The sequence below is a fragment of the Oryzomonas rubra genome (genome assembly GCF_008369015.1).
Taxonomy (GTDB): domain Bacteria; phylum Desulfobacterota; class Desulfuromonadia; order Geobacterales; family Pseudopelobacteraceae; genus Oryzomonas; species Oryzomonas japonica.
On record NZ_SRSD01000001.1, the window covers coordinates 171,964 to 286,428 of the forward strand.

General features: G+C 57.7%; 111 protein-coding genes (1 of these 111 only partly in view). 58 read left to right on the top strand and 53 right to left on the bottom strand.

The window, feature by feature from the left end; all coding sequences use genetic code 11:
* Together ET418_RS00785 and ET418_RS00790 are read right to left on the bottom strand one after the other, a co-directional pair.
* Positions 1-198, bottom strand: the 5' portion of a protein-coding gene (locus ET418_RS00785) for a hypothetical protein (RefSeq protein ID WP_149305671.1). It extends 63 nt beyond the left edge of the window; the window shows 198 of its 261 coding nt (coding positions 1-198); its start codon is at positions 196-198; the stop codon falls past the left edge of the window.
* Positions 195-1,760: a bifunctional aminoglycoside phosphotransferase/ATP-binding protein gene (locus tag ET418_RS00790; protein WP_149305672.1), complete on the bottom strand. Its 1,566-nt coding sequence runs from the start codon at positions 1,758-1,760 to the stop codon at positions 195-197. The genes ET418_RS00785 and ET418_RS00790 overlap by 4 nt, the downstream gene beginning before the upstream one ends.
* A gap of 138 nt (positions 1,761-1,898) precedes the next feature.
* On the opposite strand from ET418_RS00790, the gene ET418_RS00795 reads away from it, so the two are divergent.
* The 4 genes from ET418_RS00795 to opp4C are packed head-to-tail and all read left to right on the top strand — an operon-like array spanning position 1,899 to position 7,066.
* Positions 1,899-3,608 (top strand): tetratricopeptide repeat protein, encoded by a 1,710-nt coding sequence (locus ET418_RS00795; RefSeq protein WP_246152887.1) that lies wholly within the window; start codon positions 1,899-1,901, stop codon positions 3,606-3,608.
* Complete coding sequence (locus ET418_RS00800; protein WP_149305673.1) at positions 3,605-5,227, top strand: peptide-binding protein; 1,623 nt, start codon at positions 3,605-3,607, stop codon at positions 5,225-5,227. Before ET418_RS00795 ends, ET418_RS00800 begins: the two co-directional genes overlap by 4 nt.
* 1 nt (position 5,228) lies before the next feature.
* The gene (locus tag ET418_RS00805; protein WP_149305674.1) at positions 5,229-6,215 is read left to right on the top strand and encodes an ABC transporter permease; all 987 of its coding nucleotides are present in this window, start codon (positions 5,229-5,231) and stop codon (positions 6,213-6,215) included.
* Positions 6,212-7,066, top strand: coding sequence for an oligopeptide ABC transporter permease (gene opp4C, locus ET418_RS00810; RefSeq protein ID WP_149305675.1), 855 nt, complete (start codon positions 6,212-6,214; stop codon positions 7,064-7,066). Before ET418_RS00805 ends, opp4C begins: the two co-directional genes overlap by 4 nt.
* 58 nt (positions 7,067-7,124) lie before the next feature.
* On the opposite strand, the gene ET418_RS00815 is transcribed toward opp4C, so the two are convergent.
* The 6 genes from ET418_RS00815 to ET418_RS00840 form a co-directional block, all read right to left on the bottom strand.
* On the bottom strand, positions 7,125-7,544 hold the full coding sequence (locus ET418_RS00815) for a CBS domain-containing protein (RefSeq protein ID WP_218043348.1): 420 nt from the start codon (positions 7,542-7,544) through the stop codon (positions 7,125-7,127).
* An 81-nt stretch (positions 7,545-7,625) separates the two neighbouring features.
* Positions 7,626-8,330: an ABC transporter ATP-binding protein gene (locus ET418_RS00820; protein WP_149305677.1), complete on the bottom strand. Its 705-nt coding sequence runs from the start codon at positions 8,328-8,330 to the stop codon at positions 7,626-7,628.
* A gap of 164 nt (positions 8,331-8,494) precedes the next feature.
* The gene (locus tag ET418_RS00825) at positions 8,495-9,208 is read right to left on the bottom strand and encodes an ABC transporter ATP-binding protein (protein ID WP_149305678.1); all 714 of its coding nucleotides are present in this window, start codon (positions 9,206-9,208) and stop codon (positions 8,495-8,497) included.
* Positions 9,208-10,281: a branched-chain amino acid ABC transporter permease gene (locus ET418_RS00830; RefSeq protein WP_149305679.1), complete on the bottom strand. Its 1,074-nt coding sequence runs from the start codon at positions 10,279-10,281 to the stop codon at positions 9,208-9,210. The genes ET418_RS00825 and ET418_RS00830 overlap by 1 nt, the downstream gene beginning before the upstream one ends.
* A gap of 17 nt (positions 10,282-10,298) precedes the next feature.
* Entirely contained in the window at positions 10,299-11,165 is an 867-nt protein-coding gene (locus ET418_RS00835; protein ID WP_149305680.1) for a branched-chain amino acid ABC transporter permease, read from the bottom strand.
* A gap of 63 nt (positions 11,166-11,228) precedes the next feature.
* The gene (locus ET418_RS00840; RefSeq protein WP_149305681.1) at positions 11,229-12,386 is read right to left on the bottom strand and encodes an ABC transporter substrate-binding protein; all 1,158 of its coding nucleotides are present in this window, start codon (positions 12,384-12,386) and stop codon (positions 11,229-11,231) included.
* A 416-nt stretch (positions 12,387-12,802) separates the two neighbouring features.
* Between ET418_RS00840 and ET418_RS00845 the strand changes: the two genes are divergently transcribed.
* The 5 genes from ET418_RS00845 (at position 12,803) to ET418_RS00865 (ending at position 18,225) form a co-directional block, all read left to right on the top strand.
* Positions 12,803-14,032 carry a tetratricopeptide repeat protein gene (locus ET418_RS00845; RefSeq protein WP_149305682.1) on the top strand — a complete coding sequence of 410 codons (1,230 nt, stop codon included), beginning with the start codon at positions 12,803-12,805 and terminating at the stop codon, positions 14,030-14,032.
* A gap of 11 nt (positions 14,033-14,043) precedes the next feature.
* The gene (locus tag ET418_RS00850) at positions 14,044-15,885 is read left to right on the top strand and encodes a UbiD family decarboxylase (RefSeq protein ID WP_149305683.1); all 1,842 of its coding nucleotides are present in this window, start codon (positions 14,044-14,046) and stop codon (positions 15,883-15,885) included.
* Between the two features lie 66 nt (positions 15,886-15,951).
* Complete coding sequence (locus ET418_RS00855) at positions 15,952-16,536, top strand: RBBP9/YdeN family alpha/beta hydrolase (RefSeq protein WP_149305684.1); 585 nt, start codon at positions 15,952-15,954, stop codon at positions 16,534-16,536.
* A gap of 7 nt (positions 16,537-16,543) precedes the next feature.
* Positions 16,544-17,470, top strand: a complete 927-nt coding sequence (locus ET418_RS00860) for an ABC transporter ATP-binding protein (RefSeq protein WP_149305685.1) — start codon at positions 16,544-16,546, stop codon at positions 17,468-17,470.
* Positions 17,470-18,225, top strand: coding sequence for an ABC transporter permease (locus tag ET418_RS00865; protein WP_149305686.1), 756 nt, complete (start codon positions 17,470-17,472; stop codon positions 18,223-18,225). Before ET418_RS00860 ends, ET418_RS00865 begins: the two co-directional genes overlap by 1 nt.
* Before the next feature lie 35 nt (positions 18,226-18,260).
* On the opposite strand, the gene ET418_RS00870 is transcribed toward ET418_RS00865, so the two are convergent.
* The 7 genes from ET418_RS00870 to ET418_RS00900 form a co-directional block, all read right to left on the bottom strand.
* Positions 18,261-19,481, bottom strand: coding sequence for an HD domain-containing protein (locus ET418_RS00870; protein ID WP_149305687.1), 1,221 nt, complete (start codon positions 19,479-19,481; stop codon positions 18,261-18,263).
* Between the two features lie 113 nt (positions 19,482-19,594).
* Positions 19,595-20,467 (bottom strand): EamA family transporter, encoded by an 873-nt coding sequence (locus ET418_RS00875; RefSeq protein ID WP_149305688.1) that lies wholly within the window; start codon positions 20,465-20,467, stop codon positions 19,595-19,597.
* 44 nt (positions 20,468-20,511) lie between these two features.
* The gene (locus ET418_RS00880; protein WP_149305689.1) at positions 20,512-21,420 is read right to left on the bottom strand and encodes a zinc dependent phospholipase C family protein; all 909 of its coding nucleotides are present in this window, start codon (positions 21,418-21,420) and stop codon (positions 20,512-20,514) included.
* Positions 21,421-21,483: 63 nt separating this feature from the next.
* Positions 21,484-21,894 carry a DUF2059 domain-containing protein gene (locus tag ET418_RS00885; protein ID WP_149305690.1) on the bottom strand — a complete coding sequence of 137 codons (411 nt, stop codon included), beginning with the start codon at positions 21,892-21,894 and terminating at the stop codon, positions 21,484-21,486.
* Between the two features lie 49 nt (positions 21,895-21,943).
* A complete protein-coding gene (locus tag ET418_RS00890; protein ID WP_149306059.1) occupies positions 21,944-22,342 on the bottom strand; it encodes an endonuclease domain-containing protein in 399 nt (132 codons plus the stop codon).
* Between the two features lie 240 nt (positions 22,343-22,582).
* Positions 22,583-23,788 carry a DUF4062 domain-containing protein gene (locus tag ET418_RS00895; RefSeq protein WP_149305691.1) on the bottom strand — a complete coding sequence of 402 codons (1,206 nt, stop codon included), beginning with the start codon at positions 23,786-23,788 and terminating at the stop codon, positions 22,583-22,585.
* A 204-nt stretch (positions 23,789-23,992) separates the two neighbouring features.
* The gene (locus ET418_RS00900; RefSeq protein ID WP_149305692.1) at positions 23,993-26,233 is read right to left on the bottom strand and encodes a vitamin B12-dependent ribonucleotide reductase; all 2,241 of its coding nucleotides are present in this window, start codon (positions 26,231-26,233) and stop codon (positions 23,993-23,995) included.
* Positions 26,234-26,465: 232 nt separating this feature from the next.
* Between ET418_RS00900 and ET418_RS00905 the strand changes: the two genes are divergently transcribed.
* From ET418_RS00905 to cydC, 7 genes are all read left to right on the top strand, one after another.
* On the top strand, positions 26,466-27,686 hold the full coding sequence (locus tag ET418_RS00905) for a right-handed parallel beta-helix repeat-containing protein (protein ID WP_188055189.1): 1,221 nt from the start codon (positions 26,466-26,468) through the stop codon (positions 27,684-27,686).
* Between the two features lie 11 nt (positions 27,687-27,697).
* Positions 27,698-28,840, top strand: a complete 1,143-nt coding sequence (locus ET418_RS00910; RefSeq protein ID WP_149305694.1) for an aminotransferase class V-fold PLP-dependent enzyme — start codon at positions 27,698-27,700, stop codon at positions 28,838-28,840.
* Between the two features lie 204 nt (positions 28,841-29,044).
* Positions 29,045-30,361: a PhoH family protein gene (locus ET418_RS00915; protein WP_149305695.1), complete on the top strand. Its 1,317-nt coding sequence runs from the start codon at positions 29,045-29,047 to the stop codon at positions 30,359-30,361.
* A 224-nt stretch (positions 30,362-30,585) separates the two neighbouring features.
* Positions 30,586-31,308, top strand: coding sequence for an orotidine-5'-phosphate decarboxylase (gene pyrF, locus ET418_RS00920; protein ID WP_149305696.1), 723 nt, complete (start codon positions 30,586-30,588; stop codon positions 31,306-31,308).
* Positions 31,305-32,048, top strand: a complete 744-nt coding sequence (gene rlmB, locus ET418_RS00925) for a 23S rRNA (guanosine(2251)-2'-O)-methyltransferase RlmB (RefSeq protein ID WP_149305697.1) — start codon at positions 31,305-31,307, stop codon at positions 32,046-32,048. Before pyrF ends, rlmB begins: the two co-directional genes overlap by 4 nt.
* A gap of 10 nt (positions 32,049-32,058) precedes the next feature.
* Positions 32,059-33,810: a thiol reductant ABC exporter subunit CydD gene (gene cydD, locus ET418_RS00930; protein WP_218043350.1), complete on the top strand. Its 1,752-nt coding sequence runs from the start codon at positions 32,059-32,061 to the stop codon at positions 33,808-33,810.
* A complete protein-coding gene (gene cydC, locus ET418_RS00935; protein ID WP_149305698.1) occupies positions 33,807-35,603 on the top strand; it encodes a thiol reductant ABC exporter subunit CydC in 1,797 nt (598 codons plus the stop codon). Before cydD ends, cydC begins: the two co-directional genes overlap by 4 nt.
* A gap of 68 nt (positions 35,604-35,671) precedes the next feature.
* Here the strand turns inward: cydC and ET418_RS00940 are convergent, their stop codons facing one another.
* Complete coding sequence (locus ET418_RS00940) at positions 35,672-36,523, bottom strand: MipA/OmpV family protein (RefSeq protein ID WP_149305699.1); 852 nt, start codon at positions 36,521-36,523, stop codon at positions 35,672-35,674.
* A 226-nt stretch (positions 36,524-36,749) separates the two neighbouring features.
* Between ET418_RS00940 and ET418_RS00945 the strand changes: the two genes are divergently transcribed.
* Entirely contained in the window at positions 36,750-37,469 is a 720-nt protein-coding gene (locus ET418_RS00945) for a response regulator (protein ID WP_149305700.1), read from the top strand.
* Positions 37,466-38,827: a sensor histidine kinase gene (locus ET418_RS00950; protein ID WP_149305701.1), complete on the top strand. Its 1,362-nt coding sequence runs from the start codon at positions 37,466-37,468 to the stop codon at positions 38,825-38,827. Before ET418_RS00945 ends, ET418_RS00950 begins: the two co-directional genes overlap by 4 nt.
* Before the next feature lie 66 nt (positions 38,828-38,893).
* Here the strand turns inward: ET418_RS00950 and ET418_RS00955 are convergent, their stop codons facing one another.
* From ET418_RS00955 to ET418_RS00965, 3 genes are all read right to left on the bottom strand, one after another.
* The gene (locus ET418_RS00955) at positions 38,894-40,414 is read right to left on the bottom strand and encodes a B12-binding domain-containing radical SAM protein (protein WP_149305702.1); all 1,521 of its coding nucleotides are present in this window, start codon (positions 40,412-40,414) and stop codon (positions 38,894-38,896) included.
* 215 nt (positions 40,415-40,629) lie between these two features.
* Positions 40,630-41,805: a class II aldolase/adducin family protein gene (locus ET418_RS00960; protein ID WP_149305703.1), complete on the bottom strand. Its 1,176-nt coding sequence runs from the start codon at positions 41,803-41,805 to the stop codon at positions 40,630-40,632.
* Positions 41,805-42,569 carry a M23 family metallopeptidase gene (locus ET418_RS00965; protein ID WP_246152889.1) on the bottom strand — a complete coding sequence of 255 codons (765 nt, stop codon included), beginning with the start codon at positions 42,567-42,569 and terminating at the stop codon, positions 41,805-41,807. The genes ET418_RS00960 and ET418_RS00965 overlap by 1 nt, the downstream gene beginning before the upstream one ends.
* Before the next feature lie 242 nt (positions 42,570-42,811).
* Between ET418_RS00965 and ET418_RS00970 the strand changes: the two genes are divergently transcribed.
* From ET418_RS00970 to amrB, 9 genes are all read left to right on the top strand, one after another.
* Positions 42,812-43,456, top strand: coding sequence for a PilZ domain-containing protein (locus tag ET418_RS00970; RefSeq protein ID WP_246152892.1), 645 nt, complete (start codon positions 42,812-42,814; stop codon positions 43,454-43,456).
* A gap of 260 nt (positions 43,457-43,716) precedes the next feature.
* Positions 43,717-44,055 (top strand): P-II family nitrogen regulator, encoded by a 339-nt coding sequence (locus ET418_RS00975; protein WP_149305706.1) that lies wholly within the window; start codon positions 43,717-43,719, stop codon positions 44,053-44,055.
* A gap of 45 nt (positions 44,056-44,100) precedes the next feature.
* Entirely contained in the window at positions 44,101-45,513 is a 1,413-nt protein-coding gene (glnA, locus tag ET418_RS00980) for a type I glutamate--ammonia ligase (RefSeq protein ID WP_149305707.1), read from the top strand.
* Positions 45,514-45,641: 128 nt separating this feature from the next.
* Positions 45,642-46,325: a site-2 protease family protein gene (locus ET418_RS00985; RefSeq protein WP_149305708.1), complete on the top strand. Its 684-nt coding sequence runs from the start codon at positions 45,642-45,644 to the stop codon at positions 46,323-46,325.
* 148 nt (positions 46,326-46,473) lie between these two features.
* The gene (gene trpS, locus ET418_RS00990; RefSeq protein WP_149305709.1) at positions 46,474-47,460 is read left to right on the top strand and encodes a tryptophan--tRNA ligase; all 987 of its coding nucleotides are present in this window, start codon (positions 46,474-46,476) and stop codon (positions 47,458-47,460) included.
* Positions 47,461-47,488: 28 nt separating this feature from the next.
* Entirely contained in the window at positions 47,489-48,304 is an 816-nt protein-coding gene (locus ET418_RS00995) for a segregation and condensation protein A (protein ID WP_149305710.1), read from the top strand.
* Between the two features lie 2 nt (positions 48,305-48,306).
* On the top strand, positions 48,307-48,405 hold the full coding sequence (locus ET418_RS01000) for an MscL family protein (RefSeq protein WP_420819506.1): 99 nt from the start codon (positions 48,307-48,309) through the stop codon (positions 48,403-48,405).
* Positions 48,406-48,488: 83 nt separating this feature from the next.
* The gene (gene scpB / locus ET418_RS01005; RefSeq protein WP_149305711.1) at positions 48,489-49,097 is read left to right on the top strand and encodes an SMC-Scp complex subunit ScpB; all 609 of its coding nucleotides are present in this window, start codon (positions 48,489-48,491) and stop codon (positions 49,095-49,097) included.
* Positions 49,098-49,135: 38 nt separating this feature from the next.
* A complete protein-coding gene (gene amrB / locus ET418_RS01010; RefSeq protein WP_149305712.1) occupies positions 49,136-49,939 on the top strand; it encodes an AmmeMemoRadiSam system protein B in 804 nt (267 codons plus the stop codon).
* On the opposite strand, the gene ET418_RS01015 is transcribed toward amrB, so the two are convergent.
* Positions 49,940-50,560, bottom strand: coding sequence for a DUF2269 family protein (locus ET418_RS01015; protein ID WP_149305713.1), 621 nt, complete (start codon positions 50,558-50,560; stop codon positions 49,940-49,942).
* 431 nt (positions 50,561-50,991) lie between these two features.
* Here ET418_RS01015 and ET418_RS01020 point away from each other — a divergent pair, with 431 nt between their 5' ends.
* Positions 50,992-53,529: a bifunctional aconitate hydratase 2/2-methylisocitrate dehydratase gene (locus tag ET418_RS01020; protein ID WP_149305714.1), complete on the top strand. Its 2,538-nt coding sequence runs from the start codon at positions 50,992-50,994 to the stop codon at positions 53,527-53,529.
* 130 nt (positions 53,530-53,659) lie between these two features.
* On the opposite strand, the gene ET418_RS18045 is transcribed toward ET418_RS01020, so the two are convergent.
* On the bottom strand, positions 53,660-53,824 hold the full coding sequence (locus ET418_RS18045) for a hypothetical protein (RefSeq protein WP_188055191.1): 165 nt from the start codon (positions 53,822-53,824) through the stop codon (positions 53,660-53,662).
* A 111-nt stretch (positions 53,825-53,935) separates the two neighbouring features.
* On the opposite strand from ET418_RS18045, the gene ET418_RS01025 reads away from it, so the two are divergent.
* The 8 genes from ET418_RS01025 to ET418_RS01060 all read left to right on the top strand — a co-directional run bounded on the left by ET418_RS01025 (position 53,936) and on the right by ET418_RS01060 (position 59,369).
* Positions 53,936-54,184, top strand: a complete 249-nt coding sequence (locus ET418_RS01025) for a TIGR03905 family TSCPD domain-containing protein (protein ID WP_149305715.1) — start codon at positions 53,936-53,938, stop codon at positions 54,182-54,184.
* A gap of 210 nt (positions 54,185-54,394) precedes the next feature.
* Positions 54,395-55,666: an Hsp70 family protein gene (locus ET418_RS01030; RefSeq protein ID WP_149305716.1), complete on the top strand. Its 1,272-nt coding sequence runs from the start codon at positions 54,395-54,397 to the stop codon at positions 55,664-55,666.
* A 45-nt stretch (positions 55,667-55,711) separates the two neighbouring features.
* Positions 55,712-56,302, top strand: a complete 591-nt coding sequence (locus ET418_RS01035; RefSeq protein WP_149305717.1) for an RNase H family protein — start codon at positions 55,712-55,714, stop codon at positions 56,300-56,302.
* On the top strand, positions 56,286-56,471 hold the full coding sequence (locus ET418_RS01040; RefSeq protein WP_149305718.1) for a hypothetical protein: 186 nt from the start codon (positions 56,286-56,288) through the stop codon (positions 56,469-56,471). Before ET418_RS01035 ends, ET418_RS01040 begins: the two co-directional genes overlap by 17 nt.
* A 5-nt stretch (positions 56,472-56,476) precedes the next feature.
* A complete protein-coding gene (locus ET418_RS01045; protein WP_149305719.1) occupies positions 56,477-56,737 on the top strand; it encodes a GIY-YIG nuclease family protein in 261 nt (86 codons plus the stop codon).
* Positions 56,738-56,840: 103 nt separating this feature from the next.
* Positions 56,841-58,280: a glyceraldehyde-3-phosphate dehydrogenase gene (locus ET418_RS01050; protein ID WP_149305720.1), complete on the top strand. Its 1,440-nt coding sequence runs from the start codon at positions 56,841-56,843 to the stop codon at positions 58,278-58,280.
* A 109-nt stretch (positions 58,281-58,389) separates the two neighbouring features.
* The gene (locus tag ET418_RS01055; protein WP_149305721.1) at positions 58,390-58,755 is read left to right on the top strand and encodes a hypothetical protein; all 366 of its coding nucleotides are present in this window, start codon (positions 58,390-58,392) and stop codon (positions 58,753-58,755) included.
* A 290-nt stretch (positions 58,756-59,045) separates the two neighbouring features.
* Positions 59,046-59,369: a c-type cytochrome gene (locus ET418_RS01060; RefSeq protein WP_149305722.1), complete on the top strand. Its 324-nt coding sequence runs from the start codon at positions 59,046-59,048 to the stop codon at positions 59,367-59,369.
* Between the two features lie 108 nt (positions 59,370-59,477).
* On the opposite strand, the gene ET418_RS01065 is transcribed toward ET418_RS01060, so the two are convergent.
* The gene (locus ET418_RS01065) at positions 59,478-60,416 is read right to left on the bottom strand and encodes a cation diffusion facilitator family transporter (protein WP_149305723.1); all 939 of its coding nucleotides are present in this window, start codon (positions 60,414-60,416) and stop codon (positions 59,478-59,480) included.
* Positions 60,417-60,649: 233 nt separating this feature from the next.
* Here ET418_RS01065 and ET418_RS01070 point away from each other — a divergent pair, with 233 nt between their 5' ends.
* The 4 genes from ET418_RS01070 to ET418_RS01085 all read left to right on the top strand — a co-directional run bounded on the left by ET418_RS01070 (position 60,650) and on the right by ET418_RS01085 (position 64,193).
* Positions 60,650-61,438 carry a dienelactone hydrolase family protein gene (locus ET418_RS01070; protein WP_149305724.1) on the top strand — a complete coding sequence of 263 codons (789 nt, stop codon included), beginning with the start codon at positions 60,650-60,652 and terminating at the stop codon, positions 61,436-61,438.
* Positions 61,439-61,498: 60 nt separating this feature from the next.
* Complete coding sequence (locus ET418_RS01075; RefSeq protein ID WP_246152894.1) at positions 61,499-62,437, top strand: NADP-dependent oxidoreductase; 939 nt, start codon at positions 61,499-61,501, stop codon at positions 62,435-62,437.
* Between the two features lie 18 nt (positions 62,438-62,455).
* Complete coding sequence (locus tag ET418_RS01080) at positions 62,456-62,836, top strand: HIT family protein (protein WP_149305725.1); 381 nt, start codon at positions 62,456-62,458, stop codon at positions 62,834-62,836.
* 178 nt (positions 62,837-63,014) lie between these two features.
* Positions 63,015-64,193, top strand: a complete 1,179-nt coding sequence (locus tag ET418_RS01085; protein WP_149305726.1) for a methyl-accepting chemotaxis protein — start codon at positions 63,015-63,017, stop codon at positions 64,191-64,193.
* 78 nt (positions 64,194-64,271) lie between these two features.
* On the opposite strand, the gene ET418_RS01090 is transcribed toward ET418_RS01085, so the two are convergent.
* From ET418_RS01090 to ET418_RS01100, 3 genes are all read right to left on the bottom strand, one after another.
* Positions 64,272-65,219 carry an AEC family transporter gene (locus tag ET418_RS01090; protein WP_149305727.1) on the bottom strand — a complete coding sequence of 316 codons (948 nt, stop codon included), beginning with the start codon at positions 65,217-65,219 and terminating at the stop codon, positions 64,272-64,274.
* Between the two features lie 176 nt (positions 65,220-65,395).
* Positions 65,396-67,165 carry a M3 family oligoendopeptidase gene (locus tag ET418_RS01095; protein ID WP_149305728.1) on the bottom strand — a complete coding sequence of 590 codons (1,770 nt, stop codon included), beginning with the start codon at positions 67,163-67,165 and terminating at the stop codon, positions 65,396-65,398.
* A 102-nt stretch (positions 67,166-67,267) separates the two neighbouring features.
* Positions 67,268-67,909, bottom strand: coding sequence for a DUF3047 domain-containing protein (locus ET418_RS01100; RefSeq protein WP_149305729.1), 642 nt, complete (start codon positions 67,907-67,909; stop codon positions 67,268-67,270).
* Between the two features lie 116 nt (positions 67,910-68,025).
* On the opposite strand from ET418_RS01100, the gene ET418_RS01105 reads away from it, so the two are divergent.
* Entirely contained in the window at positions 68,026-68,922 is an 897-nt protein-coding gene (locus tag ET418_RS01105) for a selenium metabolism-associated LysR family transcriptional regulator (RefSeq protein WP_149305730.1), read from the top strand.
* Between the two features lie 140 nt (positions 68,923-69,062).
* Here ET418_RS01105 and ET418_RS18610 read toward each other — a convergent pair whose 3' ends face one another.
* Positions 69,063-69,167, bottom strand: a complete 105-nt coding sequence (locus tag ET418_RS18610; protein WP_149305731.1) for an RCKP-type rubredoxin-like domain-containing protein — start codon at positions 69,165-69,167, stop codon at positions 69,063-69,065.
* Between the two features lie 135 nt (positions 69,168-69,302).
* On the opposite strand from ET418_RS18610, the gene ET418_RS01115 reads away from it, so the two are divergent.
* From ET418_RS01115 to ET418_RS01140, 6 genes are all read left to right on the top strand, one after another.
* Positions 69,303-69,482 (top strand): hypothetical protein, encoded by a 180-nt coding sequence (locus ET418_RS01115; protein ID WP_149305732.1) that lies wholly within the window; start codon positions 69,303-69,305, stop codon positions 69,480-69,482.
* Between the two features lie 479 nt (positions 69,483-69,961).
* The gene (locus ET418_RS01120; protein ID WP_149305733.1) at positions 69,962-70,339 is read left to right on the top strand and encodes a hypothetical protein; all 378 of its coding nucleotides are present in this window, start codon (positions 69,962-69,964) and stop codon (positions 70,337-70,339) included.
* Between the two features lie 266 nt (positions 70,340-70,605).
* A complete protein-coding gene (locus ET418_RS01125) occupies positions 70,606-71,364 on the top strand; it encodes a 3',5'-cyclic-nucleotide phosphodiesterase (RefSeq protein ID WP_149305734.1) in 759 nt (252 codons plus the stop codon).
* 17 nt (positions 71,365-71,381) lie between these two features.
* On the top strand, positions 71,382-72,149 hold the full coding sequence (locus ET418_RS01130; protein WP_149305735.1) for an ABC transporter permease: 768 nt from the start codon (positions 71,382-71,384) through the stop codon (positions 72,147-72,149).
* A 227-nt stretch (positions 72,150-72,376) separates the two neighbouring features.
* Complete coding sequence (locus ET418_RS01135) at positions 72,377-73,321, top strand: class 1 fructose-bisphosphatase (RefSeq protein WP_149305736.1); 945 nt, start codon at positions 72,377-72,379, stop codon at positions 73,319-73,321.
* Positions 73,322-73,353: 32 nt separating this feature from the next.
* Positions 73,354-73,668: a hypothetical protein gene (locus ET418_RS01140; protein ID WP_149305737.1), complete on the top strand. Its 315-nt coding sequence runs from the start codon at positions 73,354-73,356 to the stop codon at positions 73,666-73,668.
* Between the two features lie 78 nt (positions 73,669-73,746).
* Here ET418_RS01140 and ET418_RS01145 read toward each other — a convergent pair whose 3' ends face one another.
* Positions 73,747-74,793, bottom strand: a complete 1,047-nt coding sequence (locus ET418_RS01145) for an HD-GYP domain-containing protein (RefSeq protein WP_149305738.1) — start codon at positions 74,791-74,793, stop codon at positions 73,747-73,749.
* A 179-nt stretch (positions 74,794-74,972) separates the two neighbouring features.
* On the opposite strand from ET418_RS01145, the gene ET418_RS01150 reads away from it, so the two are divergent.
* The 4 genes from ET418_RS01150 to hisS all read left to right on the top strand — a co-directional run bounded on the left by ET418_RS01150 (position 74,973) and on the right by hisS (position 80,546).
* A complete protein-coding gene (locus ET418_RS01150) occupies positions 74,973-75,161 on the top strand; it encodes a hypothetical protein (protein WP_149305739.1) in 189 nt (62 codons plus the stop codon).
* Positions 75,162-75,391: 230 nt separating this feature from the next.
* On the top strand, positions 75,392-77,803 hold the full coding sequence (locus tag ET418_RS01155; RefSeq protein ID WP_149305740.1) for a DNA internalization-related competence protein ComEC/Rec2: 2,412 nt from the start codon (positions 75,392-75,394) through the stop codon (positions 77,801-77,803).
* A gap of 93 nt (positions 77,804-77,896) precedes the next feature.
* A complete protein-coding gene (locus ET418_RS01160) occupies positions 77,897-79,258 on the top strand; it encodes a GGDEF domain-containing response regulator (protein WP_149305741.1) in 1,362 nt (453 codons plus the stop codon).
* Between the two features lie 43 nt (positions 79,259-79,301).
* Entirely contained in the window at positions 79,302-80,546 is a 1,245-nt protein-coding gene (hisS, locus tag ET418_RS01165; protein WP_149305742.1) for a histidine--tRNA ligase, read from the top strand.
* A 36-nt stretch (positions 80,547-80,582) separates the two neighbouring features.
* On the opposite strand, the gene ET418_RS01170 is transcribed toward hisS, so the two are convergent.
* From ET418_RS01170 to ET418_RS01200, 7 genes are all read right to left on the bottom strand, one after another.
* Positions 80,583-80,792, bottom strand: a complete 210-nt coding sequence (locus ET418_RS01170; protein ID WP_149305743.1) for a hypothetical protein — start codon at positions 80,790-80,792, stop codon at positions 80,583-80,585.
* Positions 80,793-80,869: 77 nt separating this feature from the next.
* Positions 80,870-81,151 (bottom strand): chorismate mutase, encoded by a 282-nt coding sequence (locus tag ET418_RS01175; RefSeq protein ID WP_149305744.1) that lies wholly within the window; start codon positions 81,149-81,151, stop codon positions 80,870-80,872.
* Between the two features lie 51 nt (positions 81,152-81,202).
* Positions 81,203-82,804 carry an L-aspartate oxidase gene (gene nadB, locus ET418_RS01180; RefSeq protein WP_149305745.1) on the bottom strand — a complete coding sequence of 534 codons (1,602 nt, stop codon included), beginning with the start codon at positions 82,802-82,804 and terminating at the stop codon, positions 81,203-81,205.
* A 176-nt stretch (positions 82,805-82,980) separates the two neighbouring features.
* Complete coding sequence (locus ET418_RS01185; RefSeq protein WP_149305746.1) at positions 82,981-85,014, bottom strand: bacteriohemerythrin; 2,034 nt, start codon at positions 85,012-85,014, stop codon at positions 82,981-82,983.
* A 74-nt stretch (positions 85,015-85,088) separates the two neighbouring features.
* Entirely contained in the window at positions 85,089-87,728 is a 2,640-nt protein-coding gene (gene clpB, locus ET418_RS01190; RefSeq protein ID WP_149305747.1) for an ATP-dependent chaperone ClpB, read from the bottom strand.
* Between the two features lie 94 nt (positions 87,729-87,822).
* On the bottom strand, positions 87,823-88,983 hold the full coding sequence (locus ET418_RS01195) for an HD-GYP domain-containing protein (protein WP_149305748.1): 1,161 nt from the start codon (positions 88,981-88,983) through the stop codon (positions 87,823-87,825).
* Positions 88,973-91,147: a HEAT repeat domain-containing protein gene (locus ET418_RS01200; RefSeq protein ID WP_149305749.1), complete on the bottom strand. Its 2,175-nt coding sequence runs from the start codon at positions 91,145-91,147 to the stop codon at positions 88,973-88,975. The genes ET418_RS01195 and ET418_RS01200 overlap by 11 nt, the downstream gene beginning before the upstream one ends.
* 107 nt (positions 91,148-91,254) lie before the next feature.
* Here ET418_RS01200 and malQ point away from each other — a divergent pair, with 107 nt between their 5' ends.
* The 3 genes from malQ (at position 91,255) to pgsA (ending at position 94,092) form a co-directional block, all read left to right on the top strand.
* Positions 91,255-92,808, top strand: a complete 1,554-nt coding sequence (malQ, locus tag ET418_RS01205) for a 4-alpha-glucanotransferase (RefSeq protein WP_275937942.1) — start codon at positions 91,255-91,257, stop codon at positions 92,806-92,808.
* Between the two features lie 140 nt (positions 92,809-92,948).
* The gene (locus tag ET418_RS01210) at positions 92,949-93,494 is read left to right on the top strand and encodes a lytic transglycosylase domain-containing protein (RefSeq protein ID WP_149306063.1); all 546 of its coding nucleotides are present in this window, start codon (positions 92,949-92,951) and stop codon (positions 93,492-93,494) included.
* Positions 93,495-93,498: 4 nt separating this feature from the next.
* Positions 93,499-94,092, top strand: coding sequence for a CDP-diacylglycerol--glycerol-3-phosphate 3-phosphatidyltransferase (gene pgsA, locus ET418_RS01215; protein WP_149305751.1), 594 nt, complete (start codon positions 93,499-93,501; stop codon positions 94,090-94,092).
* Positions 94,093-94,270: 178 nt separating this feature from the next.
* On the opposite strand, the gene ET418_RS01220 is transcribed toward pgsA, so the two are convergent.
* Together ET418_RS01220 and ET418_RS01225 are read right to left on the bottom strand one after the other, a co-directional pair.
* Complete coding sequence (locus tag ET418_RS01220; protein WP_149305752.1) at positions 94,271-94,930, bottom strand: general secretion pathway protein GspB; 660 nt, start codon at positions 94,928-94,930, stop codon at positions 94,271-94,273.
* Positions 94,931-94,942: 12 nt separating this feature from the next.
* Positions 94,943-96,634: an ExeA family protein gene (locus ET418_RS01225; protein ID WP_149305753.1), complete on the bottom strand. Its 1,692-nt coding sequence runs from the start codon at positions 96,632-96,634 to the stop codon at positions 94,943-94,945.
* Positions 96,635-96,779: 145 nt separating this feature from the next.
* Here ET418_RS01225 and ET418_RS01230 point away from each other — a divergent pair, with 145 nt between their 5' ends.
* Entirely contained in the window at positions 96,780-97,817 is a 1,038-nt protein-coding gene (locus tag ET418_RS01230) for a KamA family radical SAM protein (RefSeq protein ID WP_149305754.1), read from the top strand.
* On the opposite strand, the gene epmA is transcribed toward ET418_RS01230, so the two are convergent.
* Positions 97,798-98,706: an EF-P lysine aminoacylase EpmA gene (gene epmA / locus ET418_RS01235; protein ID WP_149305755.1), complete on the bottom strand. Its 909-nt coding sequence runs from the start codon at positions 98,704-98,706 to the stop codon at positions 97,798-97,800. The two genes, ET418_RS01230 and epmA, sit on opposite strands and share 20 nt — an antisense overlap.
* 187 nt (positions 98,707-98,893) lie before the next feature.
* Here epmA and ET418_RS01240 point away from each other — a divergent pair, with 187 nt between their 5' ends.
* Positions 98,894-99,085 carry a methyl-accepting chemotaxis domain-containing protein gene (locus ET418_RS01240; protein WP_149305756.1) on the top strand — a complete coding sequence of 64 codons (192 nt, stop codon included), beginning with the start codon at positions 98,894-98,896 and terminating at the stop codon, positions 99,083-99,085.
* A gap of 95 nt (positions 99,086-99,180) precedes the next feature.
* Here ET418_RS01240 and efp read toward each other — a convergent pair whose 3' ends face one another.
* The 6 genes from efp to ET418_RS01270 form a co-directional block, all read right to left on the bottom strand.
* Positions 99,181-99,744 carry an elongation factor P gene (gene efp, locus ET418_RS01245; RefSeq protein ID WP_149305757.1) on the bottom strand — a complete coding sequence of 188 codons (564 nt, stop codon included), beginning with the start codon at positions 99,742-99,744 and terminating at the stop codon, positions 99,181-99,183.
* Positions 99,745-99,834: 90 nt separating this feature from the next.
* Positions 99,835-100,053 carry a translation initiation factor IF-1 gene (gene infA / locus ET418_RS01250; protein ID WP_149210216.1) on the bottom strand — a complete coding sequence of 73 codons (219 nt, stop codon included), beginning with the start codon at positions 100,051-100,053 and terminating at the stop codon, positions 99,835-99,837.
* 121 nt (positions 100,054-100,174) lie between these two features.
* Complete coding sequence (locus tag ET418_RS01255; RefSeq protein WP_246152895.1) at positions 100,175-101,011, bottom strand: hypothetical protein; 837 nt, start codon at positions 101,009-101,011, stop codon at positions 100,175-100,177.
* A complete protein-coding gene (locus tag ET418_RS01260) occupies positions 100,989-102,329 on the bottom strand; it encodes an MFS transporter (protein WP_149305758.1) in 1,341 nt (446 codons plus the stop codon). Before ET418_RS01260 ends, ET418_RS01255 begins: the two co-directional genes overlap by 23 nt.
* Before the next feature lie 67 nt (positions 102,330-102,396).
* Positions 102,397-103,110, bottom strand: coding sequence for a hypothetical protein (locus tag ET418_RS01265; protein ID WP_149305759.1), 714 nt, complete (start codon positions 103,108-103,110; stop codon positions 102,397-102,399).
* A gap of 307 nt (positions 103,111-103,417) precedes the next feature.
* Positions 103,418-103,654: a hypothetical protein gene (locus ET418_RS01270; RefSeq protein ID WP_149305760.1), complete on the bottom strand. Its 237-nt coding sequence runs from the start codon at positions 103,652-103,654 to the stop codon at positions 103,418-103,420.
* Between the two features lie 198 nt (positions 103,655-103,852).
* Here ET418_RS01270 and ET418_RS18050 point away from each other — a divergent pair, with 198 nt between their 5' ends.
* Positions 103,853-104,017, top strand: coding sequence for a hypothetical protein (locus ET418_RS18050; protein WP_188055195.1), 165 nt, complete (start codon positions 103,853-103,855; stop codon positions 104,015-104,017).
* A gap of 464 nt (positions 104,018-104,481) precedes the next feature.
* Here the strand turns inward: ET418_RS18050 and ET418_RS01275 are convergent, their stop codons facing one another.
* The 3 genes from ET418_RS01275 to ET418_RS01285 are packed head-to-tail and all read right to left on the bottom strand — an operon-like array spanning position 104,482 to position 105,402.
* On the bottom strand, positions 104,482-105,012 hold the full coding sequence (locus tag ET418_RS01275; protein ID WP_149305761.1) for a hypothetical protein: 531 nt from the start codon (positions 105,010-105,012) through the stop codon (positions 104,482-104,484).
* Entirely contained in the window at positions 105,005-105,193 is a 189-nt protein-coding gene (locus ET418_RS01280; protein ID WP_149305762.1) for a hypothetical protein, read from the bottom strand. The genes ET418_RS01275 and ET418_RS01280 overlap by 8 nt, the downstream gene beginning before the upstream one ends.
* A complete protein-coding gene (locus ET418_RS01285) occupies positions 105,190-105,402 on the bottom strand; it encodes a hypothetical protein (protein WP_149305763.1) in 213 nt (70 codons plus the stop codon). Before ET418_RS01285 ends, ET418_RS01280 begins: the two co-directional genes overlap by 4 nt.
* Positions 105,403-105,943: 541 nt before the next feature.
* Between ET418_RS01285 and ET418_RS01290 the strand changes: the two genes are divergently transcribed.
* On the top strand, positions 105,944-106,423 hold the full coding sequence (locus ET418_RS01290) for a methylglyoxal synthase (protein ID WP_149305764.1): 480 nt from the start codon (positions 105,944-105,946) through the stop codon (positions 106,421-106,423).
* Positions 106,424-106,522: 99 nt separating this feature from the next.
* Here ET418_RS01290 and ET418_RS01295 read toward each other — a convergent pair whose 3' ends face one another.
* The 7 genes from ET418_RS01295 to acpP form a co-directional block, all read right to left on the bottom strand.
* Positions 106,523-107,830, bottom strand: coding sequence for a phenylacetate--CoA ligase family protein (locus tag ET418_RS01295; RefSeq protein ID WP_149305765.1), 1,308 nt, complete (start codon positions 107,828-107,830; stop codon positions 106,523-106,525).
* A gap of 23 nt (positions 107,831-107,853) precedes the next feature.
* Complete coding sequence (locus tag ET418_RS01300; RefSeq protein ID WP_149305766.1) at positions 107,854-109,575, bottom strand: proline--tRNA ligase; 1,722 nt, start codon at positions 109,573-109,575, stop codon at positions 107,854-107,856.
* A 105-nt stretch (positions 109,576-109,680) separates the two neighbouring features.
* Entirely contained in the window at positions 109,681-110,727 is a 1,047-nt protein-coding gene (ispG, locus tag ET418_RS01305; protein WP_149305767.1) for a flavodoxin-dependent (E)-4-hydroxy-3-methylbut-2-enyl-diphosphate synthase, read from the bottom strand.
* 138 nt (positions 110,728-110,865) lie between these two features.
* Positions 110,866-112,113, bottom strand: a complete 1,248-nt coding sequence (gene glyA, locus ET418_RS01310) for a serine hydroxymethyltransferase (protein WP_149305768.1) — start codon at positions 112,111-112,113, stop codon at positions 110,866-110,868.
* A gap of 118 nt (positions 112,114-112,231) precedes the next feature.
* Positions 112,232-112,684 carry a ribose 5-phosphate isomerase B gene (gene rpiB / locus ET418_RS01315; protein ID WP_149305769.1) on the bottom strand — a complete coding sequence of 151 codons (453 nt, stop codon included), beginning with the start codon at positions 112,682-112,684 and terminating at the stop codon, positions 112,232-112,234.
* 1 nt (position 112,685) lies between these two features.
* Positions 112,686-113,918: a beta-ketoacyl-ACP synthase II gene (gene fabF, locus ET418_RS01320; RefSeq protein WP_149305770.1), complete on the bottom strand. Its 1,233-nt coding sequence runs from the start codon at positions 113,916-113,918 to the stop codon at positions 112,686-112,688.
* A gap of 96 nt (positions 113,919-114,014) precedes the next feature.
* Positions 114,015-114,248 carry an acyl carrier protein gene (gene acpP / locus ET418_RS01325; protein ID WP_149305771.1) on the bottom strand — a complete coding sequence of 78 codons (234 nt, stop codon included), beginning with the start codon at positions 114,246-114,248 and terminating at the stop codon, positions 114,015-114,017.
* Between the last annotated feature and the right edge of the window lie 217 nt (positions 114,249-114,465).

Here is a 114,465-nt window from a genome sequence, read left to right on the forward strand (position 1 = left end):
ATAGATTATGAATATGGATGCAGCCCAGCCGAGATAGAAATAGAGAAACATGAACGGGTAACCGAAGATGGTGCCCGGCTTGTTGAAGATGTGCAAAAAGGGAAAGTTCATCATGATGAAGCCCACCACGAAGAAGATGACCCATGATTCCCGGAACTGGAGTCGGCGCAGGAGCTTGTGGTGCAGTTTCTTCGTCATGGCGCTAGCCTCGCATAGATCGGGCTGGTGAGGGCCTCGGGCGCAGCGGCCGTGGCAACGTTTACCACGAGCCCTTCCGATTCATCGGGCGGTTGGAAGGTGTCGCGTTGCAATTCGAAAATCTCCAGGCGTCCGTCGGAGATGTTCTCGCCGGCAGCTTCCCGTTCGACCAGGCGGCGGCGATGTTCCGTCACCGGGCAGACGCAGTGCAACACGACGCAACGGACTGCCAGCCTTTCGGCCAGTTGGCTGAAGGGGCGGCGCCGACTGCGGCTGATGAAACAGGCATCGATGATGACGGAGCGTCCCATGGCGAGCTCGGTTTCCGCCAGGCGCAGCAATTCGGCATAGGTGGCCTCGCTGGCTGCGGCCGAGTAAAGCCCGGTCTCGAACGGCACGCGTATGGCCGTGTCCGGCGGCAGGGCCGCCAGCTGTTTGCGAACCCTGTCCGAATTGTAGGTTGCAATACCGAGCTCAAAGGCCAGTTGTGCCGCCAGTGTGCTTTTGCCACTCCCCGTGAGACCGCAGGTGATGAAAAGTGTGGCTTTCTGGCGCTGCCGCTCGATGTAACCGCGCGCCAGCCGGAAATATCCGGCCGCCCTTGCTCCGGCGCGTTCCTGCTCCTGCGGATCTATGCCGCTGTCGTTCTGGCGGAAACTTTCCACCTTGCCCCGAACAAAGGCGCGGTACAGCTTGTAGAAATCGACCAGTTCCGGGAGGCCGGCATCACCCGAGGCGGCCAGATATTCGTCGAGCACCGCCTCTGCCAGATCGTGACGACGGTGATAGTCAAGGTCCATGAGGAGAAAGGCGATATCGGCGGCAGTGTCGCAGTAGCGGAAGCGCTCGTTGAACTCGATACAGTCGAAGATGTAAATTCTGCCGTTGGTCAGGCAGATGTTCTCCAAGTGGATGTCTCCGTCGCATTCCCGGATGAACCCTTGGGCTATCCGCTTTTCAAAAAGCTCCGCCCGGTTTTCGACAAATGAGGATACCCATTCCCGGATCACCTCCAACTCATCGGATGAGAGCGGCGTCCGGGGGCTGTCTGCTGCGCTCTGGGCGAAGTTTTCCTGCCAATTTGCCATGATCCGTTCCCGACGGCCATATTCGCTGATGGCGGGCGAGGTGGCGGCGGCGAGGTGGAAGTCGGCGATGACCTTGGCCACCGCTCGCATGTCGGCGGCGGTTACCTCTCCCCGGGCCACCAGTTGGTCGAGCATCCGTCCTGCCGGGAGCCGCCTCATCTTGACGGCATAATCGATGATCGGGCCGTCCCCGAAAAATGCGGCTCCGCCGGGAGCCTCCCGCACTTCGACGACCCCCAGGTAGATATCCGGGCAGAGACGGCTGTTGAGCCGTACCTCTTCATGGCAGTAAAACCGGCGCCGATCAATGGTCGAGAAATTGAGAAACCCAAAATCAACGGGCTTTTTGATCTTGTAGGCCGTGTCGCCCGCCAGGAATATCCAGGAAACGTGCGTCTGAATCAGCTCAACGACGCCGACCGCCTCTGGGTATGCGCTGGATTTTAATAATGATTTTAGTATATTGCGTTGCATAAGGGTATCTCTCTTAGATAAGAATACTACCATTAAAACAACGCTTCCGCAAGCAACTGGCCGGTCTGATATTCATTTGACGGTGATTAGGTTTCATGCTAGGTTTTATCACACTTTTCAACAACGAGGAACGCCGCTGTGAAGCCCTGTTTTCTATTGATAGCACTGTCCGCCATTCTGCTCTCCTCCTGCGCGACAACCGGTTCCCCGACGCGTGTCGATCCCTCGCCGTCCCGCTTGGCATACGGCAACCAGTCCCGGGCCCTGTATCTCTATTCCCGGGCTCGTTTGTCGGCCTACGACGGTGATTTCCCCACCGCCCTGTCCATTCTGAGGGATGCCCTTGAGTTGGACCCGGCATCCCCCTTTCTCAACAACGCCGTTGCCGAGGTCAAGCTGAAGATCGGGCAGGCACAAGAGGCCATGGAATACTTCGACAAGGCCATCAAGCTCGACCCGACCTATCGTGAGCCCTATATTATGGCCGGGTCGACCCTGTCGTCCATCGGCAAGGACCGGGAAGCACTCGATTATCTGCGCAAGGCGGTCCAGCTCGACCCTTCCCGGGAGGACGCTTATCTGCACCTGTCCCTAGCCCTGTCGCGGCTCAACGAGTACGAAGAGACCGTCACCACGCTCAAGTCGCTGATCAAGGTCAATCCCGACTCCATGCTGGGGTACTACTATCTCGGCAGGGCCTACAGCCAGATGAAGTTGTACCGCGAAGCGGTGGGATACTTTCAGAAAGCCCTCGAATTGCGGCCCGAGTTCGAACAGGCCGCCCTTGACATGGCCGCTTCCTATGAAGCCCTGGGGGACTATCCCCAGGCGATCGAGATCTATAAGAACATTCTCGATGACGACGACAGCAAGGTCCCGGTCCTGCAGCGCCTGATACAGCTTCTTATTCAACAGCGCCGCTTCGAGGATGCCCTTGACCTCCTGAAACGGGCAGCGGATTCCGGACTTTCCGGCCCGGAAACCATGCGCAAGATCGGGCTGCTCCATCTTGAACTGGAACAGTATGATGACGCCATCAAGGTATTCAACGATATGCTCGAAAAGGATTCGAGCGCCGATCAGATCCGTTTCTATCTGGGGATGGCCTATGAGGAGAAGGGCGATATCGACCGGGCTTATGCCGAATACACCAAGATACCCCACGCTTCGACCGCCTACCTGGATGCCATCGGGCATATCGCCTTTATCCTCAAGGAAAAGGGCAAGACCGCCCAGGCAGTGGGGATGCTCAAGGATGCCATTGCCGGCAATCCGGGCCAACTCGACCTCTATCTCAATCTTTCAACGCTCTACGAGTCGCTCGGCAAGGTCGATGACGCCCTGTCCCTGGTGCTGGGCGCGGAAAAGGAATTCCCGAACGAACCTCGCCTGTTTTTCCGCATCGGCGTTCTTTACGACAAGCAGGGCAAAAAGAACGAATCCATCGAACAGATGAAAAAAGTGCTCGCCATCAATCCCAAGGATTCCCAGGCGCTCAATTTTCTGGGCTACACCTATGCAGAGTTGGGCATCAACCTGGAACAGGCGTTGGAATACCTCAAGCAGGCCGTTGCCATCCGCCCCAATGATGGGTTTTTCCTGGACAGTCTCGGCTGGGTGTACTTCAAGATGAAAAAGTTCGATGAAGCCGTGAAATATCTGGAGGAGGCCAACCGTCAGGTTGAGGAAGACTCCACCATTGCCGAACACCTGGGGGACGCCTATTATGCCAAGCGGGAGTACCACAAGGCGTTGAAGCTTTACAAACGTGCGCTGAAGATCGAACCGGAACGCAAGGATCTGGCGGACAAGCTGCGCAAGCTCAAAGGGGAGCCGGGTGATCGATGAGCACGGTGCGCCGTTTCAGGCTGCTCTTCCCGGCCCTTTTTCTTTTCGTTTCCGCATGTACCCAAGCGCCGGCGCCCCCCCGGGGAGGCGCCGGCGTTGTAAAACCCGCCTATGGCGATGCCCTGGTGGAAGGGACCATCGGTGACGCCTCCACCCTGATCCCGCTCCTGGCAACCGATAGCTCATCCCATGCCGTGGCCGGGCAGATCTACAACGGCTTGGTCAAATACGACAAAAACCTTAAGATTATCGGCGACCTGGCACAATCCTTCGCCATCTCTCCGGATGGGCTCACCATTACCTTTCACCTGCACAGGGGGGTGAAATGGCACGACGGCGCACCCTTTACCTCCCGCGACGTGCTCTACACCTACCGTGTCGTCATCGACCCCAAGACCCCCACCGCCTATGCCGAGGATTTCAAGCAGGTCAAGGGCATTGCCGCGCCCGACGATTATACCGTCAAGGTGACCTACGGGGCTCCCTTTGCGCCGGCCCTGGCCTCGTGGGGGACCGCCATTTTGCCGGCGCACCTTCTGGATGGGAAGGACATCACCAAGAGTCCCCTGGCTCGCGCGCCGATCGGCACCGGCCCGTACCGCTTCAAGGAGTGGGTCGCCGGCCAGAAGATCTTGTTGGAATCCAACCACGACTACTTCGAAGGCAGGCCCTGGATCGACCGTTACATCTACCGTATCATCCCCGATACCTCCACCATGTACATGGAACTCAAGGCCGGCGCCATCGACATGATGGGGCTGACGCCGGTGCAGTATGCCCGCCAGACCACCGGGACCCGGTTCACGTCGCTGTTCAACAAGTACCGTTATCCCTCATCCAGTTATGTCTATATGGGCTACAACCTGCGCCATCCGCTTTTTCGGGACAAGCGCATCCGGCAAGCCCTGACCGCTGCCATCGACAAGGATGAGTTGATCCACGGCGTGCTGTTCGGCATGGGCCAGAAGGCGGTGGGGCCGATTCCTCCCGGCCGCTGGGCCTACAACCCCAATGTCAAGGATATCGCTTATGATCCCAAACATGCGGCCGAACTCCTGGCCCAGGCCGGGTGGCGGGAGAAAAACAGCGACGGCATCCTGATGAAGGACGGCAAACCGTTCAGTTTCACCATCCTGACCAACCAGGGGAACCAGCAACGCCTGCTGACGGCCCAGATCATTCAGCAACGGCTCAGGTATGTGGGGATCGACGTGAAGATCCGTATCGTGGAATGGGCCACGTTCCTCAAGGAGTTCGTGGACAAGGGAAACTTCGAGGTGGTCATGCTGGGATGGACCACCACGCCGGACCCGGACATGTACGATGTCTGGCACTCCAGCAAGACCAATCCCGGCGAACTGAACTTTGTCGGCTTCAAGAACGCCGAGGTGGACCGCCTGCTGGTGGAGGGGCGCAGCACCTTTGACATGGAAAAACGCAAGAAGGCCTATTTCCGTATCCAGGAGATCATGGCCGACGAGCAGCCCTATACCTTCCTCTACGTGCCCGATGCCCTGCCGGTGGTCAGTGCCCGCATCCGCGGCGTAGAAACAGCCCCGGCCGGTATCGGCTACAATCAGATCAAGTGGTACGTGCCCAAGGCGGAGCAGGTATACTGATATGACACGTTATCTCATGAAACGCATCCTGATGTTGATCCCGCTCATGGTCGGCATAACCCTCATCACCTTCTCGGTCGTCCATCTGGCGCCGGGCGAGCCGGTGGAGATGCAGATGGCCATGAACCCCAAGGTGGGCAAGGAGGCCCGGGAGCGGTTGCGCAAGTTCTACGGCCTGGATAAGCCGCTAGCCGAACAGTATGTCACCTGGGTCGGCAAGCTGGCGCGGCTGGACCTGGGGCGCTCCTTTTCCTCGGACAACCGACCGGTCAGGGACAAGATCGCGGAACGCCTCCCCATTACCCTTGCCCTCAACATCATCGCCCTGGTGATGGAATTCGGCCTGGCGATCCCCATCGGCATCCTGGCCGCCACCCACCGGGATACCTGGCTGGACAAGGGGATCACGGTCTTTGTTTTCGTCGGTTTTGCCGTGCCGACCTTCTGGCTGGCGCTGCTTCTGATGTACCTGTTCGGCGTCAAGCTGAATTGGCTTCCCATCTCGGGGCTGCATACCCTGGGGAGCGACAGTTACGGCCTGCTGCGTTATGTGGGGGATATGGCCAAACACCTCTGTATGCCGATCCTGGTGGCCTCATTCGGCAGTCTGGCCGGTCTTTCCCGGTACATGCGCTCATCCATGCTGAACGTGATCGGCCAGGACTACATCACCACCGCCCGGGCCAAGGGGCTTTCCGAACGGGTCGTGATTTACAAGCACGCCCTGCGCAACGCCCTTCTGCCTCTGATCACCCAGACAGGCCTGGCCATTCCCGGGCTGATCGGCGGGAGCGTCATCTTCGAGACCATCTACGCCATTCCCGGCATGGGACAGCTCTTCTACCAGGCGGTCATGGCCCGCGACTATCCGGTGGTGATGGGGATCGTGATCATCGGCGCGCTGCTGACCCTGATCGGCAATCTGGTGGCCGATGTGTGCTATGCCCTGGCCGACCCGCGTATCAGGGAGGGGAGGGGCGTGCAGTGATCGGACAATATTCCTATTTCCGTGCCGTGTTCTGGCCCCGTCTGGCGCGCAACAGGTTTGCCGTGGCCGGCGCGATCGTGGTGCTGCTGATGCTGGCGGTCGCGCTGCTGGCACCCCTGATTGTCCATTTCGGCCCCAATGAGATCAATGCCAGGGAGGTTCTGGACCCCCCATCCCTGCGGCACTGGTTCGGTACCGACGACCTGGGGCGCGATGTCTTCAGCCGGATCGTCTACGGGGCGCGAATCTCCCTGCTGGTCGGCTTTGCGGCGGCCGGGATCGCCGTCTTGATCGGCACGGTGCTGGGGCTCGTGGCCGGGTTCTACGGCGGCTGGATCGACAATATCCTCATGCGGGTCGTTGACATCATGTTTTGTTTTCCGACCTTTTTCCTAATCCTGGCGGTCATTACCTTTCTGCGCCCCTCCATCTGGTACATCATGATCGTCATCGGCCTGACCGGCTGGATGGGGGTGGCCCGGCTGGTGCGGGCCGAGACCCTTTCCATTCGCGAGATGGACTACATTATGGCCGCACGTTGCATCGGCTGCTCCGACAGGCGCATCATCTTCCGCCACATCCTGCCCAATGCCGTCTCGCCGGCCCTGGTGGCCGCCACCCTGGGCATCGCGGGCGCCATATTGACCGAGTCGGCCCTCTCGTTCCTCGGCATCGGCGTCCAGCCGCCGACCCCCAGCTGGGGCAACATCCTCACATCCGGCAAGGATTACATCGAATTCGCCTGGTGGCTCTCCCTCTTTCCCGGCCTGGCGATCCTGGTGACGGTTCTGGCCTACAACCTGTTGGGCGAGGGGGTCAGGGACGCCCTGGACCCCCGTATCAAACGTTGATCCACGGCTTCGTCCCCCCCAAAAGACCATCGCCACGCCGGTGAACAAGGGCCGTGGACTACGACATGCTGCATATGTCAATCAGGGCTTCCATGAAATTGGTGGTGGTCAAAAGCCCCACCAGATCGCCATTCTTGTCGGTCACGCACAGTCCGTAGAGTTTTTTGTCGTGGACCAACTGTGCGGCCTGACAGAGGGGGGCATCGGGTTGGATGGTGTAGGGGGTCGGGTTCATGGCGTCCCTGACCGTGGCTTTGGAGAGCACGTAGTGCACCTCCCAGGTATCCAGAGGGGTTGACTTGCCGGGTGCGTATTCCTTGATCATCCGGTCGGTGATCAGGCCGCAGAATTTGCCCTTGCAGGTAACCGGCAGGCGGCGAATGTCCTTTTCCTTCAGCAGGTGAATCGCCTCGATGATGGAAGCGCTTTCCTCGATGGTGATCGGGTTGTGAGTCATCCATTGTTCGACGGTTTGCATGGCGTTTCCTTTCATGCCCCGCCCCGGCCATCGATCTGCCGAAGCCACGGCATCCCATGGATGGTGGAGCGATTTTATCGGTTACATCCCCAAAAATGCCTTTTTTACGTGTTCGTTGCTGAGCAGATCGTTTCCTTCGCCGGTCAGGACGACCCGGCCGGTTTCCAGGACATAGGCGCGGTGGGCGATCTTCAGGGACTGGAAGACGTTCTGCTCCACCAACAGGATGGTGACTCCCTGCCGGTTGATCTCCTGAATGATTTCAAAGATGATCTTGACGAACAACGGCGAAAGGCCCAGAGACGGCTCGTCCATCAGCAACAGTTTCGGGTTGGCCATCAGGCCGCGGGCTATGGCCAGCATCTGCTGCTCGCCCCCCGACATGGTGCCTCCCAACTGCTTCTCGCGTTCCTTCAGGCGGGGAAACATGCCGAACACCCGCTCCACGTTCGCTTCGCGCGCTTTTCTGGCGCTCTTGATATACGATCCCATGCGCAGGTTTTCCAGGACCGTCATTTCGGGAAAAATCTTCCGCCCTTCGGGAACCTGGACGATGCCCCGTTCCACCACCTGATGGGATTCGAGCTTTTCAATATCCTCTCCCTGGAAGGTGATGCTGCCGGAGGTTGGCTTCACCAGGCGGGAGATATTCTTGAGGGTGGTTGATTTACCGGCGCCGTTGGCGCCGACCACGGTGACGATCTCTCCCTCATGGACCTCCAGGTTGATGTCCCAGAGGACCTTCAGGTCGCCGTAGCTGAAGTTGAGTTTGTCGATGGTGAGCATGAGGACCTCTTTTTAAAGTCTGCCACAGAGACACGGAGACACGGCGGGAGGAAGGCAAACGGAGAACAACGACTCATTTCCCGGTTTACCTCAAAAATGTTTTGTTTTTCTCTGTGAACCTCTGTGTCTCCGTGACTCTGTGGCAGATGTTTGTTGTTTTGTTACTACTCGCTGCCCAGATACGCCGCAACCACATCTGGGTTGCTGACGATCTCCTGGGGCGATCCCTCCGCCAGTTTTTCGCCAGAGTTCAAGACGACGATCCGGTCGGAGATGCGCATGATGGTCTTCATGTCGTGCTCGATAACCATCTGGGTGATGCCCAACCCCTTGATCGCGAGGATCAGTTGAATGATATCCTCACTTTCTGCCGGATTGAGGCCGCCCATGACCTCGTCCAGGAGCAGCAGTTTGGGCTGTGTCGCCAGGACGCGGGCCACCTCCAGCTTTTTGCGCTCGCCGATGGGCAGACCGCCGGCCAGGAAGCCGGAGCGATGCTCCAGGCCCACCACCTTGAGCTGTTCCATGGCCATGTCTCGGGCGTTTTTCAATGAGCCGGTCCGACAGAGGGCGCCAACCATGACGTTGTCCACGACGCTCATATTGGCCAGCGGCCGCACCTTCTGCCACGTCCGGGCCATGCCCAGCTTGCAGACCTTGTCCGGCTGGAGGCCGTGCATGCTGCGGCCATCAAAGACCACATCCCCCTTGGAGGGGGGATAGTAGCCGGTGATACAGTTGAACAGCGTGGTTTTTCCTGCGCCGTTGGGCCCGATCAAGCCCATGATCATCCCGTGCTGTATCTCGAAGGAAACGTCGGAGTTGGCCGACAGGCCGCCGAAGAACTTGCTGACGTGTTTGATTTCAAGTATGGCCATCAGACAGCCTCCTTCCGTTTTCTGGCCGCCAATGCCTTGGCGAATCCCAATACGCCGTCGGGCATGAAGAGGATCACCACCACCACCAGAACCCCGTAGATCAGGACGTGGGCATGGGACAGGTTTTCGGTCAGGAAGCTGCCGAACGCCGAGTCGGCTTTGACGATACCCGAATTTATCAGGGATTCGCCGATCATGTTGCTGCGCAGTGCCTCCGAGAGCGGCACCAGCACCAGAGCCCCGATCACCGGTCCGAAGATGGTGCCGATGCCGCCGATGATGCAGATCAGGACGATCTGCACCGATAGGTCCAGCGCCAGTACCGTGGAGGGATCGATAAAACCGACGTAGACGGCGTAGAGGCTTCCGGCCAGCGAAGTCAGCACCGCCGATAGGGAGAGGGCGACGTTTTTGTAGAAGGTGAGGCTGATACCCAAGGAGTGGGCTGCATCCTGATCTTCGCGGATGGCCTGAAAATAGTATCCGAGCTTCGAGTTCTGCAGCAGCCAGGTAACCAGGATGACGAGCAGGACGAATACCAGGCCGGCGTAGTAGAACGGCACCTTGGAGGAAAAGTCGGTGATGAGAGTCCCACCGATTTTCAGCGGCGGTATCTCCGTGGTCAGGATGCCTTCTGCGCCGTTGGTAACGTTTTTCAGGTTCAGGGCCGATACCCGGAATATTTCGGCCACAGCGATGGAAGCCAGGACAAAGTACGGCCCCCGCAAGCGAAAACAGATGCTGCCGATGATCAACGCAACCACCAGGGCTGCGACCATGCCGCACCAGATGCCGAGCCAAGGCGGGACTTGACGGAACTGCATCAACATCATGGTGGTGTAGGCCCCCATGCCGAAATAGGCAGAGTGGCCGACCGAATATTGGCCGGTGTAGCCCCCCAGGAGATTCCAGCTTGACCCCATAACGATGCTGATGAAGATCAGGATCATGATATGCAAGGCATAGGTGTTCTCGACAAAGCGGGGAAAGAGGAAGAGCAGGACAACCACCAGCAGACCCGCTATGGCTGGCAGTGCACCGATTCCCGTGGTGTTTTTCAAGAGTGGTTTCATGGTCGTATCGGCCCCCGTCACGTGTTGGATTTGCCCATCAGACCGGAGGGCTTGAACAGCAGCACCAGCAGGAACAGCACGAACACCACCACCTCTTTCCAGCCGGAGCCGAAGTAGACCCCCCCGATGGACTCGGCCACGCCGATCAGGATGCCCCCCAGGGTGGCGCCGACAATGCTTCCCATGCCTCCCAGGACCGTTATGACGAAGGCCTTGAGGGTAAAGGTGCTTCCCACCTGGGGGAAGATGTAGTAGGTCGGCGAGATCAGGGCGCCGGCGGTGCCTGCCAGAGAGGCGCCGAGGCCGAAGGCGATGATGGACATGCGCTTGACGTTGATCCCCATCAATTGGGCCGCTTCCCGGTCCTGGGCCGTGGCCCGGATGGCCTGGCCGGTATCGGTCTTCAGCAGGAACCAGTACAGGACGGCCGTGATGCCTGCCGTGATGGCAAAGGAGATCAACAGCGGGGTGGAGATGGATATGCCCAGAATATCGAAACTGCTGGAGGAGTAGTCGGTGGAAAGGATCTTGTAGTCCGACGTGAAGGCCAGCATGATGCCGTTACTCATGATCAGCCCCATGCCGATGGTCAACAGTATCTGATTCTGGGGCAGGGAGCCGAGAATACGGTTGATGAATACCTTTTGCAGGAAGCCGCCGTAGAGGAACATGAGCGGCATGGTTATGACAATCGAGATGAATGGATCGATATTGAACAGGGTGAACAGGTAGAAGGTCCCGTACATGCCGACCATCAACAGGTCGCCGTGGGCGAAGTTGATCACCCGCATGACGCCGAAGATAATGGTCAGGCCGATACCGATCAGGGCGTAGACGCCGCCGATCAGGATGCCGCTGATCAGTGATTGCAGGAAGATGGTCATGGGCGCGTCTCCGAATAGGTGGAGGGGCGGTGAAAACCCGCCCCTTACGGATTGTTCAAGCCGCTACTTCCAGCCGGGGAACGGGTAGACCGGCTTCTTGGAAACATACTTGGGCGGATAGACCGTCTGGTGTACCCCGTTCTGGATCTGTTCCACCAGCATCTGGTGTTTGTTCTGGTTGGTGTAGCCCTCGTAATCAGCGAATTTTACCTCACCCATGATGCCGTTCCACTTGCCGCTCTTCAACTCGGAGCGGATCTTTTCCCGGTTGCCGCCGGCCTTGGCTGCGGTTTCGGCCATGATCATCATCGACTCGTAGGCGGTCGCGGCGTGGTAGGTCGGCTCCTTGCCGAACTTGGTGATGTAACGCTTATTGAATTCCTTGGCTCCCGGCCAGTTTACGTCGCCGGTCCATTGGGTGCTGGAGAAGACGTTGCTGGAGATGGCCTTTTCCTTGGCGAACGACACGGTGGCGAAGCCTGCCCCTGCGCCGAGGAATGCCTGCGGCGTGATGCCGATCTCCCTTGATTGGCGCATGAGCAGGATGGCGTCGGCCACGTAGGAAACCATGAACACCAGGTCAGGCTTTTTCGATTTGATCTTGGTCAGCGTGGAGCGGTAGTCGGGGGAACCCGGCGCATAGGCCTCTTCGGCCACGACCCTGATACCTTTTTTGCCGGCATAATCCTTGGCTGACTTGGCTCCCGATGTGCCGAAATCGGTGTTTTCATTGATGATAGCGATGGTTTTTGGCCTGCCCAGGCTGGTCGCCATGTCGAGCAGGATGGTTGCATAATCGTAGGTGGTGGCGCTCAAGCGGAAGGTCCACTTCAGATTCTGCCGGGTGATCTCCTCTTTCGACGCAACCGGGATGAGCAGGGGGGTCTTGTACTTCTCGGCCAGTTTGGCTATGGCGTTGGCGCACTTGGAACTGTAGGGGCCGACGATGCCGGCTACCCTGTCGCGGGTGGCCATTTTTTCAAAGGCGGCCATGGACTTCTCCGGCTTTCCGGTGTCGTCCTCCTTGACCAGTTCCACGTCGATCCCCTTTTTCTTCAAATCTTCCAAGGCCAGCGTAACGCCGTTTGTCAAGTTCTCTCCGATGGGTGCTTCGGGGCCGGTAATGGAGTTGACAAAACCGATTTTAACCTTGGCGGCCTGTGCCGCCACCGGCAATGCCAGGATCAGGGCCAGTGCTGTTGCCTGAATCTTTCCGAACATGGGTAACCTCCTTGTTGTAGTGGCCAAAATACGCGGCGCACGATTGTTTGTCTGTGAGCAATATTGTGTTCTATTTTTATGTAATCAGTATATCATATGAAAGGATGAATGCAATCTCCGGGTTGCATTGAAGGTTTTATTTTCATGGTCGGGTCTGCGAATGGGGAGAGCGGTAAAAATAAGCCCGATGGTGGATGTGATATTTTTCTCTTCATGCAGTACGCACGGGAGGGCGGGATCAGCGGGAACAGTGCTTTGCTGCACGGTATAGTCCGTCAGTGGTTCCCGGATGGACTGGAGCTTCTTGACGCAACATAGAGGCTTCAGTCGCAGCAATCCTGATTGTGTTTGTTTGATTACAATGATAATCTGAACCACCAAAGTGTTCTATTTTTTGCGAGGTGAGAGGTGCCGGGATGATGAAATGTGTTGGTGTCCGGATTTTATCCTTTATTCTCCCGCTGGTAGCCGCCGCGCCGGCCTTGGCGGGAATGCAGCTTTACCGGGGGACCATGGAGGCGGTGACCGCCCCCAGCAAATCCTGTGAAGGTGTTTTGGGAAAACACCCCGCGACTCTCGTTATAAACGAAGACGGCGTACAGGATGGCTTGAACGGTTACCTGGAAAGCGAAGGGGTTGTGGTCGGCAAGGTCGCCGGTCCTGATCTGGCACACCTGGGAATCGCCTATCCCGGACAGGCGGTCAGGGGAAACACCATCTCCCTGACCCGGTCCGGCGCCGCGCTTGCCGGAGAGCTTAACGGCGCCACTACGGTCAACCATTGCACCTTTGATCTCGGCCGCTTGGCGCTGGACCGCGTGGATGACGAGGGCAGCGCAAAAGCCGCCCACCAAAGGCTGGCCAACCTGTTTGCCGCCCAGGCCACCCTTTACCAGGCCTTTTCCCTGACCCAGAACGGCAGTTGCGAGGAGGCGCTGCCGCTCTTTGAAAAATCCCTCGGCCTGGCCGATTCGGTTTTCGGTCAGGGGTCCCCCCAGCTTACCCACTTCATCAGGGGGTTGTCCAACTGTTACGCCAAGCTCGGCCGCACCAAAGAATTCAACGCCCTCTACGACCAGCGGATCGGCACCATTTCCGACGAATCCCTCAAAGCGGGTCTCACCAAGCTTCGCATCAGCGCGCTGATGCAGGATGGGCGCATACTGCTCGCCCAAGCGGAGTATGAAGCGGCGCTGAAGGTACTGATGCAGGCGTATCAACTCAACCCCCAGAATAAGGACAGCATCCATACCGTCATGGCCGTATATATCCGCAGCAGCCGTTACAGCGAGGCGGTCGCCTTTCTCGAACAGGCTGCCGGCAAGTTGGAAGAGGCGGCCGACCGCAAGGAGATCAATGACATCATCGCCCTGGTGTATTTCAAAAAGGCGATGAAGGATGCCCAAAACGGCAAGGAGGGGGAATCCGAAGCTTCGTTACGCAAGTCGGTAGCCCTTGACCCCGGGAGTTCCCAGTACCTTGTGGCGCTGGCACGGATGCGTCACAAGGCCGGCCACTTCGACGAAGCGCAGAAAATGCTCAGCCAGGGACTGGAACGGATCACGGATGAACAGTCGCGCCAGGAGATCCTGGCGATGCAGGAAAAGCTCCGCCAGACCGAAATGATCATCAAGAAGCTTCAGTAGGCGGGGGGCCGATGGGATACCGTAATCTGCAGGAATGCGTCGCCGACCTGGAACGCTACGGCATGCTGCTGCGCATCAATGCGCCACTCGACCCGCGTCTCGAAATCGGGGCTGTCCAGCGGCGCGTCTACCGGGCCGGCGGGCCGGCGCTGCTCTTCACCAATCCGGTCAACTGCAGTTTTCCCCTGCTGGGCAACCTGTTCGGCACCCTGGAGCGTACCCGTTTCATCTTTCGCGACAGCCTGGCCGGCATCCGTCGCCTGGTTGACGCCAAGATCAATCCGTTTTCCCTGATCAAGCACCCGCTGGATGCCCTGAAGGCCCCCTTTGCGGCGTACCATCTCCTGCCCAAGACTGTCTCCCATGCGCCGGTGCTGGAGTGCCGCACCACCCTGTCCCGGCTGCCCCAGGTCGTCTCCTGGCCAAACGACGGCGGCGCCTTCATCACCCTGCCGCAGGTCTACACCGAGAGTCCGGCAACCCCCGGTTTCGGCTCGTCCAACCTGGGGATGTACCGGGTGCAGATCTCCGGCAACAGGTATCTCCCCGACCGGCAGGCCGGCCTGCACTACCAGATCCATCGCGGCATCGGGGCGTACCACGCCGAGGCCATCGAACGGGGCGACCTGTTGCGGGTGAACGTCTTTGTGGGGGGAGCCCCTTCCATGACCGTGGCTGCGGTCATGCCGCTGCCGGAAGGGATGCCGGAGCTTTCCTTTGCCGGACTGCTGGGCGGCCACCGTATTCCCATGGCCAATCTGCCGGGGCACCTGCCGGTCTCGGCAGAGGCCGATTTCTGCATCTGCGGCGTGGTCGATCCCAGGAAAACCCTGCCGGAAGGCCCCTTCGGCGACCATCTCGGCTACTACAGCCTGGCCCACGACTTCCCCTTCATCCAGGTTGAGGCGGTCTACCACCGTCGTGACGCCATCTGGCCCTTTACCACCGTTGGGCGTCCGCCCCAGGAAGACACCAGCTTCGGCGCCTTTATCCATGAATTGACCGGCCCCCTGATCCCCACCGTGGTCAACGGCGTCAGAGAGGTTCACGCCGTAGACGCCGCCGGCGTGCATCCGCTCCTGTTGGCCGTGGCCAGCGAACGGTATGTCCCCTATGCCCCGGAACGCCGTCCCCAGGAGCTCCTGACCATCGCCAATGCCATCCTCGGCCAGGGCCAACTCTCCCTGGCCAAATTCCTGTTCATCGCAGCCCATGAGGACGCCCCCGGCCTCCACACCCACGACATTGCCGCCTTTTTCCGCCATGTGCTGGAACGGGCCGACTGGCGCACCGATCTGCACTTTCAGACCGCCACCACCATCGACACCCTCGATTACAGCGGTAACGGCCTTAACGAAGGGTCCAAGGTGGTCATCGCCGCCGCCGGTCCAAAACGACGCGACTTGGCAACCGAGGCGCCGGCCGGCCTGGAACTGCCGCCCGGTTTCGGCCCCGCCGCGGTGTGCCTGCCCGGTATCCTGGCGATTCAGGGGCCACGATCGGAGCAGGTGAGGGGCGAGGGCGACCCGGCTCTGGAGGAATTCTGCCGCTTCTATGGCGAGCGGACCTGTTTCGACGGTTTCCCCTTGGTCGTGATCTGTGACGACAGCCCCTTCGCGGCGGCTACCCTCAACAATTTCCTTTGGGTGACCTTCACCCGCTCCAACCCGGCCACGGATCTCTACGGTATCGGCGCTTCGCTACGCGCAAAGCATTGGGGGTGCAGCGGGCCTTTGGTGATCGACGCCCGGGTGAAGCCGTTCCATGCCCCGGTACTAGAGGATGACCCCGAAGTTGAACGAAAGATTGAAGTATTGGGTGCTAATGGAGGACCGCTGAAAGGTTTTATTTAGATGCGTGATGTCGTGCTTCGTCATCATTTCCCGTCACCAATTTGCTCTCACTATTAGCGAGGTTGAATGCTCACACAACAAAAATCGAGAGGTTTTCTGATTGTCCACGGCTGGCATGGTTCCGGCCAAAATCACTGGCAGACCTGGCTGGCAAACCGCCTGGCGGCGGCAGGAGAATACGTTCGCTACCCGGTGCTGCCCGATTTTGATGCCCCCCGGCTGAATGAATGGCTGGCAACGCTTCACACGGAGCTGTCTCTGCTTGCAGACAAAGAGGAGCGGGTGGTGGTGTGTCATTCCCTCGGGGTGCTCTTGTGGCTGCACCATGCCGTAGCCCCCGCTTCGGTATCGGTGGACCGGTTGCTCCTGGTTGCCCCTCCCGGCCCGGCGCTGTGTGTGCCGGAGGTGGCGAGCTTCTTCCCGCCGCCGTTGGATGGGGCTGCTCTCAAACGGTCGGCCGCGGAGATACGCCTGGTATGCACGGACAACGATCCCTGCTGCCCGGAGCGGGCCGCCCTGTTTTACGGCCGCCCCCTGGATATCGAGACGGACATCATTGCCCCCGGGGCACAGCATATCAACGAGGCTGCGGGCTACGGCCCCTGGCCCGGGGTTGAGCAGTGGTGCCTCACCAACACGTTCCGGATGTAAGGTCGCCATGCCCGCAGCCATAACCACCCATAGTCTCACCAAACGTTACGGCGATCTGACCGCCCTGGAAAACTTTGACCTGGAGGTGGCCCAAGGCTCGATCTTTGGCCTGCTGGGGCCGAACGGCGCCGGCAAGACCACCCTGATCCGCGTTCTGACGACCTTGATGCGCCAGACCTCGGGCGAGGCCTTTATCGAGGGGCTGGATACCCGTAGCAACGGTCGCGAGATTCGCCGGTTGATCGGGGTGGTGTCCCAGGAAAACAGCCTGGACCGCTATCTGACGGCGCGGGAAAACCTGGAATTGCACGCCCGACTGCACGGGATGGAGAGCAGACACTACCGGAAACGGATCGACGAATTGCTGGAACTGATGGGACTGGCGGCCCGGCAGAATGATTTTCCCGACACCTATTCGGGCGGCATGCAGCGCCGGCTGGTGGTGACCCGGGCGCTGCTGCACGAGCCGCGGGTCTTGTTCCTGGACGAACCGACCACCGGGCTCGATCCCCAGTCGCGGCGGGCGGTGTGGGACTATATCAAGTCCATTGCCGGCAGCATGACGATCTTCCTGACCACACATTATCTGGAAGAGGCGGAGCAACTCTGCAACCGGATCGCCATTGCGGACCACGGCAGGCTGATCGCCCTGGGCAGCACCCAGGAGTTGAAGGACCGTCTGACCGGGGGAACGTTCTACCTGATAGAATTTGGGGAGGATGCCGAACGGTATGGGGCGATTCTCAGGGCAATGGCCTGTGTGCGGGAAATCGAGGTGGACGGACGGACGGTCTGCGTGGGGCTCAATAGTTGGGAATGCCTTTCGGAGGTGGTTACCGCCTTGAACGGCGCCCCGGTGCGGCGTATCGCCCTGCGGGAGCGGACCTTGGAAGATGTTTTTATCAGCCTGACCGGCGAGAAGGTGAGGGAGTAGTGTTCAAGGGGGCCTTTGCCATCTGGCGCCGAGACATGCTGGTCCTGCGCCGCAGCATATTATCCGAACTGGTGGCGGTGGTGGCCTATCCGCTGACCATCTACCTGGCGTTCGGCATCGGCATGAAGGGGTACATCGGCCTGGTGGACGGCGTGCCCTACAGCATGTTCATCGCGCCGGGACTGATCACCATGACTGCGGTCAACGCGGCCTACAGCGAGAGCACCTGGAGCCTCTGGTTCCACCGCAAGGTGCAGTTTACCATCGAATCCTACCGGGTCACCCCCATCTCGGTCTCGGAAATCGTGATCGCCAAGATCCTGTCCGGCTTCTCCCACGGTCTGGTCAAGGGGCTGGCCGTAGGTCTGGTGATCTTCGCCATCACCCCGTTCCGCTTTTCACCGACCCACCTCCTGGCGTATCTGGCCTTTCTGATCCCTGGTTCGGCCCTGTTCTCCTGCGCCGGTGTGATCTGCGGCACGGTCATGGACAAGCCCGAGACCATCGGCAAGGTCGAGGCGGTTTTCATTATGCCGCTGATCTTCATGTCCGGCCTTTTTTTCCCGCTCTCCTCCTATCCGGCCAACGTCATTTCCTGGATCAGGGTACTGCCCACCACGGCCCTGTTCGAGGGAGCACGCCAAACCTTGGTCAGCGGCGGTTTTCCCCTGGCCTCTGCGCTCCAGGTCGCGATCACTGCCTTGCTTGCCTTTGTGGCGGCTGTGTGGATATTCCGGCTGAAGATGTCGGAGTAAATCGGCCAGGCGGCCTCTGTTGAACCAAATAGTGGTTATCCGGTTTTCCCGCCGCACTCGTCCCTTAGTATTTCAACCCTTCTCTGCAGGATGAAATCGGGTCGTTTTCCCGGTGCCATTCCCTTCAAACGGGCGTCATCGATCCCCATAGCAACGGTGGTCATTGTCGCAATCCGGACAGCCCGTTCCCACTCCTGCCATGCAAACGGCCCACCTGGTTTATCCGCCGCAGACACCAGCGGCAGTATCTCGCCAATCCGGGCCTTCACGGCTTGCTGCGCCGTTTTCAGCGCGGTGGAGTCCCGCAGTTCACCCCACCGGTTGAGCAGGCCGTGCAGCCTGCTGGTCCAGGCCAGGGCCGTGCGGTAAGCCGAGGGTAGCCGCAAACGCTCGCACAGGCTGCGGGCCAGATCAAAACCAGTGTCCTCGTGGCCGTGGTGCCGGGGATAGTTCGCCGGGGCGGTGTCCAGTTTACCGATATCGTGAAAAAGGGCGCAGAATCGGGCCAGCGGGTCACAGGTCCGCTCGGCCACCCGTTGCAGCACCAGAATTGCATGGCTGAACAGGTCCCCTTCGGGATGATGCTGCAGCGGTCCGGCGGGGATTGCCGGCATGGCAAAGAGTTCCGGCAGGTAGCCCCGGCCGACATTGAATTGGAGCATGCGCGCAAAAAAGCGCTCCGGCTGCGTGGCCCCCAAGGCTTTCAACATCTCGCGGGAAAACCGTTCCACCGGCAACAGGCTCAACGGTTGCTGCCAGTCCCGTTCCCGAATCAAGGCCTCGCTTTCAGGGGGCAATAGCCAACCGTCGGCCTCGAACCGGAAGGCGCGGAATATGCGTAGCGGGTCATCGCTGAACGAGCGGGGGGAACAGACCGTCAGCCTGCGCTGCTCCAGGTCAAGCCTGCCGCCCAGCGGATCGATAAGCTCGCCGTCAAGGGTCATGGCCATGGCGTTGACGGTGAAATCGCGGCGGGCGAGGTCTTCGGCCAGGGCGGTACGCAGGTCGGGCAATTGTGTTGCCTCGATGGAGCCGAAGGTCTGGTCATGCCGGAACCAGATGGGTCCTATGCTCCTGGGTTCCAGTTTTCGGAAGCCGCAGGCTGTCAGTTCCGTCGCATCCAGGCTGACCGCCAGGTCGATATCCGAACTCGCCCGCCCCAGGAGGTGATCCCGCACGCTGCCGCCCACCAGAAGGATGCGCCCGTGGCTGGCTGCGGGAAAAAGCTCTTTGAGAATAGCGATGGTCGTGTTCATCGGGAGAATGGCCTCATCATCGGTTCGTTTTGGTATGGCTATTCTAGCCTCTTCCGATTGAAAATACTCGTACTCATGAATTACTCCCCACTATGCTCAGTCTGAACATAGTGTTATCCGAGCCGTATCAGAGCCGCACCGGCCAGGATGAGCAGGGCCGAAACCATCCGGATTCTGCCGAACGACTCGCCGAGGAAAAGGATGCCGATCAGCACCCCCACCAAAATACTGACTTGGCGGACCGGCACGGCATAGCTGACCGGCGACAGGTTGAGGCCGTAGCGGAAGGTGAGAAACGAGGCCATGATGATCGGGCCGCTCCAGAGCACCAGAGCCCAGTGCTCGCGCAATTCCTGCCCGATGTGTGATCGATACTTGGGGCGGGCCAGATTGATGGTCATCATGGCCAGCATGGAGAGAACCAGAAAATAGGTGAAATAGAGCGGCGAGTAGTTTTTGACGCCGGTCTTTTCAGCTATGGAACCGATGGAGTAGATGAATCCGGCGGTCAGTGCCGCCTGGACCGACTGGCTGCGCAGGTTGCGGAAGGGGCGCACCAGTTCGAACAGGGAAAAACGTTGCATCTGTACCGAGAAGGTCCCGAGGATCACCAGCAGGATTCCACAGACGCCCACAAAGGATAGGCGCTCGCGTAACAGGATCATGCCCCATATGGGCACATAGATCATGGAGGTCTGGGATAGGGGATACACCACCGACAGGTCGCCACCCCGGTAGGCGCGGCCGTTAAAGAGGTGGTAGAGGACGTAGCAGACCGCGCCGATGGCGATCATGAACACGGTTTTGGAGCCGGGCCAACGGAACGGCTCGGCGACCAGCGGCAGGCAAAGGCTGAAGAGCAGGCTGGAGGCGATGAACATCCACCAGATGAAGACGGTCTTGTGGGTGCTGCGCTTCACCAACAGGTTCCAAAGGGCGTGCATGACTGCCGAAATGACGATCAGGGTAAAGGCGGGTGTGCTCATGGGGGCATTATAGTCGAGGTTGACGTCAAGGGGAAATAATCTAATTATGGCTGCTGTCTTTCCATCTCCTGCTTGCCGACCCCGAAAAGTCCGGTCAACAGGTTCTCTCCCGGCGAAGCGCCGAGGGCTCCCTTCAGGCCACCCTCAGCCTCAATCCGCTCGAACAGGGCCACGGTGCGTCGTACAACCTCCTGTGCCAGATCGTCGGGCGTTTCGATCCTCTCTTCACCTGTCACCGGGTGACGCCAGTTGCCACACGATTGGGCAGGATCGTTCCCGGACCGGATCAGGGGATAGAACAGGTGCTGTGCATGCTTGAACAGGGGGAGCGGCAGGCAGGCCAGCAGGCGGGCGGCCAGTTTCCAAAAGGTGCTGTCGTACATGGCCTGGATGCGGCAGTGGAGCGTTAGAGCCCGTTCCAGTGCCCGGCGCGGCAGTTGCCCCTCGGGATCGAACAACAGGGCGCTTGCCGTGACCAGTTCGGCCCGGATGGCGGGGGTCATGAGGGCATTCAGCCGTTGTGCCGGGAGATGATCGCCTTGGCGGGAGAAATGGCAATCGAGGGCGGTCTCCACCCGGTAGTGGCGGCCGATATCCCGCGTGCCGCTTTGGGCATAAACGAAGGGGTGAAAGGCGATGTCGGCCTGCATGTGGGAGAGCACCCCCAGCAGACAGGCGAACAGCCCGGCCGGAAGACCTATCGCCCCATAGCTCTCCTCGGCCCGAATAAGCGGGGCATAGCTGTTGCCCTCGGTATCGTGAAACCGATGTGCCAGCTCCAGGGCCGTCGGGCCATGGGGGCCACCTATGAGGTGCAACGGGGTGTCGGGCAGAACCGCGCCGGCCAGATAGAGCGCGCGGTTTTCGTGGATGAGGGCAGAGAGGCGGCTCGTGTCTTCCAGTCCGGCCAGCGATCGTTCGGCCAGTATCCAGTGGGTCAGTTCCTTGGGCATGGTTCAGTTTTCTCCAGGATGGCATGGGGAGGTGGGTCGGTGGTCCGCCTCAATCCGAACCGGTTAGGGCGCAAGAGTGCTCATGATCCGGCTCTGCACCGCAGGCATGATATCCGCCATATAAGCCCCGAATTTCTTCATGATCGAGGACCCCTCGGCGCTGGTGTAGAATTTGGTCAGCGCCTTGATTTCATCTGTCGTGAAATGTTTGGGCATGGCCGTAAGGGTGACCGATTCCAGGAACTTGGGATCGAGCGCCTTTTTGAGGGTTTCTGCGGCCATTGCCTGCTGTTCCGGTGGGACGGTCTTCAGTATCTCGGTTGTCAGGTCTTTGGCCATGTTTTCGGGCGGCACGGCCTTCAGATATGCCCTGGTGGCCGCAATCCGGTCATTTTTGGTGTCGTCGGCATGGCTAGGCACGGCGGACGCCAGGAGGGCTGCGGACAGCAGGAGCAGGGAAAGCAGGTTTTTCATGGGAGGTCCTTTCGGTAGGGTGTTAAGTCTTTGGATGGGGGGCTGGTTATTATCCCCCCTTTACAAAAGGGGGGCAGGGGGGATTTGCCTCAATCCGTTCCTGAACAGCCGAATATATATGCTCCATTACAGCATTCAGCTCCGTCAATACCTGCAAATTATCAAAACGCAGCACGGTCAGCCCCAGCGTTGCAAGCGCCGCATCACGTTCCTCATCTCGACGACGATGTTGCTTTTCATAATGTTGGCTGCCATCGACTTCAATCACCAATCCGGTTGCCGGCGCATAAAAATCAACTATAAACGGGCCGATTGGCTTTTGACGATAAAACTGAATCCCGAGTATTTGCTTCCGTCGTACGTGCGACCAAAGCAGTTGTTCCGCATCTGTCATGTTGCTCCGCAGTGCACGGGCTGGTTTGTTCAGATTTTGACCGTATGGCAGCATCAATGAATCTCCACTTGGTAGGAGAGTATGACGAAAGCAAATCCCCCCTAACCCCCCTTTGTCAAAGGGGGGATTGTCCCCAACCTTCATGCAAAGAGCTGAGGGGGGCAGCCCCTGACATGAGACATTTTGGGGGTCAATTCAAGTTTATTGTCTCGTGTCAAGGGCTGCCCCTTTAAGGCTCTCCGCCAGTTATTTTGGGCGGGTCCATACTCTTTTCGCCGATGGTTGGAAGTAACATCAACAATCGGCACTCCCTCCATGTGGCAAAATAACTTCGCTTTGCTCAATGATATCTATAAGATTTTTTTCAAGCTCAGTCATAAGGTTAATACCCATATCTATTTCTCTACTGAGGCTCCCCATTACCTTCAATGCGCGCCGTTTTGCATGATTCATCAAAGTTGTCATTCGTGGTGTTGATTCTAACTGCTGGTAAAATGAATCATTTCCGGATTTGGCGCCAATTAAGGCATCACGAAAGCCTCTCATTCCCGCTAAAGTATTTTTTATCTCTGAAACATCACCAGTAATAAATTCTTTTACAATGTTTGTTGCCTTGGTCATTGTGTTTATGCCGTTCTTTAAAGCCTCAGCGAAAATGGGCGTTTCAGCCTCAAGAAGGGAAGCGAAGAAGTCGAGATCTTCTGCTATCGAATTGGTTAGCCTCTTGATGGCCTTTAAATCTCCTGCTTGATTTGCTGCTAGTAGATCAGTATTTTTCTCATCTACTTTTTCATTTAAATTCATTGCAGCTTCGGTCATTGAGGCCATTACAGATGTCATTGCCGCAAACTTTTCACAGCCGTCTTCAACAAGGTCTAGAAAACCCTCGTCTTCGGAAGTATTTGCTACTTCCTCAACCACAGCAACTACCACCGGCACCATAGGCTCAGACTGCTGCTCTCCCCATTTATTACCCCAATCTTGTATCTGACGGCTTAAGTGCATTCGTACTAACTGTGAAAATTCTTCTTCGTTATGGTATTCCCAATAGAGGGAACCTTTTTCCCCCAATTTGTTTTTAAACTGAATTACATGACGGAATTGATCTATGTCTACAGCAGACGGACTTACCGGAGCATTGTTGAAATAGAACATAACCCTCTTCAGCCTTGGGCTCTCTTTAAACAATCGTAGCCCGATTTCAAACTCCTCCTCTGTGCCTGATCCATAATTTTTTGTAGGAGTGCCAAACCTTGTCCACATTATGCCGATAAATATGTCCCAATCCTCGCCAATCTGTTCGTTAATGACTGCCTGAGGTTCAGTTCCGACTCCCGGATAGGCATGGGTTTCCCACTTTGTAAGCTCAAGATAAATGCCCAGTTGCCTGCTCCAGACAAGATTTAGTTCCCGTACGATTTCTTCTAATATTTCTCTCTCATGTGTTACATCACCTGGAGACCCGACAAAAAGTCTCAGAATTGTCATTGTAGTTGCCATATCATTTAATCCTCGCTGAGCGATTCACGCGCGCGCGTAAATTGCCGATCCCCCCAAATGGAACAATTCACCCATGAACATGCACAATGCTGACCTCAAAAACGCAAACCGGCGCCCGGAATAATTCCGTAGCGCCGGTTTAAAGTCAAGAGCAAATCCCCCTCAATCCCCCTTTGTCAAAGGGGGACGTATGAACGAAGGCGGTTACGCACACTCCGAGTATCCGCACACGCGGCAGACGCAGCAGCCCCCCTCGTGCTCGATGATGCCGCCGCAATCGGGGCAGGCGCCCCGTTCCTGGGTGGCGGTTTCGGCGTCGATGTCGTAGCCGTTGGCCACCATGTGGGCCTGGATGGCCTTGGCCACGGCGTCGGCGCAGGAAAGTATGCGGTTGTCGCCAAAGCCGGAGGGGCAGTGGCAGGAGATCCCCAGGAGTTGTTTGATGACCTGACGGGCCTGGACGCCGCTGCGCCATGCCAGGGAAACCATGCGGCCGATGGCCTCGCTTTGGGATGCGGCGCAACCGCCGGCCTTGCCCATGGTGGTGAAGAGTTCGAACAAACCGTTGTTGTCCTCGTTGACGGTTACGTAGAGTGGCCCGCAACCGGTCTGCATCTGATAGGTCCATCCTTTGAGCGCCTTGGGACGGTCGCGCTTGATGGCCTTCTTCTCGTCTTCCACCGGCGTGGCAGCCACGGCGGCCTGCTGTTCCTCTTTCTTGCCGGTGGAAAGCACCTGCTCGTCGCGGGAACCGTCACGATAGATGGTGACACCCTTGCAACCGGACTCGTAGGCCAGCATGTAGGCCTTTTCCACATCGTCCATGGTGGCCGAATTGGGGAAGTTAACCGTCTTGGAGACCGCGTTGTCGGTGTAGAGTTGGAAGGCGGCCTGCATCTGGATATGGTCTTCGGGGGTGATGTCGTGGGCGGTGACGAAGACCCTGCGCACGTCTTCCGGCACCTCGGGGATGTCGTGGACGGTGCCGTGTTCGGCGATCTTCTTCATCAGCGCTTCGGAATAGAACCCACGCTCCTTGGCGATCTGTTCGAAGATCGGATTAACCTCCACCAGCACGTTCTTGTCCATGACGGTACGGATGTAGGAAACGGCAAAGAGAGGCTCCACACCGGAGGAGGCATTGGAGATGATCGAGATGGTGCCGGTGGGCGCAATGGTGGTAACCGTTGCGTTGCGCATGGGCGTTGCGCCCTTCGTGTCGAAGATCGAACCCTGAAAATTGGGGAAGGAGCCGCGTTGCTTGCCCAATTCCTGGGATGCCAGATGCCCCTCGTCGTTGATGAACTTCATTACCTTTTTGCCCAGTTTGACCGCCTCTTCGGAGTTGTAGGGCACTCCCAGCAGGATCAGCATGTCGGCCCATCCCATGACCCCCAGGCCGATCTTGCGGTTAGCGTGGGTCATGTCGTGAATCTGTTGCAGGGGATAGTTGTTGGCCTCGATGACGTTATCCAAAAAGTTTACCGAGTCATGCACGACGGTTTTCAGTTTCTTCCAGTCAACGGTGCCGTCCTTGACAAATTTTCCCAGGTTGATGGAGCCCAGGTTACAGGATTCGTAGGGGAGCAAAGGCTGTTCGCCGCAGGGATTGGTGGATTCGATCTCACCGATATGGGGGGTCGGGTTGTCACGGTTGAGCCGGTCCAGGAAGATGATGCCCGGTTCGCCGTTTTCCCAGGCCTGCACCACGATACGGTGAAAGACCTTGCGGGCGTTTTGACGGCCAAAGACCTTCTTGTCGCGGGGGTTGATCAGGTCGTACTCTTCGTCCCGCTCCACGGCCTGCATGAATTTCTCGGTCAACCCGACGGAGATATTGAAGTTGTTGAGTTGCTTCTGGTCGGCCTTGCACATGATGAAATCCATGATGTTGGGGTGGTCGACCCGCAGGATGCCCATATTGGCGCCGCGCCGGGTGCCACCCTGCTTGATGGTTTCGGTGGCGATATCGAACACCCGCATGAAGGAGAGCGGGCCGCTGGAGATGCCGGTGGTCGAACTGACCACGTCATTGGCCGGACGCAGGCGCGAGAAGGAAAAACCGGTGCCGCCGCCGGATTTATGGATCAGGGCGGTGAATTTGACGGCGTCGAAGATCTCTTCCATGGAATCGCCCACCGGCAGGACGAAGCAGGCCGAGAGTTGTCCCAGTTGGCGGCCGGCATTCATCAGGGTCGGGGAGTTGGGAAGAAATTCGAAGTTGGTCATCATGCGGTAAAACGTGTCGGCCAAGCCTTTGAGGTCGGTCTTTTTGTCGAATTTTTTATTGGGAGCCGCAATGGTTTCGGCGACGCGGCGGAACATGTGCGCCGGCGTCTCCAACACCTTGCCCTCGGCATCGCGCCTCAAATAGCGCTTTTCAAGGACGGTTGCGGCATTTTTCGAAAGGTCGGGGATTGTGTCGTGTGAGGATTCCTTTTTCATGGATGGTTCTCCTTGTGGCGTGAAAAAATCGAGTTATTTTGAGGAATTGGGGGTAGAATATATTACTCGCACAAAACCACAATATTTGGTGGAGCGCGCAAAATAAAACCACAACATATATGACAAGTCAATATAATATTTACGGCAAATCTAACGTACTGAAAAGAACAAAAAATTTACAGCTACCCCGCAACTATGGTAGAAGCTAAGACATTACCGAATGGAGCACCGTGTGAAGAACCTTGTTTTCAGCTGCGTCGGCATCTGCCTCATAATCCTGCCACTGATCGTTTGCCGGAGCATCTGCGCCGCGAGTGAAGAAAACCCGCTCACCAGAAGCGCCATGGCGGCACGGCTCCAAGGTATTGTCCCCCTTGAATCGGCCCGTCCCCAGGTATCCCATGCCGTTGACGGCCCCTCCTCGTCCCCCCAAAAACGCCCTGATATCCGTTACGACCATGCGACCCTCACCGAAGACGTCACGTGGCGTGGGACCGTACTGATCAAGGGAGCTTTGGTGATTGCCCCCCAGGCCACGCTTCGCATCGAACCGGGAACGACGGTGCGCTTTGCCCGGGTCGATGGCGCTCTCCGCAAGGCCCGCCTGGTTGTCATGGGGCGTATTCAGAGTATCGGCACGGCCGAACGGCCGATCCTGTTTTCTTCGGATGCCCCCATGCCGGTCACGGGAGACTGGGGCGGTATCCTGCTGCTTGCAACCGAAAAACGCAACCAGTTCGAACATACCGCCATCGAAGGGGCGGAAACGGGGCTCGAAGCGCATTTTTCGGCCTTTACCGCCAAGTCGGCGCGCGTCGCCCTCTCAAAAATAGGTCTGTCGCTGCGTGACAGCAGCGCCACCCTTGCATCGTCGAGTTTTTCAGCCTGTGAAACGGGCATCGAGGTACATGATGCCGAATTCGAATTGCGCGACAGCAGTGTGAGCACGAACCGCCAGGGGATGTCCCTGTTCCGTTCGTCGGTCGTCCTGGCGTCCACCAGCGTGACGGACAACGGCCAGCGGGGGATTCGGGCCGAGGAATGCCGTCTCAGGATCAGTTCCTGCAACATCTCCTCGAACGGTGCCGGAGCGATGGTAACGGGAGGGGAGGGGCAGATCTTCATGACGCGCTTCATGCTCAATAAGGATACGGCCCTGCATCTCGGCTCCAGCCGTATGAAGATCAATCGGTCTCTTTTCGCCGACAACGACCACGATGCCCTGCGAACCGAGGACGGCCGGGTAACGGTCTGGGGATGCGCTTTCCGCGGCAACGGTGGCTTCAATCTCTATAATGCCGGACGTGAAGATGTGGTTGCCGTGCAAAACTGGTGGGGGGGCGACGATGAAAAGACCATTTCATCCAAGGTGTTCGACGGTTCACGGGAACCGCGTTCCGGCACGGTGCAGGTCTTTCCCTGGCTTTCCAGCCAACCAGCCATTCTGCCTTGAAGCATAGCCCTATGTCCATCTATCTCGATAACGCGGCGACATCCCACCCCAAACCGGAATCCGTTTACCAGGCGGTCATGCACGCCATGCGGGAGATCGGTTCGTCGCCGGGGCGGGGGGGGCATCGGCGTTCCCTGGAAGCCGGTCGTCTACTGCTCCAGGCACGCGAAGCCATCGCCACCCTGTTCGCCATTCCCGACTCTTCGCGGATCATCATGACCCATAGCACCACCGAGGCGCTCAACCTGGCGCTTCGGGGCGTTCTTGTCCCGGGTGACCATGTGGTTACCACCTCCATGGAACACAACTCCCTGATGCGTCCTCTGACCGCCTTGCGCGCATCGGGGGTGGAGGTGACCGTGGTCAGGGCCGACGGCACCGGCATGGTGGACCCGGACGATGTCAGACGCGCCCTGAGGCCCACTACCCGGATGGTCGCCATGGCCCATATCTCCAACGTGTGCGGCACAATTCAGCCCATTGACAGGATAGGGGCAATCGCCCGGGAGGCCGGCGCGCTGTTCCTGGTGGATGCGGCCCAATCGGCGGGCAGCGAACCGATCGATGTAATCAGGACCGGCATCGATCTTTTGGCCGCACCGGGGCACAAGGGGCTCTATGGCCCCCAGGGAACCGGTTTCCTCTACGCCTCCCCGGCTGTCCACCTGAAACCGCTTCTTCAGGGGGGGACCGGCACCAGTTCCACTGCCGAGGAACAGCCCCTGACCCTGCCGGACGGTTTCGAGGCGGGCACCCATAATATGCCCGGTATCGCCGGGCTCAAAGCCGGGGTCGAATTCGTCCTGGAACAGGGCGTATCAGCCATCGGGGACAAGGAACGCCACCTGGTCGGATCAGCCGCACGGCGTTTGGCCGAGTTGCCGCAGGTCACACTCTACGGCCCATCCGACCCGGCCCTGCGTGGCGGCGTACTCTCCTTTACCGTCGCGGGAACCGACCCCGCTGCCTTGGCATTCATGCTGGACCACAACCATGATATCGCCGTGCGGGCCGGGTTGCACTGCGCACCCCAGGCGCACCGCAGCCTGGGCAGCTTCCCCGGCGGCACCCTGCGCATGAGTCCGGGCTGGTTCTCCACGGGCGAAGAGATTGCTATTTTCTGCGATGCCGTTGTAGAATGCTGCCAGCTTTAGAGAGGCATATAAATCTGCCACAGAGACTCAGAGAACTATATAGAAACTTAATTCAAAACTTAAAATATAGCTACGTAACTGCTCTTATTTAATTGAATGTTTGTACGTATCCTCAGGGTTTTCTCCGTGTCTCCGTGCCCCTGCGGCAGATTTGAATGTGTTTGGTCTCTTGTTTGATTAATCCTCCCGACAGAAAGGCCTTCCGTGAAAAACTTCATCCTCGACACCAATGTGCTGCTGCATGATCCCCAGTCCCTGTTCAGATTTCAGGACAACAACATCATCATCCCCATAACCGTGATTGAAGAGGTTGACCGTTTCAAAAAGGACATGAACGAAACCGGCCGCAATGCCCGTCAGATCTCACGCATCCTCGACACCATGCGGGAAAAGGGCTCGCTGGCGTCCGGCGTTACGCTCCCCGGACAGGGTACCCTGCGGGTCGAACTGTTCAGCGAAAACTATCTCAAGCGTCTACCGGTGGACCTGCGGGTGGACAGCGGCGACAACCGCATCCTGGCGGTAGCCCTGGATATGCGCGACCGCTTTCCCGACACCGAGCTCATCTTCGTCACCAAGGACACCAACCTGCGCATCAAGGCCGATGCCATCGGTTTGGCCGCCGAGGATTACGAATCGGACAAGATTGATATCCAGGATCTCTATTCCGGGACCCGCAGCATCGAGATGACGCCCGAGGCCGTGGACCGGTTTTACGGGCAGAACTGGCTGGAGGCGCCGCAAGGGCTTGCCCCCAATGAGTTCATCACCATTACGGACAGTAGCAACGCCTCCCATACCGCCATCTGCCGCTACGACGCGGAGAGCGGGCACATCGTCCCGGTGCGCAAGGTCCCCAAGGAGGGGATCTGGAGCATCTTCGCCCGCAACCGCGAGCAATCCTTTGCCCTGGATGTGCTGATGGACGACTCCATCAAACTGGTGACCCTGGTGGGCAAGGCGGGCACCGGCAAGACGCTTTTGGCCATCGCCGCCGGCCTGCACAAGACCGCCGAGGAGAATATTTACAATCGCCTGCTCGTTTCCCGGCCGGTTTTCCCCATGGGCAAGGACCTGGGATTTCTGCCGGGCGATATCGAGGAAAAACTGACACCCTGGATGCAGCCGATCTTCGACAACGTGGAACTGCTCATCTCGGGACACGAATCGGAGAAGCGCCACAGCAAGGGGTACAAGGAGTTGATGGCCATGGGACTTCTGGATATCGAGCCCTTGACCTACATCCGCGGCCGCTCCATCCCCAACCAGTATCTGATCGTGGACGAGGCTCAGAACCTGACCCCCCATGAGATCAAAACCATCGTCACCCGGGTGGGAGAGGGGACCAAGATCATCCTGACCGGCGACCCCTACCAGATCGACAACCCCTACGTGGATTCGTCCAGCAACGGCCTGAGCTTCCTGGTTGAGCGGTTCAAGGGGGAGAAGATCGCCGCCCACGTGACCCTGACCAAGGGGGAACGTTCCGAGTTGGCGGAACTGGCGGCGAACCTGTTGTAGAACAAAATCTAAGTAACAAAATCAAATTTCGCCACAGAGACACGGAGAAGGAAAAGTAAGTTTGTAAACTGAGGATGGCTACCACCCCCGACCCCTCCTAAACTAGGAGGGGAGGAAAAACGCCCAGATGATCCCCCTCCTTGATAAGGAGGGGGGCAGGGGGTGGTCTCCCCTTCCTAACCTCTATGTCTCTGTGTCTCCGTGACAAATTAAGAAAGGTAGTTATGACGCCCGAACAAGCACGCGATAAAATCATCTTTGCCCTGGATGTGCACGGACTGGCCGACATCGACCGCTGGGCGGCGCAATTGGCCGGCCATGTGGGGATGTTCAAGGTCGGCAAGGAGTTGTTCACCTCCTGTGGCCCCGAGGCGGTCAAGACCGTGCAGCGTCACGGTGGCAAAGTTTTTCTCGATCTCAAGTATCACGACATCCCCAACACCGTGGCCAAGGCCATGGTCGAGGCGGCCCGGCTCGGGGTGCAACTGGCCAACCTGCACGCCCTGGGGGGGGAAGAGATGATGGCTACGGCCGCCGCCACGGTGCGCAAGGAGTTCGGCGACGAGCGCCCCCGGCTCCTGGCTGTGACCATTCTGACCTCGTCCACGGCCGAGACCCTGCGCCAGGTGGGGATCGAGAGGCCGGTGGAGGAGATGGTCGTCCGCCTGGCCCGTCTGGCCAAGGATTCCGGCATGGACGGCGTGGTCGCCTCGCCCCTGGAGATCGAATCGATCCGCGCGGCCTGCGGCCCGGATTTCCTGATCGTTACCCCCGGCGTTCGGCCCTCGTTCGCCTCCCTGGACGACCAGAAACGCGTCATGACACCGGCCGAGGCGGTTACCGCCGGAGCAGACTATCTGGTGATCGGCCGCCCCATCGCCAAGGCGGGCGATCCGGTGGCCGCCAGCCGGATGATCGTGGACGAAATCGCAGGAGGGTGCCCATGAAAGGCGAACTGGTCTTCGGCGTCAATCCGGTCAAGGAGGCGCTGCGCGGCGCGCGTGGAGCCTTTGAACTGTATGTACAGTCCTCGGCAACCGACCATCGTCTCGAGAAGATCCTCAAGCTGGCCGAGGAACGGGGCGTTCCGATCCACCGGCGCGAGCGCGACGATCTGACCAAGCTGTGCGCCTCCAGCCACCACCAGGGGGTTGCGCTCATGGTTGAGCCCTTCCGGTATGCCGACCTGGACGATCTCGTGGCCCGCATTGACGAGGCGGGACGCAGCGGTTTTCTGCTGGTGCTGGACGGCATCCAGGACCCCCACAATCTGGGGGCGCTGATCCGCACCGCAGCCTGTGCCGGTTGCGACGGCATCATCATCCCCAAAGACCGCGCCGTCGGCGTTACCCCGACCGTGGAAAAGGCTTCGGCCGGTGCGGTCGAGACCATCCCGGTCGCCCAGGTGACCAACGTGGCCCAGAGCCTCCAGGTGCTCAAGGATGGCGGTTACTGGGTCTACGGCCTGGCCGGCGAGGCCGGGCAGTCGCTCTACGATGTGGATTTTTCCGGCAAGGTCGTCCTGTTGGTGGGAAACGAAGGGGAGGGGATTCGTCCCCTGGTGCGCAAACAGTGCGACGTGGTCCTATCGATCCCGCTCTACGGCGGCGTATCTTCCCTGAACGCCTCGGTGGCCGGCGGCATCGCCCTGTTCGAGGCTGCGCGCCGGCGCGGCATTCCGGCGTAACCGGATTGCCGTGAGTGAGGACATCACTGAAAAACCTGCTCCCGAACAACGCCTGAACCTCCTCAAGAACCGTGTGAAACCGACCCTGCTGCTGGCCGTGGGGCTGGGTATCGCGAGCGGCTTCGTGCTGATCGCCCAGGCCCTGATCGTGGCCGGGCTGGTGCACCGGGTCATGATAGATGGTTCCGGTTACCGGGAGGTGCTGCCCCAACTGCTCTGGCTCCCCCCCCTGATGCTGGCGAGAGCCGGACTCTCCTGGGTCTCCGAGCGGGTCGCCTTCGCGGCCTCGGCCACCATCCGCCAGGAGGTGCGTAACGATCTCTTCCAACGCCTGCTGGATGCCGGTCCTTTGCAACTCAAGGGGGATCGGGCCGGCGAGGTGGCCACGGTGATCGTGGACGGCGTGGAGGCGCTGGAAGGTTACTACAGCCGCTACCTGCCCCACCTGGCCGTGATGGCCGTGGTACCGCTCTCCATTCTTGCTGCGGTTGTTCCGGCCGACTGGATCTCGGCCGGGATCATGCTGTTCACGGCCCCCTTCATCCCCTTTTTCACTATCCTGATCGGCCGGGGTGCCGAACGGCTCAACCAGCGCCAGTGGCAAACCCTGGCCCGCCTGGGGGGATACTTTCTCGACCGGGTCAACGGACTGGCCACCCTCCGCATGTTCAACGCCTCGCGGCGCGAAGCCGAGATGATCGCCCGCATCTCGGACGATTACCGCCGGGCCACCATGTCGGTTCTCTACATGGCCTTCCTCTCCGCCCTGGTCCTGGAGTTCTTTGCCACGGTCAGCGTGGCGTTGATGGCGGTGGTTATCGGCTTCCGGCTCTTGAAAGGGGGCATGGCCTTTCAGGACGGTTTCACCGTGCTGCTCCTGGCGCCGGAATTCTACCTGCCGCTACGCCTGATGGGGAACTACTACCATGCCCGCATGGAGGCCATCGGCGCGGCCGAACGTATCTTCAGCCTGCTGGACACCCCGCCTGCCCCCCGACCCGCTGCCCCCCGCCCGCTACCCCCCATCTCGCCGCTCCGGATCTGCCTCGAAGATGTCCGCTTCCGCTACGCCCCTGACTCTCCCCCCGTGATCGATGGCGTGACGCTCAACTTGGCGCCGGGAGAACGGGTCGCTCTGGTGGGGCCGAGCGGGGCCGGGAAAAGCACCCTGGCGGCGCTGCTCCTGGGTTTTGCCCTGCCGGAACATGGACGGGTGCTGGTCAACGGCGTGGACCTGGCACAATGTGATCCCGATCAATGGCGTTGTCATGTGGCCTGGGTTCCCCAGAGTCCCCACCTCTTTCACGGCACCATCGGCGATAATATCCGCCTGGGGCGCCGGGACGCCACGGACACAGATGTTCTCCAGGCTGCTTCACGGGCCCGTTGCGGGGAGTTTATCGCCCGCTTGCCCCATGGGCTGGATACGGTGATCGGCGAACAGGGGGCCGGACTGTCCGGCGGCCAGGCTCGGCGTATCGCGCTGGCACGGGTATTCCTCAAGGACAGCCCCCTGATCATCACCGATGAACCGACCGCCGGACTGGACGCCCATTCGGAGACGTTGGTCCGGGAGGCGCTCGGCGAACTTGCCCAAGGCCGGACCGTATTGTCCATCGCCCACCGCCTGGCCACCCTGGAGGATGCCGACCGGGTCGTTGTCATGAGTGGGGGGAGGATCATCGAGCAGGGACACTATGATGAACTGAAGGGTGCGGGTGGGCTGTTCGCTCGCATGGCTGCCGCCGGGGAGGGGGCATGAGGGATATCCTGCGCCTCCTGAAACTGGCGTGGCCCTATCGCGCCTGGCTCTTGGCCGCTCTCGGGCTCTCGCTGGTGACGCTTTTTGCCAATGTGGGGCTCTTGGCCCTCTCGGGGTGGTTCATCGCCGCCATGGCCCTGGCCGGGATCAACGGCACCCCCATCAACTATCACTACCCTGCGGCCGGTATCCGCACCCTGGCGATCGGGCGCACCCTTGGCCGCTACGCCGAGCGGGTGGTCAGCCACCAGGCCTCGTTGCGGCTCCTGGCGGGTCTGCGGGTCTGGATCTACCGCCGCATCGAACCGCTGGCCCCGGCGCGGTTGGAGAGCTACGCCAGCGGCGATCTTCTCAGCCGTATCCGGGCCGACATCGACAGCCTGGACAATTTTTACCTGCGTCTACTGGCGCCGGTACTGACCGCGCTCTGTTCCAGCCTGCTGTTCATTCTGTTCCTGTGGTATTTCAGTAGCGCCGTGGCGTTGGCGACCGGAGCGCTGCTCCTCGCGGCCGGCGGTTTCCTCCCCCTGGCGGTTCATCTGCTGGGGCGCAAGCCGGGGGCACGGGTAACCCAAACCTCTGCGGAACTGCGCACCGCTGTGGTGGACGGCCTGCGGGGGATGGAAGAACTCCTGGCCTACGGTGCGGCAGGGCGTCAGAAGGAGCGGGTAGTGGAGCTGAACCGGCGCCTGCTGGCCGATCAAGCCCGTCTGGCCGGACTGGCCGGTGTCTCCGCCGGTGGCGTGGGGCTCTGTTCCGGCCTTGCCCTCTGGCTGGCGCTGGTCATCTCGATCCCCCTGGTGCGCGCCGGTTCCCTGACCGGGCCCCAGATGGTCATGCTGGCGCTCTTCTGCCAGGCCGCTTTCGAGGCGGTCCTGCCGCTCCCGCCGGCCTTTCGCCTGCTGGGGCAGACCCTGGCGGCGGCCCGGCGCATCTTCTCCCTGGCGGATGAAACCCCGGCGGTCAACGAACCCCGTGAACCGGCTCAGTTGCCGGAGACACCTCTCCTCACCCTGCGGGGAGTGGGCTTTTCCTATGGGGATGGCGCAGCAACCCTGGAGGGGATCGACCTTGACCTTGCGCCCGGTCGCAAGGTGGCCGTGGTGGGAACCAGTGGCGCGGGCAAGAGCACCCTGCTGGCCTTGTTGCTCCGTTTCCGGGAGTACGATAGCGGCTCCATTACCCTAGCCGGGCGGGAGATCAGGGAGTATGACGGCGAAACAGTGCGACGGCTCATGGCGGTGGCCAGCCAGCAACCGTTTTTGTTCAACGCCACCCTGCGGGAGAACCTGCTGATAGCCCGGCCCGAGGCCAATGAGGAGGAAATAATAGCGGCAGCCGATATTGCGGGGGTTCACGACGAGATCGCCGCCTTTGCTCAGGGGTACGACACGTCGGCCGGTGAGGGGGGGGTGAAGCTCTCCGGCGGCCAGATCCGCCGTCTGGCCATTGCCCGGGCCATCCTCAAGGATAGCCCGGTCCTGCTGTTGGACGAACCGACGGAAGGGGTGGACGCCGCCGCCGCCCGTTCGCTGCTGGAACGGGTGTTCAGCTATGCCGAGGGCAGGGCGCTGTTGGTGATCACCCATAGCCGGATCGGGCTGGAGGCCATGGACGAGGTGCTGCTCATGGACGAGGGGCGCATCGTCGAGCGGGGCAACCACGCCGAACTGCTGGCACGCAGCCGGCGTTACCGGGACATGTGGGAGTTGGATGGTGGGATGTTGGAGAGTGGCGGGCGTGAGAGGGCGGATTGTGCTGAAAATGTGTTGAACGTGGACCTGCCTCTTTAGCAGGTCTCGTTCTACTCCTACTTCATGTGGTGCACTTACGAATAGAAGCTACCTGGCGTGTATTCCATTCAAAAATGATATCCCACCAGCGTGACTATGCCGGCGTTTATGTTCGTTGCGCTGATAGGGCTGGATGCGGCGTCGCTTAGCAACCTTTTGACCCGGCCATCGCCCGATACGAACCAATTCTTGCCAATCGAATACGTTACGTTAAGCCCGACGCTGGCATCCTTCATGCCGGCTTTAGCCTTGTAGGCCGAAAACCGCGACCGTGCCGCCTGTTCAGGGGTAACGCCGAAGTAATCCTGCATGTAGTGGTCGTTGGCCCAGGTCGTACCGACCTTTGGCGTCAGTCGCCAGTCCTGGCCGAGTTGAAATGGCATCGAAAGGCCGCCCTGCACGAGTACACCGTCGTTAGTGCTGCCGCCGATCAATTTGGTAGCCGAGGCATCGAGTACGACCAAGGGTATATGTTGAAAAGGATGCACGTCATATGAAGCAAATGCCTTGAGACCCATAGCTGCTTTGATATCGCCCAATCCCGCCAGACGGTGATCGCTCGATGACATACCTAACAGGTTCTTGCCGTTTTCCTTGCGGCCCGGATCATAGGTCAGTCCCGCACCATAGCGGAACCCCCCACTCTTATGATAAAGTGACAGGCCATCGATGCCAAGGGATACGGTATCGCGCCACGTGACGGCGACCACGGGTATCGGCGAGGCCTGGTAGTGTGTGCTTCCCTCATAGACGGGGCCTGCAGCGAGGCCGAGACCAAGCGAGACATCCCAGTCGCTTTTGTCTTCATTTCCAGAATCTTCCGCCTGCGCCATCGCCGGGATGGAAAATGAGAGTACGAGTGCAACCACGGATGTAATGAGCAGATTCATTCCAGCTACGGGCACTATTTTAAACAACATTTTGTTCTCCTTTTGGTCGGTGTTGCATTTTTGGATTCACGGTTTCTTTGAACCGGTTGCTTCCGGCTCGCAGCGGTCGCAGTGCAACGTAACCTAAAGGAATATTGTGTATGAAGAATGTCTGTTTTCGTACAACGCCGATATATTGTGTCTGACTTGACACAAATTACTGATCTTCAGACATATCACCGTGGATTTATGATGGTAAACTTGAGGTATGAGAGAGATGCCGCAGCTTTTGATTGTTGATGACGATGAGGAAATCTTATCGTTGCTGACCAAGTTTTTCAGCCAACATTACCATGCCGTCACGGTCGCCGGGGGCGGGGCGGAGATGTTCAAGGCGTTGGAAAACCACACCTTCGATCTCATCATCCTGGACGTCATGTTGAAGGGTGAAGATGGGTTTAGCCTGTGTCGCCGTTTACGGTTGATTTCGAAAATTCCCGTAATTATTTTGACGGCAATGGGTGACCCGACTGACCGTATTGTCGGACTGGAAATCGGGGCGGATGATTATCTGACCAAGCCATTCAATGCCCGCGAACTTCTCGCCCGCGTCAAGGCCGTGTTGCGCCGGACATCGGAAGCACAAGTCAATCCGAAAGCTCTCTCGACCGAAACACGGCCGGTGCTTTCTTTCGGAAAATGGCGGTTGGATGTCGCCAAACGTGAATTACGATCAGCCACCAATGTCCTTATCCCTCTTTCCGGCGGTGAGTTTGATCTTTTGCTCGCCTTTGTCGAACACCCGCAGCACGTGCTGAGCCGCGAGCAACTCCTTGATTGGACGGGTGGCATTAACCATGATGTCTATGATCGGAGCATCGACACGCAAGTAAGCCGGTTGCGCCGCAAGCTGGAAACAGATGCGAAAACGCCGGAGATTATTCGAACTATTCGCAATGGCGGCTACATGTTGACAACAGCGGTGCAGCGCGGATGAACCGTATACATTGGCCTCGCGATACCATCGCACGGAGATTCGCCCTTACGATTGTGTTGGCGGCGCTGACAACGATAGGGCTCAACCAGATATATTTTAATGTCGAAGGCGTGTTGGGATTACCTCCCATCGGAAGGCCCGAACTTCTTGATCAAGCCCGCATAGTCACAAAACTTATAGAGGCTGCGTCGCCGCCGGCACGGCCTCGATTGGCGGCGTCTACCGGAATCAAAGACTTTCAGGTCGATTGGTATGCGGACCGGTCCCACGTCGTGCCTTTGTCTGAAAACGCCAGGGAAGTCACCTTTTCCCCGGAAGCAATCCAACGATTCCGTGGGGATACCAAATGGAATGTTGCGTTTTTCGAGTCTGAAGGCAACATCGCAGCACCTTCAAAAAAACAGCACGCCCTTACCAAACCGGAAAAGATCTTCATGGTAGTAGAGCTCCACGATAATAGCTTGGTCGTCTTTACGGCCCCCCGGCAGAATTGGGAGCTTGCGCATGCCAAGCGCATAGGCATTGTTTTGACGCTACTGATATTCTCTGTCGTTGCCCTGTCCCTTATCGCGGCGCGTCAGTTGGCAAAGCCGATAGAGCAATTTTCCGAAGCCGTGCGCCGGTTCGGCGCCGATACCCGCGCACCGCAGATGTGCGAGGCCGGCCCGCAGGAATTGCGCGTCGCCATTAAAGCCTTCAACGCGATGCAAGCACAGATACAGAAATTTGTTGCCGACCGCACCTCGATGTTAATGGCCATTTCTCACGATTTACGAACGCCGCTCACCCGCATGCGGTTGCGCGGGGAGTTTATCGAAGACGCTGAACAACAAACCAAACTGTTTCGCGATGTCGATGAAATGCACGCAATGATCGACGCGGCTTTGGATTTTTTCCGTGACGATGCCGAAACCGAACAGACAACGCAGTTTGATTTGTCGGAGCTACTGCGTACCATACGGGACGATTATACCGACCAGGGAATAGATATTCCCTATTACGGCCCGGAACATCAGGTGTATTTAGGGCGTCCCATGGGCTTGAAGCGCGTTTTCACCAATTTGATCGACAACACCGTGAAATATGGCACGCAGTCCGAGATCGAACTCACCTGCCTTGAAAAGGCAATCTCCGTCGCTATTAAAGATCGCGGCCCCGGCATCCCTTCGGAATTCCTCCAACAAGTCTTCACGCCGTTTTACCGGCTGGAAGGTTCGCGCAGCCGCAAAACCGGCGGAGTCGGCTTGGGGCTGACAGTTGTACGAACGGTCGTTCACAGTCACGGCGGAGATATTGTGCTCAGAAACAGGGATGGTGGCGGGCTGGAAGCGGTCATTACACTTCCATTTTCAGGTTAGGTTCATAAATTCCTTTGGGTAATCCCCGGTCTTGCCGGGGAACCCCCTAGGTTTAACTGCCCGTGATCAGGTATGCTCGATACCGCTTGCGTCGAACATGCCGTTCCAGTTCATCTTTTCCGTTATTTTCCGAAAGTGGTAGCCATAGATGGCAAAGGTGATGGCAAGCGGGAACAGGCGCGGCCGCCTGAAAAGGGACCAGAAAAAGAGCTTCCAGAACTGGAGCCGCTCTTTGCCGATTACCCCCAGCATGACGATGGATTTGAAGAACGCCCCGTAATAACCGGGCTTCACATGGAAGCTCCCCCGCTTGAGAGGCCGGTACTCGCGGAGAAAACCGGTCACCCTTCGATAGTAGTTCTTTGGGGCGTAGATGCTGGTAAGGATGCTCCGATAGCCGTTGATGAGTGTCTCCGCCTTCATGCGGGGGATAAAGTTGAGGGCGACGGCCGTGTTGTTGCCGGAGGTATCGCCCAATAACCTGCCTTCCTTGAAGAGCCGCTGGTGGAGCTTGGTGCCGCGCAACGCGGTGAGCATCCCCACCATGGCCGTGGCGATGCCGCTCTCTTGGATAAAGTGTATCTGCCGCTCGAAAATCGACAGGGGATCGCTGTCGAACCCCACGATAAACCCGCCTTGGACCTGCAACCCGGCGTGCTGGATTTTTTTGACGCACTCAAGGAGGTTGCGATTCTTGTTCTGAACCTTGCCGGTTTCGCTCAGGCAGTCCTCATTCGGGGTTTCTATGCCGATGAACACCTCTTCAAAGCTGGTCCGCACCATGAGGTCCATGAGGTCCGGGTCGTCCGCCAGATCGATGGAAACTTCGGTAAAGAAGGCAAAGGGATGGTTGTGCCGCTCCATCCATGCGAGCATGGCCGGGAGGGTTTCCTGCTTCAGCTTGCGTCTGTCGCCGATGAAGTTGTCGTCCACAAGGAATATCCCGTCACGCCACCCCCACGCATAGAGAGCGTCGAGTTCCCCGGTCAGCTGCGCGGTGCTTTTGGTACGCGGCTTGCGCCCGAACAGCTGGGTAATATCGCAGAACTCGCAGTCGAACGGGCAGCCCCGGGAATACTGGATATTCATGGCTGCATATTTTGAGGGATCGATCAGATTCCAGAGCGGGATGGGGGTTTCCCGCATCTCCGCCCATTGGTCGGAAACATAGCTATGCTCCGCTTGACCGCACTCAAGGTCGTCAAGGAAACGGGGAAGGGTGACCTCGGCCTCGCCCAGCACCAGGTGATCCGCCGAATCAAACTCGGCCGGGGCGGCGGTGAAGAGCGGTCCACCCACGACGGTTTTGGTTCCCAGGCTTTTGCAGCGTGCCAGGACATCGTTGACCGATTCCCTTTGGACCGTCATGGCGCTGATGAAGACATAGTCCGCCCACAGGATCTGCTTGTCGGAAAGCGGTTGCACATTCATATCCACAAGCCGCTTGTCCCACGCGGCGGGAAGCATGGCGGCCACGGTCAAGAGGCCAAGGGGTGGGAACGCGGCCTTTTTCCCGATGAACTTGAGTGCGTGGCGGAAACTCCAGAAGGTGTCGGGGTAATGGGGGTATACGAGAAGAATTTTCATGCTTGCTGCCTTTACGGTGTTCCGGGCGGGGGTGGTTGCGGGTGGAAGGTTAACCTTTTAAAAGGATACAGCAGTTATGGAAAATGCAATGTAAATCTATTGTAATATTCCTGAAAAAAGCGTGTGTCTCGGAGGCGCTTACGGGAGGGAAAAGGGCATGGCTGCCGCAGGGGAGAGGTGCCTCTGCGATTTGCTGTATTTTTGGCAGATGGCGATCATGAACCGCCATATCTTTCGTCGAACCTGCGGAAATACTCCTCCCGGCACCAGTTCTCCACATCCACCAGTGCCTGGAAGGCCTCTGCAAAGTCCGCACGCCCAAGCGTGAACACCCCATGTCCATAGACGATGGCCCGACCCGGCCCTCCGATGACCGGCGGAACGTTCTTTGCTATCCCTCCGGCGCCGATCTCACCCGCCACCACGGGGGTACCGCCCATGACCCTTACCCTGGGGCACTCTTTCCAACAGTCGGTTATGGGGCAGTGTTCCTTCTCGTCGCAGAGCATGCTCATGACCACGGCGAAGCGGGGGTGGCCGTGCAGGATGGCGCGGCAGTCGGCGGTTTCGAAGATGCGGCGATGGGCAACCAGTTCGCTGGAGGCGGTGATGCCGACTGTGGAACAGTCTTCAAAGGGGACCGGGTCGATGCAACCCGCCAGTTCGTCCAGGCTGGAAGCGGTCTGGGAGATGTAGAGCAGATCGCCGTTGGAATAGGAGATGTTGCCGAAAAACGAATCGACCAGGCCCCGCTCCACCGTATAGCGTCCCACCCGCGCCATCTCGTCGAGGATATTTGCCTTGTCTCGCAGGGGGCCGTTTCTGAAGATCAGCCCCTCCGCCGTAAGTCGCGCCAGCCATTTTGTGCGGAAGTGATCAAAGGCCTGGGCCTCGTCGGGCAGCTTGAAACCGTCCTGCAACACGTCCTCCAGATACTTGATGAACGTGGAGTGGAACACGGAGGACCAGTTGATGAATGCCTGTTCGACGGTCAGGGCGCCGCTGGCCACGATGCCGATGCCTTGGACGATGACGCCCTTGCGGTTGCCCAGCACGTGGGCGATGGCCCCCACGGGATCGTCGCCGAGATCGCTGTGGCGCAGGATCGGGATGTCGTGCAGAAAGGTACGGGTTTCGGTATCGCGCGGCACGATCTCCTGCTCGTTGTTCCCGGCACGCTGCAACAAAAAATCGGCGAAGGGGAGGGCCGGTGCTGCGGCGCAGAGCGCCAGGCAGTTGAGCCGTTCAAGAACAGCTGACGCCAGGCGGGCCAACCCGACGTCTCCCGCGGCGATCACGGCGTCGTCCTGGGCGGCAAAGGCGATCCGGTCCGGAAGTGCCGAGCGGTCGGAGATCAGCTTACGACTGTATTTCCCTATCTGATCGTACATCAGGGAACGGAGGTGGGGATGTTGGTAAAGAGAACCGAACCGTCGGCCAGAACCTGTTTGCGGAAACTGCTCCTGTGCTTCGCCGCCGCCAGGTGCGTCCTGGGCAGGGGCATGGTGCTGCCGGGCATGAAGGCCGGTGTGACGTTGACGCCCGCCTGCCACGCCTCGAAATGGAGGTGGGGCCCGGTTGACCGTCCGGTACTGCCGGACAGCGCAATGGTCGTATCGGCGTCAATCTGCTGTCCCTGGGCGACCAGCAGACGGCTGTTGTGACCATAGAGCGTGACCATGCCGTTGACGTGTTCGACCAGCACCGTGTAACCGTAGCCGGAACGGAGGCCGCTGTAGACGACGACCCCCGGTCCAACCGCTTTGACGGCCGTTCCCTCGGGGATGGCGATGTCGACGCCGTTGTGGTGGCGCAACCTTCCGTCGATGGGATCGATGCGCATACCGACCCCTGAGGTTATTGTCCCGCCTACCGGCGGCAGGTGCGGTTCAAAACTCGCCGGTGGCGTTTCCCGGGGATTGATCGAGGCGTTGACGGTCTTTTCCACGACCTCGTTCAGGGAAACATCCCTGACTTTTTCGTTTTTTGCGGCCTTCTTTTTCTTTTTGGCCAACGGCGTCCCATACTCCTTGATGACGACCTTGGCCGTCTTGTTCTGGGGAGCATCGGTGAACGTCTCAACGCCGTCAACCGTAACGAAACGGTAAATATCGGCGCGGCCCTGCCCGGGCAATGCCGGGATGGATGCACACACCCATAATATTACAAGGGGTTGTATCCTGAACAATGGAAATGTGCGCCGATTGTGCATAATTGTTTCCATTAGTGCTTGTCGTTCGAAGGCATTTCTGTTAAAAAAAGTCCTGCCCGTTTATACAACAGTCGCGCGTTTTCTGCAATTCAATCAATTCCCCGGGGAATTTTGTGATGTTCCAGTATTTTGACAAAATCGTTAAAGGGACCGAGCGCGAAGATTCCTTGGTAATCATTCAAAATATGAAAGAACTGATTGGGACGAGTTTTTCCTTTCTCAATTATTATAAAGAAATTCCGGTATCCTACGATGCCAAGTTGGTCAACGTTGATAATGAAATGGCTGAATTCGAAGTGCATGAGTACCAGGCAAAGGTCATTACCCTGGAGCATAAGGCCCTGATTCGCTCCCATGAAAAATTTTCCTTCCGCGAAGATATGTTCGGGGAGGCTTTTTACGTCAACGTTGCCCGGAAAAAGGTCATACTCTGCAACTTCGGCTACGCCAAGATCAGGTCGGATATGCGCCGCTTTGTCAGGGTCGTGCTCGACAGGCCGCTTGAAGCCGAAATGATCGTTGCGGAGGATATCCTCAAAGGAGGCATCAAGGATATCTCCCTTGGTGGTGCCTCCATAGACGTCATGTCCAAGGAACAACTGCCCACGGGGCTCGACATCAATATGTTTCTGAAGCTCCCCGATATTGCCAATGGTTCGATACACGAGGTCGGGGTTGCCGCAACGGTGATCAAAGTGACGGGGGATGAAGCCCCCTACAATTGCTTTGTGGAATTCTACCCGGAAAAACACTCCCAACAGCAGATATCCTACTACATCAACCAGCGTCAGGTTGAAATAATCAAAGAGCTCAAAGAACAAACGTTGTAATCTGGAATCGCCATGCTGCCTTCTTTGTGGGCATGTTCCTGTGATGGTGCTTTGTTTTTGTGCACCACGGTCTCTCCGGTCCGTGGTGTCGTTTTATCCAGTAATTGTATCTATATGATATTATTAGAATTTATATGTGTTGATTTTGGCAAAGTGTTTGCAAGAATAATCAGTGGAATGCAGCAGCTTACCGCTTGCAATTTGACTGATAATTCATATAATCTCCCCTGTCCAATTTCAAGAAAGGGAGGGTCACGCGTTTGAAAAAAGTCGAAGCTATAATCAAACCGTTCAAGCTTGATGAAGTTAAGGAAGCTTTGAATGAGATCGGCGTGCAAGGTATTACCGTCAGCGAGGTCAAAGGTTTCGGCCGTCAGAAGGGACATACCGAGTTGTATCGCGGCGCCGAATATGTCGTGGACTTTATCCCTAAGATCAAGCTCGAAATCATCGTATCGGATGCGATTGTTTCCAGAGTCGTGGAAGCCATCGAGCAATCCGCCAAAACCGGCCGGATTGGCGACGGCAAGATATTCGTGACATCGGTTGAGGCCGTGATTCGCATCAGGACCGGCGAAACCGGTGAAGACGCGCTGTAAGGCACAAAAGCGGTTTATTACATATCCCCCCGAAAGGAGAAACTGATGACCCCGAAACAAGTAGTAGATTTTGCCAAAGAAAATGGCGCACTGATGGTAGATTTCAAGTTTATGGATTTTGTTGGTATCTGGCAGCATTTTTCCACACCCATAAGCGAATTCGGTGAGGATATATTTGAGGACGGCCTTGGATTCGACGGTTCTTCCATTCGTGGCTGGCAGCCCATTCATGCTTCCGACATGATCATCATCCCCGACGCCACCACCGCCAAAATGGATCCGTTCACCGCTCTTCCGACCCTGTCGCTGATCTGCAACATTTTCGATCCGATCACCAAGGAAGGCTACAGCCGCGACCCGCGCAACATCGCCAAAAAGGCTGAGGCATACCTCAAGTCCACCGGTATCGGCGACACGGCCTTCTTCGGCCCGGAAGCCGAATTTTTCATCTTCGACGACGTGCGTTACGACTCAACCGCCAACCAGTCCTTCTACGCCGTTGACTCGGTTGAAGGCGCCTGGAACTCCGGCCGCGAAGAATTCCCCAACCTGGGCTACAAGCCGCGCCACAAGGAAGGTTACTTCCCGGTTTCCCCGACCGACTCCCAGAACGACCTGCGTAACGAAATGGTCATGGAAATGCAGAAGGTCGGCATTCAGGTCGAGTGCCAGCATCACGAGGTAGCCACCGGTGGCCAGGCCGAGATTGACATGCGTTTCGACGCCCTGGTCAAGATGGCCGACAAACTCCAGTGGTTCAAATACATCGTCAAGAACGTCGCCTACCGCAACGGCAAGACCGCTACGTTCATGCCCAAACCGCTCTACGGCGACAACGGTTCCGGTATGCATTCGCACATGTCCATCTGGAGGGACGGCACCAACCTGTTTGCCGGCGACAAATACGGCGGGCTTTCCCAGATCGCCCTGTACTACATCGGCGGTATCATCAAACACGCCAAGGCCCTGTGCGCTTTCACCAACCCGACCACCAACTCCTACAAGCGTCTGGTGCCGGGCTTCGAGGCTCCCGTGAACATGGCTTATTCCAGCCGTAACCGTTCGGCCTCCCTGCGTATCCCGATGTTCTCCACTAACCCCAAGTCCAAACGCGTCGAATACCGTACGCCGGACCCGTCCTGCAACGGTTACCTGGCCTTTGCCGCCATGCTGATGGCCGGCCTCGACGGCATCGAGAACAAGATTGATCCGGGCCAGCCGCTGGACAAGGACATCTACGGCCTTTCTCCGGAAGAGCTCAAAGACATCCCGTCAGCGCCGGGCACCCTGGAAGAGGCGCTCAAATGCCTGGAAGAAGACCACGACTTCCTGCTCAAGGGTGACGTCTTCACCTCCGACGTTATTGAAAAATGGATCGAGTACAAAACCGAAGCCGAAGTCAACCCGGTCCGTATGCGTCCGGTACCGATCGAGTTCCAACTCTACTTTGACATCTAGGCTGTGCACAGCGGTATAGCAACACCAAAGAGGCGGGATTTTCCCGCCTCTTTTCGTTTTTGCTTCAATTGACTTTACACGGTCACTCTGTTAGAAAGACAGTGGTTATCAAGTTTTAAAGGATGTTCATGGAAAATTTTCTCTTTAAGCTCTCCGTCATGCTTGTGCCGGGTATGCTGGCCATTGTCTGCCATGAGGTCTCCCACGGTTTCATTGCATGGCGTTACGGAGATCCGACGGCGCGCATGCTCGGTAGGCTGACCCTGAATCCGTTCAAACATATCGATATCATCGGCACCCTGATGATCTTCTTTATCGGTATCGGCTGGGCCAAGCCGGTCCCGGTGAATTTTTCAAATCTGCGTAATCCCAAACGCGATATGATCTGGGTGGCAGCAGCCGGACCCATAACCAATCTCATTCTGGCGACTGTTTCCGCTTTTTTGCTGCGCGGGCTGGTTGCTGTCGACAACTCGATGGTTGCACAGGGTTCGACCCTCTCCATGCTGGTTGAGCCGGTTGCCCTTATGCTGGCTTTCTCGGTCTACATCAACCTGCTGCTGGCGATCTTCAACATGATTCCGGTGCCACCACTTGATGGCGGCAGGGTTTTGGTCGGGCTTCTCCCCTATCGTCAGGCGTCTGCATGGGCTCGTATTGAACCGTTTGGGATGGTGATCATAATAGTACTGGTATTTTTCACGAATATTTTTTCCTATGTCATCTCGCCCATTCTCAACGTGGGGGTCCATATGCTGGCAGGACCGCAGAGCGGCTTGGTATTGGGTGTTACGCAACTCATGATGCGTTAGATTACGGGAAATCGCTTTTTGCCCCGGCCTTGTAACACTCAGAATTTCTTGGGTGAAGCCGCGCTGTTATGCCTCTGCATAATTCCTCGACAATCGTACCGGGCCGAAAACTCACGATTTCCATACTATAATTTCTGGGAGCACTACAATGGGTACACAGCAGCGTATTGTCAGCGGCATGCGGCCGACCGGGAAACTGCACATCGGCCATTATCACGGAGTATTGGAGAACTGGATCAAGATTCAGGACTCTTTCGACTGTTTTTTCTTTGTAGCGGATTGGCATTCATTGACCACGGAATACGACAATACCGCCGGTATCCGCACCAGCATCCACGAAATGGTGCTGGATTGGATCGGTTTTGGCCTCGACCCGGCCAAGAGCGTCATTTTTCGCCAAAGCCTGGTGCCGCACCACTCCGAACTGAACCTGATCCTGTCCATGATTACGCCGGTCTCCTGGCTGGAACGCAATCCGACCTACAAGGAGATGCTGGACAACCTTGCGGCCAAGGACCTCTCCACCTTTGGTTTCCTGGGGTATCCGGTGCTGATGGCGGCCGATATCATTCTCTACAAGGCGACCCGTGTGCCGGTGGGGCACGACCAGTTGCCGCACCTTGAAATTACCCGCGAGATCGCCCGGCGTTTCAACTATCTGTACGGCAATGTTTTTCCCGAGCCCGAGGCCTTCCTGACCGAGACCCCCAAGCTGCTCGGTCTCGATGGCCGCAAGATGAGCAAATCATACGGCAACTCCATCTACCTCTCCGATACGGCCGAAGAAACCACCAAAAAGGTCTTGTCCATGATGACCGACCCTGCGCGGATTCGGCGGAGCGACCCCGGCGATCCCGATGTCTGTGTGGCCTTTAATCTCCATCGCATCTACGTGCCCCAGGAGAAGCTGGACGAGATCATCCCGGCGTGCCGCAATGCCGCCATCGGCTGCGTGGAGTGCAAAAAAATCCTGGCCGAGTGCATGAACGAACGCTTGGCGCCCTGTAGGTCAAAGCGGGCAGAGCTGGCCACCCGCCCCGATTTTGTGAACGATCTGTTGCAGGATGGCAGCCGTCGGGCATCGGAGATCTCCGATGCCGTCATGACCGAAGTCCGTGAAGCCCTGAAGATCTGACCATGGCTCTGGATTTGGCGCACTACCGATGAATCCGGCCCGGGAGGAAAACCCCACACTTCTTGACGGCTTCCGCGATGGCTACAGCGTTCATCTCGATAAGTTCGACGGACCGCTGGACCTGCTGTTACATCTGATCCGCAAGAATGAGGTCGATATCTGCGATATTCCCATTGCAGACATCACCCGTCAGTACCTGGACTACATCAAATTGATGAAGGTACTCAACCTGGATGTGGCCGGAGATTTTCTGCTGATGGCTTCCACGTTGTTGCACATCAAGTCCCGCATGCTGCTGCCGCCGGATGATGAAGAGGAAAGCGAGGAAGAAGAGGGGGACCCCCGGGCCGAACTGGTGCGGCGTCTGTTGGAGTATCAGCAGTACAAAGAGGCCGGCATGGTCATTGGCGCCAGGGCGCTTCTGGGGCGCGAGGTCTTTACGCGCGCCTGCCCAGACCCTGCGTTGTCTACGGCCCGCACGGAAGAGGGGCCGCTGGAGGTGTCGCTGTTTGAGCTCGTGGATGCCTTCCGCGCCCTCCTGGCGCGTATTCCGAAGGAAAGCTTCCATGATGTCGCCCCCGGCGACTCCCTTAATATTGCAGACTGTATCAATGAAATACTTTCCCTGCTCCAGGATCGTGATACACTTCAATTCGATGAGCTCATCAAAGACGAGTTGACCAGTGAACGGGTCATCGTCACCTTTCTGGCCCTCCTGGAACTGTGCCGTCTTAAACTGATCCGCATCTTTCAGAATGGGGAGTACGGCGCCATCTGGTTCGTTCCTGCCGTTGCCCCGGAACAAGCGGGGAGTGCCGAAGAAGCCGTTCAATCTCCCGCGTAAAGGTGGGGGGAACCATACTGAAGGAATTCGGGGAATTTGCGCTTACGGGCAATGTTATCGACCTGGCGGCAGGTATCACTATCGGTGCGGCCTTCAACTAAGTGGTGCAATCGCTGGTGAACGACATCGATTGCATCTGCGACTCCGTGGCTCTGTGGCCCAACTCACGTCTTAAGGTTTGACCATGTCTTTGCCTGCTATTATCGAAAGTATCATCTTTGCCGCCGATGCGGCCCTGTCCCTCGACCGGCTCTGCGAGATGCTGCCAGAATACGAACGTGGCGACATCAAAACCGCCTTGACCGAACTGGCCGAGTTCCATGAGGGGAGGGGAGGGGGCTTCGGGCTCGTGGAGGTCGCCGGTGGCTGGCAGTTCAGGACCCATCCGGTATTGCAGGAATACGTCGTCAGGCACATAAAGGCCAAAACCGCCAAATTTTCTCAATCGGCTCTGGAAACCCTGGCCATCATCGCCTACCGCCAGCCGCTGACCAGGGCCGAGGTGGAGCACCTGCGCGGCGTCGATTGCGGCGGCGTCCTCAAGTCGCTTTTGGAAAAGAAATTGGTCAAAATTCTTGGCAAAAAGGATATCCCCGGCCGGCCTCTGATCTATGGAACCTCTAAAGAATTTCTTGAAGTATTTGGCCTTAAAGACTTGAAAAGTTTGCCAACTTTGCGAGAGATTCAGGCTCTTGACGAGACCCCCCAGTTCGAACGTCAAGAGGAGTTGCCGCTGGAGCCGGATCAGGTCCCTCCGGTCGATCGTTCGCTTTTATTTGACGATCCGGAATAACAGGGCATAGACAGCATGATAAACGCAGGAGGTATGCCATGCAGCGTCATGCGGCAGTTGCGGGACAGTTCTATCCTGGTACGCGGGAACAGCTTCAAACCATTTTGGCCGAGTTGGTCCCGCATGTGTCGAAAAAACGGCGTGCCTTGGGCATCGTCGCACCCCATGCCGGTTACATTTACTCCGGGGCCATTGCCGGCAAAGTCTATGGCCGGATCGCCATACCCTCTACCATCGTGATCATAGGCCCCAACCACCATGGCGCGGGAGCGGCCGCCGCCCTCTATCCTGAAGGGGAATGGTTGACACCCCTCGGCTCCATCGCCATCAACCCACGTCTCAATGCGCTGTTGCAGCACCATGTCCCCTTTGTGGAGACCGACAGTAGCGCCCATCGTTTCGAACATTCCCTTGAGGTTCAGGTTCCCTTTATTCAACATGCGCGTTCCGACGCCACCATGGCGGCGCTTTGCCTTGGCCATGGCGATTTTCCGGCAGTGCAGGCGATCGGCAAGGGGATTGCTGCGGCAGTGCGGGAGTACGGCGGGGACGTGCTGATTGTGGCCAGTTCGGACATGACCCATTACGAATCGGCCGATTCGGCTCGGCGCAAGGACGAATTGGCGTTGGCGCGTGTCCTTGCCTTTGATCCGGAAGGATTGCTGAAGATCTGCCACAGTGAGCACATTACCATGTGCGGCGTGGTTCCGGCGGCGGTCATGCTGGTGGCGAGCCGCGAATTGGGGGCCACCCAGGCCGAACTGGCTGCCTATGGAAACAGCGGCGATATTACCGGAGACAACAATCAGGTGGTGGGGTATGCGGCGGTTTCGGTGTGGTAGTCAGGGCGACTGATTGGCATCGAGCGAGCGTCGCGCATTGGCTGCGATCCTGGCGCGCAGGCGTATGGCCTTTTTGGTGGTACCAAGAGGCACGAGATGCTGCAGGTCGTGTTCGCCCGCCAAAAGTTCCAGATCAGGCTTGAAGATCGATACGATTACCAGCAGGACCAGGGCTGCTATCTGCAGGGAAACCGCAACGATTCCTTTATGGAAAAGCTGCTGGTAATCGACGCTCTGTGTCACGTCGTCCCGAAGGATGTCCGAAAAGTGCGCCAGATCCCTCATCCAGGGATTGAGGTAGGCTATCCCCACATAGATGACAGCCAGGGTTCCGATCCACTTCATGATTACCCAACCATGCTTGAAGAAACCCCATTTCGATGTGAGGCAGAGGAACGCGCCGCTCAGAAGCGACAGGGCGGCCGCCGGTCCTATGAGCACATCGTCGATGGTCGTGATGGCGGAATTGAAAGCGAACAACTCGTCGCCATTAATGGTGCGCCGGTCGTTGTTGAGGATTATCACGACGGCTGATACGCCGCCGACCCAGGCACATGAAGCAAAGGTATGAAGGGTTCTCAGCAGGAGCTTTGCCCTATGGCTGTACAGAAGCTGCATCATGCAGTGTGTTCCTTCCCGGGTGCAAACAGCGGATATGTCCCTTCGGGGTTACTAATGAGCAAGGACAGTGCCCATATTGAATGTATGCGGTTTACGTTTTAACTATCCATTATTGTTATATATTTAATTATTATATAAGTATGCCGTTTTCATTATAGAGAGACCACAATGGCACACTAATGACTGCAAGGCTTGCTTCGAAGGTTAGTAATGCATGTCTCAAGGTGGTGGTCTGGCTGGTTTTTGTTGCTTGCAATGATTTGTGAGACGTGCGTGACACACTAATCTTTGGAGTGATATTTGAAGCGATATGGGGCTGTAACCAATTGACATTGACCAATTTGAAGTGTATACAGTATGCATTTTACGAATGAGACGTGATGGCAAAGACAAATAACGACCGCAGTATATATCCCAAAGGAGGATGTCAGATGATCGAAGCCTATTTAGCTCACGAAAAAGAACGGGCGGCTCAGGGAATCCCCGCCTTGCCGCTCACTCCCGAACAGACCGCCGAGCTGTGCAAGTTGCTGGTCAAGCCCCCCAAGGGAAAAGAACAGTTCCTGCTTAATCTGATTACCAACCGAGTTTCCCCGGGCGTTGACCCGGCTGCCAAGGTCAAGGCCGAATTTTTGGCCGAGATCGTCAGCGGCAAGAAAAAATCTCCTCTGATCGATCCTGTTGCCGCTATCAAACTGCTCGGCACCATGATTGGCGGCTACAACGTGGCACCGCTGGTAGAGGCCCTGAAAGACAAAAAACTGGCCGACGAGGCCGCCAAGGCGCTCTCCCACATCACCCTGGTGTATGACGCCTTCGACGAGGTGGCGGCAATGGCCAAGGCCAAAAACGCCGCAGCCGCCACGGTGCTCAAATCCTGGGCCGATGCCGAGTGGTTCACCAGCCGTAAAGGCGTGCCCGAGACCATCAAGGTCAAGGTCTACAAGGTGGACGGCGAGATCAATACCGACGACTTCTCGCCCGCCGGCGACGCCTGGAGCCGCCCCGACATCCCGCTGCACTCCCTGGCCATGGGCAAGACCCGCTTCAAGGACGGCCTTGCCACCATCGCCAAGTTCCGCAAGGAAGGCTTTCGGGTCGCCTTCGTGGGCGATGTGGTCGGCACCGGCTCTTCCCGCAAGTCGGCCTGCAACAGCGTGCTCTGGGCCATCGGCGACGAGATCCCCTGCGTGCCCAACAAAAAGACCGCCGGCGTGATCATCGGCGGCGTCATCGCCCCGATCTTCTTCAACACCGCCCAGGACTCAGGCGCCCTGCCGCTCAAAGCCGACGTGACCGGCATGAAAACCGGCGACGTGATCGTGATCGACACCAAGAAAGGGGTCATCACCGACGAAAAGGGAAAGAAAGTCCTCTCCAAACTGACCATCACCCCCAACACCGTGCCCGACGAATTCCGCGCCGGCGGCCGTATCCCGCTGATCATCGGCCGCGCCGTGACCGACAAGGCCAGGAAGGCCTTAGGCCTCAAACCGACCACGGACTTCACCCTGCCGGACAACCCCAAACCCAAAGCCAAACAGGCGTATTCCCAGGCCCAAAAGATGGTCGGCGTCGCCTGCGGCGTGACCGGCATCCTGCCAGGCACCGCCTGCGAACCCAAGATGACCACCGTCGGCTCCCAGGATACCACCGGCCCCATGACCGCCGACGAGCTGAAGGAACTGGCCTGCCTCAAGTTCCAGGCCCCTCTGTATATGCAGTCCTTCTGCCACACCGCCGCCTACCCGAAGCCGGCCGACGTCAAGATGCACAAGACCCTGCCCGGTTTCACGGCAGAGCGCGGCGGCGTAGCCCTGCGTCCCGGTGACGGCGTGATCCACTCCTGGCTGAATCGCCTGCTCCTGCCCGATACGGTCGGCACCGGCGGCGACTCCCACACCCGTTTCCCTATCGGCATCTCCTTCCCGGCCGGTTCGGGCCTGGTGGCCTTTGCCGGCGCCATGGGCTTCATGCCGCTGGATATGCCCGAATCAGTCCTGGTACGCTTCAAGGGTAAGCTCAACCCCGGCATCACCCTGCGCGACGCGGTGAACGCCATCCCCTACTGGGCCATCAAACAGGGGCTTCTGACCGTGCCCAAGAAGAACAAGGTCAACATCTTCAACGGCCGCATCCTGGAGATGGAAGGGCTGCCCGACCTGACCGTGGAGCAGGCTTTCGAGCTGACCGACGCGGCTGCCGAGCGTTCGGCCGCCGCAGGCTGCATCCAGCTCTCCGAGAAATCCATCGCCACCTATCTGAAATCCAACGTGGCCCTTATGAAAAAACTGATCGCCGATGGCTACTCGGACAAGAAGACCCTGCAAAACCGCATCAAGGCCGTTGAGGCATGGCTCAAGAAACCGAGCCTGTTGAAGGCCGACAAGGGGGCCGAGTACGCGGCGGTGATCGAGATCAACCTGGCGGATATTACGGAGCCGATTCTGGCCTGCCCGAACGACCCGGATGACGTCAAACTGCTCTCCGAGGTGGCCGGCGACAAGATCCAGGACGTGTTCCTCGGCTCCTGCATGACCAACATCGGCCACTTCCGCGCCGCCGCCGAGATCTGGCGCGGCAGCAAATTCAACCCGGATGTCCGCACCTGGATCTGCCCGCCGACCCGTATGGATCAGCAGCAGCTCAAGGACGAGGCCTACTTCTCGGTCTTCAGCGCCTTCGGCGCCCGCATCGAGATCGCCGGCTGCTCGCTCTGCATGGGCAACCAGGCCCGCGTGCCGGACAAGTCCCACGTCTACTCCACTTCGACCCGCAACTTCGACGACCGCATGGGGGACGGCGCGCGCGTCTACCTCGGCTCCGCCGAACTGGGAGCGGTAACGGCACTCATGGGCAAGCTGCCCAAACCGGCGGAATATATGAAGATTTACAAGGAAAAGATCGAGCCGAACAAGGAGAAGATCTATCGGTATCTGCAGTTCGACGAGATGCCCGAATACAAGTAGGGTAGTGTGAGGAAATGCTTGAGGCTGAAAGGCCGATGGCGTACTATGACCCCCCGTTCCGGCTTGCCGGGGCGGGGGGTCATGTTTCCTTTTGTCCTAAATTTAACCGTGACGCCGGCAGGATTAAAAATCAGTCCTGGTTCCGCCTCAATCTCAACACGAACAGATAGGTGATGAGCAGAACCGGGAAGGTCGAAAAGGAAGCCGCCAGATTGCCCGCAAAGAGCTGCCAGGTGGCAAAGCCAACCAGGCAAAGGACAAAAACAAGAAGGATGGTCACGCTGAATTTATTCATTGGGTCCGCCGATGGATGGAATGACAGGCACGGCTAGTGATAGCACACCACCGGCAGAAGCACAAAGAGATACAACAAAACAATCCATTCGATGACAGGAGATGTGCAGTAATGAAATTTAGCTATAAAACGGACGGCACCTGCAGCAAGCGGATCGATATTGAGGTGGAAGCGGGCGTTCTCGTGAGTGCCGATTTCATCGGCGGTTGTTCCGGCAATTCCCAGGGGGTGGCTGCCCTGGTCAAGGAAATGCCGGTGACGGAAGTGGTGCGCCGCCTGAAGGGGATCGCCTGCCAAGGGGATACGTCGTGCCCCGACCAACTGGCGCGGGCCTTGGAAGCGTCTGCACAGATGGAATAGCGGCGTAACCGTCAATCCGTTGTTGCGCTGTAGAAAAAAGTCGGTGTGGAACCCTTGTCCCCATACACCTCTGCTCCCAACACCTCCTCCTTACCCTTTTTTACGTAGTGCATCGTAAAAGTGCTTGAAGCTGAAAAGATGATGGCGTAATGTGCGTACCCCCCGCGGCTTGCCGGCCGGGGTGTACGTTCGACGGTGAGGAGCTTACAAGTGCAGATCGTATTCGGTATCGACTTTGGCACCACCAATTCAGCGCTTTCGGTGTATCGGAACGGCTCGGTCGAGGTGGTTGCCGTCGATGGCACCGACCGTAGCGGGGAACTGATGCGATCGGTGCTCTATTTTAACGAGGAACACGAGATCTATGTCGGGCAGGAAGCCATTCGCCAGTATGTGAGCGATGGGGCCTGCGGGCGCTTCATGCAGTCGATCAAGACCTTCCTGCCGAACACCAGTTTCGACAGCACCGAGGTGTTCGGCAGACGCTACGCCATTGATGACCTGGTGGCGATCATCTTGAGGAAGATCAAGGCCCGTGGTGAGGAGCACGTGGGCTGCCCCGTGGAGAGCGTGGTGCTGGGGCGGCCGGTGGTGTTTTCCGCGGACCCGGAGAAAGACGCCGTGGCCGAGCAGCGCCTTGAACGGGCCGCCCGCAAGGCCGGCTTCAAGAACATCTGGTTCCAGTACGAACCGGTGGCGGCGGCGCTGGCCTTTGAAGAGACGTTACAGGCCGGACAGGAGCGGATCGTATTCATCGGTGATTTCGGCGGCGGCACGTCGGACTTCTCGGTGATCCGCGTCAAGGGGGGCGCCTTTGCCCGCTCCGACCGGCGCAGCGACGTGCTCTCCCTGGGGGGCGTCTATGTGGCCGGGGACAAGTTCGATTCCCAGATCATGTGGGACAAGGTGGCGCACCATTTCGGGCGCTATGCCCGCTACAAGACCATGGGCAAGGATGAGTGGGTCAATGTCCCCAAGAGCATCATCTATACCCTCTGCCAGTGGCACCGTATCCCGCTGTTGCGGTCGCGCAAGACCAGGGAGCATATTCGGGTGATCAAGGGCACCACCGATGACCGCCAGGCCATCGAACACCTGGAGAACATCATCGGCGACAATTACGGTTTTTTCCTGTTCCAGGCCATCGAAAAGGCCAAGTGCGAGCTTTCCGACCGGGAACAGACCCTGATCAGCTTCCGGGAACGCGATCTGTGCATCGACGAGGAAATCGGCAAACGGGAGTTTGAGGCGATCAATGCGGAAAATATTCAGCAGATTTCCGACTGCATCGATGAGGTCGTGGCTCGATCCGGGCTGGTGCCGGCCCAGATGGATACGGTCTTTCTGACCGGGGGGACCTCGCGGATTCCCCGCATCCAGGCCCTCTTTGCCGAGCGGTTCGGCCGGGAGAAGCTGGACAACCGGGACGCCTTCACCAGTGTCGTCCATGGCCTGGGGTCCAGTGTGCCGCTGTTTGTCTGATATAATTGACTGGGTAAAGCACGGCCGTTGGGGGCGCTCCGTTTGATGAACAGTTGTGCCCTTTTTACGGATGTGAGCCTGAACCCCCAGCGTAAACTGGGCGTCGGAGGCTATCTGCTCGTTCCCGCATCGTTTTTGGAAAACGAACCGTACGGCATCGGGCAGGACGATGTGTCTGCGCGGCTCAAAATAAAGGGATTTGCGGAGACGTCATCCACAACTCTTGAGGTCCAGACCGTCCTGTGGGCGCTGGAACAGGTGTCGGAGGGTCTCATTGACCCGACTGGCGGAGAGCTGGAGATCTATACCGACTCCCAGTGCGTTGCCGGGCTGTTGGGGAGAAGGGCCGCCCTGGAGCAGAACGATTTTATTGCGAAACGCTCGGGGCGGCTGTTAAGCAATGCAGCTCTTTATCGCGCATTTTACGCTGCGCACGACCGGATGGGGTTTCGGGTGAACAAGGTATCCGGGCACGCTCCTGCCTGCTCCCACAATACCATCCACCGGATCTTTTCCCATGTCGATCAAGGGGTGCGGAGAGCGCTGGGGCTTTGGCTGGATTCCCCCGCGCTCCCCGGTCCATCAGCACCCCGGCACGGCGAATACGAGGAGGCACATCATGGCAATGACCGTTGAAATCAAGAACAACAAGCTCTGTATCGAGATCGACCTGGAGAAACCGACTCCGTCGTCATCCGGCAAGACCCTGGTGGTGGCCAGTACCCGCGGCAACGCCGTCACCACCGCCCACGTGGACGGCAAACCGATCACCATCGGGCTGAACGCATACATCAGCAAACAATAAGCCTTGTGGAATGGCACGTCTACATCATCCTCTGTTCCGACAACTCCCTCTACACCGGGGTCACCACGGATGTGGAACGGCGCTTCCGTCAGCACGCGGAGGGGAAGGGCGCCAAGTATTTTCGGGGGCGGCGGCCGGTGCGGGTGGTCTATCTCGAGGGTGACCACAGCCGCTCTTCCGCTGCCAGCAGAGAAGTCCGGATCAAGGCCTTGGATCGGACAGAAAAATTAGCTCTGATATCCGGATTTACTGCGATTCCCCTGTGACTAAATGCTTGAGGCTGCGCGCCTGATGTCGTAAAATGAACCTGTCCGGGCCTGTTCGGGCGGTTTTTTGTAACATATTTCAACCAGCAAAGGTGCGTATTCCATGAATCGACAAAAATCCGAAATCCACCTCAAAGAATGGCAGAGGCAGGAAGCCGTTGCCGAGGGCATGTTACCGGTCATCGGCCGGCTGTACCGCGAACACAACATCGTGTTGACCGTCTATGGCCGCTCGCTGGTGCACGGAACGGTGATCGACCTGCTCAAGGCCCACCGCTTTGCCCGGCTCACCCTGGACGGCGAACTGACGGTGCTGGATACTCAACCGGTGCTGGAGGCCATGGCCAAACTCGATCTGGCCCCGGCCCGTATCGATCTGGGCAAACTCACCGTGCGCTTTTGCGCCTCGGGCATGCCGGTGGATGCCTTTGTGGCCCGGGAGCTCGCCTCCGTCAATACCGGCAGGACCTCGCTTCTGGCCGAACCCCAGGATATCGTGCTCTACGGCTTTGGCCGCATCGGCCGCCTCCTGGCCCGCATCCTGATCGACAAGGCCGGCAGCGGCGAGAAACTGCGCCTGCGGGCGGCCGTGGTGCGCAAGGGGGGGGACGACGATCTGGTCAAGCGCGCCAGCCTGCTGCGCCGCGATTCGATCCACGGCCAGTTCAACGGCATCATCACCGTGGATGAGGAAGAGAACGCCATCATCGCCAACGGCAACATGATCCGCATCATCTATTCCGACGCGCCCGATTCGGTGGATTACACCCAGTACGGCATCAGCAACGCCATCCTGATCGACAACACCGGCAAGTGGCGTGACCGGGAGGGGTTGTCCCGCCATCTCAAGTCCCCCGGTATCGAGAAGGTCATCCTCACCGCACCGGGCAAGGGGGATATTCCCAACGTGGTGGCCGGGGTCAACAACGAACTGATTACCCCCCAGGAGCGGGTGTTCTCCGCCGCCAGCTGTACCACCAATGCCATCGTGCCGGTCATGAAGGCCATCAACGACCGCTTCGGCATCGTGCACGGCCACATGGAAACCTGCCACTCCTACACCAACGACCAGAACCTGATCGACAACTACCACAAGGCTTCGCGCCGTGGCCGCAGCGCTCCGCTGAACATGGTCATCACCGAAACCGGGGCGGCCAAGGCGGTGGCCAAGGTCATTCCCGATCTGGCCGGCAAACTTACCGGCAACGCCATCCGGGTGCCGACCCCCAACGTCTCCCTGGCCATTCTCAACCTTGAACTGGGGCAGCAGGTCACCGTCGCGGAGATCAACGACTACCTGCGCGGTATCTCGCTGGACTCACCCTTGCAGAACCAGATCGATTACACCAATTCCCCGGAAGTGGTCTCCAGCGACTTTGTCGGTTCACGTCATGCCGGCGTGGTGGATTCCCTGGCCACCATTGCCGAGGGGAACCGTTGCGTCCTCTATGTGTGGTACGACAACGAATTCGGCTACAGCCGCCAGGTGGTCCGCATGGTGCAGAAGATGGCCGGCCTGGAACTGCCGACTCTGCCGTGCTGACCCCGGTAATGGTTGCCCTTCGGCATTGCTGAATGGACAGTGGGGGCAGGTCGCTTTTTTTGGGGGGCCTGCCCCCATCTGGTTACGAGCGGGAAAAACGGGTGCACACATGAAACGCCTCAGGCTGGAACATAGAACGTCACTGTTGCTTCCCCGGAGGGATTTTCTGGTACGCCTGGGGTGGTATTGGTTGTTTGGCTGCCTGTTTTTGGCGTTTTCGTTGGGTATCGGCACCGTCGGCTATCACATTACCGCTCATCTGAACTGGGTCGATGCCTTTCTGAACGCCTCGATGATCCTTACCGGCATGGGACCGGTCGATAAGCTCGAAAGTGCCGGCGCCAAACTTTTTGCATCCTTCTACGCCATCTTCAGCGGGGTTTCATTCCTGACGTTCTGCGGCGTTCTCTTTACCCCCATCTACCATCGCTTCATACACCGCTTCCATCTCGACCTGGGTGATAAGAACCTTTAACGGCGTCGGGGCCTTTTTTCATCAGGCCCATAATCAGTGGCGGCCCCTACGACGTTCAAAAGCCGTCGGCGACTACAGGCCGACGGCATCCCTCCGTTTGCCACATGTCAAGCATCTCTACGACGGACCATACCTCATACCCTCCATTGATTGTAATAAGACAGGTTTATACCATCGCTCTCCAGGTGAATTTTGAAAGGAGCGAGGACCTTGAGATATGAATATATTGTGCTATCGTCAATCTATGGTTTGATGGAATATTGCTAGGGAAGCACAAGGAGATATCGCCTATGAAAAAGAGTCTCGTAACAGTGGTATTACTCTCGGCCGGAGCCTTAGCCATAAGCGCGCAGGCGGACATGGAGGGGAAGCTGGATGCCAAGGCGGAATTCGAAAAACACTGCGCTGCATGCCATCCCGGGGGCGGCAATACCATTAACCAGGCAAAGCCGTTGAAAAAGGAATCCCTTAAGAAAAATGGCATCAAGAGTTGGAAGGACATTGTGGCAAAGATACGCAATCCTGGGCCGGGCATGACCAAGTTTGGCAAAAAGGAGATGCCCGACAAGGAAGCGAAGGCAATTGCCGAGTACGTTTTAAAAACCTTCAAGTAGCAAAATCAGGGCAACGGGACAGGGAAACCGCCGGGGGAACGGCCGAAATCGGCTCGTTTCCCCGGCGCGATTGAGGAAGACAACAGGGTGGCGTGTAACCCACTGGAATTATAGTATCGAGGACGCGTCAATCTTCGGACACGCCACGGCGCATCGTTCACACCCGCCGGGGCAGGGTTCGATATGCACCAGGGTATGGCTGTAGGGCAGGCATTGCTCGATGTCTGCCGTGATCTGATGGGCAAGGGCATGCCCTGCTTCAACGGTCATCTGTTTCGGCACGACCAGATGCATGTCGATATGGCGAATATGACCGGACTTGCGGGTACGCAGCTTGTGATACTCGATAAAACGACCTGCGTAGCGATCCATAACGTCGTGAATCCTGGCCTCCTCATCATCGGGAAGCTTGACGTCAAGGATGTGGAAGAAGGCTGTCTTGATGAGATCCCAAGCGGCTTTGATAATCAGGAACGCCACGGCGATGGCAACGATCGGGTCAAGCATGGCGATGCCGGTGAGTTTGATGGCGGCCAGCCCCCCCAGTACGCCGACAGAGGTGTACACGTCGGTCCTCAGGTGCAAGGCATCGGCTTCAAGTGCCACCGAATCGGTCTTGGCCGCCACGCTCAGCAGATGCCGGGAGACCAGGTAGTTTGCCAGGGCAGACACAGCCATCACAGCAGCACCCATTCCCAGACTTTCGATCTCTACGATCCCCGTTTTCAGCTTATGCACCGCCTCCAGGATGATATAGACGCCAGCGCCGAAGATCAGGACCGCTTCGATGGTTCCGGCCACGTTCTCGATCTTGCCGTGACCGAAGCGGTGATCGTCATCGGCAGGTTTGCCCGCCTCCCTGACCGAAAACCAGGCAATGATTGCGGCAATCAGGTCGATGCCGGAATGTACCGCTTCCGAGATAACGCTGACCGACTGCATCGCGATGCCGACGATCAGTTTCAGCAGGATCAGTATCGTATTGGAGGCTATGGATAGGGCCGCGGCTCTGTTTTTCGCCGCCAGGACTTCGGGGGATTGAATCATTGCGGTACTCCGGCTTGCAAGTATGGATTGGTGTTTTTCTGGGAGGATTAATGCTTCTTGTGACTTATTAGCATAATTTCGTTGACGAGATCAATCTGTGGATAACGATTTTGATGCGGAAACGTATGGGCAGACCGGGTGCCAAGATGGGAAAGCACGGCAATTGACCAAGCCGCCGCATGGTATATAATAAGAGCGAACAATCGATAATCAACGCAGTTAAGGAGAATACCATGTTGAAACAGATCATAGTTGCAGCGGCTCTCACCTGTTGTGCAGCCTCTGCCGAGGCTGCCGTCAAGACCAAGGTCATAGAATATAAGCAGGGAGACACTGTGTTGGAGGGATACCTGGCCTGGGACAACGCCAAGGTCGGTAAACGCCCCGGGGTGCTGGTGGTGCATGAGTGGACCGGGCTTGGCCCTTATGTGAAGAAACGGGCCGAGATGCTGGCAAAACTGGGGTATGTGGCCTTTGCGGCCGACATCTACGGCAAGGGGGTGCGCCCCGCAACTCCCGCCGATGCCGCCAAGGTCGCTGCCATCTATAAGGATGACCGGCCTTTGATGCGTGCCCGCGCCAGGGCCGGGTTGGAGGTTTTGAAAAGCCAGAAGACGGTTGATCAGAAACGCCTTGCTGCCATCGGGTACTGCTTTGGCGGCACTACCGTGCTGGAACTTGCCCGTGATGGTGCCGACCTGAGAGGCGTTGCCAGCTTCCATGGCGGTCTGGCTACGCCCAAACCCGAGGATGCCAGGAACATTAAGGCCAAGATCCTGGCGATGCATGGCGCCGATGATCCCTTTGTAAAGGCGGATGAGGTCGCCGCCTTTCAGCAGGAGTTGCGCGCAGCCAGGGTGGACTGGCAGTTCATCAGCTATGCCAATGCGGTACACAGCTTTACCAATCCCGAGGCCGGAAACGACAACAGCAAAGGTGCCGCCTACAACGAAAAGGCCGACAAACGATCATGGGAGGCGATGAAGTTGTTCTTCTCGGAGATTTTCAAAGAGGGCAGATGAGCTTTCCGCCAGTCGGATAGTGAAATTTTTCACGAATGGGGCGCTCAGGAGGTAAAAGATATGGAAACCATGAAAGCGGTGCGCATTCACGCATACGGCGGCCCCGAGGCACTTGTGTATGAAGATGCGCCACTGCCTCAGCCGGGAAAGGACGAGATCCTGGTTCGCGTCCATGCCGCCGCGGTCAACCCCGTGGACTGGAAAATCCGCGAGGGGCACCTCAAGGGGATGCTCGACAGCCGCCTGCCCTTAATCATGGGCTGGGATGTGTCTGGGACGGTGGAGGCGGTGGGCCCGGAGGTAGTCCGTTTCAAGGTGGGGGATGAGGTATTCAGCCGCCCGGATATAGCGCGGGACGGCGCGTATGCCGAGTTCATCGTCATCAGGGAGAATGAGGCGGCGTTCAAGCCGCAATCCATCGACCATCTGCATGCTGCCGCCATCCCCCTTGCCGGTCTGACGGCGTGCAAGTCGCTCTTCGCCGCCGCCAAACTCTCAGCCGGGCAGACCATACTCATCCATGGGGCGGCAGGAGGGGTGGGAACCTATGCCGTGCAGTTGGCGAAATGGAAGGGCGCCCATGTCATAGCCACCGCTTCCGAACGCAATCACGACTACCTGCGCGAACTGGGCGCCGACGAGGTCATTGCCTATCAGAACGTGCGCTTTGAGGACAAGGTCCGGGATGTTGACGTGGTCTTCGATACCATCGGCGGAGAGACCCAGACCCGCTCCTGGAACGTGGTGAAGCAAGGGGGCGTCCTGGTCTCCATCGTCAGCCCCCCGTCGCAGGAAGAGGCGGTGGCCCACGGCGTGCGGCCGGAGTTTGTCTTTATCCAGCCCGATGCGGCGGAGTTGTCGGCGCTCGCCAAGCTGGTGGATTCGGGAAAGCTCAGGGTCATGGTGGAGGCGGTACTGCCCCTCGCCGAAGCGCGACGCGCCCAGGAGTTGAGCCAAAACGGCCATACGCGGGGCAAGATCGTTCTGAAGGTGCGATAACTTCGAAACGGATCAAATATGCTGGGATTTGCGAAAAAATGCCCATTCTGTTCCGATGAAATACAACACCGCATCCTGATGGAGCAGGGGACGGTGTTTGCCATAGAAGACCTCTACCCGGTCACCCAGGGGCATCTGCTCGTCGTCCCCCGCCGCCACACCCTTGATTACTTCACCATGACCGACGAGGAACGTTTCGACGCGCAACAGATGTTGCTTGCACTCAGGGAGCAGATCATGCGGTATGACTCCACCGTCCAGGGGTTCAACATCGGCGTGAACTGCGGTCCGGTCGCCGGCCAATCCGTTCTGCACGCCCATATTCACCTGATCCCGCGTCGTGAAGGAATCGAACTGTTCAACAAACATTTCGATTATCTCAGAACAAGTCATTCATAATTCCGCCTACGGCCATGTCGGCCATCAAATTTCCTTCAGATTGCGGTGTAAGTCCAGGAGGCATACTCTCGTCATATAATTGTATGAATTTTTTTTAACATACTGAAATTACTATTGAATATCATACAGTTTTGATGTAAACATAATAAAAATATAAAAGTTAAGAAAGAAGACGTTTATGCATGCGCTTCAGGATTATTATTTTCGCCTCTCCATCAAGATGCGAATTGCCCTGCTCTGCTTGTGTTACAGCATCTGCATGATCGCATTGACCGTTCTGGCCCGTTCCGACTCCTGGACGGTGCGCTGGGGGGCGCTGGGGCTCTTTATCGTTCTGGGTGCTTTCTTCGGCTTACTGAATATCCTGGGCATCGGAAGCTCCATTGACCGGGTTATTGCCTACCTTCAAACCATAGCCAACGGAGACCTGTCCCAGAATATCACTGCCAAGCGCAATAATGAGATCAGCCTGATCATCAAGACCATAGGGGAGTTGCAGCAAAATATGCGTTCGATGATTTCCGCGATTCAATCCACTTCGGAAGGGTTAAACAAGGCGGCTGGCGATCTGCGCCGGACCTCCGAGGGGATGGCGGCCGGCGCCGAACAGGCGGTGGGGCAGTCGGCTTCGGTGGTGAATGCGGTTGAAGACCTGACATCGGTCAGCTCGGATATTGCCCGAAATTGTCAATTGATGTCCAGTAAAGCGACGGAGACGAAGGAATCCACCAGGGATGGCGAGCAGACCATTGACGCCATGTCCCGGATGATGACGGAGATCGGCTCGCTGGTGAGCGACACGACCCGTGCGGTGGAGTCGTTGGGTAACAATTCCCACCAGATCGGTGAGATCGTGGGTACGATCGAGGATATTGCGGACCAGACCAACCTGCTGGCCTTGAACGCGGCCATCGAGGCGGCTCGCGCCGGCGAACAGGGGCGCGGGTTCGCCGTGGTGGCGGACGAAGTCAGAAGTCTGGCGGTGCGCACGACAACGGCAACGCAGGAAATTCAAAAGATCATCGCCGTGTTGCAGAATGACGTTAAGAACGTCGTCGACTCCATGGGGCAGAGTTCACGGAGTGTCAAAAACGGTGAACAAGGGGTCCAGCTTTCCAGCCAGGCCATATCCGGCATCAAGTCCCACATCGAGGTCCTGACCGACAGCGTTGCCCAGATTGCAACCGCAATCGAGGAACAGTCAGCCACCACCGCCGGCGTCAGAAACAACATCCGGGCGATCAGCGACGTCATCGACACGGTTTCCCAGGGCACCAAGGAGACCGACCTATCGGCATCAGGGCTGACGAGTTCGGCGATCGAACTGAAAACCCTGGCGAGCAGGTTCCGGGTGTAAAGAGTCCCGGCAGCCGGGACGGTACGATATATCCCGTTTTCACTTCCAACGAAGGCGTTGCCATCCGGCACGCCCACATCACCACAAATGCAGATTAATGGTCTTTTCTCCAAGCGCAACTTGGAGTATGGCGATCACCAGCGGGATAGTAAGCAGCGAAAGCGCCGTGGACAGGAATATGCATCGTGATGCGAGTTGGGTGTCGCCGTCGAATTTTTCGGCGAACATGGCGGTGTTGGCCGCCGCAGGCATGGCCATGCTCACGACGCAAATCCCCAGGACCATCCCCTTGATTCCCAAAAGCGACAGGACCGCCAGGACCAGAAGCGGTACGATCAAAAGGCGTACCGCACTGCCGTAGTAGATCGCCAGGCCGGAGAAGAGATCGCGCAACCGCGTATCGGCCAGGGATGCGCCGACGACGATCATGGACAGGGGAGTGGTGGTAGCACCTACCAGTTCGCAGGCCTTGAGCAGGGGCGTGGGGAGTTTGATGGAGCCGATGAAGATGACCAGTCCGGCGGCAACCGCCAGAACCCCCGGATTGATGAGCGCCTTTTTGAGCGCCTGCGGCCCCTTTTCCCCGGTAAACAGCATTACTCCCAGGCTCCAGAGGGCGATGGTGAAGGGGACGCCAAAGATTGAGGCGTAGAAGATGCCGATCTTTCCGTACAGGCTTTGCAGCACCGGATACCCCATGAAGGCGCTGTTGGAGAATATGGTCATAAAACGCAGAACACTGCGCGTTTCCTGGGGATGGCGCCGGAAAAACAGGCCGCTGACGAGATAGAGAGCCACATGCAGGGCAAAGGAGACCATGAGGAGTTTCATGGCGGTGGAAAGCATCTCCCGGTTGAAGTCAAAGGTAAAGGAAACCAGGATCATCAGCGGGAGGGTCACATTGAGAATCAGTTCGGTGATGGCCCGGTTGGCGGCCGCGTCTATGAACTTTCTGCGGCGGGCGTAGTAGCCTGCTGCCATGATCAGAAAAAGGACCAGCACTTCCGTAACGATGTCGGTCTGCATACGGTACATCTCCTGTTGAAAACCACTCCTGGGGTAGTCTGCGGCGTTGCTGCCCGTTGTTCAAAGGCAGAGGCGTGCCGATGGGTACGCCCCTGCCTTTTCCCGCGCGTGCGCCTTGCATACCAACCGACTCAGAGCGATTTTCAACAACCTGCTCCTGCAACACGGTCCATGAATCAGACGATCTCCCGCAACTCTTCAATCAAGTCCTTCAGGACGTCATACCCCTTCTGCCAAAAATCCCCCGCGGTAATGTCGATCCCCGCCAAACGGGCCGTGTCGGCCGGTGGCAGCGCCCCCCCCGACTCCAGCAGACGGCGGTAGCCCGGTTTGAAACCGTCACCATCTTCGCGGTATTTCTGGAACAGCGCCAGAACCAATAGCTCGGCAAAGGTGTAGGAATAGCAGTAAAAACGGCTGTGGATAAAATGGCTGATATAGCTCCACCCCCAGCGGTAGGCGGGGATGGCCTCCACGGAATCGCCGAACAGCCGGTTGTTCTCCTCAAGCCAGATCTCCGCGATGCGGTCGTTGGAGAGCAGGCCGGCCTGCCGTTCGTTATGCAGGCGCAGTTCGAAGCGGGTCAGCACGGTCTGGCGGAAGGTGGTGGCGATGATGTCCTCGATCTTGGCGCACAATAAGGATTTGCGCACCGCCGGATCGGTTTCTTTTTCAAGCAGCATGCGGGTCAACAGCATTTCGCCGAATACCGACGCGGTTTCGGCCAGGGGCAGCGGGGCGTGGTAGTTGAGCATGTTCTGCTTTTGGGACAGGACGAAATGCAGGCCGTGGCCGGCCTCGTGGGCAATGGTGGCCAGATCGCGCAGGGTGCCGGTATAGTTGAGCAGCAGATAGGGCGGGGATTGGGGCGAAATGCCCATGGCAAAGGCCCCGCCCGATTTTCCGGTACGCGGCAGCACATCCACGCGGCGTTCGTCGAAAAAAGCCCCGACGATGCGACCGAAATCCGGGTCGTACTGGGCGTAGGACGAAACCACCATGTCACGGGCCTCGTCAAAGCTGTACTGTTTCTCCGCTTCAGCCACCGGGGCGTACATATCGCAGTTGCGGATCTTGTCCATGCCGAGCATCTTGGCCTTGAGACGGAAATAGTCCTGGGCGAGACCGTAGTTGGCCTCGGTCACGCTCATCAGGTGCTCCACCGCCTCATCCGGGATCTCGTTGCCGATGTTGGTGGGCTGGATCGGTGTGGCATAGCCGCGCAGTTCCATCTCCTGGCCGTGGTCCAGTGCCATGTTGTTGAACACCGCGTTGAACACGATGCCGTGCTCGGCGTGGCGTTCCAGAAAGGTGGTTTGGGCTCGGAAGCGCACGTCGGCAGACGGGTGGTGCAGCAGCGAGAGCAATTCCTCGCCGGTGAAATCCCGCTCCTCGCCGTCCAGTTCCATCCGGTAGCTGAAGGATGCCGACAACTCGTCGAACAGCTTGGTGAAGGCGTTCACCCCGGTCAAATCCTTGCGGGTCAGGAGCCGCTCCTCGTTTTCCTTGAGGCTGTAGGGGCGGAATTTACGGATGCCGGTCAGGAAGTGGACGTAGGGGACCGATTCCGGCAGGTTGCAGAGGGATTCGAAGCCCCGGTCGTCCAGGTGCATCAATTCCAGATCGAAGAACAACAGTTGCTGCGACAGGCTGCTCCCCAATTCGGAACAGCGCTGCGCCAGGGCGCGGTTGGTTTCGTCGGCCGAATCCGCGGCAAAGAGCAGGTGGGCGTAACAAAACGGCTTGGCCATGCGCACCTGCAATGCCTCGTACTCCTGGACGGCCGCTAGGATGGCGGCGCTGTCCTGATCGGCTATCTTTTCGAAATACCGCTCGCGGAAGGCAGCGGCCAAGGCGTCGAAGGAGGCCAGGTCGCTTTCCAGTTCGGGCGAATCCGGTGCGGGGTAGAGCAGGGCGGTGTTCCAGGTCAGATCGGTTTGAGACATGTGGGGCTCCATTGGTTGTTTTTACCTGCGCCAAATGATTTGCTAGTGAAGAAGATACCCTGTTGGACTGGCGGCGTCAAGGCGAGGCGCTCCTTCGAGGCTCTACTTGCCCGTGGAAAGGGTGATGTCGCCATACCAGGCCGTTGCCTCACCGCCAGTATTGTCGGTATCAGTCATAATGGCGATGGCGTCGATCTCGTGGGGCTCGCCCCCGAACAGGCGGCGGTAGTCGGCCAGGATGTCCCGTTCCTCGTTAATCCAATGCCCGACCCGTTCAGGGCCCGACTCCACGGCCAGCATCATGGCGTGGGAGGTAAAGGCGTTGGGGATGGCGTCCCCCTTGGCCAGGCGGTTGGCCCAGATGTAGTTGATGGCCTTGGTTCGCCAGAAGAGGCGGCTCGAAAAGACCACATAAATCCGTGCCGCGTGATCGTCTCCGTTTTTGGTCGTTTCATCGCCGTTTTTCACGATGCCGCCCACCTTCCACGACCAGCGCAGATAGCGGAACTGTTCCGGATCAAGTTTCACCTTCTTGAACAGCCCCGACGCCGTCCCCCTGCTGGCGGCCTTGACGACGGTCCGCCCGGCATCCTGTACCAGCGAATAAGCGGTGGTGCCTTTGAATATCTTGGTCTCCCAGCCGTGCAACCCCTCGGTGGAAAATGCGCCGACATGATACTCGGTTGCCTGGGCGACGGTACAGAAAGCGGTCAGTGCCAGTGCCAGCAGAATATGTCCGGTCATGGGGCGTTCCCTCCCTGAATATATACTGGATACCGGTAATTTATCTTGAAACGCACACCGGTATTTTGTAAATTACCGATTATCGTTATCGTAATTATAAATAGAGGTGATCTTCCATGACCTTAAAACAGCTCGAGGTATTCGTTGCCGTCGCCGAAACCCGCAGCTTTTCCCGGGGGGCCGACAAGACCTGCATTACCCAATCAACCGCCAGCCAGCATATCCAGGGCTTGGAGGAGGAGTTGGGCATCAGGCTCTTCGACCGGGGCAGGGGGGGGGCCCTTCTGACCGAGGCGGGCAAGCTGCTCGTGGGGCGCGCCCGGAAGATCCTGGCCGAATGCGACGAGTCCCGCTCGGCGGTGCGCCGCTTCGTCGGCATGGAGGATGTGGTGTTGCGCGTCGGTGCGAGCAATACCCCCGGAACCTGTCTGATCCCAGCGCTCCTCGACCAATTCCACAAACAATACCCCCGCGTCCGGTTGGAGGCGTTGCAAGGGGATAGTACGTCGGTCATTGAGCAACTGGTCAACGAGGAGGTCGAACTGGGGTTTATCGGCGGGCGTTTCAATGACGAACGGATTCATTTCGAAGCCTTGGGCGAAGACACCATTGTGTGCGCCGTTTCTTCCGATATCGCTACAAAGAGCAAGCACAGCCTCAGCCAGGCCGAATTGTGCAAAGTGCCACTGATCGTCCGCGAGCAGGGATCGGGAACGCAAAAAGCGGTCTATGACGCCTTTGCCGGAACTTGGATCAACAAAGAGTCGTTGCGCATCGTCGCGGTGCTCGGCAGTAGTGAAGCGATCAAGCGTGCTATCCTGAACGGCACCGGTTATGCCTTTATTTCCAGCATGGTCATTGCGGAAGAGCTTAACCATGGACAACTGACAACGGTCAGAATCCCCGGGCTGAATATTTCCAGGACATTCTATGCCGCCCGGCGGGACGGCAGAGAACTCTCGCCGGCCGCTGCCGCCTTCTGGGATCTTATGCTCTCCCGTTGGAAAAGATGATCGTGAAATAAAATATCTGATTTTATCGAAAAACAGGGCGCCGACTGGTTGATGAAGAATATCGCCGATGTGGATGCAACGCAAGAGCAGGTCGGAGCCCGGGGCGGCCCACTCGTTTGGAGCCCCCCCGGTGATGCCGGCTACTCAGCCTTGACGAACTTTCCCTTTTCGCCACATTTTTCGCACTTTTGGGGCTTGCAACGCCCCTCCTTGGTAAATCCGCAGACACATTTCCAGGTTGCCATCGTGTATCACCTCCCGGTTTTGTTGTGGTCCCGCCCGACCAGGTTTCATCTGAAAACACCCGTTGTGCCCGGATTGAAAAACGGCTGGCGAGTGCTATAGTTGTAAAATAATAGCCCGTTATTTGCGAGGAAAAAATGAGCGAACTGGCCTTCCTGTTGTTGCTGTTCGGCTTGCCTGCCGCCGTCGGATTTCATATGGCTCGAAGGCGCGGTAAAAACCCGTTTCTCTGGGGGGTATTGTCGGGAATATTCCCCTTTTTCCTGGTGGTTCTTCATATGCAGCACAAACCGCTGGACAAAAAGAATACCCCTTAGCATTTGATCTAATCCCGCTTTCCCCTGCTGGGGAGCAGGGCCGAGTACCTCTGCCCAAGCCTCTCCAGCCCCATCAAGATGCCCCTGAATCATGTCCCGTTTATTCCATCTCGCATGCGCACTTAGCCGGTATATTGCCGGTCTATAAGTCGGTGAAATGACGTTATTGGTTTTTGCATGTCATCAGGAGTATTCCCTGCTGTCTCCAGCATAGAGGTATAAGCTGAGTATGCTTATAAATAATATGCGCTATTTGACCATATCTGCGTATATTTGTCGTCCATTTCGCGCAATAAGGTCCCACACGTGGAGATGTATTTATGTGGTGAGCTGGCTGGTCATATATAACAAGCCGTAATAACTTGGTTTTAGCTTTGTTTGAAAAAATAATACACCTGAAGCGGTTTGGGCGGAATTTTGCAATATAAACAAAGCAAGGTTTCAGCAGCACCAAAGACCATACGATGGAGAGATTTACCATGATGTCGACATTAACGGCCCTTATGATGACATTGCTTACCATGGTCACATTCTGCATGATCCCCCGCATCGGCTTCGACTGGTTGCGATTCAGGGAATACGCGAAAGAGGATGATCGGGAAAAGCTCCTCATGCTTCAAAGACAGGAGAATGGGTGGGTTATCCGCCACTTGGCCTGTGCGCTTTGTGCCGTTGCGCTGGTCGTTGCCATGAAAACCTGCCCAAATCTTGGGCAGCCTGAGCGATTGGCTGCCGTCACGGCAGTCTATGCGGTGATTTCATTCTGCTTTGCCCTGGTTGAATCGATCCTGTCCCAGAGGATCTATCAGTTTACCGTGAGCCGCATGGAAGCGGTCAAGCAGCGGAGCGATGATTAGGCCGCCACCCAGCCTGACAAACAAGCCATCGCAAGACCCCCCGAAAAATTGATTCCGGGGGGTCTTGCCTTTTCAGAAAGCTGCGACATCGCTTTCACCGGCAAATCGAATGAAATCTTCCAATTTACTCTCGCAGATTTGTTGTTACAATATGCGGGGGGTGGGAAGAAACTATCGCCCGGGCTTGACGCGGAGGGCGGCAATGATACAGAATGCGGTCCAACGGTTTTCTGGCGCAGGAACAAGGCTACGCGGAGAGGGGATACATGAAATTACGGGTATTAGGGAGTGCTGGGGCGGAATTTCCCGGCTTCAGACCACCGGCCTTTCTGGTCGATGACCATCTGCTGCTGGATGCGGGCACCATCGGCGCGGTGCTGACGGCTGAGGAACAGTGGGGCATCCGGCACATCTTCATCACCCATGCCCATCTCGATCATATCCGCGCCATTCCGGCCTTGGCCGACAATATCATCGTACAAAACCTGCGCCAGACCGTCTTTGTCCACGCTATCCCCGATGTCATCGCCGCCATGCGGGAGCATCTCTTCAACGGCGTGATCTGGCCCGACTTCACCAGCTTGCCGGACCGGGACACCCCGGTTATCTCCTTTCAGCCCCTTGAGGCCGGAGTGGTTTCCGTTGTCTCAAAGTACGATATACGAGCCGTTGCCGTTGATCACACGGTCCCTGCGGTCGGCTATAGTGTCAGTCACGGGGGAAAAACCCTGGCATATACCGGCGATACCGGCCCGACCGAGGAGTTCTGGCGTTGCGTGGACGGCATCGATGCCCTGATCGTCGAGGTTTCCTTCCCCGACAGTATGGAGGCGTTGGCGTTGACGACCAAACATCTGACCTCGTCTCTGCTGCGCACCGAACTGAAAAAGATCAGGAACCTGCCCCGCCGTATCCTGATCACCCATCCCAAACCGCAATACTATGATACCATCCGCAGGGAGCTCGAAAACCTTGCCATGGAGGAGATTGAACTCCTCCACGATGGCGCCGTTTTCGAGCTTTGACTTCGGAGTCGCCGTTCATGTTCACCGCACTGGGCCGCTGGGCCATCATACGCTTTTCCATCGTCGCGGCTATTCTTCTCACTCTTGGGCGGGCGGGCAAGAGTATTCTGGCCTTCGAGGGACGAGCCGCAACCCGTACGGTAATCCTGAAACAGATCTATTTCACCGGTCTGGAGGCATCGGGCATCATTATGACCATCGCTCTGATCCTGGGCACCGTCATCATCACCCAGGTGGTCAGTCTGGTGGGGGATAACGGTTTTCTGACCGGAAAGATTTTGGTGTGGGTCGTGCTGCGGGAACTTGCGCCGCTCTTGACCGCCATCGTCGTCATTGCCCGAAGCGGAACGGCAATCGCCGCCGAGCTCGGCGCCATGAAGATCAACGGCGAAATCGAGTCTCTGGAGATGATGGGGATTCCCAGCGAACACTACCTGATTTTTCCTCGCATCGCAGGAGTAACCATTTCGATGGTCATCCTGACCGTCTATTTTGTCCTGACGGCGTTTATCGGGAGCTTTCTGATCGCCTCAGTGGGCTGGCATGTCCCGTATGAGCAGTTCATCCAGGGGATTCTGACAGCACTCGGGGGCAAAGAGGTTGTGGTCCCTCTTCTCAAGAGCGTGCTCTTCGGCCTCTGCACATCGGCCACCTGCTGTTGCTTTGGCCTCAGCGTTGACCGGAGCGTCACCGAGATCCCCCAAGTCGCCACCAAGGGGGTCATGTTCAGCCTGTTCGTCGTTTTTTTCATGGATGCCCTGGTTACCTATGTTTCATCGTTGTAACTCTCCGGTGCGTCGCCCTCGGGGGGGCGTTCGTGCCGCCGCATCAATTGTGTTTGCCTCATCGCCTCATCATACGCTTGTTTTTTCATCACTTCGGCTCTTTCCCTGGCTTTTTTGCCGCCAAGGCCCGGTTCGACAGGCTTTTAGTATTGCTAAAAACGGCTATTTACAGTATGGTTCCAACGTTGCAACATTCAAATAAACGAGACTCAAAGCGGAGGTCGGCAATGCCCAGCGAACCAGGAAAAACCAAATTTCAGATAGATCTGCGCGCGCATTTACGCGAACAGAACATCAGCGATAACTTGGTTCATCTGATCTGCGAAATCGCCGAGGCAAGCAAATATGTCATCAATGCGGTGCGCACCGGCGATCTGGGGGTTGCAGGAACCTCGAACCTCTATGGCGAAGAGCAGTTGGCCCTGGATGTGCTCTCCGATCGCATCATGCGCAAACGCCTGATCCATTCCGGCGTGGTGTGCAACATCGCTTCCGAGGAGATGGAAGAAATCTATCAGGTCACCAGTAATCCCCAGGGGATGTTTTCGGTGGCGTACGATCCCCTGGACGGCTCGTCGCTGGTGGATGTGAACCTGGCCGTGGGAACCATTGTCGGCATCTACCAGGGGTGCGACCTGCTCCAGCCGGGGCGTAAGATGGTCGGCGCCATGTATATCCTCTACGGACCGCGGGTTTCACTGGTTTACTCCATCGGCAAGGGGGTCTACGAGTTCACCATGAACCAGTTGATGGAGTTCACCCTGACCAAGGAGGATGTCCAGATGAAACCGAGCGGGGATATCTACGCCCCGGGCGGCCTGCGCAAAAAATATACAGAAGAAAATGAGCGTTTCATCCGCCATCTGGAGGATAAAGGCTCGAAATTGCGTTATTCCGGCGGGTTTGTGCCGGATATCAATCAAGTGATGATGAAAGGGAAGGGAATTTTTATGTACCCGGCCCTCACGGACAGCCCCAACGGCAAGCTGCGTCTGCTTTTCGAACTCAACCCGATGGCGTATCTCATCGAACAGGCTGGCGGAGCGGCCACCAACGGAAAGATTCCTATCCTGGACATCGTGCCGGATGGTCTGGACCAGCGCGCCCCGGTGTATATCGGGAGCCGTGAAGATGTGGAAAAGGCCGGCGAGTTCCTGAACGGTCACGCATAAAGTAAACGTACAGAGACAAGGGAGGACGGGTCGTGCCTGGCAAAGACGACATCGAGGAAAATGTAGCGGGGAAGCCGGTACAGCGGCTGTGCAGCGAAATCCAGTTGTTCGACCTGTGCGAACGGGAGCGGTGCGATTATAAGCAAGGCCGTTTCTGCACCAACGGTGAGCTGCTGATGCGCTTTGAGCGTATCTCCGAAAAAGACGACACGCGCCCTCTGGCGGTTGACTCCTACCGGTCCGAAGGTCAGGGGGACGGTGACGATCTGGATGAAGATGTCTATGGTGAAGGCGATACCCTGGACGACCGGGAAGACGATGACCTGGACGACTGGGAGGACGACTGAGCAAGAACGCTCGGTGATAGAGAAAAAAAGAGGGGGATGGCTCGTGCCGTCCCCCTCTTTTAGTAAAATATCATGGAATCAGATGAACTTTTTGCCGGAGCATTCTTCCCACTGGCTGCGGGTCAAGGAGAGGAAAAGGTCGGCAATGTCGGGGTCGAACTGACTGCCGCGGTGGGTGCGCACCTCGCTGCTCACGGCATCGAACGGGAGCGCCTTGCGGTAGGGACGGTCTGAAGTCATGGCATCCAGCGTGTCCACCACGGCAAAAATCCGCGAACCGATAGGGATCTGCTCACCCTTGAGCCCCTTGGGATACCCGGTGCCGTCAAAACGCTCGTGATGGGTGAGAATGACCTCTGCCGGACCTTTCAGAAAACCGATCTCGGATAAAATGGCATATCCCACCTGGGGATGGCGACGCATTTCTACCCATTCGCCGTCATCCAGAGGACCCGGCTTGAGCAGGATATTGTCCGATATGCCGATCTTGCCGATGTCGTGCAGCAGAGCCCCCTTGGCCAACTGCTCAAGATCGTTTCCATGAATCCCCAGCTTTGCGGCCATGAGTGAGGTGTAGTTCATCACGCGTTCCGAATGGGAGCCGACCTCCTTTTCCCGGGCGTCCAGCGCCCTGACCAGGGCGGTCAGGGTATGGTCATAAGCCTTGTGCAACTCATTCATGGTGCGGCGGATCTGCTCGGTCTGTTCCAATACCTTGAATTCAAGGCTGATCTGGTAGTTTTTCCTTTCGATGGCAAGATCGCGCTTTTCTATGAGATTTTTGACCGTCAGGAACACGCGGTTGATACTGAAAGGCTTGGATATGTAATCGTCCGCGCCGAGGTGGATGCACTCCAAAGCGGTGTTCATATCCGAGAGCCCGGTGACCATCAGGACCGCAATGTCGGCATCGACCTTTTTGATGTCCCTCAGCAGATCGACGCCGCTTCTGCCCGGCATCATGATGTCGGAGATAACCAGAACAATCGGATGCTCGCTCAGAATGGCGAACGCCTCATCCACATTGGATGCCAGATGGCAGGTATAGCCTTCCTGAAGAAGCGCCGAGGCGAGCAGTTCTCTGATCATTTCCTCGTCATCGACAATCAGAATGTGTTCATTCATGAAAGGTCTCCGTTCGTTTCTCTCCAGGGAGTGGCTCTGATGTGTTCGGTAACGATCTGCGGCAGCTGTACGGTTTCATGATAAGGTTCAGTCGTCCGATAGTCACCGTTTTCTGGGCTTTGCCTGTCTTGACTGGTAGGCCGAGAAACGGTTTGGAAGCGTGGAGCAACTCATAGAACATGCCAAACGTCATGGAAGCGTCGAACTGGGTAGCGGCCATCTGGCTGACGCTGCCGGATTCGATACAACGCAGGTTGGCCGTGGTAATGGCTTTGGTCAAGGAGTGCCGACGTCGTTGGCTGATCTCGGCACTCCGGCAGGAAGGCCCCAGCTCGGCGGCAGCCAAAAACATCGATTTTGTGGAATGAGGCTGATCAGGGATCATGGATCCTCATGACTTTCTTCGCACCGGTAGTATTCCCTTTTACATATCTACCATCCAATCGCCATGTTTTCAAGTGGGCGGCATAATATTGTATCTCTTGCGGTATTCTGGTATCGTTTTTTGCAGCTGATCCCTGCGGTTATTGTCATGGGTGTCGGAAATCCTCTCAGGAGATGAACCGATGTATTACCGCCCACATACAGTGCCCCCTCCATGCTCCGGCGCCATCCGCTCCTGATACCCTTCTGGGCGATGGCTGTCGGCCTCTGTCTGGCGGATAGACGTGCTATTGCCGTGCCGTTCAGCCTCTTGGCCGCGGTTTTCTGCTGTTTGCTGCTCAGTTGCCTGATAAAAAACACCATCGTCTATCTTCTCTGTACTGTAGCCTTCTTCTTTACCTTGGGGCTCCATGCCCTGGGGCCTTACACAAATCCTGCCATCCCGGCAAGCGATATACGCAATTTTGCCGCACGCACCCCGGCCATTGTGGAGGGGGTCATAGATTCACGGCCAACGGCCACCTCCCGTGGGAGCAGTTTTGTGCTGCGGGCTGAAGGGGTTTTCAGGGAAGGGGGCACTGTCCCTGCCTGTGGCAGATTGATGATTTCTCTCGATGGGGGGGACGTCACCCTGGCACGGGGCGACCGGGTCCGGTGCGCCGCGCGAATCGCACTGCCGCATCGGCTCGGGCTTCCGGGGGAATTCGACTATGCGCGTTACCTGGCCTATCAGGAAGTGGCGGCTACGGGGCGGGTCGCGACACCGGACGGGATTATCCTGATTCGCGCCGCCGCCGAAGATTCGCTCCTGAGGCGTATGGATCTCATCGCGCGCCGTCTCGGCGACTTCATCAGGATTGCGGTCCCGGACCGGGAGCGATCATCGGTTCTCATAGCCCTCCTGATCGGCGATCAGAAAGGTATCCCCGACGACCTGAACGACGCCTACACGAGGGCTGGCGTAAACCACATTCTCTCCATATCCGGGTTTCATGTGGGCATCATTGCCTGGTTCATGGTCATGGCAACCCTATTCCTGGCGACCCGCTCCGAATTCCTGGCACTCCGTCTCGACCTGCGTCGTACGGCGCTGCTGATCGCGCTGCCGGCCATGCTGGCCTATCTCTTTCTGTCCGGCGCGGCACCTGCCACCTCCCGTTCGGTCATTATGTTGGCGGCCTTTGTCCTGGCGCTCCATGCCGAACGTGAAAGCGATCCGCTCAATGCCTTGCTGCTGGCAGCCTTTCTCCTGGTCGTCCTTACGCCACCCAGTCTGTTCGATCTCTCCTTCCAGCTCTCTTTCCTGGCCCTGTGGGGTATCGTCATCGCCGCCCCGCCGATCATGGAGCGTCTCAGAGGAGTGACGAGGGGCTGGCAGCGTAACCTCGTGCAGTTTGTCGTCGTATCCTGCGCTGCGTCGTGCGCCACCATGGTCCCGGTTTTATTCTATTTCGGTCAAGCCTCGCTCAACGGCATCATCTCAAATTTTCTGATTGTACCGATCCTTGGCTATGGAGCGGTGTTGACCGGCTCCAGCGCCCTGCCGTTCGTCTATCTCTTTCCGCCCGCGGCCCGGGTGCTGTTGTGGTGTGCGGCACAACTCACGGCGCTCTCCAACTGGCTGGTGGCTTTGTTCGCACGGCTTCCGCTCTTTTCCTTTCACGGCATTAGCCGTCTGGACATGGCATGTTTTATCTGTTTCATGGTGTTGGTCACCTTCCTGCACCGCTCCCGAAGGACGTTCGCACTCTGTGCCTTGCCGCCCCTGGTGGCGGTTGCGGCGCACCTGAACACCCCTGCCGCGGCCGACGGACGTCTGCACATCACCATGCTCAGCGTGGGGCAGGGGGAGTCGCTACTGATCCGTTCGCCCAACGGCGAGACCATGTTGGTGGATGGGGGAGGGTATTTGTATGACAACGGCCGTGACTTTGGCCGTCAGACCCTGGGGCCGGCTCTGTGGAAGCTCGGCGTGCGCAGAATCGACCGTTTGGTGTTGACCCACAGTCACCCCGACCATATAGGCGGCATGCCGTTCATTGTCCGCACCTTTCCGGTGCGTGAATTCTGGGAACCGGTTCAGGGTGGCGTCGGCGACCAGTATGAGCAGTTGCAGGCAGTTCTGGGCGAGCGGCGCGTTCCGAGGCGGCGTCTGGCCGCCGGCGATGCATTCGTCTTTGGCGACGGCATCGAACTGACGGTGCTCTCTCCACCGCGCGGCGCTCTTCCCTGGCGGCCGTCCGATGACGAGATGGGAATGAACGATGAGTCGTTGGTTTTTCGACTCCGTTTTCGCTCGTTCAGCATGCTTTTCACCGGCGATGCCGGTTTCCCCGCCGAGGAGCGAATGCTGGCGGACAAGGACAATTTTGCCTCCACCGTACTCAAAGCGGGACATCATGGCAGCCGCTACTCCACGTCGGAGATGCTGCTCGACAAGGTATCGCCATCCGTGGCCCTGATCTCGGCCGGCCGGGGCAACAGTTTCGGACTTCCGGCCCGGCAGACTTTGGATCGCTTGGCGCGGCGCGGCATCCATGCCTGGCGTACGGACCGGGACGGCACCATAGAATTGACCAGCGACGGCGAGGGGTGGAGCGTAAAAGCCCCCTATGGCACGGAGTAATTGTACCGCAACAAGATAAAGCAATTTGACATGGCTTGCGTAAATGCGGTAAAGAGATACTAACAGTATTTTACGCATCCACGGGCCCACTTCATGGAAAGAATCCTTATTATAGAAGACGACCGTTTCTTTCGCGAGACCTTCTCAGACTTGTTGCAGAAGGAAGGGTATGACGTGGATTGCGCCTGCGATGGCGGCGAAGGGCTCGAGATGCTTGCCGGGGAACGCTACGATCTGGTGATTACCGACCTGATCATGCCCGAGGTTGACGGCATGGAGGTACTGTCCCGCGTCAAGGGTTCCAACCCCGATATTGACGTTATCATGGTGACCGGCAACACCGACCTGGAATCAGCCATTTTTGCTCTGAAACACGGCGCACGGGATTATCTGCTCAAGCCGGTCAATCCCGACGAGTTCCGTCATTCCGTCGCTCTGTGCATACAGCAGCGCAGGCTTTTGAACGAAAACGAAGAGCTCAAGAAGATGGTGAGTCTGTTTCAAGTCAGCCAGACCATCGCCAGTTGCCTTGAGTTGGAGCGGATCTACCATCTCATGGTCGAGGCGGTGGCGCGCGAGGTCGGCGTTGGCCGCTATCTTGGTTTTTTCCAGGCCGACAATCAGCTTGAACTGAAAGAGGTACGCGGGCTTACCTCCGATAGCGCCGAGCATTACCGCACGATTGTCCAGGCCGCGCTCCCCGAAAAACTGCCGACAAGCCACCAGATCGACATGCTCGCGCTTCCTGGCGAGGCGGACGACGAGATCGAGGGGGCCTGCCTGATATACGTTTGCAACCGGGGAATGCTCCACGGGGTGATCGTACTGTTCAATGAACCGGGACATCGTCTGCCCGATATCCAACGTGAGCGGAAAAACATCCTTTTCCTCCTGGAACAGTCTTCACAGGCCTTCGAGAATGCCGAAACCTATTCCCGGGCCAAGGATATGCTTTTCATCGACGACCTGAGCGGTCTGTTCAACCACCGCTACCTGGAGGTCGCCCTCAATCAGGAGTTGAAACGGGTCGAGCGCTACTCGTCGCATCTTGCCGTTCTGTTTCTTGATATCGACTCCTTCAAGAGCGTCAACGACACCTATGGCCATCTGGTCGGAAGCCAGGTGCTGCGGGAAATGGGTGCCCTGGCGCAAAAAACGGTGCGTGAGGTCGATGTGGTGATCCGTTACGGCGGTGACGAGTTCACGATCATCCTGGTAGAAACCGGATGTGATATTGCGCTCATGGTGGCCGAACGTATTCGGAAACGGATCGAATCCCATGTATTCCTTGCGCCGGAAGGCTACAATATCCGCCTGACCTGTAGCATCGGTTACGCCTGTTGCCCCGATGATACCCTGTCCAAGTATGAACTTCTGGAAATGGCCGACAAGGCCATGTACTCCAGCAAGTCCAGCGGCAAGAACTGCGTCAGCCATTTTTCATTCACTTCCTGAACCGTTTACATCATACGTTTATCTTACTAAACCGAGGATACCCATGTCCATTACGGCAATCAAAGGATTTAACGACATCCTTCCGACAGAATCGGAGCGATGGCAGTATATAGAACAGGCCGCGCGCCGCGTTTTCGAACTGAACGGTTTTTCCGAAATACGCGTGCCGATCATGGAAAAGACCGAGCTGTTCTGCCGCTCCATCGGCGACGCCACGGACATCGTCGAAAAGGAAATGTACACCTTTACCGACAAGGGGGATAACAGCATTACCTTGCGCCCCGAGGGAACGGCCAGCGTCATGCGGGCCTTTATCGAGCACAAACTCTATGCCCAGGACCCCGTGGCCAAGCTGTACTATTTGGGCCCCATGTTCCGTTACGAACGCCCGCAAAAAGGGCGCTACCGCCAATTCCACCAGATCGGCGCCGAGATCACCGGCGTCAACGCTCCCCTGGCCGATGCCCAGGTGCTGAACATGCTGGTTCAATTCTTTCGTGAGATCGGCCTGGACGAACCATCCCTGCAGATAAACTCCCTGGGGTGCCCCGAATGCCGGCCCGCTTACCGGGCCGCACTGGTGGCATTCCTTGAGGAACGCCTGGACCGTCTCTGCGAGGATTGCAAACGGCGCTTCACCACCAACCCGCTGCGCACCCTGGATTGCAAGGTGCCGGGTTGCGTGGAGGCCACAGCCGGCGCGCCTTCCATGCTGGATCATCTCTGCGGCGATTGCTCCGACCACTTCGCCAGCGTCAAACGCTACCTGGACTCCACCGCCACCCCCTACAACATCAACCCCCGCATGGTGCGCGGCCTTGATTACTATACCCGCACCACCTTCGAACTGGTAACCAGCCTGTTGGGGTCCCAATCGGCCGTGGCCGCGGGCGGGCGCTACGATGGCCTGATCTCCCAGTTGGGCGGACCGGCCATCCCCGGCATCGGCTTTGCCATCGGATTCGAACGTGTGGCCCTGCTCCTGGGAGACAAGGATTTTTCCCGCCAGCCGGACCTGTTCATTGCCACCATGGGGGCAGGGGAGCGTGATTTTGCCTTCCGGCTGATGCATGAACTGCTGCAGTCGGGGGTGCGGGTCGAGATGGATTACGAAGGCAAGAGCCTGAAGAGCCAGATGCGACGCGCCGATAAGCTGGGCGCGCGTTACAGCGTGGTTATCGGCGAGAACGAGGTTACTTCAGGCAAGGCATCATTCAAGCGGATGGAGGATGGGGAGCAGATAGAGGTCCCTCTGAAATGCGCTGATATCGTGAACATGACGGCATAACGAAACGGCGGGGTGACCCGCCGTTTTTATTTCCAATTAATCGTCCTTCTTGATTCGCACCACCTGGCTTACCCCTGGCATGGCCTCGATTTCGTGGTCGTTCAAGGTATCCGTATCGCCGATGACGCCGATGATCGTCCGGTTGGCCCCGGTTGATTGATGAATATCGAAGTCGCGGGTGATAAGGTATTCCTTTATCCGGTCAAGGGTGTCGTCGGGCGCGCGTTTTTTCATAATAATCAGCATATTAAACCAACTCCTTTCATCTGCCACCTTAAAGAACAATGCTGTTTCCGCACAGCTTGCATTCTGCGACGAAGCGGTTATGCCTTCTCTTCCGCATGCGACATGATGCGTTCCAGCCGACGCGATTCATCCACAACCCTCTCGAAAAGCCTCACAATTGCCCCATCGTCAAGGGGGCCGGGGTTCTCGTCCTTCATGCGGGCGAAGATGCGTTTTTCGCGACTCGGATCAAAGACCGGCAGACTCAGTCCCTTCTTGAGGTGGCCGATCTCCAGGGCGAGGCGGGCACGTTCGTTGAAGATGCGCAGCAATACGTCGTCCAACAGGTCTATCCTTGTGCGGATTTCATTGATATCCAATGGTTTCCCCCCAGTACCGAAGAATAAGAGACATTCCTGTTCGGCAAGAAATCAGAATTGCTTCTTGATGAACGAATCCTTTTTGCCATTGACATCATCCCGCTCCGGATAGTCGATATTGTAATGCAGGCCGCGGGATTCCTTGCGCATCTGGGCGCAGGTTACGATCAACTCGGCGACAGTAGCGATATTGCGCAACTCGATCAGGTCCGAAGTGACAATGAAATTCCAGTAGTACTCCTCGATCTCGTCCTGGATCAGTTTGATGCGCCGCATGGCCCGTTCCAACCGCTTGTCGGAACGGACGATCCCCACATAGTTCCACATACTGCGCCGGATCTCGTCCCAGTTCTGGGAGACCACCACCATCTCGTCGCTGTTCGTGGCGGTGCCCGAGTCCCATCTCGGCAACTCCGGATGACCGTTGGACAGCTTCTTCACCGCCTGGATGGCATGGCGATAGGCTTTGCCGGCATAGACCGCCGCTTCCAACAGTGAATTGCTGGCCAGGCGGTTGGCCCCGTGCAGCCCGCTGCAGGCGGCCTCTCCGATGGCATACAACCCGGGGATATCGGTCTGCGCGTCGGTGTTGACCGCCACGCCGCCGCACAGGTAGTGAGCCGCGGGCACCACCGGCAGCCATTCCTTGGTCATGTCCAGCCCGAATTCCATACAGGTTTGGTAAATATTGGGAAAACGGCTGCGCACGAAGTCCGCCGGTTCGTGGGTGATGTCCAGGAAGACGCAATCGTCGCCGCTGACCTTCATTTCGTGGTCGATGGCGCGGGCCACAATGTCCCGGGGCGCCAGGTCCTTGAGCTTATGGTATTTCTCCATAAAGGCCGTGCCGTCCCGACGCCGCAGGATGGCCCCTTCACCGCGCACCGCCTCGGAGATCAGAAACGACTTGGCCTGGGGATGGAAGAGGGTGGTGGGGTGAAACTGCATGAACTCCATATTCGCGATGGTAGCGCCGGCCCGGTAGGCCATGGCCACGCCGTCGCCCGACGCCACATCCGGGTTGCAGGTGTAAAGGTAGACCTTGCCGGCTCCGCCGCTGGCCAGCAGGGTGATCTTGGATGAAAAGGTCTTTACCTCGCCGGCGGTAATATCCAGGGCATAGGCCCCCAGACAGCGGTTCTGTTCCACGGGGCGGCGTTCGACCTTGGCTTGGGTGATCAGGTCGATGGCTATGTGATTTTCGTACACTCTGACATTGGGGTGCTGGCGGACCGCCTCCACCAGGGCCCGCTCTATTTCGCGGCCGGTGATATCCTCCGCGTGCAGGATGCGGCGGGCGCTGTGGCCGCCTTCGCGGGTCAGGTCGTAGGCTTGGCTACCGCTGCCGGTGGTGAATTTGACGCCCCATTCGATCAGGTTGCGGATGGTCTGGGGGCCTTCCTCGACCACCATGCGCACCACATCCTCGTGGCAGATGCCGGCCCCGGCCACTAGGGTGTCGTCAACGTGGGCGTCAAAGGAGTCCTCGGAGGAAAAAACCGAAGCAATACCTCCCTGGGCATACTTTGTGGCAGATTCGGAAATATCACGTTTGGTTACAAGGACGACGCTGCCATGGTCGGCAGCCTGGAGGGCAAAAGAGAGTCCGGCAATACCGCTGCCGATGACGAGAAAATCACTTTCGATAAGCATAACGCACTGTCCCTTCTGGTTTGTATACGCGAAATTTTTGAATTATTCTCCTGCGGGGAAACTTTGTCAAGCGGAGAGGGCCCAAACAATAAAAATGGGTACAACGAACAAAGCCGTACCTGGGTGAGCAGGTACGGCTTTGTTCCCGTGTCGGTATCTCTTTGAACGCCGATCTTTTATTTGAGCCCCTTCTTGTTCAGCTGGGGGCCGTAACGTTTGTCGAGTCCCTGGATATGGTTGACCAGCCAGCTTTTCAGAAAACTCATGACCTCCTGGCTCAGGGCTGTACCGGCCCGGTACTTGTTTTGAATATCCGCGACCTGTTGCACCAGGGCTTCATGGGTGCGCTTTTGCTCATCGTAACCAGCGTATCCCGCGTCTTGCATCAGGCGCTCCTCGTGGGAAAAATGGGTCTTGGTGTAGGCGACCAGTTCATCCAGAATGGTGCCGATGGCATCCAGGCCCCGGCCGGAGCGCATGGCGCCATACAGGTTGTTGATGATTTCGATCAGACGTTGGTGTTCCTTGTCCATGGCGGGGACGCCGACACTGTAGCTGGCGCTCCAGTTGATCAATTTGTCGGTTGCGGCAAGTTTGAACTGTCCCACCAGCCGTTGCAGTTCGTCCGAAAGCCGGGAAAGCTGTTGCGCGGTGGTGGAGGTGTTGCGGGCACCTTCCACCGTATTTTGGGCCACATTGGTGATCTGGTGGATATTGGTGCTGATTTCGCCGGTAGTGGCGGTCTGCTCTTCTGCGGCCGTTGCGATCTGTTGCACCTGTAGATTGACCGCATTGATCTCGTCCTGGATCTTCCGCAACGCTTCGCCCGAACGGGCCGCCTCTTCGGTCCCCTGCTCGACTTCGGCAACCCCTTCTTCCATGGCGGACACGGCGGTCTTGGTCTCCTGCTGGATGGCCTTGATCATTTGCCCTATCTCCCGGGTGGCCTTGGTCGTCCGTTCCGCCAAGGCACGCACTTCATCGGCCACAACGGCGAACCCGCGTCCCTGTTCCCCTGCCCGGGCGGCTTCGATGGCTGCGTTGAGCGCCAGAAGGTTGGTTTGATCGGCAATATCCTCGATGGTGCCGACAATCGCACCGATCTCGTCGGAGCGTTTTCCCAGGGCTTCCACGGTTGTGGCCGAAGACTGGACACGCTCGGCGATGCGGTGCATGACGGAGATCGAATTCTCCACCACACCGGCGCCGTGGTCGGCAGCCTTATTGGCACGCTGGGCGCTTTCCGCCGCAAGCTGGCAGTTCTGGGCAATGTCTCCCGATGTTGCCGACATTTCCTCGCTTGCGGTTGCAACGCCTATAGATTGAGCGGCAACCTCCTCAGCACCGAAGGCCATTTTTTCCGCATCGGACTGCATCTCCGACGAGGAGTTCGAAATCTGGGTCGACGAATCGGCCAGGGTGCCGATCATCTCCCGCAGGCTATTGACCATCTTCTCGAAAGAACGCGCCAGTTGGCCGACCTCGTCCTCGGAATCGATCTGGACCTGGACCCCCAGGTCCCCCGTGGCGACAAGCTCGGCGTCGGACGCCAGGCGGCGCAGCGGTGAGCAGATCACCCTGACGGTGACCAAAGCAAGCACGACGCCGACGATCAGCCCGAACATGACGAGCATGATGATCCAGGTGCGCGTCATGGAAGCCACCTGATGCACCTGTTTGACGCTGTTATCGGCTTTTTTCTGGTTGTAAACCTGCTGATCGCCCAGGATCTTATTTGCCTGATCGTACAGCTTCTTTCCCTCGCCACGGGTCTGTTTCTGTGCTTCCTCGAGGTTACCGGCCCTGATCAGGTTCAGCGCCTTATTGGCGGAAGCCGCATATGCCTGCCACACCGAGTCGAAGGTGGCAATCTGTTTCTTTTCTTCATCTGTCAGGTTAAGCTTGACATAACTTTCCCGTGCCGTTTTCAACTCGTCCTGCATCTTGACCATGCGGTCGTTGTAACGTTTGAAGTCCTCTTCCGTATTCGGCAGGTAAAACTGCAACTCGGAGCGCCGGTAGGTGTCCACGGTGTTCCGCATCTTTGCCAGCTGCGACACGCTGGGCATGAGATTCTGTCCCATGTCGTCGGCCACCCCGGTTACGCTGGAAAGTCTTACAATGGACAGGATGCCGACCAAGACCATCAAGACCAGGATCGCGGCGACCGTTCCGAGGATCTTGGTACCGACACTGACATTTTTGAACATGGGCTCTGTTCCTCCAGGCAACTCAAGTAAAAAACGGCAGACCAGATTGTATAACCATTTTTAAAAATATCAAATCAAATAGAAGGTAATGATTCGGAATCCACTTCGCTTTCCCCGCTGACATCCAAGGCGCCATCCTTGACCTGCACCCGCAGTTTGCTCCCCTCCGCCACATTACCGGCAATGATGGCGCGCGCCACCCGGGTCTCCAGCTCCCGCTGCAGGTAGCGCTTGAGCGGCCGGGCGCCGTAGACCGGGTCATAGCCGGCCTGGGCGATGAAGCGCTTGGCCTCGTCGGTGATCTCAAGGGTTATGTGACGGTCCTTCAGTCGTTCCTTCAACTGCTCCGCCAGGAGGTCGGCGATGCGCACCACCTCATCCAGGTGTAACGGCTTGAAGAGTACGATATCGTCCACGCGGTTCAAAAATTCGGGACGGAAACTGGTGCGCAGTTCGTTCATAACGGCCTGGCGGGCGTCTTCCCGAATATCCCCGTCGGGGGTGATGCCCTCCAGCAGGTATGGGGCACCAATGTTTGAGGTCATGATGATGACCGTATTCTTGAAGCTGACCATGCGTCCGTGGCTGTCGGTGACCCGGCCATCGTCCAGGATCTGCAGCAGGATATTGAAGACGTCGGGATGGGCCTTCTCGATCTCGTCGAACAGAAGAACGCTGTAAGGCTTGCGCCGGACCGCCTCGCTCAACTGCCCCCCCTCCTCGTACCCCACATAGCCGGGAGGGGCACCGATGAGGCGCGATACGGCGAACTTCTCCATGTATTCCGACATGTCGATGCGCACCATGTTGTCTTCCGAGTCGAACAGGGCAGCGGCCAGGGTGCGGGCAAGTTCGGTCTTGCCGACCCCGGTGGGTCCCAGAAAGATGAACGAACCGATGGGACGCCGCGGGTCCTTGATGCCGGAACGAGCGCGCAGCACGGCATCCGTCACTAGCCGGACCGCTTCGTCCTGGCCCACCACCCGTTGATGAAGGATATCCTCCAGGCGCAGCAGTTTTTCCCGTTCCCCCTCCACCAGTCTCGTAACCGGGATACCGGTCCAGTGGGCCACGATCTCGGCAATTTCGTCTTCGGTGACCTCCTCCCTCAGCAGTTTCTGCCCCCCCTGCTTTTCGCTCAGGGCTGCCTCTTCATTCTTCAGAGCGGTTTCCAGCCCCGGCAGTTCGGAATATTTGAGCTTGGAGGCCTGCTCCAGATTGTAGGAGCGCTCGGCCTGTTCAATGTCGCGGCGAGTTTTCTCGATCTGCTCCCGCAACCCCTGGATGCGCTGGATGGCTAATTTTTCCGTGTCGTAGCGGGCCCGCATGACAGAGGCCTTCTCCCGGTCAGAGGCCAACTCCTTGCGAAGCGCCTCCAACCGCTCCCGGCTGGCTGGGTCCTTCTCCTGTTTCAGAGCCTGTTCCTCGATCTCCAACTGCATGACCCTTCGGGATATGGTATCCAGTTCGGAGGGGAGCGAGTCGATCTCGGTGCGGAGCATGGCACAGGCCTCGTCCACCAGATCGATAGCCTTGTCCGGCAGAAACCGTTCGGTGATGTAGCGGTTGGAGAGGGTGGCGGCCGCCACCAGGGCGTTGTCCTGGATCTTGACCCCGTGATGCACCTCGAACCGCTCCCTGAGCCCCCGCAGGATGGAGACCGTGTCCTCCACCGAGGGCTGCTCCACCAGGACCGGCTGGAACCGGCGTTCCAGGGCGGCATCCTTCTCGATATGCTGACGGTACTCGTCAAGGGTTGTGGCGCCGATGCAGTGCAGTTCACCCCTAGCCAGCATCGGTTTCAGCATGTTGCCGGCATCCATGGCGCCTTCGGCCTTGCCGGCCCCCACGATGGTGTGTAGTTCGTCGATAAAGAGGATGATGCGTCCCTCGGCCTCCTTGACCTCGTTCAGGACCGCCTTGAGGCGCTCCTCGAATTCGCCGCGGTATTTGGCCCCGGCCACCAGGGAGCCCATATCCAGGGCAAAGACCGTCTTGTCCTTGAGCCCCTCGGGCACATCGCCACGCACGATACGCTGGGCAAGGCCCTCGACGATGGCGGTCTTGCCGACCCCCGGCTCGCCGATCAGCACCGGGTTGTTCTTAGTCTTGCGCGACAGGATACGGATTACCCGACGGATGTCCTCATCCCGGCCGATGACCGGATCGAGCTTGTCGCTTCTGGCCATTTTGACCAGATCGCGGCCGTACTTTTCCAGGGCCTCGTAGCTGGCCTCCGGGTTGGCGGAGGTCACCCGCTGGTTGCCGCGCACGTCGGTCAGGGTTTTGAGAAATTTTTCCCGGTCGATGCCGGCCTGCTTGAGTATCCGGCCGGAAGGGAATTTGTCCCCTTCACCCAGAAGCGCCATGAAGAGGTGCTCTACTGAGACATACTCGTCCTTGAGCCGCTTGGCCTCGTTCTCGCCGGCAACCAGGATGCGCGACAGCCGCTGGGAGACGTAAATCTTACCCGGCTCCGCTCCAGGGCCCGAGACGTGGGGGCGGCGGTCCAGTTCCGCCTCAACCTCCTTTTTGATCGTTTCGGGGCGGATATCCATCCGGGTCAGCAGGCGGGGCACCAGACCATCCTGCTGTTCCAGCAATGCCCAGAGCAGGTGTTCGCCGTCCACCTCCACATGGCCGCTGGTTACAGCCTTGTTCTGGGCCTCTGCAAAGGCTTCCTGGGATTTTTGCGTCAAACGGTTAAAGTCCATGATTCGTTCCTTCGGATAGAAATGGAATGTGCTGCTCTCTACATAGTTTTAGGTAAGCACGGAAGCGGGGAATGTCAAGAAGGGGAGGGGGAGATTACGAGGAACGACGCGCATCAACCATGCGCTTGAGTATATTCAGAAAATTTCGGGCCAGGAGGGGGTGAAAATCGCTCCCGGACCTGTCCATGATCTGGCCGACGATGGTCCGCAGGTCCACCGGGGCGCGGTACGGGCGCCGGGTCCGCATGGCATCGAAGAAATCGGAGATCATGGTGATCTGGCTGCATAGATTGAGGCGTCCCCCTTCAGGCGCAGCGGGATAGCCGGAAAAATCGTATTTCATATGATGCTCGTAGGCGGTCACCACCGCCAGGCGGGGAACGCCGGGAACTTCCAGGAGATGCCGGGCGCCCCGCACCGGGTGCTCCTCCAACAGTTTGAACTCCTGGGGGGTCAGTTTGTCCTTCTTGATGAGAATCTCCTCGGGAATGAAGAGTTTGCCGATATCGTGCAGCATGGCGGCAATGCCGATGTCGTGCAGCATCTGTCCCTCGATGCCCAGGGACATGGCCTGGGCCAGATTGAGGATGCAGACATTGGCGGAATGGGTGAAGGTATACTCCTCGTCGCTACGCATGGTTGCCATGACCAGACGGGATTCGCCCTCCTGCCGGAAGGCGGTGATAAAACCGGACACGATCTCGACGATACCGGTCACCTTCATCTTCTGCTTCTTTTTCAGCGCCCTGTAGATCTCTGTGAAACGGGCCAACTCTTCAGCCGGCATGTCCTGCAGGGGAATCGGGCCCTGAGCGCCGTCTCCGTCGGGCGAAGCGGCATATCCGCCGCCGCTTCCCTCACTGAGTTCCACTTGGCCGAAACGGATGTGTTCGCTGGAGGTTAAAGCTGCTCTCCCCATTTCCTGACTGGCTAAAGCAGCGATGAGGGTGGTGATCTCCTCGCGCTCAAGCCCCTCGATGAATTTCACATGACCGACCCCCCTGGATTTGAGTACCTCGGCAAATCGGTTCATGAAGAGGCTGAAGGAGGGCGGTTCGCCGTTGATAATCAGCTCATCCTCGATAACCGTTAGCGATATCTGCCGGGAGATGCCAAGGGCCGCGCTGATGCCTTTAAAGGCCGATTCGGCCAGACGGGCCACCTGAGGATGCCCCATGGTGTAGAGCGCGGCATTGGCGGTTGCCGAGAGTAGCGAGCGGATGGATTCCTGTATGATGAGGCTTTCACTGTCCATCGGATTTCATCCTAACGGTCCGTAGGGACTCTTCGGCCTGCCGCGCCAATTCGTCGCTCCCCTTGGCGATCTTTTCCAGGATCGGCAGGACGCTGGGAGGGGGATACCCTTCAAGGGAACGGACGATATCGAGCTTGAGGCGGGTGAGCGCCTTGGCCCGGATCAGGTTCACGGAGCCCAGAACCTTGAGTAATTCGGGGAGGGCCTCCTCCCGCCCCATCTCTTTCAGGGAGGCAATGGCGGTACTTTTCAGCTCGAGATCCAGTTGCGAAAGACCGCTTTTGGCGACAATTGCCAAAAGTTTCCTGAAGACATCAGGGGAACGGCTCTTCTCGGCCATGCCGATGGCCGCAAGCCGGACCTCCTTGTCGTTGCTTTCCAGGTCCCGCAGAAGCTGGCGTTCCGCAACCGGATCGTTATAGGAGAGCAGGGTGCGCAGGGCATCCTGCCGGACCTTGGGATTCCTGCTCATAACCAAGGGCCGGATGTGGGGGACGATTTCGGGATCGTCCAGGGAACGCAGCATGATGAGCAAATTGCGCAGATAATACCAGCGCTGGTCGTCAAGGCGCGCCAGGATCGACTCCTTGGCGGCAGGGCCGAATTCCAGGAGGCAATCCATCATGAAACGCCGCAACGACATGTTTTCTTCCTCGGCCAGACTATCCAGGAGCGGCCCGATGAACGGGGTTCCGATCGTTTCGACCAACAGGCGGATGTCCTCAAAGCGGCTTTTGCCCCAGGTGGTAAGACCATTGAGAACCTCTTCCAGGAAATCGCGGCGGCAAAATCGTTCCGTGAGGTGCTCCCTGAACGCCGGAGGAAGGGCCGGGGAGTTTGCCTGCTCAATGATCCCGAGCAGTTGATGGTAATCGCCGGTCTGGAGCAGATACCCGCACATATCCCCCAGGTTCTGGGCGAGGCTCTCCGTTTCCGCCGGGTCGTCCGCGGCAGTCACGAGACGCAGAATAATCTGGCCGACGCAGTTCTCCAGCCAACCGGCCTGCATGGTTTCCCGCAAGAGGCAGAGTTCTTGGCGGGAGGAGGGTAACGCCACGCCGGAAGAGGGACGTGGCAGAGCCGTCACCCCATCGTTCTGGGATCTCGGTTCCTCCGCAGCATGTTCGCTGAAGATGATGCGTAATTTTTCCTGTGCATTTGGGGAAAAGGGCAGCGAATCGTGGGCCCCGCTGGCCGAGTGCAGGGACAACCGTTGCAGGAGCGTCATGATTGCCGGCGAAACAGTGACCCTGTTGCTGCCGATATCGTCCAGAATTCCTGCAATCACATGGTCTGGCATGTGCCCGAGGATGTCTTCGAGTGCTGAGTGTGTACCCAACACGCCGATATCGAAGGATTTGGATAGGAATGTGCGACGGAGGCCGGGGTCCAGGTTTGCCACAAAGGCTGCAATCCGGCTACCGGGAATGTGACGGTTGGTGGCATCTTCCCGGCCCCCCTCTTCCGGTTCGATCAGGTCGGCGAAGATGTCGATGTACTCGTCATCCTCTCTGGCACCCGATTCGCGGTACCGGCGGTTCAATGCCTGGGCCAGCTGTTTCGGGTCAATCCCGGCCGCATCGTCCGCATCGCCGAAGCCGAGCGAACCTCCCAGCAATCCGCGGGCAAACCGTTCCCAGAGCCCTTCGCCGGATTGTTCCATCTTCAAGGAGCCGGTCAGGGCATCATCATCGGTGGCGCTGAACAGGTCATAGCGGATGGCGCGCATGTCAAGGGCGGTGATGTGCGACTGTTCCCAGACCTTTTCGATCCCACCCTGAGCGCTGAGTTCCTCCCGTTTGAGTCCCAGAATCAGGTTAAAGCTCCTGAGTTCTTCGACGTTCAGGCCCTTGTGAAAGATCAAGGCGCCGATGCCGTGTTCGAAAAGCGCGCCGGCAAAATCGCGAAAGACCAGATTCGATTTGTCGAGGGAGGCGTTTTCCACCAGCAGGGCATTTTTTGCGGCGGCAATGACGATTTCGTCATGCGCATTCATTAATTGTGCATACAGAGCAACCACCTTGTTCAAGGAGGCGTTGATGATAGGGTGTCCGGCGGGATAGGACTTGAAATAACGGAGCGAGATATTGAGCTCGATGATCAGGGACGCCAGAAGTTTGGTATCGATAGCGCGTGCCGGTATGTCCAGGGGTTGCTTATTCATGAGGACCGTAGAAGATGATAGTGAAATGTTTACTCTTTGTAGAACTATACCCGAAATATGCCGACAATTGAATTGTATTTTAATGCTTGGCAATATATTGATTTTATTTGCAAAGTCATGTTGTATGTGGCTTAATCGCACCAATACGCTTCAGGGGGCACACAATGCTGAAGAGACGGAGTTGCGGGGTCCTGCTTCATCCAACGTCGCTTCCAGGACACGACGGCATCGGCACGCTGGGAGACAATGCGCGAAAGTTCGTGGATTTATTGTCAACCATGGGGATGAGTTACTGGCAGGTGCTCCCCCTTACCCCGCCCGCCTGCGGCAACTCCCCCTATTCATCATTGTCGGCCTTTGCCGGCAACCCCCTCTTGCTGGACCTCCATCAGCTTGCCCAGGAAGGCGACCTGCCGCTTGAGGTGGCCTGCAGCCTCTTTCCCAAAGAGCGGGTGGACTATGGCGGCGTTTCCGATGTGAAGCTCGGCCTGCTCCATCAGGCCGCGGCAACCTTCCTTGCCGCCGAAAGAAGCTCTCGGACCGAGGAGTTCTGGCATTTCTGCAATACGACACCCTGGTTGCACGATTTTGCGCTCTTCATGGCGCTCAAACAACATTACAAGGGGAAAAGCTGGCAGAAATGGCCCAGGGAAGCGGCGCTGCCGACGGCGGAAACCTATGAAAAGGCTTCGCTGAAGCTGGGGCCTGAAATTGGAGCCCAAAAATATCTGCAGTGGCAGTTTTCCCGCCAGTGGCAAGCTTTGCGGTCATATGCCGCAAGCCGGGGGGTCTCGTTTATCGGCGACATACCTATCTTTGTGGCCTATGATTCGGCAGATGTCTGGCGCAACCGCGACCTCTTCCTGCTTGACGGCCAGGGCAAACCGACCGCCGTGGCCGGCGTACCGCCCGATTATTTCTGCAGGACCGGCCAACTCTGGGGTAATCCGCTTTATGACTGGGAAATATTGGAGCGGCAGGGATTCAACTGGTGGGTCGAACGTTTCCGCCATGCGTTTGCGCTGTTCGACGGCGTGCGCATCGATCATTTTCGCGGTTTTGAGGCGGCTTGGCAGGTGCCGGCCAATGAACACACGGCAGAGCGGGGCGTATGGGGGGCCGGGCCGGGCGGACGCCTGTTCGAGGCGGTTCGGTCGGCACTGGGAGAGTTACCGATTATTGCCGAAGATCTGGGTGTCATCACCCCCGAGGTTGAGGCATTGCGTGACCGTTTCGGCTTTCCCGGCATGAAGATCCTGCAATTTGCTTTTGATTCCGGTCCGGCCAACCCCTACCTGCCCCACAATTGTGTCAAAAACTGTGTTGTCTACACCGGCACCCACGATAACGATACGACCCTGGGATGGTATTCCAGCCAGGATGAACACCACCGTAACCTGGTACGGGACTATGTCGGCTCGAACGGGCGCGATATTGTTGCGGATATCATCAGGATGGCCCTGATGTCCGTAGCCGATACTGTTGTCATACCGTTCCAGGATATCCTCGGCCTGCCGGGTACAGCCCGCATGAATCTTCCCGGTACGGCATTCGGAAACTGGGAGTGGCGTTTTTCCTGGGATATGATCCACCGGGGCTTGGCGGGCGAGATGAACAGCCGGCTGGAGCGCTACGGCCGACGGCGCGGGAGCATGTCGTGACCGGTGCCATGTCGATTTATTCTTGAACAATTCATACTTATTTGGGATTATGAAAAATTATGCGACTTGATCGAATCATCAGCAGGAAGAGGATAGCCCTCTGTGTAGTGGCAGGACTGTGGTTCGCTAAGCTCCCGGTCATGCCCGCCCATGCCGATATCTACCGCTATGAGGATGCGGAAGGGATCGTCCACTTTACCGATGCCCCCACGGACAAACGCTTCAAGGTCTTCATGCGCGACCTCAAAAAGGACCGGCAATTGCGCACAAAATTGAAATTCGCCGCCTCGGTCAACCCGGCGGAATACGATCATATCATCAAGACCTATGCGGATAAATACGGTGTCAACCAGTCACTCATCAAGGCGGTCATCCATGCCGAATCCGGATACAACCCCAACGCAGTTTCTCCCAAGGGGGCCAGCGGCCTGATGCAACTCATGCCGGGAACCGCCAAATCCCTCAAGGTCAGCAACAGCTTAGACCCGAAGGACAACGTGGAAGGGGGGGTGAAATACCTCCGTTTTCTGCTGGATACGTTCCGCGGTGATGTTTCCCTGGCCGTGGCCGCTTACAACGCCGGACTGAACAAAGTGGCCCGATACGGGGGCATCCCTCCGTACGCCGAAACCCGCACCTATGTCAACCGGGTGCTATCCTACATGCAATCCTATCAGGCGAACTGAATCCATGACGACGCGCACCTCCCATCCCATACTCAATATCCCCAATATCCTGACCATGCTTCGGATCGCTGCCATTCCGCTCATGGCGTTTCTGCTCCTTGTGCCGGACAAGCAGGCGGGTTTCTGGGCCGCGGCGGTTTTTGCCCTGGCGTCCATCACCGACTGGCTGGACGGTTACTTGGCGCGACGCATGGGGATTGTCACGGTGTTCGGCAAATTTCTCGACCCCATCGCCGACAAGTTGATCGTGATGGCGGCCCTGATCATGATCCTCCCCTTTGGGAGGGTTCCCGCCTGGATGGTGCTAGTGGTTTTGGGACGCGAAATCATCATTACCGGACTGCGGGGGATTGCCTCGAGCGAGGGGATCGTCATTCCTGCCAGCGATCTGGGCAAGTTCAAGACGATCTTCCAGATCGTGGCTATTCTGGGGTTGGTGCTGCATTACGATTACAACTGGCTGTTCGGGATCGACAACCCGTTGGTGCATGTCAACATGCATAATGTGGGGATGTTTTATCTCTGGATCGCGACCCTGCTGACCATTTGGTCGGGGGTGGACTACCTGGTGAAATTTGTCAGGGTGATCGTGCGCTGACGGGGATAAACCGGAAAACGCCCCGTTCTGCTACAGAACCGCGAAGACACAGGGGAAATCACAGAGTTTTTTCTGCTCGTCTCAAATCTGGAATGATGAGGGAAGTGGGACCGGAGTATCGTCGCTACCCCTTTGAAATATGTAACTCCGTGCCTCTGTGGCGCATGCTTTTTCCGGGTTAATTGGACTTGCCCAGGGGGACATCGAACTTCTCCCCCCCATAGCTGAACCGAATGTGATCCTTCCCGATATCTTCGACCTTTACCCCTTCAACCGTTGCCCCAACAAAGACCGTGTTCCCGTTGACCACGGCAAGGCTGTCGGCGCTGCCGAAATGGTAAGCGATACCGTCCACCCTGAGGGTGGGGATACGCCTGGACGGCGCTGACGGCACGGTAACGACCGGCTGCGCCACGGCTGACGGCTGCGCATGTCCCGCTGTTGCGGGCATGGCGGCACGGGTATGTTTGGGAGGCTTGGCATGGGGCACGGCCACGGAAACCGGGACCGGTGCATCTTGTGCCTGACGGCGCGGCCGGCCGGCCGGTACGACCTTCCCCGGGTCTTCCGTAACAGCCGCCCTGGGGGGGATGGTGCGCTCCGGCGACGGGACATTGGGTGCTGCGGTGCCGGCCGGATTGGCCCCGCGCTTCACATACAGGTACGTAAACAGGGAACCGCAGATAAAGAACAGAACCGCCAGCAGGGTAACGTTGCGATAGGGGAACCGGGACGAGCTGCCGCCGCGCAGGATCTCCGTATCGATCTTGAGGGCGTCCGGTGTCCGGGCCGATTTTTCTTCTTCCAGCTTTTTCAGCGCTTTGAGAATGGAACTCATCTGTTTACCCGATCAATTTCCCTTAAGGGAAGGGATGTTGGCGTTTTTATCGTACGACACAAGCGCAGCCAGGGTCAGTTCCCCCACCAGATCGTCCACGGTGATGCCGTGAGAGTGCTGAAACTCCCGCACGGCCGCGGCGGTTGCATCGCCGTAGATGCCGTCGAACGGCCCATGGTACGCCCCGGCTTGTTTGAGGAGCCGTTGCAGGGTTCCTATTTCATTCCGACGTTCTCCGGGCGTAATCGTGACCGGAACGCGGCCGATATTTTTCCAGACAAGATAGAAGGTCCCGTTTACCAGGGAGGCCAACTCCTTCTTCTCGATAGTGCCCTTGCCGAACAGGGCGGGGGAAACGGTGACGCCATCGCCGCGAACCGCTGTCACGGCAAGACAGTAGGGCCCCAATTCACCCGATACCCTGGTGACCGCCAGGAAGGGAAGACCAAAACGGATAGCCTCGTCAAGCGTTCCCTTGAAGAGGGTCAGGCGCAGTCCCCGCTTGGCGGCAAGACGCGAAAAGGTATCCGGGGTTGTCAGCCGGACACCGACCGCGTCGTAGGATTGCCCCCGCCACCGGCCGATGAGGGCATTCAGAGCATGCAGATGGGTGCTGACCTGATCGTAGGAGAGGAGTTCCTGCTCCACGCTGGAGATCCGGCGGGCAGCCGCTGCCGATAGCGGTGGTGCCTTGACGAACGAACCGCCTGCTTTGGCCGGTGTCTTTGCATCGGGCGGCTCCGTCGGTGCCGGGGCAGGGGAGCGGGACAGCAGGCTCTGCCCCACGTGCAAAAGGCGGCCGGACTGCCACTGTGCAGCCCAAAGCGCCAGGAACACTACTATAATGACGGCAGCGATCATCGTTGCCAGGTGCCGTGGCGCAAACCGATTCCGCGGCAGATTGAGAATCTCCCTGATGGCTCTGCTGATGATGCCGGCGCTGATGTCCCGGCGCTCGTCACCGTAGGCGATCAGGAGAGCCCGGTCGCAGAGAATGTTGATCATGCGGGGGACGCCGCGGGTATAGAGATAGATGTATTTGATGGCGTAACGGCTGAAGGGAACCCCTCCGCTCTCGCCGGCCACCTCCATGCGATGGCGGATATAGGCGCGGGTTTCATCCATGCTGATCGGGCTGAGCCGGTAGCGAACGGCGATTCGCTGATTGATCTGACGCAGTTCCGGTTTGGACAACAGGCGTTCCAACTCCGGTTGCCCGGCAAGGATGATCTGGATGAGCTTATCATCCTCGGTCTCCAGGTTGGAGATCAGCCGGATCTGTTCCAGGGTTGCCGGGTCGAGGTTCTGTGCCTCGTCGATGACCAGAACAACGGTCCTGCCGTTGGTGTTTTCCTCCAGCAGAAAACGGTTCAGGACCGCCAGGAGTTCATTGGCGTAGTGACTGCTGGCGTCGATACCGAACTCGTTGTTGATGCTGCGCAGCAGTTCCACGCCGGTCAGGCTGGGGTTGAAGATCAGGGCTGTCCGGTAGTTCTTGTCCTGAAGCTGCCCCAACAGGGTGCGCAATACCGTGGTCTTGCCGGTGCCCACTTCGCCGATCAGCTCAATAAAGCCGTAATGGCTGTTGATGCCGTACAGAAGATGGGCGAACGCTTCCTTGTGATGTTTGCTGAGGAAGATAAAACGGGGATTGGGCGTCAGGGTAAACGGTTTTTCTTTGAATCCGAAATATTTGGTGTACATGGATACCGCCGTCGTGCAGCACAACAGATGATTTTAATCTGTTGTATATTTCACATAATATGGTTATTTTCAAGACAATTCGGTCTTGCAGACGGATTGCCGTTCCCCGCGAATCGATTCAACCTCAACCGGAAAGTACAATCTCATGAAATACATCAACTACTCAAGTGTAACCATTGACAAACTCAAGATAAATAAATCACAACTCCCGGCTATACGGTCGGTGGCGGTCCGCTATCCGTTCCTGGTCTCCTCATCCTATGCCGGACTGATCCAAGAGCCGGGCGATGCCATCTGGCGCCAGTGCATCCCGGATGTGCGGGAGCTCGAGGATGACGGCCAGCTTCCCGACCCGTTGGCCGAGGTGTCCCTCAGCCCGGTCCCCGGTTTGATCCATCGCTACCCCGACCGGGTCGTGTTGCTCGTATCGAACCGCTGCCCGGTGTACTGCCGTTTCTGCATGCGAAAGCGCCATGTGGGGTGCGGGGATCAACCTCCCGACAATGAGCGCTTGGAGCAGGCAATGGCCTATATCGGGGCGACCCCGGCCATCCGGGATGTGACGCTTACCGGTGGCGACCCGCTCATGCTCGACGATGCTTCCCTGTACGACATCCTCACCCGTCTGCGCGCCATCGCACACGTTGGCATAATCCGCATCGGCACCCGCATGCCGGTCACCCTGCCGGAGCGCGTGACTCCGGAGTTGTGCGCCATGCTGAAGCGTTTTCACCCGCTCTACGTCAACACCCATTTCAACCATCCCGCAGAGATCACCGCCGCATCGACGGCTGCCTGCGGCCTGCTGGCGAATGCCGGCATCCAGATGGGCAATCAGACGGTGCTCCTGAGGGGGGTCAACGACGACATAGCGACCATGCGCGAATTGATGACGGGACTGCTGGGCATCAGGGTGCGGCCATACTATCTTCACCAGATGGATCTGGTCAAAGGCACGGCTCACTTCCGCACGCCCCTGGCCAGCGGTCTTGAGATCATCAAGGCGTTGCGTGGTCATATCTCGGGCTTGGGGGTTCCCCACTACGTGATCGACCTGCCGGGGGGCAAAGGAAAGGTTCCCCTATTGCCCGATCAGTTTGAGCGGGACGGTGACGTGGTATTTCTGACCACCTACCGTGGCGAGCGGGTTGCCTACCGCGACATTACAACTCCTCCGGCGTAAAGGCGACAACATCGTCGATTTTGTCCGCGTCGGCGCAGAGCATGACCAGCCGGTCGATGCCCAGGGCAATTCCGGCGGCAGGCGGCATATCCCCCAGATCGGCCAGAAACGGTTCCGGGAGGGGGAGGGGCGGGAGCCCGGACCGGAGCCGTTTGTCGTTGGCCTCCAGAAAGCGGGCCCGCTGTTCCCGGGGATCGTTCAGCTCGCTAAAACCATTGGCAAGCTCCAGGCCGCCGGCGTACAGCTCGAACCGCTCCCCGACTGTCGGGTCGCCCGGTTTGAGGCGGGCCAGAGAGGCCGCTTCGGCCGGATAATCCATCAGGATGGCCGGCACATCCTGCGGCAAGGCCGGTTCTATGGCGGTAACCATGATCTCGTCGAATGTGCCGTCATGGAGAGCCGCCTCCATGGTTGTTCCGCCGAAACGCTCGAACGCCTCGCGGACCGTTATCCGCCCGACGCCGTTATGTACCTCGATCCTGCGTCCCTGGTACGACAGTGTCGTCCCCCCGCTCATCGTTTCAACCACAGATTTCAGCAACTCCTCGCAGTCTCTCATGAGAGCGAAATAATCGCTATCGGCCCGGTACCACTCCAGCATGGTGAATTCCGGCACATGCCTCCTGCCACGTTCATCGCTTCGCCAACAACGGCAGATTTGGAAGATATTCCCATACCCGCGGCACAAAAGCCGCTTCATGCAGATTTCCGGCGAGGTTTGGAGGTGGCAGGCATCGGACCGATAGGGCTCGATATGCTCTTCGGGGGCGTTGGCCGGAATACGGTGCGGGGTCTCGACCTCCAGAAATCCGCGTGAACGGAAAAACTCCCGGATAGTTTGAATTACGCGGGCCCGCAGGTGGAGATTAGCCAGACGAGATGACGACATGATCCATCCTTTTTGTGGAATCGGTTAGGCCACAAGACTAGCACAGCCCGCCCAACAAGCTCAACCGGTCATTCGATACCGTAAACACCAGCAATCAGACAAAGTGACATTTTTACATGCATTTAGCTTGAAATGCCGTCATTTCTAGTATAATTTCTCATTAGATTGTGTGGGCCAGGTCACCGACATGGTCCAGCGTATTGCGGTAGCCACGGAAGAGCAATCATCCACCTCCGAGGATGTATCGAAGAATATGAACGACATAGCGGGCATCACCCGGAATATTCAGGGCTCATTCACCGACATCAAAAATTCGTCGGTGAGCCTTTCCGCACTCGCCTCGGAGCTGAATGTCATGGTCGAGTGGTTCAAGGTGTAGCTGTTTTGCAGGTGAGAGCGCAACAAAAGCCCCGTCTTTTCAGGCGGGGCTTTTGTTGCCGTGTGCTAAAGGGAAAATTTTGCGCTGTTGTACGGTTATCCTTTAACGCGGGTGGAATACTCACCGTTCCGGGTGTCGATGGTAATCAGTTCACCCTCGTCGATGAAAGGTGGCACCCTGAGGACGTATCCGGTTTCCACCGTGGCGGGCTTGGAATCGTTGCCGCTGGTATCCCCCTTGGCCCAGGTCTCCGTCTGGATGACGCGCAGGTTGACGAAGTTGGGAAGCGCAACGCCGATGGCCTTTTCACCGAACAGCATGACATCCACCTTGAGATTTTCCAGCAGAAAGTTCTTGGCATCGCCCATGGCCTCTTCCTCCATGACGACCTGTTCGTAGGTCTGCTGATCCATGAAGGTATAATGGGTGCCCTCTTTGTAGAGGTACTCCATCTGGCGTTCCTCTAGGCTGGCCGGTTCGAAGGTCTCTCCGGAACGATAGGTGCGGTCGAGGATGGTTCCGTTGATCATGTTACGCATCTTGGTCCGATAGAGCGCCTGTCCTTTACCCGGTTTGGTAAAGTCAAAGGCGATGACGATGTAGGGATCACCGTCGAGAGTAATCTTCAGCCCCTTTTTCAGATCTGCTACTGTGTACATTCGTTCCTCACTGAAATAAATTGGGTATTCGAAATACGACAAAGCCCATCTTAAGGACGGGCCATCGTACCAGCCGGCTCGTAGGGGGGGTTATTTGGCGCGATAGGTGATCCGGCCGCGGCTCAAGTCGTAGGGGGACAGTTCTACCGTTACCTTGTCGCCGGGAAGTATTTTGATGAAGTATTTTCGCATCTTACCGGAAATGTGGGCAAGGACCACATGGTCGTTTTCCAATTTGACACGGAACATGGCGTTAGGCAGTGGCTCGATGACGGTTCCTTCTACTTCAATCGCTTCTTCTTTGCTCATACCGAAGGGGACTCCTCATGTGTTCATATGTTACGAAACTTTCTTACATTACTGACAGTCTCGCAAAATTGCAAGTCCAATTACGCTGATTTGCTCAATTATCGATGCTTTTGCTGAACCCTTACGGGAGGTTAATGGTCAATTGAGTGGTGATCGCCGGTTTTCCGCCGGGTATGGCGCCGTTGTCCGCCGGGGAAAGGCGGTAGAAAGGATTGAAAATAACCATGCCAACCAGCAGGGTAACCTGTTTGGAAAAGGCCCAGCTGCCGGCAAAGCTCATCTCCCCATTGGGGTTGTTGCCCCCCATATATTCCACGCCAAGCCAGAGCTTATCGGAAAGTTCCGTGATTGTGCGATCCCAGGACACCAGAATGCCGCTGTTGTTGCGCCTGGGGTTGGCCGGCGTCGCCAAGGCACGTTCAGACCCGTAATATCCGCCGCAGGTAAGCCGGCCAACCAAGGGCAGGGTTTTGGCAGCCAGGAGGTAGGCGATGTTCTGCCGCGTGGAGATTCCATCCTTGATTTCCGGCTTGTCGTATGTCCCGAGATTGTACATACCGACGGCAACGGCGGGCGAACCATTGACAACCGCATTCTCGACAGTGGCCAGCTTCACGTTGAAGGAGAAGGGGTGGGTATCGGCCTTGGAACCGGTGCCGGTTGTGGTGTAATCAACCCCCGCCTCCAGTTTGAGTCGTTCCCAGGGAAACAGGCCGGTTACGACACCGACATTGTAGAGGGAACCTCCAGCATCGGGTGCGGCCGACAACCGGGCATAATTGCTGAGATTGACAGCGACTTCCCTGAGCGCCTTGGCATCGGTTGACGGGATATTGATCTGCGCCGTGGGGCCGGCCAGGGCAGGGCTGCACGAAAGAGACAGAACCGTGGCGGCCAGCGTCATCAGACGTGCCAGGCGTATCATCGTGGCCGGCCTATCGCGTATGTTCTCGTTCATGCTGTTCCCCCTGTGCCAACGGCCGTCCGTTGGCAACGTCCATACCGAGTGTGATTTCACGGATAATTCCCATGCGAACATAAATCGGACGGATCTTCTCCCGGATTTTGGGGAGGTTCCGGGCAAAAATCCCCGCACCGACCAGACAAAAACCTGCCCCGATCAACAACGTGTACCGGACGCCGACAATGTCGGCCATTGCCCCGGCGCCGAGACTCCCGAACGGCGCCATTCCCATGAACGCCATGGTAAAAAAGCTCATGACCCGCCCTCGTTTATCCTCTTCAAGGATGGTTTGGAGTATGGTGTTGCACGACGCCACCAGTGTGATGGAGCCAAACCCCGCCATGGCGAGTGCGGCAAGGGAGAGAGGGAGGTAGCTCGACAGGGCGAACAATGCGATGCCCACGGCGAAGAGGATGACGGCCAAAACGATTATCCTGCCGAGCCCCACAACATTCCTGCGGGAAGCGAGGTACAGCGTGCCGATGAGCGCGCCGCAGCCGGCCGCAGTCATGAGGAAGCCAAAGGTATGGGCGCCGCCATGGAGGACCTCCTTGGCAAAGACCGGGATGAGAACGATATAGGGCATCCCCATAAGGCTTACAAAGGCTACAAGCAGCAGAATACTCCGTATCGGGCTAAACCCGAAGGCATAGGTGAACCCTTCACGGAGCTCTTGTATGACCTGCCGTTGCCGGAGGCGGGGAGGGCGGGGCGCGATGCGCATGGCTGCGAGCGCGATAATGACTGCCAGATAGCTGATGCCGTTGATAATGAAACAGACCCCTTCGCCCGCCGACGCAACGAGGATTCCGGCAACGGATGGCCCAATGAGGCGGGCGCCGTTCACCATGGAGGAATTGAGGGCAATGGCGTTGCCAAGATCCTCCCGATGTTCGACCAACTCCACGACAAAGGATTGGCGTATGGGAATCTCGAATGCCGTGATGGTGCCAAGGAGAAGACTGAGCAGAACAATCAGCCAGATTTGAGCGAAACCAGCCAGGACGGCGGTTGCCAAAAAAGCGGCCTGGAACATGGCAAACGTCTGATTGATCATGAGAAGGCGACGCCGATCCCAGCGGTCGGCCAGTACGCCGGCGACAGGAGCTATGAGGAGGGTGGGGATCTGGCTGGTAAAACCGATAACACCGAGGAGAAAGGCCGAGCCGGTCAGGCGGTAGACGAGCCAGCTCATGGCCACCTGCTGCATCCAGGTGCCAACGAGGGATATCCCTTGGCCGGCAACGAAAAGCTGGTAATTCCTGGAGCGCAATGCCCTTAGCAGGCCATGTTCACGGGAGTTTACGCCCACGATTAGCAACCCTTAGGGGACATGATAGCCCCGCATCCTGTACGTCTGTACGTTGGCGTCGAAAGCGTTATTTTTTGAATATTTTCTCAATAATATCGACTTGATCGACCACGGCTGCGGCCAGTTTGCCATATTCATCGGGGGTTTTCGCCAATTCAAAACGCTTCATGATTTCGGCAAACTTCTTTACTTCCTTTATCCCTCCGCGTGCTGTGATTTGCGGAATCAGCTGTTGCCACGCCAAGTGCAGCTTGGAAACCGTTTCGGAAAGCTCGAAAACGCTTTCAGTTTCCGCAAGTATCTCCAGCTTGCGGCCGCAAAAGCCAATGACCGCAACGTTTATCGGCGTAGCGGCACTACTGGTTTCTGCCAACCGTGCGCCGAGCAGCATAATCTTGTTTGCTGATTTCATTGAAACTATTCGGTCTTGTGCGGCAACGGCCCGCTCAAGGTCCGATGTGGCGCCCATAAGATTTTTATAGTAGGGGATATCCTTGTCGTGCATCATACCAGAGATGGATTGTTCAGCTTTAATAATGGGATTAATTTTTTTATCGAGATGTTTCCAGTGGTTTGTTTTGGATTTATCGTAAATATCCCTGGCGTTGCCGATCAAAATTTCAAATTCGTTCACAGAGGCGTTCGGTACTGGCAGATTGGCGGCAGTGGTGGTCCTGAACTGTCCGGCAAAACAGGCCGGTACACCAACGAAAGCGGTCAACAACAAAATTACAACCACTCTGGGAATGCCATAAACTTGAACCAACTGTTTCTTATTCATATATCTTTCATGACTATTCTGCCAAGGCAGATAATTTTAGTGGTTGGTGTAGCCGTACAACGAAATGTCGATTGTGATTATTATTACGCTCAATCGTCGTATTTTTCAAGGGGGGTGATATTCTCTGCGAGGCCAGGGTGCGTCGGTTGACGTTACAGTCTCACTTTCAAATAAATGCCCCACAAGCTATAGCATTTAACCCTTATATTTCAAATAGTTGAGCAGAATTCCCCACCCAAGAACATCACAAGTTGTCTGGCAGCCATTTAGTACGAATTGGCAGCCAAGTCAATCGGTTTTTTCGATACTACCCCTCCTTTCTGGTCTGGATTTCACCCGGCAAGGTGCCGTAAACGTAGAGCGGTTGCCGCTTCTTGAGCAGGTCCAAAAATTCTTGGTCAAGGACGTAAAGCGCATCCCATCCGTCATTACTCCCACCAGCTACACAGGTGAAGCCGTCCTCTTCCGTCACATCAAGGCTGGAAACACGCTCCACACGGGCCACAAACACAGGCGGGTTGAAGCTCTGCACACGGTCGATCATGTCGTTTTCCTCTCTTTCTTCCCACGCTTTTGAAAACGCCCCTCAGAACGAAGGACGGTTGAAACAAGGTGGTAGGTCGCCCAAGGGTGACTTATCGCTTTCAGGGCCTAATTTGTGAGCCGGGCTGCCTCGTTGACTTCGTGACCTTCGGCAACATAGCCGTCGAAAATGTCGCAGACCTCGGCGGTATACTCCTGCTTGCGCGTTTCTCTGGCCGCAATCTCCATGGGGGTCAATGTACTTGACCTGAGCCGCAACGGAGCGGGTCATGTCCTGGGGCAGGGCGACATGCAGCATAACGCGACCGTCCCGGGCCTCGACGGCGTGGCAGTCAAGCAGGGACTCGCGGTGCAGCGGGTTTGAAGAGGGTGCCGGCGGCATCGAACAGCAGACGGTCGATATTGAGGGACAGACAGCCGGACGCAGCCGTTGCGCCTAACGGCTCCACTTTCGGCGGGCAGACACCCGCCGAACTGCCAAAAGCCGCCTAATACGGGAGTTCCCCGCTTTAGTTCTATGTATCAAGAAGTACAGGCTCAAAACCGTCCGTTCACAGCGACAAATCACAGTTCCGTTTCTGCGTTTCCCTCCGTTCGCTGCGCTCACTGTGGGAAGCCTCCGAAACTCCACGGCACGAGACTCAAGGGCGCTTTTCGACGCCATCAAACCACTTGTGCACTCACGCCAAAAAATGTCCCATAAGTTATAGCTTATGTATTTGTTTTTACTCATGTTTATGCACTTTCCCTTACCCGGCTTGTCACGGTTTTGACGGCGGCCAAGGTTAGCTTGTTGGCAGCCAAGTTAAATCGTTTTTTCCGATGGGTCTACTCCTTTCTGTGAGAACTCGTTTTTTTGCCCCTGAAACGTCCCTTGGCGCGAAGGGTCCGTTGGATGGTGTCGTATGTTGCCCAGGGGTGAGAAACGGCTTTGAGTGCCAAATTTGTTTGTTTGAGCGCTTCTTTCACGCTAAGGCCTTGTCCGGTGAAGCCGTCGAAGATCGTGCAAACTTCGTTGATAAAGTCGGCCTTGAAGTTTTCCCGCTCGGCGATCGCCACCGGGTCGATGGTTTTGTGCTGGGCCGAGGCGACCCTGGCCCTGTGGTCCATCACACGGAAGAACCCGGTCATGGACTCCAGGAAGGTCACGAAGAACCGGGTCATGTCGCGGGGCAGGGCGACGTTGAGCAGGACATGATCACCCTGGGTGCCGACAGCCTGACACTCCAGCAGCGAATCACGGTGCAGCGGGTTGAATGAGGTGGCCACGTCGAACAGGAGTCTGTCGATGTCCAGAGCCTCGATAGTCCCTCCGACCCCGCAGAGCGTAGCCGGAGGGACCACTTCTCGGCTAGTCATGGGCATACCCCCTTTCATCAACGGTTTTCGTCCGCAGGTCGCTGGCGACGAAACGGGCGACAAGGTGGCGGATGATGGCGGCAGCGTCTGTGCCTTCATGCTCGGCAATCTGCTGCAACCGCCAAAAGTGGATCTCGGAGAACCGGACGGTGAGTCGCCTGGACAATGAGGGCCGTTTCATGAAACCATCCTCCCGGAACTCTCGTAACAGGCGTCGCAGAGCAAGCGAACGCAGCCGTCCGGGTAATCGCAATCAGACAGGTCAATCTCCTCACTGCCGAAGCCGTTTTCCGGTTCACTGAGCACCAGGGACATGTGAACCGGCGTGGTGATCGGGCCACCGCAGGCGGGGCAGTATTTGAAGTCATATTCGAGCTTTAATCCTTTCATGTGCGAAACCTCCGTAGGTTGTACGTCTGTTGTGCTGACCACAGGGTCCACAGGAGTCGCCGGAGAGCCGAGCGGCGCCGGGCGCGCTCTCCGGCGTCCTGTGGACTTGTGGACAGCAATAGGACCTTGTATGTCATCCTTTTTCACAAACATTCTTGGCTGCCAAATCTTTTCGCAATTTCGCCCGCGAAGCCGCATAAAATGCGGATGCGGACAATTAGTTCTATGTATCAAGAAGTACAGGCTCAAAACCGTCCGTTCACAGCGACAAATCACAGTTCCGTTTCTGCGTTTCCCTCCGTTCGCTACGCTCACTGTGGGAAGCCTCCGAAACTCCACGGCACGAGACTCAAGGGCGCTTTTCGACGCAATCAAACTTCTTGTACACTCACGCCAAAAATGTCCCATAAGTTATATTATGTAAAGTACAATCAGTTGTCGCTTGTTATCCTGTCTCCTCCGGGGACATGTTACTTTTCATTGGCAAATGTGGCGAAAATATGGTGGTATGCGGGAAACAAGAAAAGGAGGCAAACGGTAGATGACTACTAAACAACCAAAGGATAAGGACCTCATTCCGTGTAAACGGATTGCTCTCGTCGCACATGACAATAAAAAGCATGATCTCATCGAGTGGTCCCTCTTCAACCGGGACTTGCTGGCCCAACACAAGCTTTACGCCACGGGGACCACGGGGACTTTGCTGGAAGAAGCGCTCCGAATCCCCATCACCAAATTTCAAAGTGGCCCTCTTGGCGGAGACCTACAGATTGGCGCGAAAATCGCCGAGGGCGAAATTGATTTGATCATTTTTTTCTGGGACCCGCTCGAACCCCAACCCCATGACCCGGATGTGAAGGCGCTCCTGCGGATTGCCGTTGTCTGGAACATTCCCGTGGCATGCAACCGCACCACTGCCGATCTCGTTATTTCATCGCCCCTCATGTCGTCAGGCTATAAACGGACCATCCCTGATTTCAAGGAGTACCGGGACCGTTTTCGCAACTCAAAGGGGATCTGATCCGGGTTATTTTTCATTTTTGCCCACAAAAAAAGCGGGTCATGTGTATATAGAACATGACCCGCTTGTATTCAACAATGGAAGAAGAGTATCAGACCATCACAACTGGCGCCTGTCAATGACGCGGTTGGCCTTTCCCTCGTTGCGTGGCAGACTGTTGGGCTCGACCAGCTTGACGGTGACGCCGACCCCCAACACCGTGTCGATCTTCTTCTCGACCATCTCCAAAAAAGCCCGCTGTTTTTTCATCTCATCAAAGAAGATATGCTCCGTGACCTCAATACTGACCTCAAGGGTATCCATGGCGCCCTTGCGGTCAACCACCAGTTGATAATGCGGTTCGCACCCCTCGATGGCTACCAGTACCTCTTCGATCTGCGACGGGAAGACGTTGACCCCCTTGATGATCAGCATATCGTCGGAGCGGCCCATGGTCTTCTTCATCCGCACCGTGGTCCGGCCACACTCGCAGACGCCATAGTCAAGACTGGTAATGTCCCGTGTCCGGTAGCGGATCATGGGGAAGGCTTCCTTACTGATGGTCGTCAGCACCAGTTCGCCCACACTTCCCGGCGGCAGTACTTCACAGGTCTCGGGGTTGATGATCTCTGGGATAAAACCGTCCTCGGAGATGTGCATGCCGCATTTGCAGCGGCATTCCCCGGCAACGCCGGGGCCGATGACCTCCGACAAGCCATAGTTGTCCGTAGCGCTAAGGGAAAGACGTGACTCGATCTCCCGACGCATGGCCTCGGACCAGGGTTCGCCGCCAAACAGACCTACCTTGAGGGATAAGGTCTTGGGATCGATGCCCAGCTTTTCAATGCGGTCGGCAATGTTGATGGCATAACTCGGCGTGCAGACCAGAACCGTGCTTTTGTAATCCTGCATGATCATGATCTGTTTGTCCGTGTTGCCGCCGCTCATGGGGATGACGGCGGCGCCGATGGTTTCCGAACCGTAGTGCAGGCCAAAGGCGCCGGTGAACAGGCCGTAACCGAAGGCGATCTGCACCACATCGTCAGGGGTGACGCCGGCCGCAGTCATGAAACGGGCCACCAGGTTCGACCATATTTTGAGGTCGTTTTTGGTATATCCCACCACCGTCGGTTTGCCGGTCGTACCGGATGACGAATGGATGCGGACCACCTCTCTGAGCGGTACGGCAAACATCCCATAGGGATAATTAAGCCGCAGGTCCTCCTTGGTGGTAAAGGGGAGCTTTGCCAGATCGGAAAGGGAAGTGATATCCTCGGGAACAATACCCCGTTCGTTGAACTTCGTCCGGTAACAGGTTACGTTTTTATAGACGCGGTTGAGGGTCGCCTGGAGCCGCTCAAGTTGGAGCTGTCCTATCTCGTCCCGGGGCATGCATTCATGCTGGGGGTCCCAAATAGTATTCTGCATCACAACCTCATAACCGTTTAATTTCAGACCAAGGCCGCGTCGACAAGTTGCTTGATCCTGGCGATACCCTCTTCAACCGGCAGCAGGAGCACCTCGCCGGTTTTGCGGATTTTGACCTCGACCTTCCCTTCGGCCAATCCCTTGCTACCGACCACAATGCGCAGCGGGATACCGATCAGGTCGTTATCCTTGAATTTGACGCCCGGACGTTCGTCACGGTCGTCGAACAGCGTCTCCACCCCCAATTGTACCAGCTTTGCGTAGATTTCTCCGGCCGCGGCCATGACACCGCCATCCTTGGCGTTCAGGGCCACAACGGAACAATGGAAGGGCGCCAGGGGCAACGGGAAGATGATGCCGTTCTCGTCATGGTTCTGCTCGATGGCCGCTGCAACCGTCCTGCCGATGCCGATGCCGTAGCACCCCATGAAGATGACCTGCTCCTTGCCGTCGGCATCCAGGTAGGTAGCATTGAGGGCGGTGGAATACTTGGTGCCCAGCTTGAAGACATGCCCCACCTCGATACCGCGCCACATCTCAAGTTTCCCCTCCTGGCAGCGTGGGCAGGCATCGCCGGCCACGACCATGCGGATATCGGCAAAGCGCTCAACCGAGAAATCCCGTCCCGGATTGGCATTGATGAAATGCATATCCTTTTCATTGGCGCCCATGGCGACATTGGCCATGCCCTCGACGACCAAGTCGGCAATAACCGTCACCTTTTCCTTGAGCCCCAGCGGGCCGAGGAAACCGATCGGCGATCCGGTGATGCGCAGGATATCCTCTTCGGTCGCCATTTCGATTTCGTCCCACCCCAGACTGTTCTTGAGTTTGATCTCATTCAGCTCGTGGTCGCCCCGCAGCAGCGCCATGACGAAGTCGCCACTGCCCGAAGCGTACACTAGGGTCTTGACCGTCTTGTCGGCGGTCAATTTCAGGAAGGCCGCAACATCGGCAATGGTTTTCATGTCCGGCGTCGCGATCTTCTCCAACGGCAGCAACTCGCCGGCCGGCACCGATGGCAGCGGCCGCGCCTCGGCCTTTTCCACGTTGGCGGCATAGCGGCAGGAGTCGCAGGAGGCGATGCCGTCCTCGCCCGAATCCGCCAGGACCATGAACTCGTGGGAGAACGACCCGCCAATGGTGCCCGAGTCCGCTTCAACGGCACGGAAATTCAGTCCGCACCGTTCAAAGATGCGGATATAGGCCTGGTACATACGGTCATAGGACTCGTCCGCGGCGCTGCTGTCCACATCAAACGAGTAGGCGTCCTTCATGATGAATTCGCGGCCCCGCATGAGGCCGAACCGGGGCCGAATCTCGTCGCGGAACTTGGTCTGAATCTGGTAGAAGTTGATCGGCATTTGCCGGTAGCTCTTGATCTCGCGGCGGATCATGTCGGTGATGACCTCTTCATGGGTCGGCCCCATGCAGAACTCGCCTTCCTTGCGATCCTTGAAACGCAGCAGCTCTTTGCCGTAAAAGCTCCAGCGCCCCGACTCCTGCCAGAGTTCTGCCGGTTGGACGCTCGGCATGAGCAGTTCGATGGCTCCGGCGCGGTCCATCTCCTCGCGGACGATGTTCTCGAACTTGCGGATGGAGCGCAGCCCCAAGGGCAGGTAATTGTAGATACCGGCCGCCAGCTTGCGGATCATGCCGGCACGGAGCATCAATTGATGCGACACGACCTCGGCATCGGAAGGGGTTTCTTTAACCGTGGGGATGAAATAACGTGAATAAAGCATTGTCACCTCAGAGGATGGTATAGTCGAGCAGGTTGTATTTTTCGAGCAAAGCCTTGAGCATCTCCTGACGGAACGGCTTTACGTCGTTCTCCGGCTGGGAGTTTCTCAGAGCTTGTCTATCTCTTCCAACAGGGCGTCGGCCAACTTGTCTTCCGGCACCTTGCGGACGATCTCGCCGTTGCGGAACAGGAGCCCCTCCCCTTTTCCACCGGCAATGCCCACATCCGCCTCGCGGGCCTCTCCGGGGCCGTTGACGGCGCAACCCATGACTGCGACCGTAATCCGCTTGTCCACCCCCTGGAGCCGGCGTTCAACCTCTTCGGCGACCTTGATCAGGTTGATCTGACACCGGCCGCAGGTGGGGCAGGAAACAAAATTGACGCCGCGCTGGCGCAAGCCGAGACTTTTCAGGATCTCGTACCCTACCCTGACCTCGTCCAGCGGATCACCGGTCAGGGATACCCGCATGGTGTCGCCGATACCGTCGGCGAGCAGGATGCCGAGGCCGACCGAGGACTTGACCGTCCCGGAAAAGATGGTTCCGGCCTCGGTGATGCCGATGTGCAGGGGATAGTCAACCCGTTCCGAAAGCAGGCGGTAGGCGGAAACCGTCTTCATCACATCCGAAGCCTTAAGGGATATCTTGATCTCCTGGTAGCCCAACTCCTCCAGAATGCGCACGTGGCCAAGGGCGGATTCGACCATGGCCTCGGCCGTGGGATGGCCAAAGCGCTCCAGCAGTTCCTTTTCGAGAGAGCCGGCATTGACGCCGATCCGGATGGGCACTTGGCGTTCAGCCGCCGCCTTGACCACCTCGGCCACCTTCCACTTGTCGCCGATATTGCCCGGATTGAGCCGCAGCCCGTCTATGCCGCCATCAAGCACCTGCAAGGCCAGCTTGTAGTCGAAATGGATGTCGGCGATGACCGGGATGGGGCTCTCATGCTTGATCCTTCCCAAGGCCACGGCCGCATCCATGTCGGGAACGGCGCAACGGATGATCTCGCACCCGCCGGCAGCCAAACCGGCAATCTGGGCAAGGGTGGCGGTGACGTCCCGCGTATCGGTGGAACACATGGATTGGACCGCGCAGGGGGCGTCGCCACCCACGGGAACCGATCCGACTCGTATCTGTCTGGTTAGCTTTTTCATAACTGTGCATACTAGCCAAAGAGCGGGAACAAAGTCAAGGAAGACGAGAGAATCAGGCGCCACTGCCCCCCTATTCGAACAAAAAAGACCCGCCGGTTGCCCGACGGGTCTTGACCCCAGAAAATAACGGTCCCTTCCCTACTTCAGCCGGTTGGCATAGAGCGGGAACCGCTTCATCATGGTATTGACCTGCACCTTGATGGCGGCCAGTTTTTCGTCGTTGTCGATATTGGCTATGGCATCGGCGATAAAGGTAGTCACCTGCTCCATTTCCGTTTCCTTCAGGCCGTGGGATGTGGCGGCCGGCGTTCCGATCCGGATACCGGAGGTGACGAACGGGGAACGGGTCTCAAAGGGAACGGTATTCTTGTTGACCGTAATACCAGCCTTGTCCAAGGCCGCTTCAGCCGCCTTGCCGGTGATTTCGGTACCGGAGAAATCAACCAGCATCAGGTGGTTGTCGGTACCGCCGCTGGTCAGCTTGAAACCGCGCTTCATCAACGCCCCGGCCAAGGCCTGGGCATTCTTCACGATCTGCTGCTGATAGACCTTGAACTCCGGCTGAAGGGCTTCCTTGAAGGCCACCGCCTTGGCGGCGATGACGTGCATCAACGGGCCGCCCTGGATACCGGGGAAGATCTGGGAGTTCAGCCCCTTGGCGAGCTCCTCACGGCAGAGGATCATGCCGCCGCGCGGGCCGCGCAGGGTCTTGTGGGTAGTGGTGGTCACGTACTCCGCGTAGGGGATCGGGCTGGGGTGCAGCCCTGCCGCCACCAGGCCGGCGAAATGGGCCATATCGACCATGACCACCGCTCCTACCTTGTCGGCAATGGCGCGGAACGCGGGGAAATCGATGATGCGGGGATAGGCGCTGGCGCCGACCACGATCATTTTCGGTTTGTGTTGTTCTGCCAGGCGTTCCACCTCGGCGTAATCGATGGTCTGGGTCTCGGGGGAAACACCGTAGGGCACGATGTTGAACAGTTTCCCGGAGAAGTTGACCGGGCTGCCGTGGGTCAGGTGGCCGCCGTGGGAGAGGTTCATGCCCAGGACGGTATCTCCCGGCTTGCAGGCGGCAAAATAGACCGCCATATTGGCCTGGGAGCCCGAGTGGGGCTGAACATTGACATGTTCGGCGCCGAACAGCTCCTTGGCGCGCTCGATCGCCAGATTCTCGACCACATCCACCTGGTCGCAGCCGCCATAGTAGCGCTTGCCCGGATAGCCCTCGGCGTATTTGTTGGTCAGGATGCTTCCCTGGGCCTCAAGCACCGCCTCGGAGACAAAGTTTTCCGAAGCGATCAGCTCCAGGTTGTACTCCTGACGTTCGGTCTCGTGGCGAATGGCTTCGGCAACCTGGGGGTCAAATTGGTCGAGAATCGACATGGTGTGTCTACTCCTTCATGGGATGGATTCAGTCAGCAGGGGGTTGAAAAACAGGGAGCGGGACTTGTGGTCAAGTCCCGCTGTTATCAATCACTATCACATTGTATCGAAAAGAGAATCAACTACAACGATATTTTTGTTCCAATTGGGCGATCTTGTCCAGACGTTTCTGATGCCGCCCCCCCTCAAAGGAGGCGTCCAGCCAAGCGGCTACCAATTCCTGAGCGGTTGTTTCGTCAATCACCCGCCCCCCCAGCACCAGAACATTGGCGTTATTATGTTCTTTTGCCATGCGGGCCATGAAGGCATCGGTCACCAGTGCGGCGCGAATACCGGGCACCTTATTGGCTGCAATGGAGATACCGATGCCGGTCCCGCAGACCAAAATGCCGGCATCCGCCTCGCCGTGGGCGACCAGGAGCGCCACCCGCTCGGCAAAATCGGGATAATCCACCGAATCCTCTGAATTGGTGCCGGCATCGGCAACCTCGATATCCCTGCCCTGCAGGAAGGGGATCAGAGACTGTTTCAGGCCATAGCCGCCATGGTCACTTCCCAGTGCGATTTTCATGTCAGGCCTTTTTGAAAAGCAGTGAGGCGTTCGTGCCGCCGAAACCGAAGTTGTTGCTCATGGCGTACTCGATCTTGGCCTCGCAAGCGGTGTTGGGGGTGTAATCGAGATCGCATTCCGGGTCCGGTTCCTCGTAGTTGATGGTCGGCGGGATCACACCCTTTTCAAGTGCCAAACAGCTGAAGACCGCCTCGATGCCCCCGGCAGCCCCCAGGAGGTGACCGGTCATGGACTTGGTCGAGGAAATTTTCACCGCACCGGCATGGTTACCAAAGACGGTCTTGATGGCCATGGTCTCGTACAAGTCGTTCATGGACGTCGAGGTGCCGTGGGCGTTGATGTAGCCTACTTGTTCGGGGTTGACGCCGGCGTTGGCGAGCGCCATTTTCATGCAGCGCGCCGCCCCTTCGCCATCCGGTGCCGGAGCGGTCAGGTGATAGGCGTCGCCGGTCAGGCCATAGCCGACAACCTCGGCATAGATCTTGGCGCCGCGTTTTTTGGCGGCCTCGTACTCCTCCAGGATCACGATGCCGGCGCCTTCGCCCATGACAAAGCCGTCACGGTTTTTCTCAAAGGGGCGCGAGGCGGCCTGGGGGTTGTCGTTACGGTCGGAAAGAGCCTTCATGGCGGAAAAGCCGCCGATGCCGAGCGGGGTTATCGTTGATTCGGTTCCCCCGGCAATCATGGCGTCGGCGTCGCCCCGTTTGATAATGTGGTAGGCATCGCCAATGGAATGGGTGGCGGTTGCGCATGCCGAAACGGATGAGATATTGGGGCCTTTTGCGCCATATTTGATGGAGATGTGGCCGGGGGCAAGGTTGATGATCAACATCGGGATGAAGAAGGGGGAAATTTTCTTGTAGCCCCCTTCAAGCAGTGCCGCATGGTACTTCTCGATGGTCGGCAGCCCGCCCAGGCCGGCACCCACGAGCACCCCTACCCTCTCGGCGTTCTCCTCCGTGATGGCCAGACCGGAGTCCTCCATGGCGAAGTGAGAAGCTGCCAGCGCATACTGAATAAAGAGATCCATCTTCTTGATCTCTTTCTTTTCAATGAAATCCTCGGGGTTGAAGTCCTTGACTTCACCGGCTATGCGCACCGGCATGGCCGAGGCGTCAAAGCGGGTGATCTGCGCGATGCCGGAACGGCCGTTGATAAGCGCATCCCAGTTTTTGGCATTGCCGCATCCCAGAGGAGAAACGACCCCAACACCGGTAATTACGACTCTTCTCATAATTGTATGCTCCTGGTAGATAATGACGGGTTGGAACCGGATAAACAAAAAGAGGGGAGTGTCTCCCCTCCCCTGTTTCGCAGTCGGTCTTCCGTATTAGCCGTGCTCGGTAATGTAGTCGATGGCGTCCTGTACGGACTGGATCTTCTCGGCATCCTCATCGGGGATTTCAATATCGAATTCCTCTTCGAGTGCCATGACCAGTTCGACGGTATCCAGGGAATCGGCACCCAGGTCATCCATGAAGGATGCCTCGGGAACGACCTGAACCTCTTCCACACCCAGCTGTTCTGCAACTATTTCCTTTACTCGCTTTGCAATGTCAGACATCTTTCACCTCCGTGTTGTAGTAACCCGTAACAGGTCGTAGTCGATTTGAGCTACAGCTTCTTAACAATGAACGAATCAAAAGTCAAAGATTTATTTGGAAAGGGTTCTTTTCCGCCCATGCGGCGTCAATCTTCAGGCTTGCTTGTGCGGCGTACCGATGTACGCCTCCGCGCAATCCCTTGATTTACTTGCCTGGACGAAAAATCCCTCCTTTCCA

Bases quoted from the DNA above. Each gene is read 5' to 3' on its own strand.
- ET418_RS00790 (WP_149305672.1), bottom strand. From the start codon at position 1,760: ATGCAACGCAATATACTAAAATCATTATTAAAATCCAGCGCATACCCA.
- ET418_RS00800 (WP_149305673.1), top strand. From the start codon at position 3,605: ATGAGCACGGTGCGCCGTTTCAGGCTGCTCTTCCCGGCCCTTTTTCTT.
- ET418_RS00805 (WP_149305674.1), top strand. From the start codon at position 5,229: ATGACACGTTATCTCATGAAACGCATCCTGATGTTGATCCCGCTCATG.
- ET418_RS00815 (WP_218043348.1), bottom strand. From the start codon at position 7,544: ATGCAAACCGTCGAACAATGGATGACTCACAACCCGATCACCATCGAG.
- ET418_RS00820 (WP_149305677.1), bottom strand. From the start codon at position 8,330: ATGCTCACCATCGACAAACTCAACTTCAGCTACGGCGACCTGAAGGTC.
- ET418_RS00825 (WP_149305678.1), bottom strand. From the start codon at position 9,208: ATGGCCATACTTGAAATCAAACACGTCAGCAAGTTCTTCGGCGGCCTG.
- ET418_RS00830 (WP_149305679.1), bottom strand. From the start codon at position 10,281: ATGAAACCACTCTTGAAAAACACCACGGGAATCGGTGCACTGCCAGCC.
- ET418_RS00835 (WP_149305680.1), bottom strand. From the start codon at position 11,165: ATGACCATCTTCCTGCAATCACTGATCAGCGGCATCCTGATCGGCGGC.
- ET418_RS00840 (WP_149305681.1), bottom strand. From the start codon at position 12,386: ATGTTCGGAAAGATTCAGGCAACAGCACTGGCCCTGATCCTGGCATTG.
- ET418_RS00845 (WP_149305682.1), top strand. From the start codon at position 12,803: ATGATGAAATGTGTTGGTGTCCGGATTTTATCCTTTATTCTCCCGCTG.
- ET418_RS00850 (WP_149305683.1), top strand. From the start codon at position 14,044: ATGGGATACCGTAATCTGCAGGAATGCGTCGCCGACCTGGAACGCTAC.
- ET418_RS00855 (WP_149305684.1), top strand. From the start codon at position 15,952: ATGCTCACACAACAAAAATCGAGAGGTTTTCTGATTGTCCACGGCTGG.
- ET418_RS00860 (WP_149305685.1), top strand. From the start codon at position 16,544: ATGCCCGCAGCCATAACCACCCATAGTCTCACCAAACGTTACGGCGAT.
- ET418_RS00870 (WP_149305687.1), bottom strand. From the start codon at position 19,481: ATGAACACGACCATCGCTATTCTCAAAGAGCTTTTTCCCGCAGCCAGC.
- ET418_RS00875 (WP_149305688.1), bottom strand. From the start codon at position 20,467: ATGAGCACACCCGCCTTTACCCTGATCGTCATTTCGGCAGTCATGCAC.
- ET418_RS00880 (WP_149305689.1), bottom strand. From the start codon at position 21,420: ATGCCCAAGGAACTGACCCACTGGATACTGGCCGAACGATCGCTGGCC.
- ET418_RS00885 (WP_149305690.1), bottom strand. From the start codon at position 21,894: ATGAAAAACCTGCTTTCCCTGCTCCTGCTGTCCGCAGCCCTCCTGGCG.
- ET418_RS00890 (WP_149306059.1), bottom strand. From the start codon at position 22,342: ATGCTGCCATACGGTCAAAATCTGAACAAACCAGCCCGTGCACTGCGG.
- ET418_RS00895 (WP_149305691.1), bottom strand. From the start codon at position 23,788: ATGGCAACTACAATGACAATTCTGAGACTTTTTGTCGGGTCTCCAGGT.
- ET418_RS00900 (WP_149305692.1), bottom strand. From the start codon at position 26,233: ATGAAAAAGGAATCCTCACACGACACAATCCCCGACCTTTCGAAAAAT.
- ET418_RS00910 (WP_149305694.1), top strand. From the start codon at position 27,698: ATGTCCATCTATCTCGATAACGCGGCGACATCCCACCCCAAACCGGAA.
- pyrF (WP_149305696.1), top strand. From the start codon at position 30,586: ATGACGCCCGAACAAGCACGCGATAAAATCATCTTTGCCCTGGATGTG.
- rlmB (WP_149305697.1), top strand. From the start codon at position 31,305: ATGAAAGGCGAACTGGTCTTCGGCGTCAATCCGGTCAAGGAGGCGCTG.
- cydC (WP_149305698.1), top strand. From the start codon at position 33,807: ATGAGGGATATCCTGCGCCTCCTGAAACTGGCGTGGCCCTATCGCGCC.
- ET418_RS00940 (WP_149305699.1), bottom strand. From the start codon at position 36,523: ATGTTGTTTAAAATAGTGCCCGTAGCTGGAATGAATCTGCTCATTACA.
- ET418_RS00945 (WP_149305700.1), top strand. From the start codon at position 36,750: ATGCCGCAGCTTTTGATTGTTGATGACGATGAGGAAATCTTATCGTTG.
- ET418_RS00950 (WP_149305701.1), top strand. From the start codon at position 37,466: ATGAACCGTATACATTGGCCTCGCGATACCATCGCACGGAGATTCGCC.
- ET418_RS00955 (WP_149305702.1), bottom strand. From the start codon at position 40,414: ATGAAAATTCTTCTCGTATACCCCCATTACCCCGACACCTTCTGGAGT.
- ET418_RS00960 (WP_149305703.1), bottom strand. From the start codon at position 41,805: ATGTACGATCAGATAGGGAAATACAGTCGTAAGCTGATCTCCGACCGC.
- ET418_RS00970 (WP_246152892.1), top strand. From the start codon at position 42,812: ATGAAAGAACTGATTGGGACGAGTTTTTCCTTTCTCAATTATTATAAA.
- glnA (WP_149305707.1), top strand. From the start codon at position 44,101: ATGACCCCGAAACAAGTAGTAGATTTTGCCAAAGAAAATGGCGCACTG.
- ET418_RS00985 (WP_149305708.1), top strand. From the start codon at position 45,642: ATGGAAAATTTTCTCTTTAAGCTCTCCGTCATGCTTGTGCCGGGTATG.
- trpS (WP_149305709.1), top strand. From the start codon at position 46,474: ATGGGTACACAGCAGCGTATTGTCAGCGGCATGCGGCCGACCGGGAAA.
- ET418_RS00995 (WP_149305710.1), top strand. From the start codon at position 47,489: ATGAATCCGGCCCGGGAGGAAAACCCCACACTTCTTGACGGCTTCCGC.
- scpB (WP_149305711.1), top strand. From the start codon at position 48,489: ATGTCTTTGCCTGCTATTATCGAAAGTATCATCTTTGCCGCCGATGCG.
- amrB (WP_149305712.1), top strand. From the start codon at position 49,136: ATGCAGCGTCATGCGGCAGTTGCGGGACAGTTCTATCCTGGTACGCGG.
- ET418_RS01015 (WP_149305713.1), bottom strand. From the start codon at position 50,560: ATGATGCAGCTTCTGTACAGCCATAGGGCAAAGCTCCTGCTGAGAACC.
- ET418_RS01020 (WP_149305714.1), top strand. From the start codon at position 50,992: ATGATCGAAGCCTATTTAGCTCACGAAAAAGAACGGGCGGCTCAGGGA.
- ET418_RS18045 (WP_188055191.1), bottom strand. From the start codon at position 53,824: ATGAATAAATTCAGCGTGACCATCCTTCTTGTTTTTGTCCTTTGCCTG.
- ET418_RS01025 (WP_149305715.1), top strand. From the start codon at position 53,936: ATGAAATTTAGCTATAAAACGGACGGCACCTGCAGCAAGCGGATCGAT.
- ET418_RS01035 (WP_149305717.1), top strand. From the start codon at position 55,712: ATGAACAGTTGTGCCCTTTTTACGGATGTGAGCCTGAACCCCCAGCGT.
- ET418_RS01040 (WP_149305718.1), top strand. From the start codon at position 56,286: ATGGCAATGACCGTTGAAATCAAGAACAACAAGCTCTGTATCGAGATC.
- ET418_RS01050 (WP_149305720.1), top strand. From the start codon at position 56,841: ATGAATCGACAAAAATCCGAAATCCACCTCAAAGAATGGCAGAGGCAG.
- ET418_RS01055 (WP_149305721.1), top strand. From the start codon at position 58,390: ATGAAACGCCTCAGGCTGGAACATAGAACGTCACTGTTGCTTCCCCGG.
- ET418_RS01060 (WP_149305722.1), top strand. From the start codon at position 59,046: ATGAAAAAGAGTCTCGTAACAGTGGTATTACTCTCGGCCGGAGCCTTA.
- ET418_RS01065 (WP_149305723.1), bottom strand. From the start codon at position 60,416: ATGATTCAATCCCCCGAAGTCCTGGCGGCGAAAAACAGAGCCGCGGCC.
- ET418_RS01070 (WP_149305724.1), top strand. From the start codon at position 60,650: ATGTTGAAACAGATCATAGTTGCAGCGGCTCTCACCTGTTGTGCAGCC.
- ET418_RS01075 (WP_246152894.1), top strand. From the start codon at position 61,499: ATGGAAACCATGAAAGCGGTGCGCATTCACGCATACGGCGGCCCCGAG.
- ET418_RS01080 (WP_149305725.1), top strand. From the start codon at position 62,456: ATGCTGGGATTTGCGAAAAAATGCCCATTCTGTTCCGATGAAATACAA.
- ET418_RS01085 (WP_149305726.1), top strand. From the start codon at position 63,015: ATGCATGCGCTTCAGGATTATTATTTTCGCCTCTCCATCAAGATGCGA.
- ET418_RS01090 (WP_149305727.1), bottom strand. From the start codon at position 65,219: ATGCAGACCGACATCGTTACGGAAGTGCTGGTCCTTTTTCTGATCATG.
- ET418_RS01095 (WP_149305728.1), bottom strand. From the start codon at position 67,165: ATGTCTCAAACCGATCTGACCTGGAACACCGCCCTGCTCTACCCCGCA.
- ET418_RS01100 (WP_149305729.1), bottom strand. From the start codon at position 67,909: ATGACCGGACATATTCTGCTGGCACTGGCACTGACCGCTTTCTGTACC.
- ET418_RS01105 (WP_149305730.1), top strand. From the start codon at position 68,026: ATGACCTTAAAACAGCTCGAGGTATTCGTTGCCGTCGCCGAAACCCGC.
- ET418_RS18610 (WP_149305731.1), bottom strand. From the start codon at position 69,167: ATGGCAACCTGGAAATGTGTCTGCGGATTTACCAAGGAGGGGCGTTGC.
- ET418_RS01115 (WP_149305732.1), top strand. From the start codon at position 69,303: ATGAGCGAACTGGCCTTCCTGTTGTTGCTGTTCGGCTTGCCTGCCGCC.
- ET418_RS01120 (WP_149305733.1), top strand. From the start codon at position 69,962: ATGATGTCGACATTAACGGCCCTTATGATGACATTGCTTACCATGGTC.
- ET418_RS01125 (WP_149305734.1), top strand. From the start codon at position 70,606: ATGAAATTACGGGTATTAGGGAGTGCTGGGGCGGAATTTCCCGGCTTC.
- ET418_RS01130 (WP_149305735.1), top strand. From the start codon at position 71,382: ATGTTCACCGCACTGGGCCGCTGGGCCATCATACGCTTTTCCATCGTC.
- ET418_RS01135 (WP_149305736.1), top strand. From the start codon at position 72,377: ATGCCCAGCGAACCAGGAAAAACCAAATTTCAGATAGATCTGCGCGCG.
- ET418_RS01145 (WP_149305738.1), bottom strand. From the start codon at position 74,793: ATGAATGAACACATTCTGATTGTCGATGACGAGGAAATGATCAGAGAA.
- ET418_RS01150 (WP_149305739.1), top strand. From the start codon at position 74,973: ATGCCAAACGTCATGGAAGCGTCGAACTGGGTAGCGGCCATCTGGCTG.
- ET418_RS01155 (WP_149305740.1), top strand. From the start codon at position 75,392: ATGCTCCGGCGCCATCCGCTCCTGATACCCTTCTGGGCGATGGCTGTC.
- ET418_RS01160 (WP_149305741.1), top strand. From the start codon at position 77,897: ATGGAAAGAATCCTTATTATAGAAGACGACCGTTTCTTTCGCGAGACC.
- hisS (WP_149305742.1), top strand. From the start codon at position 79,302: ATGTCCATTACGGCAATCAAAGGATTTAACGACATCCTTCCGACAGAA.
- ET418_RS01170 (WP_149305743.1), bottom strand. From the start codon at position 80,792: ATGCTGATTATTATGAAAAAACGCGCGCCCGACGACACCCTTGACCGG.
- nadB (WP_149305745.1), bottom strand. From the start codon at position 82,804: ATGCTTATCGAAAGTGATTTTCTCGTCATCGGCAGCGGTATTGCCGGA.
- ET418_RS01185 (WP_149305746.1), bottom strand. From the start codon at position 85,014: ATGTTCAAAAATGTCAGTGTCGGTACCAAGATCCTCGGAACGGTCGCC.
- clpB (WP_149305747.1), bottom strand. From the start codon at position 87,728: ATGGACTTTAACCGTTTGACGCAAAAATCCCAGGAAGCCTTTGCAGAG.
- ET418_RS01195 (WP_149305748.1), bottom strand. From the start codon at position 88,983: ATGGACAGTGAAAGCCTCATCATACAGGAATCCATCCGCTCGCTACTC.
- ET418_RS01200 (WP_149305749.1), bottom strand. From the start codon at position 91,147: ATGAATAAGCAACCCCTGGACATACCGGCACGCGCTATCGATACCAAA.
- ET418_RS01210 (WP_149306063.1), top strand. From the start codon at position 92,949: ATGCCCGCCCATGCCGATATCTACCGCTATGAGGATGCGGAAGGGATC.
- pgsA (WP_149305751.1), top strand. From the start codon at position 93,499: ATGACGACGCGCACCTCCCATCCCATACTCAATATCCCCAATATCCTG.
- ET418_RS01220 (WP_149305752.1), bottom strand. From the start codon at position 94,930: ATGAGTTCCATTCTCAAAGCGCTGAAAAAGCTGGAAGAAGAAAAATCG.
- ET418_RS01225 (WP_149305753.1), bottom strand. From the start codon at position 96,634: ATGTACACCAAATATTTCGGATTCAAAGAAAAACCGTTTACCCTGACG.
- ET418_RS01230 (WP_149305754.1), top strand. From the start codon at position 96,780: ATGAAATACATCAACTACTCAAGTGTAACCATTGACAAACTCAAGATA.
- epmA (WP_149305755.1), bottom strand. From the start codon at position 98,706: ATGTCGTCATCTCGTCTGGCTAATCTCCACCTGCGGGCCCGCGTAATT.
- ET418_RS01240 (WP_149305756.1), top strand. From the start codon at position 98,894: ATGGTCCAGCGTATTGCGGTAGCCACGGAAGAGCAATCATCCACCTCC.
- efp (WP_149305757.1), bottom strand. From the start codon at position 99,744: ATGTACACAGTAGCAGATCTGAAAAAGGGGCTGAAGATTACTCTCGAC.
- infA (WP_149210216.1), bottom strand. From the start codon at position 100,053: ATGAGCAAAGAAGAAGCGATTGAAGTAGAAGGAACCGTCATCGAGCCA.
- ET418_RS01255 (WP_246152895.1), bottom strand. From the start codon at position 101,011: ATGAACGAGAACATACGCGATAGGCCGGCCACGATGATACGCCTGGCA.
- ET418_RS01265 (WP_149305759.1), bottom strand. From the start codon at position 103,110: ATGAATAAGAAACAGTTGGTTCAAGTTTATGGCATTCCCAGAGTGGTT.
- ET418_RS01270 (WP_149305760.1), bottom strand. From the start codon at position 103,654: ATGATCGACCGTGTGCAGAGCTTCAACCCGCCTGTGTTTGTGGCCCGT.
- ET418_RS01275 (WP_149305761.1), bottom strand. From the start codon at position 105,012: ATGACTAGCCGAGAAGTGGTCCCTCCGGCTACGCTCTGCGGGGTCGGA.
- ET418_RS01280 (WP_149305762.1), bottom strand. From the start codon at position 105,193: ATGAAACGGCCCTCATTGTCCAGGCGACTCACCGTCCGGTTCTCCGAG.
- ET418_RS01285 (WP_149305763.1), bottom strand. From the start codon at position 105,402: ATGAAAGGATTAAAGCTCGAATATGACTTCAAATACTGCCCCGCCTGC.
- ET418_RS01290 (WP_149305764.1), top strand. From the start codon at position 105,944: ATGACTACTAAACAACCAAAGGATAAGGACCTCATTCCGTGTAAACGG.
- ET418_RS01295 (WP_149305765.1), bottom strand. From the start codon at position 107,830: ATGCAGAATACTATTTGGGACCCCCAGCATGAATGCATGCCCCGGGAC.
- ET418_RS01300 (WP_149305766.1), bottom strand. From the start codon at position 109,575: ATGCTTTATTCACGTTATTTCATCCCCACGGTTAAAGAAACCCCTTCC.
- ispG (WP_149305767.1), bottom strand. From the start codon at position 110,727: ATGAAAAAGCTAACCAGACAGATACGAGTCGGATCGGTTCCCGTGGGT.
- glyA (WP_149305768.1), bottom strand. From the start codon at position 112,113: ATGTCGATTCTCGACCAATTTGACCCCCAGGTTGCCGAAGCCATTCGC.
- rpiB (WP_149305769.1), bottom strand. From the start codon at position 112,684: ATGAAAATCGCACTGGGAAGTGACCATGGCGGCTATGGCCTGAAACAG.
- fabF (WP_149305770.1), bottom strand. From the start codon at position 113,918: ATGAGAAGAGTCGTAATTACCGGTGTTGGGGTCGTTTCTCCTCTGGGA.
- acpP (WP_149305771.1), bottom strand. From the start codon at position 114,248: ATGTCTGACATTGCAAAGCGAGTAAAGGAAATAGTTGCAGAACAGCTG.